The 115,343-nt window shown below is 39.8% G+C and carries 107 protein-coding genes (2 of these 107 only partly in view); 74 read left to right on the top strand and 33 right to left on the bottom strand.

Annotated features, from left to right (window positions below; genetic code table 11):
- Together LEP1GSC195_RS00820 and LEP1GSC195_RS00815 are read right to left on the bottom strand one after the other, a co-directional pair.
- Nucleotides 1-623, bottom strand: partial view of a heme o synthase gene (locus LEP1GSC195_RS00820; protein WP_015679490.1) — the 5' portion only. The gene continues 232 nt to the left of window position 1, outside the view; only the first 623 of its 855 coding nucleotides appear in the window; its start codon is at nt 621-623; its stop codon lies off the left edge, out of view.
- On the bottom strand, nt 623-1,504 hold the full coding sequence (locus tag LEP1GSC195_RS00815) for a COX15/CtaA family protein (protein ID WP_015679602.1): 882 nt from the start codon (nt 1,502-1,504) through the stop codon (nt 623-625). Before LEP1GSC195_RS00815 ends, LEP1GSC195_RS00820 begins: the two co-directional genes overlap by 1 nt.
- A gap of 124 nt (nt 1,505-1,628) precedes the next feature.
- Here LEP1GSC195_RS00815 and LEP1GSC195_RS19780 point away from each other — a divergent pair, with 124 nt between their 5' ends.
- From LEP1GSC195_RS19780 to LEP1GSC195_RS00785, 7 genes are all read left to right on the top strand, one after another.
- A complete protein-coding gene (locus LEP1GSC195_RS19780) occupies nt 1,629-1,781 on the top strand; it encodes a hypothetical protein (RefSeq protein WP_002978550.1) in 153 nt (50 codons plus the stop codon).
- Between the two features lie 19 nt (nt 1,782-1,800).
- The gene (locus LEP1GSC195_RS00810; protein WP_015679691.1) at nt 1,801-2,634 is read left to right on the top strand and encodes an SCO family protein; all 834 of its coding nucleotides are present in this window, start codon (nt 1,801-1,803) and stop codon (nt 2,632-2,634) included.
- The gene (coxB, locus tag LEP1GSC195_RS00805) at nt 2,635-3,597 is read left to right on the top strand and encodes a cytochrome c oxidase subunit II (RefSeq protein ID WP_015679500.1); all 963 of its coding nucleotides are present in this window, start codon (nt 2,635-2,637) and stop codon (nt 3,595-3,597) included.
- Nucleotides 3,598-3,606: 9 nt separating this feature from the next.
- Nucleotides 3,607-5,223, top strand: a complete 1,617-nt coding sequence (locus LEP1GSC195_RS00800) for a cytochrome c oxidase subunit I (RefSeq protein ID WP_015679607.1) — start codon at nt 3,607-3,609, stop codon at nt 5,221-5,223.
- Nucleotides 5,210-5,983: a cytochrome c oxidase subunit 3 family protein gene (locus LEP1GSC195_RS00795; protein ID WP_015679688.1), complete on the top strand. Its 774-nt coding sequence runs from the start codon at nt 5,210-5,212 to the stop codon at nt 5,981-5,983. The genes LEP1GSC195_RS00800 and LEP1GSC195_RS00795 overlap by 14 nt, the downstream gene beginning before the upstream one ends.
- 13 nt (nt 5,984-5,996) lie before the next feature.
- Nucleotides 5,997-6,593 (top strand): cytochrome C oxidase subunit IV family protein, encoded by a 597-nt coding sequence (locus LEP1GSC195_RS00790; RefSeq protein ID WP_002978359.1) that lies wholly within the window; start codon nt 5,997-5,999, stop codon nt 6,591-6,593.
- 68 nt (nt 6,594-6,661) lie between these two features.
- Nucleotides 6,662-8,614, top strand: coding sequence for a SpoIIE family protein phosphatase (locus LEP1GSC195_RS00785; RefSeq protein ID WP_015679645.1), 1,953 nt, complete (start codon nt 6,662-6,664; stop codon nt 8,612-8,614).
- A gap of 5 nt (nt 8,615-8,619) precedes the next feature.
- On the opposite strand, the gene LEP1GSC195_RS00780 is transcribed toward LEP1GSC195_RS00785, so the two are convergent.
- Nucleotides 8,620-10,218 (bottom strand): 7TM-DISM domain-containing protein, encoded by a 1,599-nt coding sequence (locus tag LEP1GSC195_RS00780; protein WP_015679509.1) that lies wholly within the window; start codon nt 10,216-10,218, stop codon nt 8,620-8,622.
- Between the two features lie 107 nt (nt 10,219-10,325).
- Between LEP1GSC195_RS00780 and LEP1GSC195_RS00775 the strand changes: the two genes are divergently transcribed.
- Entirely contained in the window at nt 10,326-11,201 is an 876-nt protein-coding gene (locus LEP1GSC195_RS00775; RefSeq protein ID WP_015679729.1) for a LamG domain-containing protein, read from the top strand.
- 104 nt (nt 11,202-11,305) lie between these two features.
- On the opposite strand, the gene LEP1GSC195_RS00770 is transcribed toward LEP1GSC195_RS00775, so the two are convergent.
- Nucleotides 11,306-11,839 (bottom strand): class I SAM-dependent methyltransferase, encoded by a 534-nt coding sequence (locus LEP1GSC195_RS00770; RefSeq protein ID WP_015679552.1) that lies wholly within the window; start codon nt 11,837-11,839, stop codon nt 11,306-11,308.
- 239 nt (nt 11,840-12,078) lie between these two features.
- Here LEP1GSC195_RS00770 and LEP1GSC195_RS00765 point away from each other — a divergent pair, with 239 nt between their 5' ends.
- The 5 genes from LEP1GSC195_RS00765 to LEP1GSC195_RS00745 all read left to right on the top strand — a co-directional run bounded on the left by LEP1GSC195_RS00765 (nt 12,079) and on the right by LEP1GSC195_RS00745 (nt 17,748).
- Nucleotides 12,079-12,690 (top strand): hypothetical protein, encoded by a 612-nt coding sequence (locus LEP1GSC195_RS00765; protein WP_015679576.1) that lies wholly within the window; start codon nt 12,079-12,081, stop codon nt 12,688-12,690.
- Between the two features lie 83 nt (nt 12,691-12,773).
- On the top strand, nt 12,774-13,355 hold the full coding sequence (locus LEP1GSC195_RS00760) for a CarD family transcriptional regulator (protein WP_004785733.1): 582 nt from the start codon (nt 12,774-12,776) through the stop codon (nt 13,353-13,355).
- Between the two features lie 39 nt (nt 13,356-13,394).
- Nucleotides 13,395-14,432, top strand: a complete 1,038-nt coding sequence (locus LEP1GSC195_RS00755) for a PIN/TRAM domain-containing protein (RefSeq protein WP_015679656.1) — start codon at nt 13,395-13,397, stop codon at nt 14,430-14,432.
- Nucleotides 14,433-14,456: 24 nt separating this feature from the next.
- Entirely contained in the window at nt 14,457-16,220 is a 1,764-nt protein-coding gene (locus LEP1GSC195_RS00750) for an apolipoprotein N-acyltransferase (protein WP_015679596.1), read from the top strand.
- Nucleotides 16,201-17,748 carry a hypothetical protein gene (locus tag LEP1GSC195_RS00745; protein ID WP_015679508.1) on the top strand — a complete coding sequence of 516 codons (1,548 nt, stop codon included), beginning with the start codon at nt 16,201-16,203 and terminating at the stop codon, nt 17,746-17,748. The genes LEP1GSC195_RS00750 and LEP1GSC195_RS00745 overlap by 20 nt, the downstream gene beginning before the upstream one ends.
- A gap of 63 nt (nt 17,749-17,811) precedes the next feature.
- Here LEP1GSC195_RS00745 and LEP1GSC195_RS00740 read toward each other — a convergent pair whose 3' ends face one another.
- Together LEP1GSC195_RS00740 and LEP1GSC195_RS00735 are read right to left on the bottom strand one after the other, a co-directional pair.
- A complete protein-coding gene (locus LEP1GSC195_RS00740) occupies nt 17,812-18,261 on the bottom strand; it encodes a hypothetical protein (protein ID WP_232225895.1) in 450 nt (149 codons plus the stop codon).
- Nucleotides 18,262-18,344: 83 nt separating this feature from the next.
- On the bottom strand, nt 18,345-18,986 hold the full coding sequence (locus tag LEP1GSC195_RS00735; protein WP_015679664.1) for a flagellar filament outer layer protein FlaA: 642 nt from the start codon (nt 18,984-18,986) through the stop codon (nt 18,345-18,347).
- A gap of 64 nt (nt 18,987-19,050) precedes the next feature.
- On the opposite strand from LEP1GSC195_RS00735, the gene ompL47 reads away from it, so the two are divergent.
- The 5 genes from ompL47 (at nt 19,051) to LEP1GSC195_RS00710 (ending at nt 22,872) form a co-directional block, all read left to right on the top strand.
- Nucleotides 19,051-20,127: a multi-beta-barrel domain surface protein OmpL47 gene (ompL47, locus tag LEP1GSC195_RS00730; RefSeq protein WP_015679577.1), complete on the top strand. Its 1,077-nt coding sequence runs from the start codon at nt 19,051-19,053 to the stop codon at nt 20,125-20,127.
- Between the two features lie 52 nt (nt 20,128-20,179).
- Nucleotides 20,180-20,857: a ComF family protein gene (locus LEP1GSC195_RS00725; RefSeq protein ID WP_015679675.1), complete on the top strand. Its 678-nt coding sequence runs from the start codon at nt 20,180-20,182 to the stop codon at nt 20,855-20,857.
- A 5-nt stretch (nt 20,858-20,862) separates the two neighbouring features.
- Complete coding sequence (locus tag LEP1GSC195_RS00720; protein ID WP_015679720.1) at nt 20,863-21,213, top strand: STAS domain-containing protein; 351 nt, start codon at nt 20,863-20,865, stop codon at nt 21,211-21,213.
- Nucleotides 21,210-21,806, top strand: a complete 597-nt coding sequence (gene rdgB / locus LEP1GSC195_RS00715) for an RdgB/HAM1 family non-canonical purine NTP pyrophosphatase (protein ID WP_040506155.1) — start codon at nt 21,210-21,212, stop codon at nt 21,804-21,806. Before LEP1GSC195_RS00720 ends, rdgB begins: the two co-directional genes overlap by 4 nt.
- A gap of 76 nt (nt 21,807-21,882) precedes the next feature.
- Nucleotides 21,883-22,872 carry an Lsa36 family surface (lipo)protein gene (locus LEP1GSC195_RS00710; protein WP_232227595.1) on the top strand — a complete coding sequence of 330 codons (990 nt, stop codon included), beginning with the start codon at nt 21,883-21,885 and terminating at the stop codon, nt 22,870-22,872.
- Here LEP1GSC195_RS00710 and LEP1GSC195_RS00705 read toward each other — a convergent pair.
- Nucleotides 22,869-24,509, bottom strand: coding sequence for an ATP-binding cassette domain-containing protein (locus LEP1GSC195_RS00705; RefSeq protein WP_015679642.1), 1,641 nt, complete (start codon nt 24,507-24,509; stop codon nt 22,869-22,871). The genes LEP1GSC195_RS00710 and LEP1GSC195_RS00705 overlap by 4 nt on opposite strands.
- A gap of 50 nt (nt 24,510-24,559) precedes the next feature.
- Here LEP1GSC195_RS00705 and LEP1GSC195_RS00700 point away from each other — a divergent pair, with 50 nt between their 5' ends.
- From LEP1GSC195_RS00700 to LEP1GSC195_RS00690, 3 genes are read left to right on the top strand one after another with little or no spacing between them, the layout of a single operon-like run.
- Complete coding sequence (locus LEP1GSC195_RS00700) at nt 24,560-26,416, top strand: OmpA family protein (RefSeq protein WP_015679520.1); 1,857 nt, start codon at nt 24,560-24,562, stop codon at nt 26,414-26,416.
- 3 nt (nt 26,417-26,419) lie between these two features.
- A complete protein-coding gene (locus tag LEP1GSC195_RS00695) occupies nt 26,420-27,154 on the top strand; it encodes an LIC_11485 family protein (RefSeq protein WP_015679604.1) in 735 nt (244 codons plus the stop codon).
- Complete coding sequence (locus LEP1GSC195_RS00690; RefSeq protein WP_015679518.1) at nt 27,151-28,137, top strand: tetratricopeptide repeat protein; 987 nt, start codon at nt 27,151-27,153, stop codon at nt 28,135-28,137. Before LEP1GSC195_RS00695 ends, LEP1GSC195_RS00690 begins: the two co-directional genes overlap by 4 nt.
- Before the next feature lie 10 nt (nt 28,138-28,147).
- Here the strand turns inward: LEP1GSC195_RS00690 and LEP1GSC195_RS00685 are convergent, their stop codons facing one another.
- Together LEP1GSC195_RS00685 and LEP1GSC195_RS00680 are read right to left on the bottom strand one after the other, a co-directional pair.
- Nucleotides 28,148-28,612, bottom strand: coding sequence for a chemotaxis protein CheX (locus LEP1GSC195_RS00685; protein ID WP_015679610.1), 465 nt, complete (start codon nt 28,610-28,612; stop codon nt 28,148-28,150).
- Nucleotides 28,613-29,854, bottom strand: a complete 1,242-nt coding sequence (locus LEP1GSC195_RS00680; protein WP_015679592.1) for a hypothetical protein — start codon at nt 29,852-29,854, stop codon at nt 28,613-28,615.
- Between the two features lie 85 nt (nt 29,855-29,939).
- On the opposite strand from LEP1GSC195_RS00680, the gene LEP1GSC195_RS00675 reads away from it, so the two are divergent.
- The gene (locus tag LEP1GSC195_RS00675) at nt 29,940-30,587 is read left to right on the top strand and encodes an LIC_11490 family protein (RefSeq protein WP_040506153.1); all 648 of its coding nucleotides are present in this window, start codon (nt 29,940-29,942) and stop codon (nt 30,585-30,587) included.
- A gap of 80 nt (nt 30,588-30,667) precedes the next feature.
- Here LEP1GSC195_RS00675 and LEP1GSC195_RS00670 read toward each other — a convergent pair whose 3' ends face one another.
- Genes LEP1GSC195_RS00670 through LEP1GSC195_RS00660 form a run of 3 tightly spaced genes read right to left on the bottom strand, consistent with a single transcriptional unit; the run spans nt 30,668 to nt 34,863 of the window.
- Entirely contained in the window at nt 30,668-32,113 is a 1,446-nt protein-coding gene (locus LEP1GSC195_RS00670; RefSeq protein WP_015679707.1) for a gamma-aminobutyraldehyde dehydrogenase, read from the bottom strand.
- Nucleotides 32,114-32,119: 6 nt separating this feature from the next.
- On the bottom strand, nt 32,120-33,409 hold the full coding sequence (gene gabT / locus LEP1GSC195_RS00665; protein ID WP_015679655.1) for a 4-aminobutyrate--2-oxoglutarate transaminase: 1,290 nt from the start codon (nt 33,407-33,409) through the stop codon (nt 32,120-32,122).
- Nucleotides 33,406-34,863 carry an NAD-dependent succinate-semialdehyde dehydrogenase gene (locus LEP1GSC195_RS00660; RefSeq protein ID WP_015679588.1) on the bottom strand — a complete coding sequence of 486 codons (1,458 nt, stop codon included), beginning with the start codon at nt 34,861-34,863 and terminating at the stop codon, nt 33,406-33,408. The genes gabT and LEP1GSC195_RS00660 overlap by 4 nt, the downstream gene beginning before the upstream one ends.
- Before the next feature lie 139 nt (nt 34,864-35,002).
- Here LEP1GSC195_RS00660 and LEP1GSC195_RS00655 point away from each other — a divergent pair, with 139 nt between their 5' ends.
- The 17 genes from LEP1GSC195_RS00655 to LEP1GSC195_RS00575 all read left to right on the top strand — a co-directional run bounded on the left by LEP1GSC195_RS00655 (nt 35,003) and on the right by LEP1GSC195_RS00575 (nt 54,530).
- Nucleotides 35,003-36,172 carry an ABC transporter substrate-binding protein gene (locus LEP1GSC195_RS00655; RefSeq protein ID WP_015679497.1) on the top strand — a complete coding sequence of 390 codons (1,170 nt, stop codon included), beginning with the start codon at nt 35,003-35,005 and terminating at the stop codon, nt 36,170-36,172.
- 33 nt (nt 36,173-36,205) lie between these two features.
- Entirely contained in the window at nt 36,206-37,231 is a 1,026-nt protein-coding gene (locus LEP1GSC195_RS00650; protein WP_015679708.1) for an ABC transporter ATP-binding protein, read from the top strand.
- Nucleotides 37,232-37,241: 10 nt separating this feature from the next.
- Nucleotides 37,242-38,159 carry an ABC transporter permease gene (locus tag LEP1GSC195_RS00645; RefSeq protein WP_015679706.1) on the top strand — a complete coding sequence of 306 codons (918 nt, stop codon included), beginning with the start codon at nt 37,242-37,244 and terminating at the stop codon, nt 38,157-38,159.
- Nucleotides 38,149-38,952: an ABC transporter permease gene (locus tag LEP1GSC195_RS00640; RefSeq protein ID WP_015679536.1), complete on the top strand. Its 804-nt coding sequence runs from the start codon at nt 38,149-38,151 to the stop codon at nt 38,950-38,952. Before LEP1GSC195_RS00645 ends, LEP1GSC195_RS00640 begins: the two co-directional genes overlap by 11 nt.
- 130 nt (nt 38,953-39,082) lie before the next feature.
- Nucleotides 39,083-39,514 (top strand): universal stress protein, encoded by a 432-nt coding sequence (locus LEP1GSC195_RS00635; protein WP_015679722.1) that lies wholly within the window; start codon nt 39,083-39,085, stop codon nt 39,512-39,514.
- Between the two features lie 102 nt (nt 39,515-39,616).
- Nucleotides 39,617-40,876 (top strand): AfsA-related hotdog domain-containing protein, encoded by a 1,260-nt coding sequence (locus LEP1GSC195_RS00630; RefSeq protein ID WP_040506183.1) that lies wholly within the window; start codon nt 39,617-39,619, stop codon nt 40,874-40,876.
- On the top strand, nt 40,873-41,637 hold the full coding sequence (locus LEP1GSC195_RS00625) for an SDR family NAD(P)-dependent oxidoreductase (RefSeq protein ID WP_015679605.1): 765 nt from the start codon (nt 40,873-40,875) through the stop codon (nt 41,635-41,637). The genes LEP1GSC195_RS00630 and LEP1GSC195_RS00625 overlap by 4 nt, the downstream gene beginning before the upstream one ends.
- Before the next feature lie 9 nt (nt 41,638-41,646).
- Nucleotides 41,647-47,361 carry an AAA family ATPase gene (locus LEP1GSC195_RS00620; RefSeq protein WP_015679741.1) on the top strand — a complete coding sequence of 1,905 codons (5,715 nt, stop codon included), beginning with the start codon at nt 41,647-41,649 and terminating at the stop codon, nt 47,359-47,361.
- Between the two features lie 8 nt (nt 47,362-47,369).
- On the top strand, nt 47,370-47,753 hold the full coding sequence (gene acpS / locus LEP1GSC195_RS00615; RefSeq protein WP_002978360.1) for a holo-ACP synthase: 384 nt from the start codon (nt 47,370-47,372) through the stop codon (nt 47,751-47,753).
- Nucleotides 47,753-47,974, top strand: a complete 222-nt coding sequence (locus LEP1GSC195_RS00610) for a hypothetical protein (RefSeq protein WP_039926155.1) — start codon at nt 47,753-47,755, stop codon at nt 47,972-47,974. The genes acpS and LEP1GSC195_RS00610 overlap by 1 nt, the downstream gene beginning before the upstream one ends.
- Nucleotides 47,975-47,979: 5 nt before the next feature.
- Nucleotides 47,980-48,348 carry a bactofilin family protein gene (locus LEP1GSC195_RS00605; protein ID WP_002978190.1) on the top strand — a complete coding sequence of 123 codons (369 nt, stop codon included), beginning with the start codon at nt 47,980-47,982 and terminating at the stop codon, nt 48,346-48,348.
- 1 nt (nt 48,349) lies between these two features.
- Nucleotides 48,350-50,131, top strand: a complete 1,782-nt coding sequence (locus LEP1GSC195_RS00600; protein WP_084597382.1) for a sensor histidine kinase — start codon at nt 48,350-48,352, stop codon at nt 50,129-50,131.
- The gene (locus LEP1GSC195_RS00595; protein WP_015679653.1) at nt 50,128-50,985 is read left to right on the top strand and encodes an SDR family oxidoreductase; all 858 of its coding nucleotides are present in this window, start codon (nt 50,128-50,130) and stop codon (nt 50,983-50,985) included. Before LEP1GSC195_RS00600 ends, LEP1GSC195_RS00595 begins: the two co-directional genes overlap by 4 nt.
- A gap of 3 nt (nt 50,986-50,988) precedes the next feature.
- Nucleotides 50,989-51,360, top strand: coding sequence for a cupin domain-containing protein (locus LEP1GSC195_RS00590; RefSeq protein WP_015679713.1), 372 nt, complete (start codon nt 50,989-50,991; stop codon nt 51,358-51,360).
- A gap of 7 nt (nt 51,361-51,367) precedes the next feature.
- Nucleotides 51,368-52,600 carry a PP2C family protein-serine/threonine phosphatase gene (locus LEP1GSC195_RS00585; protein WP_015679474.1) on the top strand — a complete coding sequence of 411 codons (1,233 nt, stop codon included), beginning with the start codon at nt 51,368-51,370 and terminating at the stop codon, nt 52,598-52,600.
- A 14-nt stretch (nt 52,601-52,614) separates the two neighbouring features.
- Nucleotides 52,615-53,493, top strand: coding sequence for an acetyltransferase (locus tag LEP1GSC195_RS00580; protein ID WP_015679507.1), 879 nt, complete (start codon nt 52,615-52,617; stop codon nt 53,491-53,493).
- Nucleotides 53,490-54,530 carry an SMP-30/gluconolactonase/LRE family protein gene (locus tag LEP1GSC195_RS00575; RefSeq protein WP_015679698.1) on the top strand — a complete coding sequence of 347 codons (1,041 nt, stop codon included), beginning with the start codon at nt 53,490-53,492 and terminating at the stop codon, nt 54,528-54,530. Before LEP1GSC195_RS00580 ends, LEP1GSC195_RS00575 begins: the two co-directional genes overlap by 4 nt.
- Nucleotides 54,531-54,576: 46 nt before the next feature.
- Here the strand turns inward: LEP1GSC195_RS00575 and LEP1GSC195_RS00570 are convergent, their stop codons facing one another.
- On the bottom strand, nt 54,577-57,666 hold the full coding sequence (locus LEP1GSC195_RS00570) for a hypothetical protein (protein ID WP_015679647.1): 3,090 nt from the start codon (nt 57,664-57,666) through the stop codon (nt 54,577-54,579).
- An 86-nt stretch (nt 57,667-57,752) separates the two neighbouring features.
- On the opposite strand from LEP1GSC195_RS00570, the gene LEP1GSC195_RS00565 reads away from it, so the two are divergent.
- Together LEP1GSC195_RS00565 and LEP1GSC195_RS00560 are read left to right on the top strand one after the other, a co-directional pair.
- Nucleotides 57,753-58,379 (top strand): trimeric intracellular cation channel family protein, encoded by a 627-nt coding sequence (locus tag LEP1GSC195_RS00565; protein WP_015679568.1) that lies wholly within the window; start codon nt 57,753-57,755, stop codon nt 58,377-58,379.
- 197 nt (nt 58,380-58,576) lie between these two features.
- Nucleotides 58,577-60,097, top strand: a complete 1,521-nt coding sequence (locus tag LEP1GSC195_RS00560) for an HDOD domain-containing protein (protein WP_015679494.1) — start codon at nt 58,577-58,579, stop codon at nt 60,095-60,097.
- Nucleotides 60,098-60,125: 28 nt separating this feature from the next.
- On the opposite strand, the gene msrA is transcribed toward LEP1GSC195_RS00560, so the two are convergent.
- From msrA to LEP1GSC195_RS00530, 6 genes are all read right to left on the bottom strand, one after another.
- Entirely contained in the window at nt 60,126-60,821 is a 696-nt protein-coding gene (gene msrA / locus LEP1GSC195_RS00555; RefSeq protein WP_015679693.1) for a peptide-methionine (S)-S-oxide reductase MsrA, read from the bottom strand.
- Between the two features lie 43 nt (nt 60,822-60,864).
- A complete protein-coding gene (locus tag LEP1GSC195_RS00550) occupies nt 60,865-61,389 on the bottom strand; it encodes a hypothetical protein (protein WP_015679472.1) in 525 nt (174 codons plus the stop codon).
- Between the two features lie 53 nt (nt 61,390-61,442).
- Entirely contained in the window at nt 61,443-61,808 is a 366-nt protein-coding gene (locus LEP1GSC195_RS00545; RefSeq protein WP_015679545.1) for a TSUP family transporter, read from the bottom strand.
- Nucleotides 61,805-62,518, bottom strand: a complete 714-nt coding sequence (locus LEP1GSC195_RS00540) for an MBL fold metallo-hydrolase (RefSeq protein ID WP_040506181.1) — start codon at nt 62,516-62,518, stop codon at nt 61,805-61,807. Before LEP1GSC195_RS00540 ends, LEP1GSC195_RS00545 begins: the two co-directional genes overlap by 4 nt.
- 202 nt (nt 62,519-62,720) lie before the next feature.
- Nucleotides 62,721-63,914, bottom strand: a complete 1,194-nt coding sequence (locus tag LEP1GSC195_RS00535) for a diguanylate cyclase (RefSeq protein WP_015679681.1) — start codon at nt 63,912-63,914, stop codon at nt 62,721-62,723.
- A 120-nt stretch (nt 63,915-64,034) separates the two neighbouring features.
- Nucleotides 64,035-65,615, bottom strand: a complete 1,581-nt coding sequence (locus tag LEP1GSC195_RS00530) for a methyl-accepting chemotaxis protein (protein WP_015679468.1) — start codon at nt 65,613-65,615, stop codon at nt 64,035-64,037.
- Between the two features lie 588 nt (nt 65,616-66,203).
- Between LEP1GSC195_RS00530 and LEP1GSC195_RS00525 the strand changes: the two genes are divergently transcribed.
- The gene (locus LEP1GSC195_RS00525; RefSeq protein WP_232227592.1) at nt 66,204-67,523 is read left to right on the top strand and encodes an NHL repeat-containing protein; all 1,320 of its coding nucleotides are present in this window, start codon (nt 66,204-66,206) and stop codon (nt 67,521-67,523) included.
- Between the two features lie 87 nt (nt 67,524-67,610).
- Nucleotides 67,611-67,943, top strand: a complete 333-nt coding sequence (locus LEP1GSC195_RS00520; protein ID WP_015679717.1) for a hypothetical protein — start codon at nt 67,611-67,613, stop codon at nt 67,941-67,943.
- A gap of 30 nt (nt 67,944-67,973) precedes the next feature.
- Here the strand turns inward: LEP1GSC195_RS00520 and LEP1GSC195_RS00515 are convergent, their stop codons facing one another.
- Entirely contained in the window at nt 67,974-68,813 is an 840-nt protein-coding gene (locus LEP1GSC195_RS00515) for an SGNH/GDSL hydrolase family protein (protein WP_015679482.1), read from the bottom strand.
- 124 nt (nt 68,814-68,937) lie between these two features.
- The gene (locus LEP1GSC195_RS00510) at nt 68,938-69,540 is read right to left on the bottom strand and encodes a TetR/AcrR family transcriptional regulator (protein WP_015679483.1); all 603 of its coding nucleotides are present in this window, start codon (nt 69,538-69,540) and stop codon (nt 68,938-68,940) included.
- 100 nt (nt 69,541-69,640) lie between these two features.
- On the opposite strand from LEP1GSC195_RS00510, the gene LEP1GSC195_RS00505 reads away from it, so the two are divergent.
- A complete protein-coding gene (locus LEP1GSC195_RS00505; protein WP_015679663.1) occupies nt 69,641-70,111 on the top strand; it encodes a nuclear transport factor 2 family protein in 471 nt (156 codons plus the stop codon).
- Nucleotides 70,112-70,173: 62 nt separating this feature from the next.
- Here the strand turns inward: LEP1GSC195_RS00505 and LEP1GSC195_RS00500 are convergent, their stop codons facing one another.
- The gene (locus tag LEP1GSC195_RS00500; protein ID WP_051122328.1) at nt 70,174-70,995 is read right to left on the bottom strand and encodes an AraC family transcriptional regulator; all 822 of its coding nucleotides are present in this window, start codon (nt 70,993-70,995) and stop codon (nt 70,174-70,176) included.
- A gap of 100 nt (nt 70,996-71,095) precedes the next feature.
- The gene (locus LEP1GSC195_RS00495; protein WP_015679641.1) at nt 71,096-71,488 is read right to left on the bottom strand and encodes a VOC family protein; all 393 of its coding nucleotides are present in this window, start codon (nt 71,486-71,488) and stop codon (nt 71,096-71,098) included.
- Nucleotides 71,489-71,781: 293 nt separating this feature from the next.
- Between LEP1GSC195_RS00495 and LEP1GSC195_RS00485 the strand changes: the two genes are divergently transcribed.
- A complete protein-coding gene (locus LEP1GSC195_RS00485) occupies nt 71,782-72,657 on the top strand; it encodes a DUF6544 family protein (RefSeq protein WP_015679523.1) in 876 nt (291 codons plus the stop codon).
- Nucleotides 72,658-72,708: 51 nt separating this feature from the next.
- Here LEP1GSC195_RS00485 and LEP1GSC195_RS00480 read toward each other — a convergent pair whose 3' ends face one another.
- A complete protein-coding gene (locus LEP1GSC195_RS00480) occupies nt 72,709-74,223 on the bottom strand; it encodes an LA_3751/LA_3752 family putative glycosyltransferase (protein WP_015679731.1) in 1,515 nt (504 codons plus the stop codon).
- Nucleotides 74,224-74,704: 481 nt separating this feature from the next.
- Between LEP1GSC195_RS00480 and LEP1GSC195_RS00475 the strand changes: the two genes are divergently transcribed.
- The 15 genes from LEP1GSC195_RS00475 to LEP1GSC195_RS00405 all read left to right on the top strand — a co-directional run bounded on the left by LEP1GSC195_RS00475 (nt 74,705) and on the right by LEP1GSC195_RS00405 (nt 91,099).
- The gene (locus tag LEP1GSC195_RS00475; protein WP_015679594.1) at nt 74,705-74,938 is read left to right on the top strand and encodes a hypothetical protein; all 234 of its coding nucleotides are present in this window, start codon (nt 74,705-74,707) and stop codon (nt 74,936-74,938) included.
- A 2-nt stretch (nt 74,939-74,940) separates the two neighbouring features.
- Nucleotides 74,941-75,858, top strand: a complete 918-nt coding sequence (rpsB, locus tag LEP1GSC195_RS00470) for a 30S ribosomal protein S2 (protein ID WP_084597381.1) — start codon at nt 74,941-74,943, stop codon at nt 75,856-75,858.
- Entirely contained in the window at nt 75,858-76,454 is a 597-nt protein-coding gene (gene tsf, locus LEP1GSC195_RS00465) for a translation elongation factor Ts (RefSeq protein WP_015679739.1), read from the top strand. The genes rpsB and tsf overlap by 1 nt, the downstream gene beginning before the upstream one ends.
- Nucleotides 76,444-77,190 carry a UMP kinase gene (pyrH, locus tag LEP1GSC195_RS00460; RefSeq protein WP_015679540.1) on the top strand — a complete coding sequence of 249 codons (747 nt, stop codon included), beginning with the start codon at nt 76,444-76,446 and terminating at the stop codon, nt 77,188-77,190. Before tsf ends, pyrH begins: the two co-directional genes overlap by 11 nt.
- Nucleotides 77,180-77,731 carry a ribosome recycling factor gene (gene frr / locus LEP1GSC195_RS00455; RefSeq protein ID WP_015679553.1) on the top strand — a complete coding sequence of 184 codons (552 nt, stop codon included), beginning with the start codon at nt 77,180-77,182 and terminating at the stop codon, nt 77,729-77,731. Before pyrH ends, frr begins: the two co-directional genes overlap by 11 nt.
- 6 nt (nt 77,732-77,737) lie before the next feature.
- A complete protein-coding gene (locus LEP1GSC195_RS00450; RefSeq protein WP_015679665.1) occupies nt 77,738-78,451 on the top strand; it encodes an isoprenyl transferase in 714 nt (237 codons plus the stop codon).
- Nucleotides 78,448-79,359: a phosphatidate cytidylyltransferase gene (locus LEP1GSC195_RS00445; protein ID WP_015679622.1), complete on the top strand. Its 912-nt coding sequence runs from the start codon at nt 78,448-78,450 to the stop codon at nt 79,357-79,359. The genes LEP1GSC195_RS00450 and LEP1GSC195_RS00445 overlap by 4 nt, the downstream gene beginning before the upstream one ends.
- A 29-nt stretch (nt 79,360-79,388) precedes the next feature.
- Nucleotides 79,389-80,549, top strand: a complete 1,161-nt coding sequence (dxr, locus tag LEP1GSC195_RS00440) for a 1-deoxy-D-xylulose-5-phosphate reductoisomerase (protein WP_015679584.1) — start codon at nt 79,389-79,391, stop codon at nt 80,547-80,549.
- On the top strand, nt 80,546-82,252 hold the full coding sequence (locus tag LEP1GSC195_RS00435) for a site-2 protease family protein (RefSeq protein ID WP_040506151.1): 1,707 nt from the start codon (nt 80,546-80,548) through the stop codon (nt 82,250-82,252). The genes dxr and LEP1GSC195_RS00435 overlap by 4 nt, the downstream gene beginning before the upstream one ends.
- Nucleotides 82,253-82,295: 43 nt before the next feature.
- Entirely contained in the window at nt 82,296-84,056 is a 1,761-nt protein-coding gene (locus LEP1GSC195_RS00430) for a proline--tRNA ligase (protein WP_015679521.1), read from the top strand.
- A 194-nt stretch (nt 84,057-84,250) separates the two neighbouring features.
- Nucleotides 84,251-85,441, top strand: coding sequence for a tryptophan synthase subunit beta (trpB, locus tag LEP1GSC195_RS00425; RefSeq protein WP_015679581.1), 1,191 nt, complete (start codon nt 84,251-84,253; stop codon nt 85,439-85,441).
- Nucleotides 85,438-86,238 carry a tryptophan synthase subunit alpha gene (trpA, locus tag LEP1GSC195_RS00420; protein ID WP_015679659.1) on the top strand — a complete coding sequence of 267 codons (801 nt, stop codon included), beginning with the start codon at nt 85,438-85,440 and terminating at the stop codon, nt 86,236-86,238. Before trpB ends, trpA begins: the two co-directional genes overlap by 4 nt.
- A gap of 90 nt (nt 86,239-86,328) precedes the next feature.
- Nucleotides 86,329-88,656, top strand: a complete 2,328-nt coding sequence (locus tag LEP1GSC195_RS00415) for an adenylate/guanylate cyclase domain-containing protein (RefSeq protein WP_015679630.1) — start codon at nt 86,329-86,331, stop codon at nt 88,654-88,656.
- A gap of 7 nt (nt 88,657-88,663) precedes the next feature.
- Nucleotides 88,664-90,553, top strand: a complete 1,890-nt coding sequence (gene dxs / locus LEP1GSC195_RS00410; protein WP_015679704.1) for a 1-deoxy-D-xylulose-5-phosphate synthase — start codon at nt 88,664-88,666, stop codon at nt 90,551-90,553.
- 60 nt (nt 90,554-90,613) lie between these two features.
- On the top strand, nt 90,614-91,099 hold the full coding sequence (locus LEP1GSC195_RS00405; protein ID WP_015679649.1) for a tetratricopeptide repeat protein: 486 nt from the start codon (nt 90,614-90,616) through the stop codon (nt 91,097-91,099).
- Here the strand turns inward: LEP1GSC195_RS00405 and LEP1GSC195_RS00400 are convergent.
- Nucleotides 91,096-91,587 carry a hypothetical protein gene (locus LEP1GSC195_RS00400; RefSeq protein WP_198012749.1) on the bottom strand — a complete coding sequence of 164 codons (492 nt, stop codon included), beginning with the start codon at nt 91,585-91,587 and terminating at the stop codon, nt 91,096-91,098. The two genes, LEP1GSC195_RS00405 and LEP1GSC195_RS00400, sit on opposite strands and share 4 nt — an antisense overlap.
- Before the next feature lie 7 nt (nt 91,588-91,594).
- On the bottom strand, nt 91,595-91,999 hold the full coding sequence (locus tag LEP1GSC195_RS00395; RefSeq protein WP_002978534.1) for a hypothetical protein: 405 nt from the start codon (nt 91,997-91,999) through the stop codon (nt 91,595-91,597).
- Between the two features lie 83 nt (nt 92,000-92,082).
- Here LEP1GSC195_RS00395 and LEP1GSC195_RS00390 point away from each other — a divergent pair, with 83 nt between their 5' ends.
- Nucleotides 92,083-92,769 carry a hypothetical protein gene (locus LEP1GSC195_RS00390; RefSeq protein WP_015679626.1) on the top strand — a complete coding sequence of 229 codons (687 nt, stop codon included), beginning with the start codon at nt 92,083-92,085 and terminating at the stop codon, nt 92,767-92,769.
- Here the strand turns inward: LEP1GSC195_RS00390 and LEP1GSC195_RS00385 are convergent, their stop codons facing one another.
- Both LEP1GSC195_RS00385 and LEP1GSC195_RS00380 read right to left on the bottom strand, forming a co-directional pair.
- Nucleotides 92,770-93,672, bottom strand: a complete 903-nt coding sequence (locus LEP1GSC195_RS00385) for an NAD(P)/FAD-dependent oxidoreductase (RefSeq protein WP_015679612.1) — start codon at nt 93,670-93,672, stop codon at nt 92,770-92,772.
- Between the two features lie 38 nt (nt 93,673-93,710).
- Nucleotides 93,711-96,248, bottom strand: a complete 2,538-nt coding sequence (locus tag LEP1GSC195_RS00380; protein ID WP_040506150.1) for a cyclic nucleotide-binding domain-containing protein — start codon at nt 96,246-96,248, stop codon at nt 93,711-93,713.
- Between the two features lie 87 nt (nt 96,249-96,335).
- On the opposite strand from LEP1GSC195_RS00380, the gene aroA reads away from it, so the two are divergent.
- Nucleotides 96,336-97,622, top strand: coding sequence for a 3-phosphoshikimate 1-carboxyvinyltransferase (gene aroA, locus LEP1GSC195_RS00375; RefSeq protein WP_015679725.1), 1,287 nt, complete (start codon nt 96,336-96,338; stop codon nt 97,620-97,622).
- A 65-nt stretch (nt 97,623-97,687) separates the two neighbouring features.
- On the opposite strand, the gene LEP1GSC195_RS00370 is transcribed toward aroA, so the two are convergent.
- On the bottom strand, nt 97,688-98,326 hold the full coding sequence (locus LEP1GSC195_RS00370; RefSeq protein WP_015679636.1) for a slr1658 superfamily regulator: 639 nt from the start codon (nt 98,324-98,326) through the stop codon (nt 97,688-97,690).
- Between the two features lie 235 nt (nt 98,327-98,561).
- On the opposite strand from LEP1GSC195_RS00370, the gene LEP1GSC195_RS00360 reads away from it, so the two are divergent.
- The 3 genes from LEP1GSC195_RS00360 (at nt 98,562) to LEP1GSC195_RS00350 (ending at nt 101,977) form a co-directional block, all read left to right on the top strand.
- Nucleotides 98,562-99,704, top strand: a complete 1,143-nt coding sequence (locus LEP1GSC195_RS00360; protein ID WP_232227589.1) for a helix-turn-helix domain-containing protein — start codon at nt 98,562-98,564, stop codon at nt 99,702-99,704.
- Between the two features lie 135 nt (nt 99,705-99,839).
- Nucleotides 99,840-100,265, top strand: a complete 426-nt coding sequence (locus LEP1GSC195_RS00355; protein ID WP_040506179.1) for a hypothetical protein — start codon at nt 99,840-99,842, stop codon at nt 100,263-100,265.
- Nucleotides 100,266-100,378: 113 nt separating this feature from the next.
- On the top strand, nt 100,379-101,977 hold the full coding sequence (locus tag LEP1GSC195_RS00350) for a hypothetical protein (protein WP_015679705.1): 1,599 nt from the start codon (nt 100,379-100,381) through the stop codon (nt 101,975-101,977).
- On the opposite strand, the gene LEP1GSC195_RS00345 is transcribed toward LEP1GSC195_RS00350, so the two are convergent.
- On the bottom strand, nt 101,958-103,490 hold the full coding sequence (locus LEP1GSC195_RS00345) for a histidine kinase dimerization/phosphoacceptor domain -containing protein (RefSeq protein WP_015679496.1): 1,533 nt from the start codon (nt 103,488-103,490) through the stop codon (nt 101,958-101,960). The genes LEP1GSC195_RS00350 and LEP1GSC195_RS00345 overlap by 20 nt on opposite strands.
- 143 nt (nt 103,491-103,633) lie before the next feature.
- Between LEP1GSC195_RS00345 and cmk the strand changes: the two genes are divergently transcribed.
- The 7 genes from cmk to fabG all read left to right on the top strand — a co-directional run bounded on the left by cmk (nt 103,634) and on the right by fabG (nt 109,612).
- Nucleotides 103,634-104,386 carry a (d)CMP kinase gene (gene cmk, locus LEP1GSC195_RS00340; RefSeq protein ID WP_015679580.1) on the top strand — a complete coding sequence of 251 codons (753 nt, stop codon included), beginning with the start codon at nt 103,634-103,636 and terminating at the stop codon, nt 104,384-104,386.
- Between the two features lie 20 nt (nt 104,387-104,406).
- On the top strand, nt 104,407-106,110 hold the full coding sequence (locus tag LEP1GSC195_RS00335) for a 30S ribosomal protein S1 (RefSeq protein ID WP_002978138.1): 1,704 nt from the start codon (nt 104,407-104,409) through the stop codon (nt 106,108-106,110).
- Between the two features lie 4 nt (nt 106,111-106,114).
- Nucleotides 106,115-106,861, top strand: coding sequence for a tetratricopeptide repeat protein (locus LEP1GSC195_RS00330; RefSeq protein WP_015679469.1), 747 nt, complete (start codon nt 106,115-106,117; stop codon nt 106,859-106,861).
- A 3-nt stretch (nt 106,862-106,864) separates the two neighbouring features.
- A complete protein-coding gene (gene hisG, locus LEP1GSC195_RS00325; RefSeq protein WP_015679685.1) occupies nt 106,865-107,479 on the top strand; it encodes an ATP phosphoribosyltransferase in 615 nt (204 codons plus the stop codon).
- Nucleotides 107,480-107,546: 67 nt separating this feature from the next.
- On the top strand, nt 107,547-107,747 hold the full coding sequence (gene rpmF, locus LEP1GSC195_RS19400) for a 50S ribosomal protein L32 (protein WP_015679024.1): 201 nt from the start codon (nt 107,547-107,549) through the stop codon (nt 107,745-107,747).
- A 5-nt stretch (nt 107,748-107,752) separates the two neighbouring features.
- Nucleotides 107,753-108,775, top strand: coding sequence for a phosphate acyltransferase PlsX (gene plsX, locus LEP1GSC195_RS00320; RefSeq protein ID WP_040506149.1), 1,023 nt, complete (start codon nt 107,753-107,755; stop codon nt 108,773-108,775).
- 75 nt (nt 108,776-108,850) lie between these two features.
- Complete coding sequence (gene fabG, locus LEP1GSC195_RS00315; protein ID WP_002974939.1) at nt 108,851-109,612, top strand: 3-oxoacyl-ACP reductase FabG; 762 nt, start codon at nt 108,851-108,853, stop codon at nt 109,610-109,612.
- A gap of 128 nt (nt 109,613-109,740) precedes the next feature.
- On the opposite strand, the gene LEP1GSC195_RS00310 is transcribed toward fabG, so the two are convergent.
- From LEP1GSC195_RS00310 to LEP1GSC195_RS00300, 3 genes are all read right to left on the bottom strand, one after another.
- Entirely contained in the window at nt 109,741-110,865 is a 1,125-nt protein-coding gene (locus tag LEP1GSC195_RS00310; protein WP_015679546.1) for a P-II family nitrogen regulator, read from the bottom strand.
- 1 nt (nt 110,866) lies between these two features.
- Nucleotides 110,867-112,771 carry a DUF1538 domain-containing protein gene (locus LEP1GSC195_RS00305; RefSeq protein ID WP_015679473.1) on the bottom strand — a complete coding sequence of 635 codons (1,905 nt, stop codon included), beginning with the start codon at nt 112,769-112,771 and terminating at the stop codon, nt 110,867-110,869.
- Nucleotides 112,772-112,872: 101 nt separating this feature from the next.
- Nucleotides 112,873-114,366, bottom strand: coding sequence for a rhodanese-like protein (locus LEP1GSC195_RS00300; RefSeq protein ID WP_015679564.1), 1,494 nt, complete (start codon nt 114,364-114,366; stop codon nt 112,873-112,875).
- A gap of 377 nt (nt 114,367-114,743) precedes the next feature.
- Here LEP1GSC195_RS00300 and acpP point away from each other — a divergent pair, with 377 nt between their 5' ends.
- Together acpP and rnc are read left to right on the top strand one after the other, a co-directional pair.
- Nucleotides 114,744-114,977 (top strand): acyl carrier protein, encoded by a 234-nt coding sequence (gene acpP, locus LEP1GSC195_RS00290; protein ID WP_015679709.1) that lies wholly within the window; start codon nt 114,744-114,746, stop codon nt 114,975-114,977.
- Between the two features lie 53 nt (nt 114,978-115,030).
- Nucleotides 115,031-115,343, top strand: partial view of a ribonuclease III gene (rnc, locus tag LEP1GSC195_RS00285; RefSeq protein WP_015679727.1) — the 5' end (the start) only. It continues 416 nt past the right edge of the window; only the first 313 of its 729 coding nucleotides appear in the window; its start codon is at nt 115,031-115,033; its stop codon lies beyond the right edge, outside the window.

Below are 115,343 nucleotides of genomic sequence, written 5' to 3'. Positions count from 1 at the left end.
ATCTGGTTCACTGTTTTCTGAATTCCTGAAACCACAGGCATCATCGGAATTCCTGCAAACGCATAATCATCTTTTAAGAAAATCGCCAATGCCCAAAAATGTGCCGGTGTCCAAAGAAAAATCATTAAAAATAAAACCCAAGCTGGGATGGGAAGGGCATTCGCCATGGCAGCGTATCCAATCAGTGGTCCAATACATCCAGAAATCCCACCGATAACAATGTTTTGTTCTGTTCTTGGTTTTAACCAAATTGTATATAAAAACACATAAGAAAGTAAAGCCGAAAAAGCACAAACGGCCGTTAGCAGGTTGACAAAGTAAGTTAAAATTCCAAATGCAAGAACCGCAACGGTAACTCCCAAAGAAAGCGCAAAAATAGGTGAAATTTCACCAGAAGGAATCGGTCTTTGTTTTGTCCTGTACATCACAGCATCTCTTTCTCTTTCAATGTATTGATTGAGAATGAAAGAGGCGGAACTCATTAAGTAAGTGCCAAAAAGTGTGATGAATATTTCCCAAAGAGATGGATATCCCGTAGTTCCTAAATACATTCCCGGAAGAACGGTAGCAAGGACAAGTACAGTGACTCTAGGTTTTGTGAGTTGGTTCCACAATCGGAACATTATAAAACCTCTTTTTCCTCAGACCTAAAATGATAAAAAGCAGCAATAAAACAAAACATGAATACGAGAACACCATTTAGCGTGTGTAATCCGGTAATTAGTTTCGGAAGTTGATATAAAACGTTCATGGCGCCAAGAAGAATTTGGAAAGAAATCAAATATGCCGCAATTTTAAGGCACTTTTTAACTTTTTCATTATTTAAGTAGAGGATTCCGTAAGCGGACAACGAAAGAACGGAGAGAGTTGCGATGTAACCAAACAATCTATGTTCCATTTGAAAACGGATGGTACCTATCATCTTTGGAAACCATTCTCCGTAACAAGTAGGGAAGTCGGGGCAAGCAAGTCCTGCATAGTGAGAACTCACTTTTCCTCCAAGAAAAAGTTGGTATAAAACAACAATGAGTACAAAAACAAAAAAATATTTGCCGGGCCTTTTCCATTGGAATACGGACGACCTGGATTCCGAGATGAGTAAACGAACGGTAAGGCATGCAGATAATAATAAAACTGCGTTGAGTAAGTGTAGGTTAACGGTTGTTGGGTGGAGGAGCTTTGTGACAGTCAGTCCCCCAAGGATTACTTGTGAAATCAGGAAAAAAAGCGACAAGGTCGCAGCAATTCCCAGTCGTTCACGAGTCTCTTTATTTCTAAGTATCCATATAAAGCCGATCCCTACAAGAATACCTAAGATACCAGAATAGTATCTATGGCCCACTTCCATAAAAATTTGGAATGTAAATTCTGGCACAAACTTCCCATGGCATAACGGCCAATCGGGACATGCCAATCCAGAATCTGTTGCTCTTACGAGTGGTCCGTAGAGAAGATTGATAAGGATCATAGCGGAAAGGATGGTGTAAAAACGTTTGAGTGTCATACGTCTATCTGTTTCCTCCAGGTTTTGTGATCTGAGTTTGGGGAAAATAAAATTAATCTTGCATCTTTTAAAAATTGTTGGATAAAAAGAGCAGTTTTTCGTATAGACTATATCAGGTAAAATTATGCAAAACACAGACCTTTACAATAAGGGTGGCTATTGGACTTTCCTTGTCACACTCGTAATCAACATTCTATTCTTCGCTTATATTTCCTTTGTTCATCCGGGCACTCCGGATAACCCTGGAATGGAATCGAAAAACGTTCAGTCCAAATAGGGTAATTCGCCAAACCTTCGTGAACATTAGATTTTTCTTTTTACTTTGTTTGTTTTGGTCTGGGGTCTTATATGCGTATGACCCACATTCCAATCTCACGCGGGAAAACAAACTCCCGAAGGAATTAGAAAATATCGGATTTTCCGATGTCACTGGAAAGTCTCTAAACTTGGATATCCCGTTTCGCGATGAATCTGGGAAAACCGTTCGTTTCTCTGATTTTCTCTCCAAAGGGAAACCAATCCTTCTCTCTCCGGTGTACTTCAAATGCCCTACACTTTGCAATTTTCACCTCAATGGTGTGTTCCAAGGTTTAAAGGCGCTCGATTGGACTCTCGGCAAAGAATACCAATACATTGCGGTATCCATTGACCCGAAAGAAAACGAATCCATTTCGTTTCCCAAAAAAGGTGCTTATTTGAAGGAATATGGTAGAGAGGGAGCAGAATCGGGACTCCACCTCCTGACCGGTACACAAGAATCCATTGATGCACTCACAAAACAATTGGACTTTCGGTATGCTTGGGATTCGGAAGCAAAACAATACATTCACGCCAGTGGAGTTTATGTTTTGACTCCCGAAGGAAAGGTTTCACGAATCTTTCAAGGGATCCAAATCGAACCAAGAGATTTAAAATTTGCCTTTCTTGAGGCATCTTCTGGTAAGATTGGGAGTTTTGTGGACAAGTTTGCTTTATTTTGCTTTCAATTTGATCCGAGAAAAAATAAATATACGATATACGCATACAGGATGATGCAATTCGGGGGGGCGGTCACCTTACTCCTTCTCGGTGCGTTTTTATACATAAACTGGCGAAAAATAACAAATAACAACCGTCAAGGAGTCACATAGATGTCTTGGAGCAGTCTCATTCCAGCGACCTCGTTCATGCCTATCCAGGCAACTGAAATCGCAAAAGAAGTCGATCTTCTCTATGCGTTTCTGATCATAGCAAGCCTTGTTTCGTTTGTCATCTTGATTGGTGGAATGACATGGTTCCTCATCAAGTTCAAACGTACAAGTTTAGACCAGAAATCTGCATACATTACTCACAATAATTTTGCAGAATTTCTCTGGTCGTTCATTCCTCTCATCATTATGATGGGGATTTTCTACTGGGGTATGGTCATTTTCGAAAAACTTCGAACTCCACCAGAAGACATTGCGGCTGAAATTCACGTAACTGCTGAGCAGTGGGCGTGGACATATCGGTATGCAAACGGAAAAGAATTTTATAGCTCTGCAAACGATCCTATGATTGTTCCTGCAGGAAAAGCAACGAAACTCATCCTCACTTCGAAAGATGTCATTCATAGTTTCTATGTTCCCGCTTTCCGAACCAAACAAGATGCGGTTCCCGGAAAACTCACCCAACTTTGGTTCGAACCAAAACAACCAGGTGAATACATTGTTTTCTGTACTGAATATTGCGGAACCAAACACTCCGGTATGATGATTAAAATCAAAGCTGTTCCTTCAGAGGAATATGCTGCTTGGTATCATGCTGAGAAAAAAGGGGAAGATAGTCCTGCCGATCTTGGAAAGACTTTATTTGCTCAAAAAGCATGTGCTTCTTGCCATTCGGTCGATGGATCTAGAATTGTTGGACCTACGATGAAAGGACTTTTTGGTTCTGGTAGAAAGTTTGCTGACGGAAGCCAATCTAAAGCAGATGAAAACTACTTACGCGAGTCCATTCTTGTTTCTTCCGCAAAGATCGTAGAAGGATATCCGCCAGCAATGCCGGTATTCCAAGGTCAATTGTCTGACGAAGACGTTGCCAATCTAATTGAATATATCAAATCCATTAAATAAGGAGCAGGGATGAGTTCAGCACATACAAAAACCGAACATGGCCATTCCACTGACCATAATTATCTGAACCACGGATCCGGAATCTGGTCTTGGATGACCACTCTGGACCACAAACGCATTGGTCTTATGTACTTTGCAACAGTTTCCACCCTTTTCTTAATCGGTGGTTTCTTTGCTTTAGGAATTCGTTTGCACTTAGCTAAATTTGGTGCCACACCACTTTTAGAACCGGACACTTACAATAAGTTTATGACCTTCCATGGTGCCATTATGGTATTTATGGTAATCATTCCGGGAATTCCGGCATTTCTTGGAAACTTTATCCTCCCTATCCAGTTAGGTGCTAAGGATGTTGCTTTCCCAAGACTGAACCTTGGTTCTTACTACATTTTCATTGCTGGGGCTGCCATTGCTGCTTCTTCCATGATCTTTAACCAAGTAGATACAGGTTGGACATTCTATACTCCTTACTCTACAGCAAAGACTTCGAATGGAGTGATTTTGCTTGTTTTGGGTGCCTTTACTATGGGTTTTTCTTCCATTCTTACGGGATTAAACTTCATTGTAACCACTCATAAACTCAGAGCTCCTGGAATGACTATGGACCGAATCCCTCTTATGATTTGGGCTTTGTATTCCACTTCAATCATTCAGATCCTCGCTACACCAATTCTTGCCATCACACTTCTTCTCATTGGTGCCGAGAAAACTCTTGGTGTGGGAATTTTTGATCCAGACTTGGGAGGAGATCCAGTTCTTTTCCAACACTTCTTCTGGTTCTATTCTCACCCGGCTGTATACATCATGATCCTTCCTGCGATGGGTGTGATCTCTGAACTCATCACTGCGTTCTCCAAAAAAACAATTTTCGGATACCGTGCGATTGCTTACTCCTCAGTAGCGATTGCAGCAGTATCCTTTCTTGTTTGGGGACACCATATGTTTGTTTCTGGTCAGTCTACACTCGCTGGTATCATTTTCTCCATCATCACCATGTTTGTTGGGGTTCCAACCGCCATCAAACTTTTCAACTGGATCTCTACTATGTATCGCGGAACAGTTACCTTCGAAGCGCCAATGCTCTTCGCTCTTGGTTTTATGTTCTTATTTACAATCGGTGGTTTGACAGGGGTTTTCCTTGCATCAACGGGTATGGATGTTCACTTCCATGACACTTACTTTGTGGTAGCACACTTCCATTACGTAATGGTGGGAGGTACTCTTATGGCACTGATGGGCGGTATTTTTTACTGGTTCCCAAAAATGTTTGGAAGAATGACCTCCGACCTGGGTGGAAGAATCTCTTGGGTTCTTATCTTCACTGGATTCAACGTAACCTTCTTCCCTCAGTTCATACTCGGGGCTATGGGAATGCCAAGACGTTACTTTGACTACCTTCCTGAATACACTAACCTAAACCAAATCTCTACCGTGGGTTCTTGGCTCATTGGACTTGGATTTGTGGTTGCTCTTATCACCATGATTCATGGAATTTTGAAAGGGGAAAAAGCTCCTGACAACCCTTGGGGTGCAAAAACACTCGAATGGCAAACGTCTTCTCCACCACCACACGAAAACTTTATCAATACTCCAACAGTAACTGCAGGGCCATATGACTTCCGTTAGTTCTTCAAGTGAATTTCAACACCAACACCATTTTAAGAGTGCAGACCATCAGTATGCCTCTTCCAAACAAGGGATATGGATATTCCTTTGCACTGAGATCCTGATGTTCGGTGGCCTATTCGTAGGTTACCTAATCTATCATTCTCTTTACCCAACTGTTTTTAAAAATGGTTCAGAAACTTTAGATTGGAAAATGGGTGCGGTAAACACCGTTGTCCTTCTCATCAGTTCCTTCACAATGGCGGCAGCGATTAACTATGTGCAACGTGGTTTGCATAAAGTAGCGGCGATTATGCTTGCGCTTACGATCGCTTGTGCGGGTGCCTTCATGGTAATTAAATACTTTGAATACAGTCACAAGTTTCATGTAGGAACCGTTCCTGGAAAGTTTTCTCTAGTGGATCCAGCATGCTCTGCTGGTGGAAAACGAGCAGAGTGCGAATCTAAGATTTCTGCTCTTTTGAAAAACCCAGCAGAACTTGAAAAGAACCATGTAAATGCAGAAGAAGTATCTCGCCTAAAAGCGGTGATTTCTCAACCAAAATGGGAAATGTTTTATGGTTTTTACTTTGTAATGACTGGTCTTCACGGGGTGCACGTGGTAGCTGGTGCTTTCCTAATCTTCTGGGTTTTCATTAAAACTTTGAGAAGAAAGGTCGGACCTGAATACTACACTCCAGTGGAAGGTGTGGGTCTTTTCTGGCACGTAGTGGACTTGGTATGGATTTACCTCTTCCCACTTCTTTATTTGGTAGGATAAAAGGTATTATAGAATGGAATACGTAATCAATTACGGACTTTACTTCATTGCTCTTGTTGCAGTTTTCACTCCAATTCTTGGATTTGGAATTTTTGCTCCAGGGATTGCAACGGCTACCATTTTAGGATTTATCGTAAACTGGTTCGGTCAGTTCTTTCAAACTGATCGGTTTGCAAAATTTACAGACGAAAACAAAGACAGCAAATTGCTAAAATTTGTTTTAGGTGATGAAGATCACAAAGAAGACCATGCGTCTGCTTCCATGTGGGTAGAAGATGGGGAAGAGGAAGAAGAACATGACCACCATGTGATTTCCATTAAAACATACGTATATGTTCTATTGGCTCTTTTCTTTGGAACTTTTATCACTGTTTGGGTAGCACAATACGACTTAGGAAAGTGGAACATGATTGTAGCCATGGCAGTTGCAACTTGTAAAGCGTTCTTCGTTTTGGCTTACTTCATGCATTTAAAGTATGATAATATGCTGAACCGTGTTATTTTCCTATCAGCATTTGCTTTCTTGGCACTTCTTTTTGCTTTCTCTTTCGGCGATATCATTTCTCGAATTGCTCCGACGACAGAGTTCCCAGCAAAACCTTTCTTCTAGAAAAAAATTGCCAAAACGATTTTAAACAAGCCCGCCCTTGCGCGGGCTTTTTCGTCTAATGAAGCATCGTGTATTATTACTTCAAAACGATTCTCTCAAAATTTCTAGATCTGGTTCCTGAGAGGGAAATTTATAACCAAGATTATATTAAAGAATTAGACAGACACACGCGGATCATCCAAATCCCTGGAAGTATCATTGGCGTCTTTGGTATGTTAGGTTTCGCTTTTGATACGGATGCTAAACTCCACCCCGAATTTCCTGAACTTTTTTATTTCCGAATTTGCTTTAGCTTACTCTGTCTTTTTTATATAGCGTTTATCCTCTATAATCACTCAAAAAAGATAAATTCCCGTTGGGAAGGTTTGACCTGGGCGTATTTAGTTTACGGGTATCTGTTGTTTACTGCGGCCTATTATACAGGACGGATTGCAGATGACGCTCCGTATGTTTCCGGCTTTCAGATGTTGGTAATGATTCTTCCATTTTTGCCATTGCCAAGAAAAACTTTGTTCATCTATTATCCTATCTCTATCTTTATATTTGTCCTTTCTGTCCTTGTTTATAAACCAAATTTAGCCACTGCAGCTTCTACATATTCCATGCAGAACTTGGTCATCAGCTACATTCTCGGAATCTTTAGTGGGTTTATCATTGAAGGTTATAGGTTTCATTCTTTTTTAAACCACAAACGTATTATTAAAAAAAATGAAGAAATCACCAAAACTGTGGATGAAATTCAGGCACTAAAGTCTCAACAAGATGGTGATTATTTTTTAACATCGTTGTTACTTGAACCTTTGCTTGGTCATGAAGTGGATGGGAGTGCTGTTGGTATCGAAACAGTTGTTAATCAATACAAAAAATTCTATTTCAGAAACAAGGAATATCAGTTAGGTGGAGACTATGTTTCCGTATTTAATTTAATTCTGCAAGGAAAACGATATAAAGCATTTATTAACGGTGATGCAATGGGGAAATCCATCCAAGGAGCAGGGGGAGCAATTGTGCTTGGAGCTGTGTATAACTCCATCATCATCCGTTCGAAGATGGATCCTGTTTCCTCCAACCGATCTCCTGAACGTTGGCTAAATGACTGTTATTTGGATTTACAAAAGGTGTTTGAAACTTTTGAGGGAGCCATGTTAGTTTCGGCCGTTGTTGGATTGTTGGAAGAGTCAACGGGAACATTGTATTTTATCAACTTAGAACATCCTTGGGTGATATTGTATCGTGATGGGAAAGCATCTTTTATCGAGAATGAAATCCACTATTATAAGTTAGGTGTGATGGAGGGACTCTCTGATACCTTTATCTCTGTATTTCAAATGAAAAAAGGGGATAAAATATTTTGTGGTTCTGATGGAAAAGACGATCTAGTGCTTTCTGAGGAAGGTAGATATCGTGATATCAATGAGGATCAAAACTTAATATTAGAAAATATTGAAGAAGCGGGTGGGGAGATGCAGTCTCTCCTAGATTGTCTTCGTAAAAAAGGAAAGTATTCTGACGATTTGAGTTTGATATCCTTACAATATAATTTGGAAGCTTATCCGAAGCCAGGGAAATTCTTTGTCGAAGCCCGTGAGAACATTCGTGAAAAAAGTTACGATAAGGCACTTGATTTATTATTATCTTATGAATCCGCCCTGGAAACTTCTATCTCTGAATTAAAATACATCGCAAAACTGTATGAGAAAAAAGAAGATTTAGTGAAGGCCATGGAATATGCAAGTCTTGCTTTAGAAAACTATCCATCGGATACTGTATGGATGTTTCACACTTCTGTGTTGTATAAAAGAATGTATTCTTTGTATAAATCTCAATCGTTTTTATGGGAATCGCAAGAGCTCAGCGAACGCGTTCGTCTCCGCCAACCTTCCAATATTCGGAATTTGATTCATTTGGCAGACGTTTGTAGGTTGAATGGAGACAAAGATCGATTTTCGTTTTTAATCAAACAAATTCAGAATCGAGAGCCAAACAATTTAAAGCTGAAAGAACTGATAGGTAAAATTTAGGTCATTCAAATCGATTGTGATTCTTTTCTATATTCGATGGGAGTAATCCCCGTATTTTTTTTGAACTCTGAGTTGAAACTCGATTTTGATCCGAATCCGGTTGCGAATGCAACTGATATGATCGGAATTTCAGGATTGTTTTTTAATATTTGTTTTGCTTCTGATATTCTATAAGAGTTAATATAGGAACGAAAACTTAATGCGAGTTTAGCATTAATTAATTCGGAAGTTTGTTGGATGTTTAGACCAATCGCAATGGACGTTTTTTCTAAATCTAGTTTTTCATCAAGGTATGGTTTCCCCTCTTTCATCCACAATTCTAGTTTGTGTATATAATGATTGTAATCAATTTTTTCTAATTTTGATTTTGTATACTTATTGTTAAGTTGCGACTCTAGGGCATACATCCGCTCTGAAATCTTGTTTTTGTTGAGTATTAAATCTTGATGTTTCTGAAATAAATTGAACAGCAGGAAAAATAAATCTAATTGGAAAGCAAAAGCCGGGCCATAGACGGCCAATAAGGAATAATCAGTGATTCCTAGATGATAAAAAATAGTAATATACCCGAATAAAAAATACAATCCCCAACTAACTAAGAAAAAAATAATTCTTTTTTCGCCCATTAGGAAAACTTTAATTCCCGTTAGTAGTATCAGGGGAATTGAAACTATATAAGTTAAATTAATTACTTTGGAAAAAAAAGAATACTCTTCGGTTGTTAAGATTCCGATAGCCGAAACAATCCCGATAGATGCTAAAGTTTTTAATATTCTATCTGTAAATGGAGTTTTTGTCTTTGTTTCTAAAAATAACCTCGTGAATTGAAAAGAGGCAGCAATCCCAATTGATAAAAAGAATAAAATTGCCTTACCCTGCCACCATATTGCGTTCGGCCAAAAGCTGTGAAATGAATTCCCAAATTGAGTATTACACCAGAGTGTATTTGTAATCACATAGATAGAATAGTAAAAAAATTCATGTAATCGAAATGCTACAGTATAAAATATACTAATGATTAACATGACTCCAGCAAAACATAAAATGGACCAAGTTGTCGATGATTCGATAAGGATTTTATTTTGGAATTCGTTTTCGTTCAGTGACAGAATGGGAAACGAAATCAAAGAACTCGATTGTAATCGGATATAAAAGTATTTTTCATTGGAACGGGAGGGGATACGAAAACTTGGACTTAAGGCTTCTGGAACAGCCCAATCTGATTTGGGAAAACTATCACCCGATTTGAATTCAGTATAAGAATTTTCTGAATTTGGATAATACAACGTAATATGATCAAGAACACGCCACTCGAAAGAAAGTATACTTTCTGGTTTAAAACTTGGATCCGAAACTTTTGCCCTTAACCAGATAACGCTTTTTGTGTAATAAAAGTTAATCGTGTTTTCTCTGACCTGATTCCACCTAGGAACTGATTCTATCTTGGAAATATCGATAGTATGGGCCTTGTCCTCGAAAAATTCGAATTTGTTTGTGATGTTGTTTTCGTGAAAGTAGGAGCAGTTACAGATAAATAAACTAAGGCAAAGGAAAAGTGAGGACTTCGACCACATCATCACAAGTTTGCTAAACGAACGATTCATTAGGCAAGTGTAAAAAATGTCCGAAAATATAGCTTCGGACGACTGGCAAACCAATCCACAGTAAACTCTTAGTTTCGAAAGACGGATTCATTTTCGTGGAGCGGCCTTTGTTTAAACTTTTTAAAACATTTGTATTTTTTATGGTGATAGAATCGTTCCTCGTTTGTCAGCCATTACAATTCAATAATGTTGGTGATCTCCAAAGTGAAGATCGAATGGAGTCGATCCTCTTGGAATGTTTGTTGGGAGGAAAGTATTGTAATACTGGGTCTAAAACACGAGAATATATTGTTCCCTCATCATTGGCTTCTGGATTGTACGCTTGGTATCCACTTGATGGGAATATGAACGATCTGAGCGGGAATGCTCGCCACGGATTTTTTCCTGGAGGGGTTTGGCCTGCGACTTTAGGACCTACATATGCTCTCAGTCGTTCCCATCTACCAAGTGGTGCTGCTTCCTTCAACGGAACGGATCAGTTATTTGCAAATAACTTTACGGTACTTTGTCATGAGGATTTTGCTATTGCCTTATGGATTTTTCCAAACTATGTCGTCCACAATGAAATCCTGGGCTTCCAAGCTAGTCCGGGTCAAAATCCTGCGATCTTATTTTTTTTGGGAGCAACAGGGCAACTTGCACTTCAGTCATTTTTTTATGATGGGAGTAATGCGAATTCAACATATGGGACTTCTTCAATGGCTTTATCTGCAAATCTGTGGACTCATGTTGCTTATGTTCACAATGGAACCACTCGCCAGGGAAATATTTGGGTCAATGGAGTCAGCGTAGGTGCTACCTCTGATGTAGGGGGTCTTTCCTGTTCAACATCCCAATGGTGGTCTGGAACACCACTAACCATTGGTTATTCTTACTATGGCAATGTTTCTCGTTTTTTTGCGGGAAGAATGGATGACATTTGGTTTTTCAAAGGACGCCAACTGGATGCAAACGACATTTCCACATTGATGAACCTTCCTTAGTCTGTCATTGGTTTGTTTCGATCGCTTATCACCCATTCTAACTTCAAAACAATTTGAAGTTAGAAATTTTGTTTATAGCTTTCATGTCGATAAAACAAACTGTATTACTTTTTTAAGATAATGATTCTGTTGTGAATTTCTAAATTTTTGAATCCATATTGATTCAAAATCCATGCAAAGGCTTCCGCTGTATAAAAGAAAGTATGGGTTCGGTCGTTCTTATAATACCAACTTTCAAAATTAATGGAGTCGTCATAAGGGTGAGTGAGTATGTACAAACTTCCACCTGGTTTTAATAAATGACTTAGCTTATGAAACTCTTCTTTCGGTGAATGAAAATGTTCTACTACTTCTGTGAGAATGATATAGTCATAAGTTTGTTTTAGGTTTTCGGGGTGGTTGTGAAAGAAGGGATCAAATAAACTAATTTTGAAACCTACTTGGTCCAATAGATACTGGACCACTGGACCGGGGCCAGCACCATAATCTAAACCTTTGTCAGTCGATTTTTGATCTGCTACGACCTTATCTACAATTGGTTTTAGGAAACTTTGGTATCGAGGATCCTCTACATCATTATTGTGTTCTATATATCTTAATTTTTCTGCTTCCTTATTGGGCCAAAATTTAGGATCCATAAATATAGAAAGACAATTTGAACATCTAAAATAAGATCGAAGCCGGCCTTCATAGTAAGGTGTAGAGTCAGATTCGCAAAGAAGGCATTTCATAATTCTATAATATCATTTTGGAAACACAATTAGTGATATCAACTACGATCTAACAGACTGAGAATCATGTAGATTCCACTAAAAAACCATTCTATTTTTTTGAATCGCTGTCCGACAATTAGAGTAATAGAGATTCCGGAACGCCCATGCAAAATATAGATTATTCGAGAAAGCTTAGATCCGGCCGACCCCTAGAAGGTGAGGTTCCATCCTATTCTCCACAACCGCATTCATATCTCAATAGCCCACAAAAACCTAAATCGGCATTTATCCTTCTTATCGGTGGTATTTTGCTTTTTACTTCAGGGATGGTAGTCGGAATCCAGTTGGGGCAAAAAGAGACCAAATTTAAAGAAAACTCGGAAACTTCATTCTCCAACGTAGGTTCCCAAAAAATACCTGCCCCAAAACTCACCCAGACCAATGAAGAAGGAACAAACCAAGAGGAGAGTCGGACTGAAGGGACAGATTCCTCCTCTGGATCCCCGTTTCCTGCTACATTGAAATTTCCTCCCAAAAATGACCAAATCAACTATATGGTTCAAATCGGTGATTTCACCCCTGAGGAAGCAGTGGCCGTAGGAAAACAGTTAATTGATACCCACCCCTCCTTGCGAGGAAGGATCTTTCGTACCTCTACTGGTAAACTATTCGCTGGATACTTTTATCGTTTGGAGGACGCCAAAGAAACATTGGATATCGTGAAGTCGAAACTACCTTCTCTTGCGGATGCTCAAGTAAAAACCATACGATTCTGAACTATTTTTACCAACATCCTTGACATTCGTCAATTTTCAGGTATAGTGAGTGCAAGAGTATTTACGGAAGTTATTATACTTACTTGGCTACAAAAAAACTAAACGAAAAAACTAAAGAGCCTAAATTCAAGGTTGGGGATTATGTTGTATATCCCATCCATGGAGTAGGTGAAGTCACAGAAGTTGCTAAAAAGCTGATTCTGGGAAAGAAGAAAGACTGTTACAGTTTGGAAATTCAAGGTTCCAAAATGAAGGTCTCTATCCCGGTCGATCGCGCAATGGATGTGGGTATCCGGTCGATCATTGATAAAAAAGAGATCAAAAAAGTTCTCACTCTCCTAAAAAAGGATGAGGTCGACACGGAAGAGGACTGGAAGGTCCGTTACCAGAACAATATGAACAAGATTAAATCTGGTTCCATTTTCGAAGTGGCTGATGTTTGCCGTAATCTTTACAGACGTGCCTATGGCAAAGAACTTTCCATTATGGAAAGAAAGCTCTATGAGAGCGCCTATAATTTAGTAAAGATGGAAATTGCACTTAGTAAAGGTGTACCCCAGGAAGAAGCAGGGAACATCGTCTCAGACGTGTTAGCGGCTTCGGTTCAGGGAATGGCTCCACCACCACCTCCAAAAGAATTGGATGATGATCTAGATCTAGAATAAACTTCCGTTTTTGCTCAACTCTTTTACAAGGATTGAGTTATGAAACACTTACTTTCAGCCCTTGGGACGATTCTCGTCTCTTCGGTATCGTTTTTCTTCTTATATTCGGAATCGCAAAACCTCGTTTTGGCGGGGACACTTGCTGGAATTATTCTCCTTTACTCCCTATTCCTAGTGTTAGGCGAAAGAAAATTATTCCCTGAAATCAAAGCCGATGTTGTACTTTGTGCAAGCGTGGGAGCACTACTTGGTCTGTCTATTGCGGCATTCCCAGTGAGCCTCCTAAACGATTACGGATATAAATCTATTGCTATCTTTGTCGCTGTTCTTTTGTTTCTTACAGGAATCAAAACAGGAATTGCTTTTTCACGGAAACCAGGTCTTGCCATTTTTGGCGGTGGTGCTGGCGGAGCAGGTTCTAGTTTTCAGATTCCAGGTTTGGAAAATGCAAATAGCCATATCCGCGACAAAATTCTAGACACTTCCGTTGTTATTGACGGTCGTATTTTAGATATTGCTGATACACACTTTCTAGATGGTCCACTCATTCTTCCTAACTTTGTGTTACGGGAAATCCAACTCATTTCCGATTCTTCTGACCCAATCAAACGGGCTCGTGGAAGACGTGGTCTTGAGATGTTGAACAAACTCCAAAGAAAAGGGTCCATCGAAGTTAAAATCACTTATACTGATTATTCCGATACAAGGGAAGTAGATGCAAAACTTGTGAAACTCGCACGTGATACTGGCGGAGCCGTTGTTACAAACGACTTCAACCTAAACAAAGTGGCTGAGTTACAAGGGGTTCGAGTTCTCAATTTAAATAATCTTGCCAATGCTTTAAAACCTGTGGTTTTACCTGGTGAAGAATTCCAAATTTCCGTCATTAAAGAAGGAAAGGATGAAAACCAAGGTATCGGTTATTTAGAAGATGGAACCATGGTAGTCATTGAAAACGGTGGTCACTTAGTCGGAAAAGATGTACGTGTTGTTGTGACAAGTATCATCCAAACGGCTGCCGGTAAGATGATTTTCACGAAAGTGCAAAACGGTAACAATAACTACAACAAATCGTAATCTATTTTAAGTAGTCTAACGGGTATGAAACTGGTACGTTTTTTAAGTTCACGCGAAGGGTTCATATCCGTTTTTTGTTATACGATCACTGCTGTTTTTTCCTTCCTCTCCTTTGCTCCCTTAAGTTTGCCCCTTTTTGTTTGGGCGGCTCCCTTTGGACTTTTTATCATCGAAAAACGAAATAGGGGTGAGTGGAAAAAACTCATCTATCACGGCTTTGGTTTTTCCATTCTATTTTATTTAGTGTCTTTCCACTGGGTTTACTATATGACCACCGTGTTCGGCGGTTTTGATTGGTATTTGGCAGTTCCCATTTTTATTGGTTCAGCAATCCTTTTGAATTTCAAATTCCCAGTGTACCTTCTGGTTTTTTCCTTTTTGGCGAAACGAGTGGGGAGATTTTTTCCCCTCATTGCTTCGGTTTCCATCCTTTTTGCTGAATTTTTTACACCCCAAGTCTTCCCTTGGTATTTTGGCAATGTAGTTGCCGAAAATCAAATTTTGGCACAAAACGCTGAGTATACGAGCGCGTACGGACTGTCCGCATTTCTATTTTTTGTTTCTTATTATTTGTTTTATTTAAGAAAGCCAAAAAACTTCCTTCGGCTTTTTTCTAGTTTTCTCTCTAAACATAAAAACATTCAAAAGAAATTTGTCTTTGCTGGACTTGGAGTGGTTTTTGTTCTCGTTTTGTTTTTCGGGAACGGATACTATTTATTTCAAAAGTGGTCTGCTGTAAAACCTCTTGCAGAACGTGATGTTCTCGTTGTACAACCAAATGCTCCCTTGGAATTTCGTGACGGACGTAATCCCGCAGAAGAGATTCGTAATCTCATGACTCGCATTGATGCCATGACTGACCTTGAATTAAAAAAAGGTCCTGTCGATCTGATTGTACTACCTGAGTCTGGAATTCCTTTTTTTACAACGCATGATACGGAAGTGACGAGGTTTAGTCGTATCTATTGGCACCAGTTTGAATCGCTTATGGCCATCCTTAGCCTTCGTCATGGAGCCAATGTTTTTTATAATGAACTAGATGCTGATTTGGTTCCGACGGCACTTCCTGGTCGAATTTCCAGAAGGGATGTTCGAATGTACAACTCATCTGTTCTCATGAATCCGAATGGAGAAAGAAGGAACAGTTACCAAAAAGTTTTTTTACTAATCTTTGGAGAATACATGCCATTTGAATGGATGTACGCGTTGTCTGGACAAACTGGACAATTTGCACCGGGAATAAACCTCGATCTCATTCCATATTATGAACCACGAAAGAATCCATCCTCTCAAATAAAAAACTTACATTGGGAAGATACGATGACTATGGGGCCGGCTGGTGTTCGTGAATACTATTCCAAAGACAAAGTGGAAGAAAAACAAATGGGTAGTTTTTTACCTTTAATTTGTTATGAAGTCATCATTTCTGAATTTGTAAGGAAGTTCCAAGGGGATCCAGATTTTATTGTCAATGTTACTAATGACAAATGGTATGGGAATTCCGTTGAATCCTACCAACACCATACTTTGGGTCGTATGCGGGCCATCGAGTTTCGTAAATGGATTGTTAGGTCCACTAACTCGGGGACATCGGTCTTTACTGATCATTTGGGAAGAAATATTGATAACGATTTTACTCAAATAGAAACTACCGCAGTGATCCGAAAGAAAGTTCAGGTGATCCCTGGCGAAATGACTTTTTATAGGTTGTATGGAAATCTACTTTCCTATTTGTATATGGGAATTGTTGGACTAGTGTTCTTCTTTTATGCAAAAAGGAATTCTTAATTTTCTATTTGAAAATAGATTTTATTTTGCATTTTATTTTTCTGTTGTTCTTCACATAACATTCATTATATATTCTTTTAATCATTCCGATTCTCCATACCAAAAAACTCTTTGCGGCCCACCTTGGATTTATGCAACAGAGGATGAGAAGGAAGTCTCTTTTCAGATGAGTTTTGGAAAGTCAAGTGGTGAGTCTGGGAGTGCCGAAGCGGCCGATGATCCAGGGGATGGTGAAGAAGGGGAAGAGGGAGACGGCGGTGGGTTTTCCAAAGGCAAGTATAAGGGGAGCCAATGGGAAGAACTCGTAAAAGATTTGGAAGGCACTTCTTCCTTACGCAAACAATTCAAAAATGAATATGACCAAATCAATGAAAATTCAGGTGTTGCGGATTCTTATATCAAACGAAATCGCGACTATGAGGATATCATTGTAAAAGATGTACTCCCCACCGTAAAAGGAATTCGCGACCCTTTCCGTGTAGATATAGAAACTGCCGAAGACAATTTATTTGTACATAAAGAACGAAACCGTATCATAGAAGAGTTTCGGAAAGGCGATGAATCATCTCCTCCTATCACCATGCGGGTTTCGAAAGAAGGGGAGGCAGAACCAAAGTCACCTCTTTCCATGCCCAAAGAGGATCGAAGTAAATACTTAGATCGAACTCTCAAACAAAAAAAAGAAAAACAATTAGATGAATTTATTTCCCGGTATATGGGTTACGATCCAGATAAAGGGGATCTTAGTTTTTTTGTTCGTGATTTATATTATGAAAACTTACAAAGGTTAGCCTATCCTTTTAGTGGGGATCCTAGTTATTTTTCCATTGATTACTTTCAGGAAAATCTAAACAAAGAAGATTTTCTTAGACAAATGATGGCGGCTCTCTCTGAAAATTTGGGAACAAATACCGGTACAGAAATCCTTTTTACCATTGAAAACATTTATGAAATTCAATCAAGAGCTCTCGAACAGTATTTCCAGGCCAAAGAATATTTGAAACTGGCAACACCAGAACTAAGAGAAACTTTAAGATACGAAACTTTACGCAGAGTCGAAGAAAAGTATCGGAAACTATTGCGAGATAAAAAAATATTCACTCTCAAAGATGTTGAGGAAGCCTATTCCAAAAAACGAGTTGATATCATCGATACTTTGATTTCAAAAACACCGAAAGGGTATCGGATCAAGGATGGATATTTTGATAAGGGAAGGATTCTTTGGGAGGCAGGAATGGCAAGAAAGGATTCTAAACTTCTAACGGAGGCAATCACAAATTGGAACCGCATCCCAAATCTCCCGGCCAATGGAGATTTTTTAAACGAAAAGGCTTTTGAGGCCATCCAGTTATTACTGAGAGATCTTGGGAATGTATCGGAAGCTGAGCGGTTATCCTCTGGTTCCAAAGACCAAATTGAATTTATTTTACGTACAAGACTTAGTGAAGCGATGAACAAGAAAAAAGAAAGGGAAGATAAATTGCTTTGGCCTAAAGCGAAACAGAAACAAGGAAATTCTGGGAACTAAAAAAGTAACATCCCGTGTAGCAAGCGTTAATTGTTTGCGATCAAATTTTATAGAGTGAGTTTTTTAGATTTTTAAATTTTCGAGACCATTTTCATGGAACTCTTGAGCCCATTTGTCATGGAAGGGAGTTTCCTTTTCGATTCGTTCTTCGATAGCCATTTGGGAAATGGCAGTTTCGCCGTAGTGACGAAGGAAATCTCTGTGAGCTAGTCTTTCGATGAGGGCTTGCCAGAACACTTCGTCTTCGTAGTCTTCTAAAATATCAACAAGGCCACTTTCTTCCTCGAACTCCCTGGTTAAATAAGGTTCTCCATTATTCTGATCAATTTGGACAATATTTCCGAGGCCTGCGTGTTCGGCTTGAGAGAATACATGGCGAACCACATCGGCAAACCGAGAATCCGTATCAGGTTCATCTTCTGATCTGTCCTTGGCTTGTAAGGTGGAAATGACCCAATCTCCCATATACACCAACTTGAGCAGGGTTTCGTATTGTTCTAGGGACAGTTCCATTTCCATTTAGGATCAGGTTCGGTCATGAGGTTATGAAGAAAAGAGTTTTTTTACGGAAAGAATCGATACAAATAGGCGAAAATTCAGTCTTCCAAAAGGATTTCTTTGTTACGGAGTGGCCTGTATTTATCTCGCACAATCGCAGTTATGTCATCAATGGCAACAAGAACCTCTTGGTTCGGATCGTTATTTTCAAAAGGTAAATAAAAGAATCCAAGAATTCGAATGGAACTTTTTTGCAAAAATACCCTATCATTTTGATCAAAATTTTTTGAAATCGAAACCGTGATGGATTTCCAACCTCGATAATTCAGTGAGGTGAGATTTAATTGTCTTACTTCTGCATCTTGCGACTCTATGATCAGTGTTAGGTTCCCGTTGGATTGTGAGGAGTAGATGGGAATGGTAATTTCCTTGATAAAGGCATTCACTTCTATGGGTTTAGGAAAATATAAAGAAAAAGGAAAATTGGCATCTTTCGGGATTCGTAAGACTAGTGCTTGTTTGGACCCGGGAATGGGTGCGGTAAAATTGGCAGAAAGGGAGATTTCTGGAAGTTTTGTACCTTTTTCCAATTTAGTACGCAGGTTTTCTCGATTGTAGTTGGGCAATTCGAAATTTTCGAGCAAAATTTCCCGCCAAATGCCTGTCTCAGCCCCAATCGGAATCATTCCAAATAGGAAAAGAAAAAGTGTAAGTTTCCTTGAAATTCTCAATGCAATCATGTTGACAATAATTCCTTACAAGGGGGATATATATGTTTTATCTGTAAAGAGGAGACTTATACAAATGCAGGCGCACAAATACCTTTTGGCCATACTGACAATATCTTTCGCAGGCCAAATCACAGCACAAGTTGCTGCACCCAAAGCCACTACTTCCACCAAAGACCAGGCAATCAAAAAAACAGAATCCACCTCTACACAAGCCAAAGATGGTGTTGATAAAGTTGAGACAACCGTAAAAGACATTTTAGGTGACAAAAAAGAATCGGGAGCTACTTCCAATCCGGCGGCTCTCTTCATTACAAGCAAAACTTCTTTTTCATTAGATGCAAAAGACGAATCTTCCACAATCGATTTTATCGAATGGAAACCTAAAAACGGAGAATACAGAAAGTATACTCAGCCAATTCGTATTTCTGAGGAAGGACTTACTGAAGTTTACTATCGTTCTGTTGACAAAGTAGGAAACGCAGAAACACCTAAGATCCTTGTCCTTCATGTTGATAACACAGCTCCTCGTGTAAGTTTAGTTCCTCAAGAGCAGTTTTTTGTGTTAGACGGCGTTCCTTTCGCTTCTAAAAACAATACATATACTCTTGTAGCAGAAGACCAACAAACTGGTGTTGATAAAGTACAATTCAACATCAACCAAGAAGCAACAAAAGTTTATGCAGATCCAATCAAATTGGAAAATGGCGGAGCAAACGTAGTTAAGTATTCCGCTACTGATAAATCTGGAAATTCTTCTCCTGAATCTTCTATCATCATCACTGTAGATGACGTGAAACCTACAATTGAAATCGTTCCTTCTTTCCCGTTAGTTGATATCAATGGTAAAAACTTTCAAAGAAAAGGAAATGTATTCTATGTTAATGCAACTGACAAAGAATCTGGAATCAAAAAAATTCTAGTGAAAGTGGACGAAGAAGAATACAAACCTTATGTAGAAGCAATTGCAATTGAAACACAAGGTGACCATGTCATTAAAGCTATGGCAGTGGACAATGTTGGAAATCAATCCGATGTAGTGGAAGTAAAACTCTCTGTAGATTTAACTCCGCCAACTTCTACGATTCAAAAATCAGCAGAAGCACCAAAAGTAGAAACGCCAGCTCCAGCGGCGACTACACCTTCAAAATAGTTTCCTAAAAAAAACTAGAACCGCAAGGTTGCAAAAATGAACCCCTTTCTATATGAGAGGGGTTTCTTTTTTATCCTTTGTTTTTCCCAAATTCTGCGTCGCTTGTGGATCCTATGATCATTTTTCTGAAACGATGGCAGTTTGTAAACCTTGCACAAAGTTACACTACCTTCCACAAAAACAGATCCTAAAACCAAACCAGGTCAAACTTCCGTTCGATCGATTTGTTTTTTATGACCAAGTCTTCTATTTGCAAACAAGAGGAAATTTTGAAAAGAGCCTCTTTCAGTCTTTGAAGTTTGAAAATGAACGGCATTTGGCTAAATATTTTTGTTTAGGGCAAAGGTCCTTCTCGAAATGTTTAAAAGGAGATCCTCCCGACCGAGTGGTCCTTGTTCCTTCTTCCCCCAAAGCGGGGCCGAGACCATACCATGCTTCTTATGTTCTTCTGGCAAAATGGAAAAAACTCTGGAAAATCAGGGAAGATACTAGTTTGCGTAAGGTTTCAGCGGACAAACAGTCTTCGCAAGGGTATGAAAGCCGTTTTTTTCATGCAAAAAAGGCGTTCCAATTCACAAAAAGTGATAGAATCATGGAGGGACTTCATGTTCTAATTGTAGATGATATATTCACGACGGGTGCCACTGTAAATGAAATCGCTAGGTTGTACAAACAAGCTGGTGTTAGAAAGGTGACTTGCGTCGTTTTACTGTTAAGCGGGGGTGATTGAATCGAATGGATGTTCAAGTCAAGGATGACATAAGGATTATTAAATTTTCTGGGGCCATCCTCAAGGTTGATTCCGATGAGATTGAAAAAGAACTTTCAAAACTCACACAAAGTTCTGTTAAAAAAATTATTCTGGATTTAACAAAAGTTCATAATATTTGTTCAACCGCACTTGGGATTTTTGTAGCCACCAAACGTAAGTTAAAGCCTATGAATGGCGATATCAAAGTGATTGTGGTAGATGAAGATTTGATTCAATTGTTTGAAATTACAATGCTCGATAAAGTATTTGAAATTTTCCCTGATTTGTCAGCGGCAATGGAAGGATTCCAACTCGACGAGGAAGATTCCAACTGACAAAGAAAACTTTAGCATTTGCTTCCGGAAGTTCACACAAATGGAAGGAAATGCAAATGTTGCTTTCCCCTTACGGTTATGACGTCGTCCTTCCTAAAGATTTAGGAATTTCTTTCTCACCGGAAGAAACAGAAGTCTCATTTACTGGAAACTCCTTTATCAAATCAAAAGAACTCTATCGTCTGACAGGACTTCCGTCTTTTGCTGACGATTCTGGAATTTCCGTTCCAGCACTCGGTGGAGAACCTGGAGTGTATTCAGCTCGCTACGGAGGTCCGGGACTTACCGATAAGGAACGTGCTCTTTTCCTCTTGCAAAAACTAGGTGCGAGTGTCGACCGCAATGCCTACTATAGTTGTGTGGTCAGTTTTGTGGATGCGAAAGATGCCGTTTCTTTTGAAGGAAGGGTCGACGGGTCAATTGCCGAAGACTATGATGAAGAAGGTAAATTCGGATTTGGGTATGATCCCATTTTTATATACCCACCTTTGGGAAAACGATTCTCTCAAATACCGGAATCTGAAAAGAATAAAGTCTCCCATCGTAAAAAAGCAATGGAACTTTTTTTGAATTGGTTACAAAATAAAAAATAACAAAAGTTAGGTTTCGTGTCTAACAAATTCCGCCACTGTTATGAGATTCTTTTTTTGCTTTTTATTCCTGGTGATTTTGATACCAGCAGTTGGATCAAAATTGCAGGCGCAAGTTTTATGTTTGGGTGGTGAGTGTTCCAATATTCCTTTAGATTATCAAGTTTTGGGAAATTTTGCAGAACCTGTTTTTGATAAAATTTATACAAACGGTTTCCTTCGTTCCATGGGGGAGAATGCAGTTTTACAAAATTTGAATTCCAACCAATCGGGCGGAACTAAGGTGGATCGGTATCGCTTAGGACTTGGTTATACGATTTCCCAAGGCCAAGCCAAGGCACGGGACTTTTATTATGAAAATTCTGAACTAAGGACTTTACCAAAACGCGGGGTTGCGGCATCACCTTCATTCAGTTTTACGGCCAATTTGGGAGAATGGATCAGTAGTCCTTATGCCAGACAATGGAATCTTACGACTCATTTTTTCCCCTATGAGTTTGGGGAAGCCAATATTCCTTTTGTAAAGATTCGAAATACAGAAGTGAACGGCCGTGTCAATAATTTTGGTGCTGTCCTTCGTTACTTTCCTATTGATTCTGGATTTTCTTTTGGAGTGGGAATTTTCCAAACCAACCAAGATATCTATTTAAGTTCTTATGACAGAAGGCCTACTCAATTTAGAATTGATGGAGATAAACGTCGTTGGATCGGTCAGAATGATTTGTTTTACCAATCGAGAATTACCTCGGGTTCCTTTGATGTGAAATACAATTTTACCATTGGTTTTTTATCCATTATACCCGGTATAGGATTTGTGTATAATCATGGTTATACGGCAGTGCAAGTGAGCCGATTTGCCGCGATCTCTAGAATGGAAAATCCAGATGATTTCGGTTCTGTACCTAGTGCTATTGGGATCCGTCTCTCCACGAGGCACAGACATAGATCAGGTTTGGGATATGGGAGTCTAGGATTTCAATTGGGTATGGGAGACTTTAGTCTGACAACAGAGTTAATGGCAGGGAAGGACATCCAATCGATTAACCTTTCCCTGCATAAACAATTTTAAGTAGTGAGGATCGCACCACCAGTTAGGCGTTTGTAAAAATCGTTTCCTTCCCGATCCAAAAATTCTTCGTAGTTTCCTTTGAAGTCTTTGATTCCTTCTGGAGTCACTTCGATGATTCGTGTACAAAGTGAAGAGATAAACTCTCTATCGTGGGAGACAAGAATGACCGTTCCATCAAACAAAGATAATGCGTAGTTTAGGGCTTCAATGGTTTCTAAATCCAAGTGGTTAGTTGGTTCATCCAGTGCAATGACATTGTCACAAGCAAGGATCATCTTTCCAATGATCATTCGTGATTTTTCCCCACCAGAAAGAACTGTTGTGGATTTGTTCGCCATGTCTCCAGAAAAAAGCATTCGACCGAGGATGGCACGAATTTCTTGAACTTCTGTTCCTTGCGGAGAGTTACGTAACAACCATTCTACGAGAGTGTCAGCATCTGGTTCCATCGCCTCACGGTGGTCTTGTGGAAAGAAGGAAGTTTCTACTGAATCTCCCCATTTTACCTGACCAGAATCGGGTTCTATTTTTTTTAGTAACATTTTGAGTAGGGTGGTTTTACCAACGCCGTTGGTTCCCACAATTCCGACCTTTTCCCCTTTGGTAATGGATGTACTAAATTCTTTGATGACTGGTTTTCCGTCATAAGACTTAGAAATGTTAATAGCTTCAAACACATCTTTACCCAGAGTTCGTTTTGCTTTGAAACGAATGTAAGGTGCCACGCGAGAAGATGGTTTTACATCCACCATTTCTCCTTTGATTTTTTCGATCATCTTTTGACGAGAAGTGGCTTGTTTGGATTTACTGGCGTTCGCAGAGAATCTAGAAACAAACTCTTGTAAGTCGGCAATTTTTTCTTTTGCTCGTTTACTATCGCTCATTAACTGTTCGCGGGATTGTTCTGCGGCAATCATAAAGTCGTCATAATTTCCAGGGAACACTCGAATGGTATTGTAATCCAAATCGGCGATATGAGTGGCAACAGAGTTGATGAAGTGACGGTCGTGGGAAATCACGATGACCACACCTTCATAATTAATAAGGAGTTCTTCTAACCAGTGGATGGTTTTGATATCCAAGTGGTTTGTTGGTTCATCCAAAAGTAGTACATCGGGTTTTAAAAATAGAACTTGGGCGAGAAGTACTCGGAGTTTGAATCCACCGGTTAGAAAATTTAAAGGGCGGTTATGGGCTGTTGTAGGGATCCCCAAACCTTCTAGAAGCTCGCCTGCCACGGATTCGGCTTCGTACCCACCCATATCAGCAAAAATTTCTTCGATCTCGGAGATTCGCATTCCGTCTTCGTCAGTCATGTCTTCTTTGGCGTAGATAGCATCTCGTTCCGACATGACATTCCAAAGTTCAGGGTTTCCCCGTAGGACTGTGCCAAGAACCGTCTCATTTTCGTATTCGTAATGGTCCTGTTTCAAATATCCGACCTTAACGTCTTTGTCAAGAGCGACAGAACCGGCCGAAGGCTGCAAAATACCGGCTAGAACCTTCATAAAGGTCGATTTTCCGGAACCGTTGGCTCCGATCAGACCGTAACGGCATTCCGGTTTGAATTTAATGGAGACGTTTTCGAAAAGAGGTTTTTTCCCGAAGGAGACTGTAATGCCGCTAGCTTGGATCATAAGTCAATTTTCTAAGGGAATCGGAGGTTTCAACCGACATTTCGTATGGTATGGCACGGATTCTCATCATCATTCTCCTCCTTTTTGGGAACGGGCTAATAAGCTCGCAAAGTGTAAAAAATGGAATCCAGGTTTTGGAGGGAGACCTCCTGAATACGGGCCATCTCCTCCGCACAGACAAACAGGTTTTCCGCATCAGTGGTGGCGTTTTACAGGAAGAATTGGCTTATTTGGCAGGGAAAAAGATACGGTTGTTATGCGACGTGCAAGCAGAGACCTGTAGTCCGATTCGGTATGAGATGGAACCCTTCGAATCTGGTAAAACACCAGATTGGACTTTAAAAAAAATCCCCCGTTATGTAACCCAAGGACTATTTTCTTTTAACCCACAGTGTACACCTGATGGTAAAATTTTATTTTGGACAGCCCTCATTCGTGAAGGAGGAAGATCCACCCAAAAGATTTGGGCCGCCAAACGAGACCAATACGGATTTTGGATGCAAGGGGAACAACTTCCCACACCGCTGAACAACCGTTTTCCTTCAGCAGTGATTTCGGCTCTCCCTGGTGGGAACGAACTATTCGTTTTTGGTAATTTTGGGGAAGAGGAGATGTTGGATAATCTTAAAAAAGAAATGGTATACAAATCCCAAATTGCCTCCAGGGAAGCTCAGAACCCGAAAGAGTTTCATCTTGTCCTAACTAAGTTAGAAACAGAATATAAGGAACGATCTGAAAAAATTCAAAATCGCGCTCCCTTATACAAAACACATAAAACCGAATCGGGTTGGTCTTTGCCTTCACCCATCAATTTCCCTAGTTTTTATAATTGGTACAGAAAGGCAGACAATCCCAACCAGCAAGTGTTTGGTGGTTCCGCATTGGCATCTAGTGGTCGGACTTTGATTTATTCTGCCCAACAAAAGAAAAATTTTGGTAAGTTAGATTTGTATGTAAGTTTACAAAATGATGCTGGAGTATTTGAAGAAGGTATCAATTTAGGAAATACTTTGAATACGGGTGAAGAAGAGATGGCACCTTTTCTTGGTCCAGATGACAAAACACTATACTTCTCTTCATCCGGAAGAAAAGAAGGGATTTCCATTTTTCTCTCGCGGAGATTAAATGATTCTTGGACTTCTTGGTCAGAGCCGCAAGAACTATCCTCTAACCTAAGAGGTGTTAATTTTTTTAGTATTCCTGCAGTTGGGAATTGGGCTTATATGTCTCGGGAAGGGGAACTGTATATGGCTGCCATCCCTCACCACTTCCAACCAGAACCGGTGGTTGTGATTAAAGGAAAGGTGGTGGATGAAGAAGGAAAACCACTTTCCGCCTTTGTTCAGTATGAATCTTTAAACAGAAAAAAATCCATTGGTTCTACCGTAAGTGATCCAGTAACTGGTGAGTTCAGTATCATTTTGCCTTATGATGAGAATTATGGTTTTTATGGAGAAAAGGAAGGATACCTTCCAGTCTCACAAAACCTCAATTTGGTGGGAAAGGAAAAAGAAGACAAAGAAAAAACCGTCCTTCTCGTCCTGCCAAAGCTGAAGAAAGGAAACCAAATTGTGATGAACAATTTGTTCTTTGCCTTTCGATCCTCGGAGCTCACCAAAGAATCAGAGCCGGAATTAGACAGATTGGCAGGAATTTTGCGAAAATCTGCCAATTTGAAGATTCTCATTGAAGGCCATACGGACAACGTAGGAACAAAATCGGCTAATCAAAAGTTATCTCTCGAAAGAGCAAATTCGGTTGCTAATTATTTGAAGTCTAAACATAAAATAGAAGAATCACGAATTGCGATCATAGGTCATGGCCCGCAAGTACCCATCGCGGACAACCAGACCGAAGAAGGTCGTGGGACGAACCGAAGGGTAGTCTTTAAAATTTCGGAAGAGTAAAACGTGGATATCAAAAATATAAATATACCCAAAGTCAATGTAGACACCCAAAAGATGATGGGTGCAGTCGATGGCCTCGTAGATAAAATCCCATCCCAAGTCCAAGACCTACTTAAAAAAATTGCCATCGCACTCTTTGTATTTTTTCTCATTATGGCGATTTATGTTGGTTGGACCAATGGTTGGGAAAATGCAAAACCTCAAGGGATGCAACTGGCCCAGGACACTAGAAGTTTGTTTCTGACAGAAATTGAACGAGATTACAATCGGAAACGAAAAGATGTAAGAATGTCCGATCCCGAAGATTTAAAATATGAATCGAATCGTAAGATGCAATTTGATTTTATCAGCGAACGGGAATCAAACGGATATACACACGATACGATCCCAGAAGAACAAGAATTTTTAGGCAAAGAATATGATTTTAGAAATCGTAAAGCCGAAGATACAACTGTACCTCCCATATACACTCCGTCAGGTGATGGTTTGATTCCTGCGCCCATCGATGTCACACCTATGGCACCTAAAGAGGATTCTAAATCTACACCATCGACAGATTCTGAATCTGACCTCCGGATGCAAAGGATGCTTGATCGAGTTTCTGATTTAGAAAAAAAAGTGAAGGCAAAAAACGAAGAAAAGAATTTGGAAACCTTGAAGTTACCTAAGCCTCCGGAATCAGGCGAGAGTTTCGGGAAACCGAGAAGTTTGGAACGAATTCCTAAGAATTTACGATGAATGGTAACCCTTTGTTTTTTACTTCTAGGTTTTTAGTTTTGTTTTCTAAGCCCGGTTTCCTTGTTATCGTTTTATTTCATCTTTTGAGTATTAGCCGATTCTTTTCACTCCAGGCTCAAACTACTGAATTGTTTTTGCCATTTCCAGAAACGTGGAACAAAGATACAACAAATTCGAGTTCCAATCCAAACACGAATTCCAACTCCAGTGTCAGTTCTGATTCCAAATCTCTGACTTCTGCTTCTACAGAAACAAATGCGGAAACACCTGTATCTTCTCTTGCATTAAACAACCAAACTTCTCTTACAACCAAAGCAAAACCGGTAGAGAAGAAGAAAAAAAAGAAGGAAGTGATCGATCCCTCACAAGCTTCTTTTCAAAAAGGAAAAGCGTATTTAACTAGAGACCAAAAAAAATCCGCCGAATCCGAGTTTGCTGATTCTTATGGAAAAGAAGGAGAGGCTGCAAAGTTTTCTCGAGTGGAAAATACAAATCTTTTTGGTCTGGATGGAAAGGATAAAGAATCCAATGGACTTGTGGAAAAACAAGAAGATCCAGATATCAAGATCAAAACTCAGTTTGAACTAGCAAGATCCCTTGATCGTATTGGGAATCCCGATTCAGAAGAGAAAGCCTATAAGGAATATCTGAAACTTATCACTGAGTTTCCAAAACATCCGGAACTCACACCTAGGTCGCATTATGCGGTTGCCATCCTTCTCATTCGTAAAAAGGAATTTCGTTCGGCGGCCCACCAACTGGTGAGTATCCTAAAGAATTTTAAAGAATCAGCTGAATTCCTTCCTGCCCATTATTATTTGGGTAAAATTTACGAAAGTAGTTGGGATGAGAGAGATCTGGAACGTTCCCTAAAATACTACCAACTCTATATGAATGGAATGGAGGGAAAAACTTCCGTACCTGGTTATGATTTTAAAAAAGAAACCCGCGAGAGACTGCGGGTTTTAGGTTCTTCGATTTAAGAATTAAAATTTAAGCGATTGCGACATTCACTTCGATCCTTCCAAACTTAGAATATAAGTTGATGGAGAGGGTTGGTTTTTTGTTAAACCGAACGGAAGTGCTTTGCGTTTCTTGGATGTTTGGTGTAGTGATCTCGACAGACTGTCCTGCAGATGTAAAAATATTCATCGCATTACCAGTAGTCATGTTGGCAATCTCACCGAGGATGTCTTTGTACTCATTTTTTACATCTTCGTCGGAAAGACCAGGCACCAACTTACGAGACACCTTATACGCTGCATCGTAATTCATACTATAAACCACTTCACCACTGAAGGAACCCACCACACCAATGATAATGGCAATTTCGTGGCTCGGCGTAGGGGAGTCCTTGATTCCGATTTTTCCTCGGATGAGATCCTGTTGTAACACATCGCGAAATACGATGGTGGCTGCTTCCAGGAAGGGGTTTATGAAGTCGGCTTTAATTTGCATTTATTCTAAAGAGAGAAGGCCTTTTTTCTCTACGTTGTATTCTGCTGCGATGGACTGGTTTATTTCAAGAAAAAAGCTAAGAAGTTGCCTTTGTTTCAGAAAATCTGCAGCCTGATCCGCCGGTTTTTTGGCTGTGGTTTGTCCGTAGGTAAGAGCACCAAATTCCACATAAACCTGTTTGTCGTTGTCGGAGAAAGGGCCCACGACCGTTTTTTTACTGAAAGGATCGTTTGCTAGGGTTTCCCAAAATTTGGCAGAGTTTGCCAAACGGTAGCTATTGCCACGGTTAGAGGTTACAAGTTTTAAGTCAGACAAAGAAACATTGGATACTGATTCAATGGGTTGTAATGTTTCCTCGGCAATGGCTTCGAGAGCATTTGGTTCTGAAATTTTGGAAGCGATACGGCCTTTCCAAACTTCCACTTCCTTTCTCTTGCGATCAAATTTCATCTTAGAAAGTAGGAGTGGTTTTCTTGTCTCAAAACTAACAAAATTTCCAGAAGCATCTTTCGAAAGTGATCCGTCTTTCTTTTCTTTCTCATACTCTTTTGTAAGTTCTGCATCAGAAATATTGATTTTGGCTTCGACGGCGTTTAGAAGATTGACCTCAGAAATGGCTACGATACGAAAAGAAATTTTGGCTCGTTTGGCTTCATCTTCTAATTCGACTTCGTTTTCTGTAGGTAAAAGTGGTTGTTCCAAAAAGTTGGGAAAAAGAGCATACCCGGTCGCAGTTTCGATTCGGTAGTTCATCGGAGCCGAACGATAGATTTGTTGGTAAATTTCTGTTAGGGAACGAGAGTCTTCTTCTCCATATCCTGCTTGGGAAACGGATTCTTTATGAACTTCTCTTGCTTGTCTAGACATCTCACGTTTGATGCTAATTTCGGAAACTTGGAAGCCGACAGAGGTTGCAATATCGTTGGCAATGAAAATTTCCCGAACAGTAGAATAAGCACAAGAATTGAGAAGTTCCGGATTTTGAGCTGTTTCTCGTCCGTATTGTTGGTAGCGGTAGTAACAATCGCGTTTGGCTGCGTTGAAATAATCCACGGGAATGCTTCGGCCCGCAATGGTTCCCGCTTTGGTCGAATTTTGGCCTGTAATGGCACCCATAAAGCTTTGTTCCGCATCACCAGGTAAAAAGGTTATGATAAGGGTTCCGACCAAAATGAATAAAAAGAGGGCAATAATCGTACGATAGATTTTTTCTTTGAGGGTAGAGGGTTCTTCTTCGAACATAAAGGAAGCGTTTCCGTTTCCGAAACCCTTGTAAAGAAAAAATGTAATCAAGGGATTCGGCCTTTGGCAAGATAATATAGGTAGTATGTTGTTTGCAGCCTTTGCTATGATTCTTGTGGGTGTCCTATGTTTCTTGTACGTAGCCCTTTCTCCGCAGAAATCGAAACCTACGGCATACCAGCCCCGAAAAACACAAGGCACAGGCCAGTACCGAATGCCCCAAGGCCCCTCGGTTTCCCCTCAACTGGATGAACGTATTCGAAAAGAACGTGCGATTTCTGATGACCGCCATATATCCTATTCTTTGCCAGAAGAACTGACACCTTCTGTGGTCCAAAAATCTGAAGTTCTTCTCCCTACAGGGGACGGAAGTTTGGAACAAGAACCACCAGCACCCAAAGAAAGTAGGTTCCAAATTGAAGGGACTTTGTTTTTGGATTATTCCGGTAAACTTACGTTTGGTGATGAATCTTCTGATATCGATGCGATGGAAGATGGACTGAAAAACTTCAAACGAATTGGTTCGGGAAGTTTACGAGAGGAAAATGGAAAGTTTTTATTCCATTCTGGAAATGTGACTTATACCTATACGCCAGATGAATTGGAACAAGTGGTTCTTCATAACCAAGGGATCGTTTTTCTATTGAAAGACACCAAAGCCCCTAAACCTGTGTTTTTTACAAAAGACATCGATACATTCAAAGAATTTTTAAAACAAGCTGCCTTAGTTTAGATTCTCACAAATACAATCGGATTTTTTTAAGGAGAGGTCCTCTTAGAAAGATCCGACTGTTTCTTCTTGAGTTAAGAGATTTAAACCCCTCCCACCATTACATGTTTGGTGATTAAATAGTCACCCACGGATTCGATGGAGAGATCCTTTCCAAATCCCGATTGTTTGAATCCACCATGTGGTGTTTCTGAAGCCAATGGTAAGTGGTCATTGATCCAAACCGTTCCAAACTCAAATTGTTTAGCGACTCGCATAGCGCGCGCTATATCCTTTGTCCAAATCGAAGAAGCTAGGCCGTAATTCACATCGTTTGCGAGTTTGATTCCTTCTTCTTCTTTTTCATAGGATTGGATGGTGAGAACCGGTCCAAAAATTTCGTTTTGTACTACATCGAAGTTTTGTTTTACATCGGTGATGACAGTAGGTGCAAAGAAATATCCTTTGTCCAGGCCTTTCGGAATCACGGCACCGGTGAGGATTTTGGCCCCTTGTTTTTTGGCACGATCCATAAAACCGAGAACACGTTCGCGATGGATGGCAGAGATGAGTGGCCCCATTTCTGTTTTGTCATTGAAGGGATCTCCCACATTCACGGCTTTCATCGCATCTACAACGGCATCAGTGATTTTTTTCTGTAAAACCTTTGGGACTATGATTCTTGTAGCGGCCGTACAATCTTGTCCTGAATTGCAAGTGGCACCAAACGTAGCTTTTGCGGCAAAAAGATTGATGTCCACATCATCGAAGACAAGGAGGGGTGCCTTTCCGCCGAGTTCCAGATGCACTCGTTTCAGAGAGTCAGAGGCCGACTTCATAATGTTCTTTCCCGTTCCCGTAGAACCCGTAAGAGAAACCATACGAACGAGTGGGTGGTCTACAATGGCTTGGCCTGTGGCATTGCCACCAGTTATAATATTGATCACACCATCGGGAATCCCTGCTTTTTTTGTTAGTTCTGCTAACATAAGTGAGGTGATTGGCGTTCCCGGTGCCGGTTTTAAGATGATGGTGCAACCAGCAGCGAGTGCTGGTCCAAATTTCCAAACAGCCATTAGGAGGGGATAGTTCCAAGGAGCAATTTGACCGACAACGCCGACTGGTTCCCTTCGAAGGATAGAGGTGTATCCTGGTTGGTATTCGTTCGCACGGCTTCCGTGCACATCCCGAGCTGCCGTGGCAAAAAAACGAATGTTATCTACGGCAAAAGGTATGTCCCCTGCAAGACTCAAGTTTTTATAAGGTTTTCCGGCATTGAGAGATTCTGCTTTTGCAAATTCTTTGGTTTTTTCTTCCAATAGATCTGCCAGTTTCCAAAGGGCTTTGGAACGTTCTGCGGGGGTGATCCCAGACCACCTTCCATCATAAAAAGCTTTGTGTGCTGCCTTCGCTGCTTTGTCTACATCGGCTTTACTTGCGTCTATGACTTTGGCAATTTTTTTGCCTGTGGCGGGATCTTCAATGTCCATGAGGTTCCCGCCGTTAGTGTTGGTCCACTTCCCATCAATCCAAAGTTTGAATTCTTTCATACTTGCTTAGATTTCCTTTAATGATTTTGTTATGATAGATAGTCCTTCTTTGACGATAGACTCTTCGGCAGTGATAGGGACAAGAATTCTAATTACGTTTCCATACACTCCACAAGAGAGAAGGACAAGCCCATGTTCCAATGCTTTTGTTGTGAGTTTTTTTGCTAAATCGGCAGATGGTTTGTTTGCGTCCCCATTTTCTACAAGTTCGAAAGCAACCATTCCACCTAACCCGCGTATCTCGCCAATATGAGGGTAGAATTTTTTGATTTCGTTTAGTTCGGCGATTAACATTTTACCGAGTTTGGCTGACTTCTCTAAAATTCCTTCTTCATCGATAAGATCCATCACCGCAATCCCGGCAGCACAAGCGACTGGGTTTCCTGCATAAGTTCCCCCAAGTCCCCCTGGTTCTACAGAATCCATAATGGAAGTTTTTCCAATCACCGCCGAAAGTGGCATCCCGGCTGCGAGTGATTTGGCTGTGGTGATGAGGTCTGGTTTGATTCCAGAATGTTCAATGGCAAAAAGTTTTCCTGTTCTTGCAAAACCGGACTGCACTTCATCGGCAATCAGAAGGATTCCATGTTCATCACAAACGTTCCTTAGTTTTTTTAGGAAACTCGGAGAAGCAATGTAAAATCCACCTTCACCTTGCACGGGTTCGATGACAATTGCAGCTACTCGAGACGGATCGATGTCTGCTTTAAATAAATTGTTTAAGGCTTTAATGGAGTCGTCTTCAGTGACACCATGGTAGTCCATTGGAAATGGGATGTGGTAGACATCGCTTGCGAAGGGACCAAATCCTTTTTTGTAAGGAACTACTTTTCCTGTGAGGGCAAGGGCCATCATGGTTCGTCCGTGGAATCCACCTAAAAAGCTGATGATTCCTGGCCTTCCCGTGGCAGCTCTTGCAATTTTTACTGCGTTTTCTAAGGCCTCTGCCCCGGAAGAAAATAAGATGGTTTTCGCTCCACCATCGATTGGTGCCTTGGCGTTTAGTTTTTCGCAAAGGACGATATAGGATTCATAAGGCATAATTTGGAAGGCTGTGTGCAAAACTTGGTCCACTTGTTTGTGGATGGCAGCGACTACTTTCGGATGGCAATGGCCTGTATTTTGAACTCCAATCCCACCACCGAAGTCGATAAACCTCTTTCCTTCAATGTCCCAAATTTCTGCATTTTTTGCTTTTTCAGCAAACACAGGATAGGCGGTCGTAACACCTCTAGGCACATTTGCGAGTCTTCTTTCCCATAGAGTTTGGTTGGTTTGTTTTTGATTGCCCGTCATTTGATTCCTCCGAGGCAGAGATATTTGGTTACTGTATAATCATCAAGTCCGTATTTAGAACCTTCCCGTCCCATTCCAGAAAATTTAACGCCCCCGAAAGGGACTTGTTCTGAAGAGATTAGTCCTTCGTTAATTCCCACCATCCCGTATTCCAATTGTTCGGCGACTCTAAAAGTGCGAGCCATATCCTTTGTATACAAATAGGAGGCGAGTCCGAAGTCGGTATCATTCGCTAAATGGATGGCTTCCTCTTCTGTTTGGAAGGTTTGGATACAAGAGACTGGTCCAAAAGTTTCTTCCTTTGTCACAACCATAGAGGAGTTTACAGGATAAAGAACTGTCGGTTCAAAAAAATTCCCACCAAGGGTATGTTCTTTCCCACCAGTCAGGATTTTTGCTCCTTTGGAGACTGCATCTTGGATATGTGATTTTACTTTTTCCAAAGCGGCATCATTAATCAGTGGGCCTTGTTGGGCATTGGGTTCCATACCATTAGCTACCACGAGCTCCTTTGCTTTTTCTGCCAACTTTTTGGAGAACACTTCCGCAACGGAAGCCTGGACTAGAAACCGGTTCACACAAACACAAGTTTGTCCTGTGTTTCTGTATTTGGAAAGCATGGCACCTTTGATTGCTTCATCAATATCAGCATCTTCAAAAACAATAAAGGGAGCGTTTCCACCTAATTCGAGTGAGAGTTTTTTCAAAGTGGCTGCTGATTTTTCCATAAGATAAATCCCAGTTTTTGTAGATCCGGTGAAACTTAATTTTCGAACTTCTTTACTTTCCAAAATAGCTTTTCCGATTGCTATGGGGTCACCAACTAACACATTCCAGACGCCTTTTGGGAGACCTGCTCTTTCGGCAAGTACTGCCATAGCGAGAGCCGAATAGGGAGTCAGTTCTGCGGGTTTGGACACCACAGTACAACCTGCGGCAAGGGCGGGTGCCACCTTTCTTGCAAGCATGGCCGCAGGAAAGTTCCAAGGTGTGATAGTTCCCACCACTCCGATGGGTTCTTTTAAAACAAGAATTCTTGTATCTTTTCTATGAGATGGAATGATATCCCCGTAAGAACGTTTTGCTTCCTCTCCGAACCATTCGATGTAAGAGGCAGCATAGGCAATCTCTCCCCTAGCTTCTGTTAGTGGCTTTCCTTGTTCTTGGGTCATGATAAGGGCAAGATCTTCTTGGTTGTCTATCATGAGTTGGAACCATTTACGTAAAATCCCTGCTCTTTCTTTTGCCGGTCGCGTTTTCCAATCCTGAAGTGCTTCTTTTGCCGAACGAATGGCGTTCCATGTATCTTTTTCTGTGGAGTGAGGAATGTTTCCAATCACTTCACCATTTGCAGGGTTCTGGACTATAATTTCTTTTTTATTTTCTGCAGGGCACCAAACCCCGCCAATGAAGTTTTCTTGTCGGAAAAGGTCTTTGTCTTTGATGTATTTCATACCAAACCTGTGCTTTCATCGAAATACCAGCTCCTAAAAATTCCTACCTTTTTTTTGAAAACCTAGGAAGTGGTTGCTTAATTTTGGGATTTTGGTATCTAAATCACTGACATAAGTAAAACCAGGAGCACATAGGTTTATGAAATTCGATTCATACAAACGAGTGATTTTTTCTGTAGCAGTTCTTGCCATCGCACTTGCGGTTGCCTGCGGCAAAAAAGAAACAAAGGTTTCCGAAATCGGACAAGGCGAGGGAGAAGTTTCCATCGTAGCTTGGCCGGGATACATTGAACGTGGTGAAACAGACAAAGGATATGATTGGGTCACTGAATTTGAAAAAAGTTCTGGCTGTAAAGTAAATGTAAAAACTGCTGCAACATCAGATGAGATGGTAGCACTCATGAATGAAGGTGGGTTTGATCTTGTCACTGCCTCTGGTGATGCCTCCTTACGTTTGGTTGCTGGTGGAAAGGTCCAAGAAATCAATACAGACTTGGTCCCTAGTTGGAAAAATGTAGATTCTCGTTTGCAAAATGCTCCTTGGCATACAGTGGAAGGAAAACATTTCGGAGTACCTTACCAATGGGGTCCGAACGTACTTATGTACAACACTAAGGTTTTTAAAAAAGCTCCTACTAGTTGGAATGTTGTTTTTGAGGAACAAGTTCTACCTGATGGAAAATCAAACAAAGGTCGTGTACAAGCATTCGATGGTCCTATCTATATTGCCGATGCCGCTTTGTATTTAAAACAAGCAAAACCAGAACTGGGAATCCAAGATCCTTATGAATTGGATGAAAAACAATACACTGCTGTCATTGAACTACTAAAAAAACAAAGACAACTCGTTCCAAAGTATTGGCATGATGCGATGGTGCAAGTGGATGACTTCAAAAAAGAAGGACTAGTTGCTTCTTCAACATGGCCATTCCAAGTAAACCTACTTGTGAGCGAAAAACAACCTGTAGCATCTGTTGTTCCACAAGAAGGAGCAACTGGTTGGGCAGACAGTACAATGTTACACAAAGATTCCAAACATGTGAACTGTGCTTATAAATGGTTAGAACATTCACTTTCTCCGAAATTACAAGGTGACCTTGCTTCTTGGTTTGGGTCTGTACCTTCTGTTCCATCTGCTTGTAAAGGGAACGCTCTTCTTGGGGACACTGGTTGTGCCGTAAACGGATTTAATAACTTTGAAAAAATCTCTTTTTGGAGAACTCCGAAAGAAGATTGTTCCGGTGGAAGAAAATGTATACCTTACAAAAAATGGGCTGAAGACTATATTTCCATTATTGGAAGTAAATAGATCCTAACATCATAGAATACTGAAGGAGAAGGAATGGACCAAGTTTACGATGTTGAATTTCAAAATGTAACAAGGAAATTCGACCAATTTATAGCGGTGGATGATGTCTCCTTCGGGATCAAAAAAGGTGAATTCTTTTCGATGTTAGGCCCTTCCGGGTCAGGAAAAACAACTTGTCTCCGTATGGTGGCAGGATTTCAAGACACAACTTCAGGAAGGGTTCTTTTGGAAGGTGTTGATGTCACTGGCATCCCACCTTACAAAAGAAATGTGAATACCGTCTTTCAAGACTATGCTTTATTCCCTCACATGACAGTGGCTGAAAATGTCGGTTATGGGTTAAAAATTAAAAAACATTCGGGCAAGGAAATTAACCAAAGAGTGGCTGAAATGCTTTCTATGGTTCGCCTTCCTGATGTGGGAAACCGCAAACCTTCTGAACTTTCAGGAGGACAAAGGCAAAGGATTGCTCTCGCGAGGGCACTTATCAATCGTCCTGGTGTACTACTTCTCGACGAACCCCTCGGTGCCCTCGATTTAAAACTTAGAGAAGAGATGCAGTTAGAACTCAAAGCCATCCAAAAAGAAGTGGGGATTACTTTTATCTTTGTCACTCATGACCAAGAAGAAGCACTTTCCATGTCAGATCGAATTGCTGTTTTTAACAAAGGTAAGGTGGAGCAAATCGCCACACCAGAGGAATTGTATGACAGACCTAAAACTGAGTTTGTCGCAAATTTTGTAGGAACTTCCAATATCTTATCTTTAGAGGAAACCAAACGTCTAACGGGACAAGCCGGAAAAGGAATGATCCGTCCAGAACGAGTCCATGTCTTTGCCAATGCACAGGAGGACAATCATTCCACAGGGTACAGAACCTTTAAGGCAATTCTCAAAAGCCAAGTGTATTCCGGTGCTACTTCCAAAATGCATTTTGAAACTCCCACTGGGTCTCGCATCATTGCCTCAACTCAAAATCTAAAAATTTCTGCCGATCATATTGCGGTTGGATCGGAAGTGCTTGTTGGTTGGAAAGATTCTGACATGCATTTACTTTAAGGATTTGTAAATGACAAACACTCTTGATAAGTTCTTTACATTTCTATTTTACCGCAAGGGTCTTGCAATTTTTTTGTTACTCTCACCACTCCTCATTTGGCTTGGTGTTGTTTATTTAGGATCACTCTTTACACTTCTCATCCAAAGTTTTTTCTCCATTGATTCTTTTTCTGGAGTCATCAAACGAGAGTTTACATTAGAATCCTATTATGATCTATTTCGCCAGAGTACCAATTGGGATATCATCATTCGTACAACAACCATGGCATTTACTGTCACCGTTGTCAGTGCCATCATTGCCTTCCCGATCGCTTACTACATGGCGATGTATGCAGGCCCCAAATTAAAACCTGTTCTTTATCTTGGAGTGATGTTGCCACTTTGGTCGAGTTATCTTGTGAAAGTATATTCTTGGAAACTGATCATGGTAAAAGAAGGAATCCTCACTTGGTGTTTAGAAGAACTTGGGCTCATGCATCTTTTGGATGTGATCCTTTCTCTACCTGTGATTGGCGGAACTTCTTTGTCCTTCTCTTATATTGGGATGTTTTTGGTTTTTGTTTATATTTGGCTTCCTTATATGATCCTTCCCATCCAAGCCTCTTTGGAACGAATTCCTAAATCTTTACTCGAAGCCTCTTCCGACTTAGGTGGAGGACCGGCTCAAACCTTTCGCAAAGTTGTCTTGCCATTGGCATTCCCGGGAGTGGTGGCAGGATCTATTTTCACTTTCTCACTTACGTTAGGTGATTATATCATCCCGACCATTATTGGAAATTCTAGTTATTTTATTGGAATGGCGGTTTACACTCATCAAGGAACGGCAGGAAACATCCCTTTGGCGGCAGCTTTTTCCATGATCCCAATTATTATCATGATGGTTTATCTTATGATTGCCAAACGATTAGGAGCTTTTGATGCCCTCTAAGTGGAATTTTGGAACCATTGGATTAAAACTGGCAACCACTTTAGGTTTTCTTTTTATCCACATACCTATTTTTATCATCATCATGTATGCATTCTCTACTGATGAAAAAACATTTCAATTTCCATTGCCTGGATTCACTCTCAAATGGTTCGGAGTTGCATGGGAGAGAAATGACATTTGGGAAGCTATCATTCTTTCATCTCAGGTAGCATTTGTATCTACATTTCTTGCTATTGTTCTTGGAACCTTAGCTTGTCTTGCAGTATATCGTAGTAAATTTTTTGGAAGGGAAGTGATTTCTTTTCTTGTGATTTTACCCATTGCTTTGCCTGGGATTGTAACTGGTATTTCGCTTAGATCAGCCATGTCACTTTTTGGAATTCCTTTTAGTACGTGGACTATTGTCATTGCACATGCAACTTTTTGCATTGTAACAGTGTATAATAATGTGCTCGCACGGCTTCGTCGGAGCTCTCATTCCATGGTGGAAGCTTCTATGGACCTAGGTGCCAATCCATGGCAAACATTTAGATTTGTCATTTTACCAAATATCGCCACTGCATTGTTAGCTGGTGGAATGTTGTCATTTGCATTATCATTTGATGAAGTGATAGTGACAACATTTACTGCAGGCCAACAATCCACGGTTCCCATTTGGATGTTAACAGAATTCATTCGCCCTAGACAAAGGCCTGTCACTAATGTGGTGGCAGTCTTTGTTATTCTTGTGACAACACTGCCCATACTCATTGCCTATTACTTAACCAAAGAAGATGAGGGTGGGAAAAAATAAACCCCACCCATTTTTGGATCTTTTTATACTTCTCTTGATCCAATTTAGAGACTGTTACAGTTTTGTAATTTTTGACAATTATCAACGGAATTTCACTTTCCCAAATCCTAGAAGGTGGTAGACTTCTAGAATGGAAAAATTGATTCAAAAGCTGATCATCCCAATCGATGGTTCACCGAGTTCTGCCAAAGCGCTGGAATTTGGTTTGGCAATTGCAAAAGCAAGTAATGCAAAATGTTATGTCGTGGAAGTGGTCGAGGATTTCGGTCCTTTGCCTGGTTATTATGATGCGGCTCCGGCAGGAAAAGATCGAGTGAAGTGGATCTCTGAGCAACGTTTTGAAAAAATACATCCTATTTTGGATGAAACCTCTGTGAAATGGGAACGTGTTGTAATAGAAGGATATCCTGCGGAAGAAATATGCAAACTTGCCGAAAAAGAAAAAGCAGATTTGATTGTGATCGGAAGCAGAGGGCATGGGATTCTTGGAAGATTTATTATGGGTAGCGTGTCTGATCGTGTTGTACATTATGCACCTTGCTCAGTAACGGTAGTTAGGTGAATCTGGCATAAATTTGTCAAATCGTTGTTAAATTAGTTGCGCTGAATTGTATCCTATCGGAATCTACGGACTAATCCTAAAGTAGATTTCCGGTTGATACATATAATGGTTTTTGAAAAAGAAGAACTCCCCGCAGTATTGCCTCTAGACAAACGATACACAAGAACGTATTACCAAGACGACAGTTTTGTTTCAAACATACGAAGAGCACTTCCTCGGATGATAACAACTGTTGTCATGGAAGAACATGTCTTTCCTAAGCTGAACAAAGAAGAAACTGACTTTTTGCTACAATACTATGCAAAAAGGCAAGATACTAGTGGGAATTATTACCAGCTTAAAACAATTCCCTATCGTATTCGTAAAGAATCTGCGGAAAGAATTTTAGAGGAAGCAGGGATTGATGAGACACAGAAAGATTTCATTAGTACCTTCTATCATTTTGATACAGAATTACAGCAGTATGTTTTAAATGATAAAGTCACCGAATCAGATGAGATTCGAATCCTCCAGATCATCAAACGTCGGGACTATTATGTTGGCAATGTAGAGAAGTCAAAGATCTCTGCAATCTTCGAGCCAATTGAGGAGATTCCAAAAAAAGATACTTTTTTTGCGAACCTATATGTTCCCGCAGACCATAAGTTTTTTTCTCCACCCAATCTAAAACATATTTCTGGAATGCAAATTGTGGAGGCAGCTAGGCAATTTGGAATTGCTTGTAACCATTTATATGGAAAAGTCCCGTTTGAAGGTGTCACCTTTTTATTGTTATATTTAAACTCTGAATTTTTTCAATATGCCAAGATGAATATGCCGATTAAATTGCGAGCCAAAGCCATTGAAACCAAAAACAGTAAATCAGGTTATTGGAACTACTCAAAACTCGAAATTACAGCGTATCAGGAAAATCAAGAGATTACGAAAATTGAGATGGCTGCGAGTATCTTGCCTTTAAAAGTGTATAAACGCTTAAAAAGCACGCAGGAAGAAGTGTATGAAATTGATCCAAGGTTTCGCATTTTAGATCAGTTTAAGAACAATATTTCTGTTAGGGAAAATGGCCGGAATATTGCCTCCACCATTGAAAATATCTCGAGTTCAGGGTTTATGGTGCGCTGCTCAGGGATCCTTCCTGGTGATTTGGCCCACAGCCAACAACTCGAATTTTTTATGCATTTTGATATTGTCGGTTTTGTTCATGGAACTTGTATTTTATTATGGGTCAAAGAAGACGATAATAATGAGGACACCTTCTTTGCCGGATTTCGTTTTGAGTCGATTTCCGAACTAGACCGTGCAAATGTAAAGGAAGCAATCAATCGTTACGGACGTTTGATCGAAGAAAGGGAAATCCAATGAGTGGAAAAAAAGTAGCACTAGTAACCGGCGGAACTTCTGGACTCGGAAGATCTATTGTTTTGGAATTTGCAAACGCTGGTTATGTGGTTGGATTTTGCGGCAGACGAAAACAAGAAGGGGAAGAGACTTTGGCTCTTCTTGAAAAACAAGGTGGCACCGGAATGTTTGTTCGTTGTGATGTCACACAATCGGAAGCGGTTCGTAATTTTGTTGAATCAATTGTCAGTAAATATGGTTCTATCGACGTTGCAGTTAACAATGCAGGGATCTCTGGAGTTTTGAAAACAACGGCTGATTATCCATTAGATATTTTTGATTCTGTAATGGATGTAAATTTGAAAGGAACTTTTCTTTCTATGCAATTTGAGCTAAAACAATTTTTAACTCAAGGAAAAGGTGGAGTCATCATCAATGTATCTTCGGCACTCGGTGTTCGAGGAAAAGAAAAAGCAGGTCCTTATTCTATGACAAAACATGGAATCATTGGACTTACCAAGTCAGCCGCATTGGAATATGGATCATCTGGGATTCGTGTGGTGGCTCTCTGTCCGGGTGGGATCCAAACAGAAATGGATGATGTATTTTATGCTAATGTATCAAACCCCGAAGAAGTGAAAAAGGAAAGAATGAAATCCTATGCTTTGGGTAGAATGGCAACTCCAGAAGAAGTTGCGAAAACTTGTGTTTGGCTTTCCACAGATGGAGCTTCTTTTATCACTGGAGCAGTGATACCGGTTGACGGTGGCAAAACTGCAAGATAAGGAAACCCATTGTTCACTGTAGGAAAATATAAAGCGATCAAGGAACTTCATTTAGGTAAAAGAAGTTCTGTTTATGCAGGGGAATCTGCGTCTGGCAGCCCCGTGGTAATCAAATTATTAAATCGTGATTATCCAGATAACCATGAAATCACTCGTTTTAAAAATGAGTTTGAGATACTCCGCTCAATTGATTCTATCTACACGCTTCGGCCTTTGGAATTAGAATCCTACCAGAACACTGTTGCAATCATTTTCCCAAATGTTGCTTATACCGATCTCGCCAAACTACAGCTAAGTGGAAAGTATAGTAATATAGCCACTTTTTTGAATATTGCTATTGAGGTCTGTCGTGCCCTTGCTGATATTCATAAAGCAAAAATTGTTCATAATGATATCAAGGCTCAAAATATAATTTATAATCCAGATACTGGTGCATTAAAGGTTATCGATTTTGGTTCGGCAACTCTTTTGACCCATCGAAGTTTTTATCTTCCGATGAATCAGAACCTTACCGGAACCCTTGCACATATTTCCCCAGAGCAAACTGGTCGAATGAATCGCACGGTTGATTATAGAACCGATTTTTATTCGTTTGGCGTCACCTTATACCAGTTAATCACGGGAGACTTACCATTTTTATATACTGATAGTCTGGAAATGGTGCATGCTCATCTTGCAAAAACCCCTCTTTCACCTAAGGAAAGAAGTGGCGCTCCAAAGATAGTCTCTGATTTGATCATGAAACTTCTGGAAAAAAATCCAGAAGATCGTTATCAAACAGCAACTGGATTACTTTCCGATCTTTCTGCAATCCAATCTGTTCTTTTGGAAAATGGACGTGATTCTTTGGATCAGTTCCAAATGGAACTAGCAAAAAATGATAAATCATCCAGATTTCAAATTCCCAAAAAATTATATGGAAGAGAAACTCAACTTCAAGTTTTTGAAGAAAAATTTCTAGATGCCACGGAAGGTAGGATTGAAATCTTTCTTATCTCTGGACGTTCTGGGATTGGTAAATCGGCTCTTATCAATGAAATTCAAAAACCAGTTACAAGAGAAAAGGCTTACTTTACTTCCGGAAAATTTGATTTATATAAAAAATCGATCCCTTACCGAGCTATCAATTTAGCATTACAGGGACTTGTTCGGCAATTATTGTCTGAAAGTGAATCTTCAGTAAAAGAATGGAAAAAAATACTTTCTGAAGCACTTGGCGTAAATGCAAAACTAATTATTGATGTTGTTCCTGAGTTATCGCAACTGTTAGGTGAGGCGCAGGCACCACCAGAACTTGATAGTTTGGAAACGGAAAATCGGTTCCACTTGGTGTTTCGAAAGTTTCTTAGAACCATTTGTACAAAAGAACATCCTGTCGTTTTATTTTTGGATGATATGCAATGGGCGGATTCTTCCAGTATATTATTATTGAAGGAAGTTCTGACGGATCCAGAAATTTCTCATTTCTTTATTATTTTATCTTATCGTGACAATGAAGTATTTCCAACAGATCCGTTTTTTAGATTACTGGAAGAGTTACGTGAAATTCAGGTGCCAATTACTGAAATTCGATTAGAGCCACTTCGGGAACGAGACGTTGCTTTACTTGTTTCCGAAACTCTAGTGGTTCCAGAATCGGAGATTCGACCAATTGCAGAAGTGCTTTGGAAAAAAACAAAGGGAAATCCATTTCACGTCAATGAAATGTTTAAGAACCTTTACGAAAGGTCTTATATCTATTTTGCTGAAGATCATTGGTCTTGGGATAAAGATAAAATTGATTCAGTTAATATCTCTGATAATGTCATCGATTTAATCATTGATAAAATCAATCTTCAATCTGAGGAGTTAATCGATGCACTGAAATTGACTGCATGTATCGGGAACTGGTTTCGGCACGATATATATGCAACGATTGCCGAGAGGCCATTTCATAAAGCATCCATGGATTTGGTGGCCCTCGCCAATGAGGAATTTTTGATTCTCGGGATGGAGGATGCAAATTTCACCCACGATAAAATTCGAGAAGCAATTTATAAAATTATCTTACCAGAGGAAAAGGCAAAACTACATTATAAAATAGGGAAAACATATCTCTCTATTCTGTATAAATATAAACTCGAAGACCATTTGTTTACGATTGTAAACCAATTGAATTTGGGAGCTTCCCAAATGAAAGGAAGTGAAGAGTTAGCTGAGTTACGAATCTTAAATGAAAAAGCAGGTTTTAAAGCTTTAAATTCATCTGCTTACGATGCTGCATTTACATTTTTTGATCGGATGTCAGGACTCATGACAGACGATGAATGGAAGTCCGATTACGAAAATACATTAAAACTCCATTTGGCTTATGCAAGATCGGCCTATCTTTCAAAAAATTTTGAAGCAGCGGAGAAGAGTTTTAATTATATACTAAGTTTTGTTCGAAATGATTTGGATAAAATTTTGGTTTATGAGTTACAATCTTCCATGCTTGTAACGCAGAACAAAATGAAAGAGGTATTGGAAACCTTAAAACAAGCGTTAAAGCTTGTTGGTGTTCGGCTACCAAAAGAAGCGGGGCCTTTGTCGCCTTTCTTGGAAATTCTAAAGTTTAAATTTAAATTAGGTCACAGGGCTATTGAAAGTTTAGAACATCTACCGGTTTCGGAAGATCCCAAGTATCTTGCAATCATGCGTCTTTTGAATGCATGTATCGCTCCTTCATTTTTAGCGGAGCCAAATTTATTCCCAGTTATCGTATTGAAGTTAGTCAACCATACTTTGCGATATGGTCTGTGTGAGATCAGCGCTTTCGGATTTTGCGCGATGGGCGTGATTCAGGGATCGGGTTTGGGAAATTTTGATGATGGTCTAAAGTTTGGTCAGTTAGGTGTTCGGTTGTTGGATACTTTAGATGCAAAGGCATTTCGCTGTCGAACATTGTTTATGTATGCATGTATGATTTCCCCTTGGAAAAATCATGCAAGAGATGGCCGGTCTATATTTTGGGATAGTTTCCTTGCAGGAATGGAAACGGGAGACTTACAATACTCATCATATTCATTGAATAATATCCACTTCCAAGGTTTATTATTTCGTGAAAATCTAGAAGACTTATATAAAAGTCAACTACGTTATGATGCTTCTTTATTGAGTCTGCGCCAAAACCATGCTTATCAAGTACATCGACTGAACCTCCAGTTAGTTGAAAATATGAGAGGGGAGTCTCCTGACCCAATGAATTTGGAAGGTCGATACTTTTCGGAAACGGAAACTGTTTCAGAATGGCTATCTACTGGAAACGCCAATGCGCTTTTTGATTATTATTTATGTAAGTTGCGAATTGAATACTTTCTTGGCGATAAAGAAAGGGCCTATGAATATTCAACAAAACTAGATTCGTTAGAAGGTGCTATGTTTGGGATGATGTTTGTACCTGAACATGTCTTCCTTGGTGCTCTTGTATCCTTTGCATTAATTATAGATAACAAATTTCCTACGGGGACCACTAAATCTTCTCTTAAAAAAAGACTAAGTGGATTCGAAAAACGTATGAAGGTATGGGCAAAGAGTTCTCCTGAAAATTTTGGACATAAACACCATATCATTACTGCATTATTGTTATATTTGGCGAACCAAAAAACGCAAGCGGTCATTGCATGTAAAGCGGCGATTTCCTTAGCTCGTGAATCAAGTTATATACTGGAAGAGGCACTTGCAAATGAGTTTTTAGTTCGAATGTGGAAAGAAACAGGGTTCGAGCAGTATAGTAACTTACATTTGGTGGAAGCGCATTACCGGTATGGAAAGTATGGTTTTCTATCAAAAGTAAAACAACTAGAAATGGATCATGTTTCTTTGAAAAAATATATTGGAAGAAATTTTAGAACAGATTCGACCGATAGTCTTTCTTTATTTAGCACAACAAAAGATATTTTTGGTGATGTCGGCTCTACTTTAGATATCAATACAGTTATCAAGGCTTCGCAAACGATTTCAGGAGAGATCCAACTCAATCGTCTTTTGGAAAAAATGATGAAAATTTTGATTGAGAATGCTGGGGCCGAGAGAGGATATTTTATATTAAAAGCAGGATCTGGTTGGCAAGTTTTAGCGGAATCGGAAGTGGAAAAGGAATCCGTTTCCGTCTATGCAGAATCGCCATTTGATATCGATTTTCTTCAGCCAGTAGCTTATGTGAATCAAAATAAAATTCCTTCACAAATCATCGGTTATGTGGTTAGGACCGGGCTTGTTGTGATTTGTGGGGATGCAGCCAGAGAGGGCGATTTTAAAAACGACCCTTATGTTAAATCAACTCTTCCTAAATCTCTTCTTTGTTATCCGATTCTAAGTCACGGGACAGTTGTTGGTATTGTTTATTTAGAAAACAACCTAACAACAGATGCCTTCACCCCTGGGCGTGTGGAAATTCTGAAAATTCTATCTTCACAAATTGCGGTTTCCATTGAAAACTCTCTTTTGTATACCAATTTGGAACAAAAAGTGGATGAACGAACGAAGGAATTGAACTTTGCTTTAACGGAAGTTAAGGGCCTTAAGGAACAACAAGATGGAGATTATTTCCTAGCTTCACTTCTAATTGAGCCTTTAACACAAAACCTTGCTACATCGTCGAATATGAATATTCGGTTTCTTACGGAACAAAAGAAAAAGTTTTCATACAAACAATGGAATTCTGAAATTGGTGGCGATTTGTGTGTGTCTTCGCCTATTCTGCTACAAAATAAAAAGTATATTGTCGTTTTAAATGGTGATGCTATGGGTAAGTCAATGCAAGGAGCAAGTGGCGCTCTTGTCATTGGATCTGTATTTGAAGCTATCATCAAAAGAAATGGCCAGTCGGATGAAGTGCGAGATATAACTCCTGAAAAATGGGTCAGCAATGCTTACATTGAATTGCACAACACTCTTGTCACTTTTGATGGCTCTATGCTTATCTCTATGTTTCTTTGTTTGATCGATGATGAAACTGGATTCTTTTATTTTTTAAATGCAGAACATCCCAGGCCAGTGATTTACAGAAAGTATCATACCTTCTTTTTGCCGCATAACTATGTTTGTGCGAAGTTGGGCCTTTTGGCATCTAAAAAAGCTCTGCAGATTAATACCTTCCAACTTGAGAAGGGAGATGTATTATTAATTGGATCAGATGGACGTGATGATATTTTGATTGGCTCCGAGATTGAAATGGAGGTCAATGAAGACGATGAATTATTTCTTAAAACTACATTGGAAGGCCAAGGTGACTTAGAATCCATTCGGGATGCGATCAAAAGCCATGGCGAATTGATAGATGATTTGTCGTTAATTCGAGTGGAGTATACAGGAGAGGGCTCACCCGTTCATGTTCCAGCCAATCACCCAAAACATTTTGTTTACCTCCGAGCACTTACACTGTACAAACAGAAAAAATGGACAGAAGTAGAACGTATGATATCCGGCCATTTTGATTCAATCCATGATGCACCACTTTCAGTTCAAAAAATCTATCTGTATACAGAACACCGAATGTCGGTGTTCCCATTGGAATTTGCTGTAAACTATGTCCAGAAGAATCCATCAGACAGCCTAACACTCTTTTATATTGCAGAAGCGCTGTTTGAAAATGGAGATTTTTCTGCGGCTTTCGATTATTCCGAAAGAGTGCAACTCAGACGCCCTTACCATAAGGAAAACAATATTTTATTTGCTCGACTCTTAGAACTTCGGCGAAAATAAATCATCTTATGTTATCCGTCGGAAACGACATCGTTGAAAACCAAAGAATTCGTGAACTCCTAAAAAAACATGGGGATCGCTTCCTGAAACGGGTTTTTACAGACGAGGAAGTAGAATACTGCCACAAACACAAAGATCCCGTTCCTTTTCTTGCTGGCAGGTTTGCCTGCAAAGAAGCCGTAATTAAGGCCCTAAACCTAAATCCGGGGGAAGTGGCAGATATGCGTGAGATTGAACTGGCGGGCACAAATTTTGGTAAAAAAACGCTAGTCATCCATGGGAAAACTGAGAAGTTTTTCCGAGAGAAAGGATTTACCAAGAGTTCCGTATCCATCAGCCATGCTGACCATTACGCAACAGCTGTTGTCATTTTCTATAAGGAGCCCCTATGATCGTTAGTGATAAAATGAAGGCTGTATTGGTTCACTACAACCATGCACTTTCGTTATACAAGTCGCGAAAGTTCGCAGAAGCGAAAGAAGAGTTCAAAAAAGGATTAGCGATTCATCCACAAGATGGCCCCTCGAAACTATACATTGAACGATGTGATGATTATATCGCAGATCCCCCACCAGAAGATTGGGACGGGGTATATAATATGAAAACAAAATAGGAACTATGTCAAAAAAAGAAATGCAACCAACCATCACCGAACACGGAGTCATTGCCACTATTCTCGGAAAAGAAACAGCATTTAGCGGAACTTTAGCGTTCAAAAAACCCTTACAAATTTCCGGTGATTTTACCGGTGAAATCATCTCCGATGGTTATCTTGTGATTAGTGAAGGGGCAAGAGTGAAAGCCAACATTAAGGCTGGCACAGTTGTTGTTGGAGGAACGATCATTGGAAACGTAACAGCAACACAAAGATTAGAAATGTTGTCCACGGGAAAAGTACAAGGTAACATTCGTACGGCAAAACTTCAAATTGCAGATGGTGTTGTATTTGATGGAAATTGTGAAATGCTAAGCAGCGAAGAGACTTAGTTTGTGGCAATTCCATCCATATAGTTTACTTCTATTTCTAGCATTCGGCTTCAATCTTGTATTGGGGCTATTCGTTTTAAAATCTTTCCGCCTAGATCTTGTTAAATATTTATTAATTCTAGTAATCGGTTCCATGATGTGGACCGGCTTCTACGGACTTGATTTTGTTTATATTAATTCTGATTTACACAGAACCTTTGTCGCCTTATTGTATATCGGGGTTTCCCTTGCCAATTTGGGAATGGTTCTCGTATCTTTAGAGTTCACGCAAAACAAACATCTACTAACCAAAAAGTTTTGGGTTTTACTTACAATCCAGCCATTACTAACATTAGCCGTTTGCGTTCTCGATCCAATATTTAGAACCCTTACATTAGATACCTATCTTGTTAATATCAACGGTCGGATTCAATGGATCCAAGTGACCAATACAGGCGGATTTGTTGTTTCCTATTTCCTTTCTTTTTTCTGGTCAGTGTTTGTTGGTTATCTACTGATAAAAGGAATTTTCGTATCGAAGTCCACGGAAAGACGTAGGTATCTTCTCATACTAATGTCCTATTTGTTTATTTGGATTACGGCCACCTTACATAAGTTAGGTTTTAGGCCCTTGCCTGGGCTAAACGTCACTGCGGTTATGAGCACAATGCAAGTGATCCTTATTTTTTTTGCCATTGGTTACTATCGTATGTTTGATTTAGTTCCCTTGGTGCGAGGGGAAATTGTAGATGAACTAGATGAAGCAGTTGTGATTCTCGATTTTAACAATAGGATTGTGGATTGGAATATGGCAGCAGAACATTTATTCTGCGTTGCATCTAAGAATTCTACCTTACTATCTTATAAATATTTTTTTGCATCTGCTCCAGGGATTATTTCCAAACTAGATCACTTATCAGATAAACGTACACTCACAAAATGGATTTGGGAAAAAGACGAAAAATATTGGGAAGTGACCGCAAAACAAATTCGAGATGCGAATCGAAAAAAAATTGGAATGGTCCTCGTTTTCCGAGATAGTACGGAACAACGGAATTTGGAAAAACAAATGTTAAACGTCAATCGTGAGCTCCTGGTTGCAAACGGTACTAAGGACCGATTTTTATCTATCATTTCTCATGATTTACGTGGTCCACTCGCTGGAATTAAAATGTTACTCAAAGTATTGAATGAGGACATGAAAAAGAAAGAAGATGCACTTGCGGGAATGACACAGTCGCTAGTGGACGCTACGGAATCTGTTTTTTCATTATTGGAAAACCTTTTGGAATGGTCTAAGTTGCAACGAGGACAGGAAGAGTTCCGCCCCCATTATTACCGGTTGGATAATATTGTCAGAGAGTGTTTAGAGCTATTTGTTTTAAGTGCAGCTAACAAAGGTATTACTTTGGAGGTAGATATTCCTTCGCATGCGATGGTATTTTGTGATGATAGAATGATCATTACGGTCATTCGGAATTTGGTTTCGAATGCGCTAAAGTTTAGTCATAACAATGGCAAAATTCTTATCAATGCTTTGGATGTCGGTGGCGATTGGCAGGTTTCTGTTATTGACTCAGGAGTCGGTATGTCGAAGGCAATCCTAGACAAACTATTCAAAGTAGGGGAAGTGATAAAATCTACTGGAACTGGGGGAGAGACGGGGAACGGAATTGGACTTTTACTTTGTAATGAGTTTGTTTCTGTAAACGGTGGAATTCTGTTTGCAGATAGTGACGGGGTCTCTGGTTCCCGATTTGTTTTTACCATTCCCAAAAAGATGAAAGAGGAGATCATTTCATGAAAAAGACAATCGTTGTTACTGGTGCTACGGACGGAATCGGTAGAGTATGTGCTCATTCCTTTGCAAAAGGCCAAGAGGAATTGATTTTAGTTGGGCGTAATCCAGACAAACTTGCCGCTTTGGTGTATTCCTTACAAGTAACAGGCGCTACTGTTCACTCTTATGTAGCCGACCTGTCGTCTGCAAAAGAAACTTTTTTACTTTCAGAAACCATTAGAAAGAATCATCCCAAGATAGATGTTTTGCTCAATAACGCAGGCGCTTATTTTGATCAACATACCCTTACCAAAGAAGGGATTGAGTCCACATTTGCCTTGAATCATTTGAACTATTTTATTCTGACTCTCGGTTTACTTCCTTCTTTAAAAAAAGCCGGTGAAGCGAGGATTGTCAATGTAGCCTCTCGGGCGCACATGGGCGTATCTTTGGATTTCAATGACTTGTTAGGTGAAAAAGAATATTCTGGTTGGAAACAATACCAAAGGTCAAAACTTATGAATATTTATTTCACCTATGAACTTGCAGAGCGTTTAAACCAAACAAAAATCACGGTCAATTGTTTACATCCAGGATTTGTAAAAACAAGGTTTGGTCAAAATAACGATGGTTTGGCGAAATTCCTGTTGACCTTCGCTCAAAATGTCTTTGCGATATCAGAAGAGAAAGGTGCTGAGACTTCCATTTTTCTTTCAACGGATCCATCAGTTACGTCTGTTTCAGGTAAATATTTTGTAAAAAAGAAAATCGAAAAAAGTTCTGAACCTTCTTATGATGTAGCAGCCGGAAGAAATCTTTGGTCGTATACGGAAGACCTACTCAAACATAAATTCAGTTTTAAATTTCCTGGTTTTTAGTGTATGGGTTTTAAACACCAAACAAACCCAATTCAAGTTCCGGTTCCTGGCGGGAAAACAATTGCAGAACATTTCGGTATTCCCTCTACGGGAAGTTCCGAGGTTTCTATTGCATATATGGCGGCACCTGGGGGTTGGGGGGAACCTTTTCAAACACCTAACTTTGATGAGTGGACTCTTATGGTCCGTGGTAAAAAACAAATCGAAATCGATGGAAAAATTCTGATCCTCAGTGCCGGTGAATCACTTTTGGTTGAGAAAGGTACAAAGGTAAGATATTCCAATCCTTTTTCTGAAGATGCAGAATATTGGTCTATTTGTAAACCTGCGTTTTCTTTGGACTTAGTAAACCGGGAACGAGAACTAGAAACTTAGAGATTATATGGGAACGGAGGAGAAACCAACAGCGGATTTAAGTTTTTTAAAAAAAGAAATGAAACCCGCTTTTTTTCCCAAGGGTTCTCTTGTTATCGAACAATATTCGTTAGGTGATTCCTTTTACTATATAGAATCGGGGAAGGTTGAAGTTTGGAAATATTTAGACGAGAGTAAACAGGAAATATTGGTCATTGGAGATCTTGTCGCCGGAGATTATTTTGGTGAAATTGCTCTCATTGACTCGGCTCCTCGTACTGTAAATATTTCTGCTAAAGAAGATTCTACTCTTTTCAAACTGACAAGGGAAGATTTCCATCGTTTGATTCAAACAAGTCCTGATATGACCTTAACTCTTTTGAAATTGTTAACGGCAAGAATCCGAAACGCAGAACAAAGAGAAAATCAAGTTTTGATCGAAAAGAATAGGGAACTTCGCCTTCAAAATGAAACCTTGGAAGAAATGGTAAAAGAAAGAACAGCAAAGTTAACTCAGTCTTTAAAAATCATCCAAGAAGATCTCGAAACTGCAAAAACCATTCAAAGAAATATTTTACCACTAGGCCTTAAGTATGTAGCACATTTAGATTTTGGATCACGATTTGAACCTATGGCAGAAGTTGGTGGTGATATATTCGATGTCATCCGTTTAGAAAAATCCAAAATAAGATTATTTTTAGCGGATGCGATTGGATATGGTGTACAGGCAGCCCTTATCACAATGGCCATCAAAGCTGAATACGATCATATCAAACAGAATACACCGAACCCAGCCGATGTTTTGTATGTTCTCAACCAAATTTTCATTGATAGATATGGGAAAAAATCCAATCAATTTACTGCTGTCATAGTCGATTTGAATTTAGAAGAAAACAGTTTAACATATTCCTCGGCAGGTCATAATGAACCTTATGTAGTTGGTAAGGACAGGATCATTCCATTAACTGAATCGGGAGTGATGTTAGGTTTGGAGAAAGACGTTGAATATTCTAACCACTCGATGGCTTTTGGGCTTGGGGATCGTTTGTTTATGATTTCGGATGGATATTTGGAGCAAGAAAACAAGGACGGAATTCTCCTCGGAGAGTCCAAATTGCTTTCCAGTTTTGAATCTGCTAAGAGTTTGGATCTAAATCTAGCAGATACGATTAATTTGCTTATGGATGACTTCCATTCCTTTAGAGGAAATTCCTCTATGATGGATGATGTTACGATTCTTGGAATCGGTACGACGTATTAAATAGGAGATAAACTTTGGGTTTAATCATTGCATATATTTTGTTTCTTTTGAATTTATTATCGATTATACCAACCATGTATCCTTTATACATTTGGAAGTTGGTGACAACAGGTTCGGTTAGAAGGTTAGGTGACAGACTTCTATTAAAGGTAGGAGAAGCTTGGATCGAAAACAATTATCGGATTTCGCGAATGTTATACGGTGTCCAATTTGAAGTGGTTGGAGATGCTTATAAAGATTTGAAACAAGATGGACGTTATATGATTATCTGTAACCACCAATCCTGGTCCGATATCTATATCATTCAATCTGTGTTAAATCGCAAAATTCCACTTATTCGATTTTTCATCAAAGATTCGTTAAAATATGTTCCAATCCTTGGACACGCATGGCTTGCTTTGGATTTTCCTTTTGTAAAAAGAAGCAGTCGGGAACAACTGAAGAAAAATCCAGAACTTGCTACCAAAGATTTGGAAAATGTCAAAAAGGTTTGTGAAAAATTTGCTGGAATGCCTTTTTCGATTTTAAACTTTCTTGAGGGTCACCGAAGGACTCCTGAACGAGTGCAAAAGTTACTCAAGAAAAATCCTTACCAGCACTTACTTCGTCCTCATAGTGGCGGTATCTCTGTTGTGTCCACTGCACTCAAAAATTCAATTGATGCATTTATTGATTTAACTATTGTTTATCCTACTGAAAATCCGAGTTTTTTGCATTTGATGCAAGGTAAAATTCGAAAACTGAAAGTATTTGTGGATGTCATTCCAGTTTCGCAAGTTCCTATTGAAGAGAACGAACAATTTGCACCAATGTCAAAGAAAATGAAACGTTGGGTAGATGAACGATGGGCTTTAAAAGATACTTTGATTGAGAAGGAGAAACAAACAAAATGAAATATCTAGGAATTATTATATTTCTGATCACTGTACTATTTTCTTGTAGAACTTTCGAGCCGGTTGCTTATGAACCACCAATCAAACCGGAACCAGTCGGGGTTTACACACCTAACACCGAATTGCAAAAATCTATCTTACTTGCGATAGGTAAAGTTAAGGGTTTGGAATCTTTGGATGTCGATGCCGATGGAAATATTTATGGCGGAGACAAAGAAGGTCGTATTATACGAATCACTCTAAAAGGTGAAATCAAACCCATAGCCAAAACAGGTGGTCGGCCTTTGGGAATCCAGTTTGACAAAGCAGGAAATCTCATCATCGCCGATGCTTACCGTGGTCTTTTATCCTTGGACAGTTCAGGTAAATTAACAGTTCTTGTTTCGGAGTACAAAGGAAAACCTTTTCAGTTTACGGACGATTTAGATATCGCACAAGATGGCAAAATTTATTTTTCTGATGCTTCTATTTATGAACAAAAGGAATATTTATATGACCTTTTGGAAGCAAAACCTTATGGACGAGTTTTTGTTTATGATCCTAAAACCAAAGAGACAGAGCTTCTTGCGGACGGATTGTACTTCGCGAATGGAATCGCCTTGTCTAAAACAGAAGATTATCTTCTTGTGAATGAAACTTATCGTTATAGGATCACAAAACTGTGGTTAAAAGGCCCCAAAAGAGGTTTAAAGGAAACCGTGATCGAAAATCTGCCTGGTTTCCCTGATAATATCACTCGCAACGAAAATGGCGATTTCTGGGTGGCTTTATTTACTGTAAGAAATGATAGAATGGATCATATGCATCCTTCTCCTGTTGTCAAAAAGATGATATCCTTTCTCCCCAAATTCCTTTGGCCCAAAGCAGAACCTTATGGGTATGCACTCAAAATGGATGGGAACGGAAAAGTGCTTATGACTTTACAAGATCCTGGTGGAGAACACTTGAAAGAAGTAACAAGTGTTATAGAAAAGAAAAGGCAATTGTACATTGGTAGTCTCTACAATGATCGTGTAGGGATTTACGTATTACCTTAATAGTTTTTTTAAACTAAATCAGTGAAACGTGATGTGTAACCTTGATTTAAGGTGTGCACGCATATTCGTATTCTATGGCACCAAGGCTCACGGCTCCATCGCCGCCGGGCCTTGTTCCATTCCCATTAAAACTATCTGTTAAAATATTGTTCGTTGATTTTGTGATCAAACAAGAAGTGGCAGTCGTTGGTGTGTAATTTGCCACCGTTCCGAAGTTCGAAATAAAATTAGGATTTAAGTTTAGATTGTTCCCAAAGTTTGCTACAACGGCACTAAGGGGAGTAACACATCCTGCTGTGGTAGGAATTCCTCCTCCGCAAAGATCGGTATAGTTTGTACCACCTTGCGTAACTAAATTGGTGCAGTTGTAAAATACATTGTATTTGATAGCGGTTTGCGCACCTGCGCCATTAAAAACACAATAATTAGTAGCAACATTATTGTTTAATAAAAAGACATTGTTTTCTAAGTCAATCTGTGTTGCACCAGAAACAATATGTAAAATAGTTTCACTATTGGTTCCAGATCCAGAACTTATAGTGTTGTGAAAGATTCTTACTGGATTAAACGTTCCCGAGATTTCAACTGCTCTTGCCCTTACATCACTTCTTCCATTTTGGATCCAATTGTTTGCAATAAGAATAGTGTTGGGTGAAGGCAGATACAATCCATAGGATGTTGATGCTCCAGAACCAATAGCTTGGCCCAATCGTAAATAATTACCTGCGATTTTTGAATTAGCTCCCAGTGCATCTGCACTAATACCGTATAACATGGCTGAGGCAGAAACAGATGTAGAAGTACCTCCTTCGATAACGTTATTTTCTATCGAAGTGACAACACCACCGCCAGAAGTAATTCTGATGCCCGCAGCAGTTGAAAGAGCTGCATTTATATTATTATTCGAATCGCCAATTTGGATGTTATTGTTGCGAATGGTATGTCCAGATGTTAAATATAATCCATAAGTGGCACTAATGGAAGAACCAGATTTAATAACATTCCCTTGTGTTAAGGATCCAATCTGTATAGTTGTGGGAGCTAAAAATCGAATCCCTGCGGATATATAACCAATAGCTGATGTAACGATATTGCCAGCAAGGATTCCTGTGGAACCAGATCCTGAACTTATTTCAAATGCAATACTTTCACTGGTGGAACCAAGCGCAACATTCATATTCTTACTTACAATCACATTCCCAAGTATATTTGAAACAGTGATGGTGGAGGTTCCAGAAAATTGAACTCCTTTGGATTTTGCAGACATTAAGGTAGAATCCCCCCCTGATATTACATTGAGTAGAAGGATAGGGGCAATAGGAAAAGTGGAGGACATATACAAACCAATGGCACTACAGCCTCCGGCCGTACAATTCCCACCGTCGATTAAGTTTTTTACTAAGAAGGGATTACTACTAATGGAATGAACACCAGAGGAGGCAGCGATTCCTGTGCCAGCATCAATTGCATTATTGATGAGGTGTACATTGATAGTGGAATCCAAAAATACACCTGCCATATACGGTGCGGTATCCGGTCCTGATTTAATGAAAAAACCAGAAACTGTTGTGTCATTGACAATGGAAACATCTCCTGCAATGGAGGCACAAGGTGCTACTAAGGTTGATGTTGCACAACTAGCTGGTGTTGTGATCATTAAAATTTGAGAGCTATGGGAATCAGGATCCCAAGTTCCAAAATTAGATCCAGCCACATAACTTCCGTAAAGTGATATTCCGTTAGTCAGTTGAATTTTATCACCGACAGCGGCTGAATAATACCACCCACCTTCTACAAGAACAGCACAGTCGAAAGTAGGACAACCTCCAAAACTATTGATGGCTTCCTGAATGTTTCTTTTGGGAGTGACTGGAGTTTGACCGTTAAAGGTATCGTTACCATTGATTTGGGAAACATACCGAATGAAAGATGGTACTAAATAGAGTATATTTACTGTTGTTGATAGGGGATGACCGCTATTGCTGATACAGTTGAGTGTGAGCGTACTATTTCCATTCACCCAAGAGTCACCTCCGGCTGGGGCTACAATCAGAGTGTCATTTGTGAAAGTAGATGTGGTCAATGTGAATAGGGCAGGGAAACCAAGGTTTGTATTGAGGCCAGTAGAACCAACACAACTACCTGCATTGATTTCTGCAGAAAATTGCAAACGGATACTTTCTGTTGGTTGTAATATCCCGCCAATAGAAGGGATAACGCTCAACATACTAAAACAATTTGCGGTGACTGTGATAGATCCCGTAACTACTCCTGTAGATGAAGAGAGCGTACATTGGTGGTTTGTTGGATTCGAAACCACTTGTAAATTGTAAGAATTGTTCGTTACCACATCTGTTGGAAATATATGGGGTCCGTTTGTCGATATGGTCAAGAGTTCCGCGTTATTGTTTCGAATGGCCAAGGTTCCGGAAGATAAACCAACAACATTGACATTAATAGGAAATGCAACGGATGTACATGTGATTGTAATGTTGGTGACGTTTGCCGAAGCTATCACACCAACTCCATTTGTAGTGACACAGTTTTGTACAGGATGGTTTGGCTGTGTAGTTACTGATACGTTGTATGAAGTTCCATCTAAATATGTTTGTGTGAAGGCAAAAGTTCCTGAGGCAACCGCAACATTCAGTGTGGCTCCATCAAACGAGTTTGTGAGAACAAGGCCAGTGATTCCATCCAGTCCAGTAATGGTTCCCGATAAGGTATAACGCAAAGGATCACAATTGACAATGATAGAATCAATGTTTCCATGTCCCACTACTCCGGACCCTCCACTAACAGAACAGGTTTGCACGGGAAGTGTGGGTTGTGTTTGAACAGAGACGTTAAAATTACTCCCAGAACTTAGAACTGTTGTAAATTCATAATTACCATTTGCATTTACGATGAGGGTTTCGGTACCGGAATTTAGATTTATCACGAGGCCCGAACCAAGAAGTCCTGAGACTGTGAAGGAAATTTTAAATGGTCCAGAAGGACCAGCATTGGTCAAACTTCTGAATTGAAGGAAATCGGTGACTGATTGCAAAAAACCTTTGGAAAGGCTGGGAATACATGCCTGAAATAAAAAGGTGGGGATAAGGATTGCATTCCTAAAAAACTTTGCAGTCATCATATTAATCTCTATTCTATACAACAATTGAAGGGTAGAAACATTGTCATTTTATTTACGTCTAAATGAAGAAAAGTCGGGGAGAATTCGTGGATTTTAGTTTTTCTTATTACATTGGTCTGGCTGGGATCGTGGTTTTCACGATATCTGGTGCTCTTTCCGCATTGGAACATAAGGACCATCACCATGATTTATTCAGTGTTTTTTTTACGGGATTTATTACCGCTATTGGGGGAGGAACTTTAAGAGACATTACGCTTGGAAATTATCCCGTTTCTTGGGTTCGAGATGAAAATATTCTTTGGGCAATTTTTGTTGGGTTTCTACTAGTCATCCTTTTACCAAGAATACTAACCAAACGAAAGGATGAGTTATTTCTTTTTGATACATTAGGGATTGGAATTTATACAGTGCTTGGAACAAGGATTGCTTTGGATCATGGAGTCAATTTTTTTGCTTCTGCACTCCTTGGTATGATCTCTGCCATTTTTGGCGGAGTCATTCGAGATACACTCATGAATGAAGTCCCATTTATTTTTAGAAAAGAAATCTATGCTACTGCGTGTTTGGTGGGATCTGTTTTATATATCGTTTTAAATGTTTGGAATGTAAATGCAAATTGGAACTTAGTGATTTCTTCAACTGTTGTTGTTGGGATTCGAGTCGTGGCAGTTCGATACAACTTAGGTTTACCAAAGATCAAAATTTTTGATTAATTAGTACACAAACGTAGTAAAATCACGGATTAAATTTGTTTTTACTTTCGTACTTACCGCAAGAATTTTATCTTTCGTTACTTTATTGTTAAACGCTTGCACTAGTAAAAATATTTACATTCGATGGAGTAGAAGTGTCGTCATTATAAGTGGCTTAGGGAATTCCCTTTTGATACTGATTCAATACTTGAGGTTTTATGGCAAGTCCCAAGGCTGTCACATTAGAATACAAACAAGACTTAGGTCTTCATACAAACATCGATAATATCAATCATCCAATTTTAGAAAATGCTCCTTTCCATTTTAAATTTTTCCAAATAACAGATGAAGTCGAAAATACATTATTTCAAATCTTAGATCGATTTTTATTGCAACTTGACTTAATTATTGTTAGGGATTCTGTTCTTGCGGCTATGAAAGAGACTGTGACAAACGCAATTAAAGCAAATGCTAAACGAGTATTTTTTAAAAACCGTGCAAGTAATATTGAAAATGAAACGGAATATGAAGCCGGCATTGCAGAGTTTAAAAAAACGTATCTTGAAAATCGCGAAGCAATCGAAGATTCTCTTCAGATAAATAATTTTGGAGTTTTTGTATCGTTCATTCATAATAAGAGTTTGATGCGTATTCGGATTATGAACAATGTGCAACTCACTGCAGCAGAATCGGCGAGAATCAAAGAAAGAATTGATAAAGCAAAAACTTATAACGATCTAGCTGATGCATTTATGGATATGTCTAGTGAACAAGAAGGTGCAGGCCTTGGTTTAATCATGACTCTAATGATGTTGCGTAACGATGGTTTAGGTGATTCTGCATTTAAATTCGAAACTAGTGAAAACAAAACTGTATTTATGATCGATATTCCCTCTAAGGTTTCTAAAGAAAACCAGCAGTTGGAAAAAATTGATCATATTGTTTCTCAAATAGATAATTTACCTACTTTCCCTAAAGCCATCAAAGACATTCAAGATGCTATTGATAAACCAAACTCGAGTATCGGAACCATTGCGGAAATGATCAAACGAGATATTGCTTTATCTGCCAATATTCTAAAACTTTCCAACTCTGCTGCATTTAGACGAGGAGGAAGGGTTGAGAGTTTGGATCGCGCCATCCAACTGATCGGTTTAAAAGAATTACAAACCTTGTTGTATAGCCTTGGAACCAAGCAGATATTAGAGGATAAATTTCCTGCGTTTACTGCAATTTGGGAAAAATCGAACGAATCAGCTTTTTATTGTAAAGCAATTGGGCAAAAAATGGGGATGAATAAAGCCGATCTAAGTAACTTAATTGCGGCTTCCCTATTACATGATATTGGCGAAATTTTACTTTTATCTTTTGACAAACAAAATATGTCAAAAATTAAAACTTATTCCAACTCCAGAGAAATAGCATCTACCATCAGTATGGAAGAATCTGCGATTGGGATCACACATACAAAGTTAGGTGCTATGGTTGGTGAAAAATGGAATTTCCCAATTTTATACGTAAAGGCAATGGAGTTCCATCATCGGCCTCTTCTTGCAGAAGACGTATATGCGGACATTGTGTTCCCGATTTATTTAAGTGATATGATGATATCAATCAATGCTAAAGAAGCAAAATCATCGGAGATTCCTGCGGAAATACTCAAACTATGTAAGTTTCAAACAAAATCTGAATTTGATTCGTTCCGTACTAAAATTAGGGAACAATTTTTGACATTCTAAAGGTTTCAAAGAAGGGAAAGGATTTTGTCTACTTTTTGTTCTTCTTATAAAGTTCGTATCGAGATCTGAATTCTTGGTACCTCGGAATGGAAACAGCACGAACATAAGACTGGGTTGGATTGTTTTGTATAAAGTTTTGGTGGTATCCTTCTGCTTGATAAAAATCCTTTAACTCTTGGTACTCTGTAACAATTGGCCCTCGCCAGATTTGATTCTTCTCGATTTCTTTTTGGATTTTTTTTGCAATTTTCAGTTCTATGTCTGAAGAATAAAAGAGGATAGATCTGTAGGAAGAACCTTCATCGGGACCTTGTTTGTTAAGGGTGGTTGGGTCATGAGAAAGGAAAAAAATTCTACATAATTCCGTATAATCGATCTTAGTTGGATCATAATAAATTAGAACGGTTTCAGCGTGCCCTGTTGTCTCTGTGTTCACTAAATCATACGATGGATTTTTTGTATGTCCGCCTGCATATCCTGAGATTACATCAATGACTCCCGGTACCGATTCAAAGATATGTTCGGAACACCAAAAACATCCTTCCGCAAAGGCGACAATTTTCTGACCTGATTTTGGTTGTAAGGGGATTTTTTGAACATTGGAATCTTTGTCTGAAAAAAGGCTACATTGGAAAAGGACCAGAGTGGTTACGAGGGATAAAATCAGAAGGCCAAGTAACGTTGGCCTGGATACTCTGTGTTTTGTTGTGGATACCATACTCATTAGATTGTTTTCGGATAGATATGGAAATGAAAACAAGAATTGATTAAGGGGGAGTTACGTCCTTTTCCTTCGGAAATTGGTCTGGGTTTTGGTTGTAAGCCCTCTCGGCTCCACTTCGATAAACAAAAACACTCCGTGAACCAGAAAAACTAGCCATTGGTTTGTAAAAATTTTGTTTAATGAAATAACCTAAAATTGTAGCAGAGAGGGAAGCTGTATAAATCCAAGATTCGGTATGGCCACCGTAGCCAAAAATAAAGGAACCGGAAAGGATAAGACTTTGGCTCACCAACCAAACAGTAGTTCTGTTGAGTAGAAACTTATACCAACCAATTTCGGTGACTTGGTTTCGAATGCCCTGCAACAAGATTCCGAGAACAGGAATCCTGAGTAAAAAACCCAAAAGCCCAAAGACTACAATAAAAATAAGTAGTAACCAAATAGAAGAGAAAACTAGGTTCCACCAAAAAAGGAATTGGAGTGGGGAAATGAGGCCAGATGGCCAAGAAAATTCAGAGGAAAAAAAACGAATTAAAACCCAAAAGAATGTAAGATAAAAACCGAACACGAGTAAATGGAAAATTAAATCTATAGTTCCTGCAAGGAAAATTTATTTCATTTTTACTTCGGAAAAAAAATCATTTTTAATCCCACAATTACGGTAAAAATTCCAAAGAATCGAGATAAGGTAGTTGTATCTATTTTGGATGCTGCACTGGCTCCAAAAATACTTCCTAAGATAAAACCAGCGCTAATAAAGGCCGCTGCAAATATATTGGTTTCTCCTCTTGTGTAATAGATATAAGCTGCAACAATTCCAATCGGTGGAACCATTGCAGCGAGGGTTGTTCCTTGTGCTAATTTCTGGTTAAAGTCAAAAAAATATACAAGTGCTGGGACAAGTAAAATCCCTCCGCCAATTCCAACAAGACCTCCGAGAATCCCGGCTCCTACACCTAACAGCAAAAATAAGATTCCAATGCTCATGATACTTTCCCGCAGGCACGATTTGCTGGCACAGCTTCATGGATTTTTTTTGGTTCAGGGAGGTTTAGATTGTCCATAATTTCTTTAAATTCTTCAAGAGACTTTCCTGTTATGCGGGGATTCCATTTTTTCTCTTCACCGATGGTTGTAGATAAAAAACCTTTGTAGTCATGTCCAGGTAGGACGATGGTATCGTCAGGTAATGAAAAAAGTTTCTCCGTAATGGATTTGTATAAGGCCTCCGCACTACCTCCTTGGAAATCGGTTCGTCCACATCCTCTCACAAAGAGTGCATCGCCTGAAAATAGGTATTGATTATTTAAAAGTAGAGAAATGGAGCAGGGTGTATGGCCCGGAGTGTGGATGACATGGAATTTCAAATTCCCAATAGCAAACAAATCGCCATCTTTTAGAAATTTTGAAGCACAAGTAGCCCCAGAATGTTCCGAGGCATAGGATTCACATTGAGTTTTATCTCGGAGATCACCTGCTGATGTTATATGGTCTGCATGCATGTGGGTGTCGATGGTTAAGGAAAGAGTATACCCAAGTTCCTGTAGATAGTTTAAGTCTCTATCTAATCTTTCCAACACTGGATCAATGAGAACGGACTGTTTGGATATTTTGTCAAGGATGAGGTAAGTCCAAGTGCCCGATTCCAAATCATAGAGTGGACGGATTTCCATATTGTCTTTGGGATTGGTGATCATATAACTATGTTTCTCCTGTTTGCTAGAATCCATGGTCAAAATCCTTGGGAACCAGAGATACCATGGAGAGTTTAGAGATAAGTAAAATACTATACCCCCTATGGTATACTCTTTTTTGAAAGAAAATCTGGCAACTAGAAATTAGGAAAAAAAGGAGAAAGTTTGAAATCTTTCCTGATGTTGGGAGTTGTAATTGGACTTCTTAAACTACACTGGTAGACATTTTTGATTTGTATCGGTGCAGTGTATAAAGATCGGATAACTTGGTTTGGTCTTCAGCAGAGAGTTCTAAAAACTCCGCCCCCATAAGGTATTTATGGACACCTACTTCCTCTTTTCTAATCACCTTGATTTTGGCATTGATTTCTTGGTGAGAATCTGATTCACGAAGTTTGACATCAAAGGATTCGTTTAAAGTAATATCGTCTTCCGTATCAAAAGCAATTCCTGTTACCGAAATATTCTTTGAAATGGTTTTGAGAGTTTTATCTGGCATAATAAAAAGTAGTTCTAAGTTGGCATCAAAACGTAAACTACTTCGTTTTTCATTACTATAAGCAACAATTTGGTTTTTACCAGAATACTTCGCCGTATACAAAGCACGGTCAGCAAGATCATACATATCTTCACAAGTTTTTACTTTTTCAGGATAAGATACAATCCCGCCACTAAGAGTAACAGATTTTCCACTCAGTTGGATGGTTCGGCAAGCTTCTAAAAGTTTTTCTGATGCGATCATGGCTTGTTCTTCGTTGGTTTGCGGAAAAATGACAGCAAATTCTTCACCACCAATCCGGCAAGCGGTGTCTTCCATCCGTAAACAGGATGTGATTTGTTTGGCAACCTTTGTGAGAATTTCATCACCAGTGGTATGACCATAGGTATCATTGATTTTTTTGAAATCGTCAATGTCTATGATGAGAAGTGTAAGATTCTGGTTGTATCTTGTGGATTGTTTAAATTCGCGAACAAGTGCAGTTTCGAAATGCCTTCGGTTATACAATCTAGTGAGCTCATCAACTAATATCAGTTTTTCGGTATCAGCAAAGAGTTTCATATCGATGATTTTAGGATTTTTGATTTTTGGATTGATGTTTGTGAAATAATCAATTAGTGCAACACTGAATCCAACCTGACGCCCCATACAATGGGAAAGTTTGTTTTTGTTTTCTACGATTTCTTTCCAAATGGATTCGGATTCATTTTCGCAGATATCTAAAGATGTGAGTACTTTTAAAATTGCCGAATAGATTTGGGAATCTTCTAAATGATGGATTTGGCTTTCCTGAATTTTTTGGAGTAAGTTTTCCGCATGGTTCGGATTCTCCTCTAAAATTCCCATAATAGTATCTTCGATTCTTTGTCCGGGGTGCCCGGATGGATTCGGATTTAACATGGTAAGCGAAGGTTTATCAATTTATTTCCCACGATTTCCCAAAATTCTAGACAAGGCAGAAGTTGTAAAGACAGGTTTTATTCCTAAAACATAACTATGTTCAGAGTAGAGGGAAATCCCTTATGTTGCCGTTAGGTGTTTGGACTGCATATGGATGGCACTGATCTCTTCATACAGGAGTTGGACGGAGTCGGCAAGTTTCTGCGTCGTTTCATCAATGACAGTGACCGCATGGTTAATTTCTTTACTACCGGACATTTGTTCCTGCGCAATCACCCCAATTTGTTCAGACAATACATGGAGTTCCGAAAAAGTGACTCTGAGTTTGGCGTTCAAATCTTCTTGTTCGGTGACGTGGCCTTCCAAACTCAAAATTTCGCTCTCGATTCGGAGTAATTCCTGGTTTTGGCTTTCGACTTGGGTTTTCACTTCTTTGGAATATCGGGTTCCTTCGTTGATTTTGAGCCCGGCCTCTTTTACGATTTTGGCAATGGTTCCCGCATTGGATTGAGAACGTTCTGCAAGTTTTGCCACTTCTTGAGCGACAACAGCAAATCCACGTCCATGTTCTCCAGCCCTAGCTGCTTCAATTGAGGCATTTAACGCAAGTAAGTTGGTTTGATCCGCAATTTCTGACATCATCTGGTTAATTTCTTCCACTTTGGAAAAGGCTTGGTTGAGCTCTGAATAGATGCTATTGAGTTCTTCAGAAGATATTTTTACTTTTTTACTAAAATCGGCAGAAAGACTTACGTCTTTTGCAATTTGAGTCGTTTTTGTTTTTACACTTACACTGATATTTTGTAGAGATAAAAAGTTTTGGTCAACAATTTTGACTCTAGCTACTTGATCTTCGACCAAATTGGCCGAACTGATTGCGGAAGAAGAAAGTTCTTCCACAGAAGCTGAGATTTCTTCTACAGAGGCGGCTTGGTTTTGGGATTGGTTGTGGAGTTCATCCGACATCGATTGTAAAGTTTCCACAGAAGTTGCCAATGTATTTGCTGACTTTTCCATTTGATTGGATTTTTCAGTAATAAAGTTTTGTTTTTCCATTGTTTCTTTTAATTTTGTTTTTAAGTCAGATTGCATTTCTCGCATTAGAGCTACTACATAACGCAAACTAAAAATAACGCCGAAGTAAAAAATGACTTTTTGGACTTCTGTTGCGATTATGATGTGATTTGCTCGCAACATTTCTGGATAAGGTCTTGCTACGAGCGCAGAACCAAGTTTTGCTGAAAAATAAATCCCACCTAAATAGAGAAAGGTGGAAATAATTCCCACTATCATTACAAGTTTAGATTCGAAGAGAAAACTAGAATAAATTGCAATGAAAACAAAGATTATGTAAAAAATACCGGCGTTTACTGTATTACTCGCATCACCTTTTGTATAATTATTATAAACATCCAAGTAGAAAAAACTAACTAAAATTAACAAATCAATGAAGATAATAGTGAATGCCCATGCTCTAGTGATCTCTTTTCCTTTTCGTAAAAAATGTCCTGGAATGACGCCATTGAGTAAAAATATAAGTGAACCAATGAAATTAGGAATAAAACTTTTTGTGGCGAAGTTGGCAGCAACTCCTAAAAGAAACACCGCACTCAATCCGTACTTTGTGTACACAATCAATGAGATTCCTTTGCGAAAGAGAGTTCTTTCAAATTGACTGATTTCGTTTGTTTCTGCGGACATTTCCTAGTCTCCTCAAGGTAAGGCCTTCTTGTTGGTATTACTTTTTAACCAACTACCGGCCAGTTATACTGTAACTGAATGCACACAATCTATGACGATAAAATTTCTATATTTCTAATCGATCTAGAATTATCCTAATTGCCTCTTTGCTATTTTCAGTCGATGTTCGATTCTAATTTAGAAAGAGATTGAGTTTCAATTGGCGTATGAATTGTCCTTTCTGATGAATGTACATTTCTATGCTTAACGAATGAAGAAGCCAACCATAAGTATTAACAGAAAGTCTATTTTTCTCGTGTAGACCGAGCAGTATTCTAAAGTTATCCGGATACTCAGGAACTTTTTGAAAAATTGATTGGATAGGAAAAGAGGGAAAAAATTGGTAAATAGAGTTTATATTTGAACTTTGTATTTTAGGAAAACATAATAAAATACCACCTAATTGATGTATATCTAATTTATAGCTTGCGTTAGATTAGGAAAACCGAAGATTCTGATACCGTGGCATTCCGAATACTTAGTTTGGCAATTTCTTTCTTTTTTGTCCTTATATCATGCGGACAACCGGAAATAGCAAACCCCTGCGATTTGAATTCCAAAGCCTTTTTCAGAAATTTAATACTAAAAAACTTTGCCGGTGACTCTTCCGCATACTGCAAAGTGGATTTATCCTTTTCATTGAGTGGAACCATTTTTGGCCTTACTACCTCGGGAATGGTGTTGAAGACCATTACAGGAACAGAAGTTTCCATTCCGGCAGGTTCTACTCGATTCTCTATTCCCATCTCACTTGGAGTTGGTGCTAGGTATACTCTTTCCATTTCATCCCAACCTGAAACTATTGTTTGTTTGGTCCATACGGGCTGGGAAGGGGTGGTTCCCAACGGAATTTCGGACATCAAAATCGTTTGTCACTCAACAGTCGCTAAGCGAGTCTACGGCCAATCTGGTTCATTTATTTCGAATGGCTTTGGATTAAGTGCAGATTTTCTCTATACACCATACCAAGCGTTAGCTGACGGTAATGGACTTTTTGTCTCGGATTTTGGGAACAACCGAGTTTTGTATTATCCTGGTACTGGTACAACCGCCTCTTTTGTTTATGGCCAATTAGATTTTTCCTCTGCACTGGTAGGAACTTCTACTACGGAAATCAATCGACCTCGTGGATTAATAAAAGATAAGCAGGGATTGTATATCACTGATGCAAATAACAATCGAGCTTTATATTTTGAAGGAACTAATAGTTTTTCCACTCGTGTGTATGGACAACTCGATTTTGTTTCAGCAGCACCCAACCAAGGAGGGGCCACCGCTTCTAATACTTTGGCTACTCCCTATGGGATGACCAGAGACGCCAATGGCTTATACATTGTAGATCAGGGAAACAATCGTGTTTTGTATTATAATGACGGAAGTATCCTTCCCACCCGAGTGTATGGGCAGAATGATTTTCTGTCCAACAACACTGGATCAACAGCGACATCATTAGTTTCTCCAGAAGGAGTTTCCGTCAGTTCCGAAGGAGTTTATATTGCTGATACAGGAAACAATCGTGTTTTATTTTATTTGGGAACTAGCACCATTGCTACGAGAGTCTATGGGCAACCGGACTTTGTTTCTAACGTAGCTAACAATGGAACGATTGGATCCGGTACACTAAATTCGCCGAAGGCCGTTCTCGCTTTTGGGGGAGATCTCTGGATTGTAGATAGTTTTAACAATAGAGTGCTTTTGTTTTCTGGAACCAGTACTACCGCTTCAAAAGTTTTCGGTCAAAATGGAAGTTTTGTCAGTTCAACTTCCAATGCTACTGCCACTACTTTTTTCCAACCGCAAGGGATTTCGGTTGATCAAGATGGTATCTATATTGTAGACACTGATAACAATCGTGTGCTTGTGTTTTAAAAACTAAAAATTTATAAAAAGTATTACTCCTATTAGCCAAAGGATTCGAACTACATTAAAGAAATTATGGGGTTTTAAGGTTTAACAATGACAAATCAAATAGATAAAAAGGAATTCGCTTTTGAAACTGTAGTAGGTTTAAAAGTTTCTAATGATGAACTCTACACTAATTATAGAAAAGCAATGACTCCTCTCTTACTCAAGTATGAGGGTGGATTTCGATACGACTTTAAAATTCAAGAAACATTAATCAGCGAAGATCCCAGACCGATCAATCGGTTGTTTTTAATTTTTTTTAAAAATAAAGAACTTAAGGATCTTTTTTTTAGAGACCCAGAGTATTTAAAAATTAGAGAAACGTTTTTTATTCCATCGGTTGAATCAACAACGATCCTCTCTGAGTACGAAAGATATCAATAAATCAAATTACGATCGTATCCTGGGTGTATCCTATTTTTCCCCAGGTAGAATCTCCTCTAAGGCCATCAATTCTAAAATCTTTCCCCCACGTTCATTCAAATGAATGGCATCTGTTAAATAATAGTATCCGTTCGATTCTCCAAGATCATCCCAAGTGGCTGTGGTAGAATAGTATTTCAAAATGGTCCAATACATTCCCCAAGTGCTTTGGATATAGGGTTTACGAATTTTGATATTGGAGGTTTCAAGTCCCTTCGACAAGGTTTCGTGTAACGGTTTGTAGATGGCTTTCTCTTTTGTGACCACTTCCTTGGTCAGCTCTGCAAATCGTTTGGATCTTTGGAAAGGAATCGATTCTGGATCTTCTCCTAATACGGGAGGTGAAAAAACAATGAGTTTGGCTTTGGTATCTTTTTTTATGGTTTGGATGACTTTTGTTAAATTTGTCACAAAACTTTCTTCTGTGACAGGTTCTTTTAATTTCCAAAGGTTCGCATAACGATTGTACTCATCAGGGGAAAGGGTGGCTTTTAAATCGTTTGTTCCAATGAGAAGAAATACGATATCGGGTTTTAATTCTTTTAGAGGGTCCAATTGTTCTAATATCTGTACCGTTAGGCGGCTGTTGATCCCTTCGTTAATCACCTGATAGTTTACGAGGTTTGGGTGTTTTGCAATGGCAGCTACATAATCATAACTCACTCGGCCATGAGTGATACTATCACCCAAAAAGACAATTTTTGGACTCTTTGTTGATTTGGTTTCTAAAGCAGACTTTAGATTGTTCGAAGGAACCTTTGTTGCTTGAAAGATGACACAAGATTGAAAGAGGAAAAAACTAAGGATCCAAAGATGAGAAAGTGGTTTCATGTCATTGATCCTAACAAAATAGAGAAAAGGAAAAAGCAAAAATTGGAACCCGCATAAAAAAACCTTGTTTATTTTCGGTATCAGTTTTGTAGTTCTCTGACTTTTGCAAAGCGAATCCTCTATTTTATTTCTTTAAAGTTCTCAAATACCTTTCTAACCCAGGCCTTAAGTCATGGAACTGAGGTTTTTCATGTTTGAGTAACAACCGAAAGTAAAGTGTTCCGTAAAGGATATCCATACAAACATCGATCTCCCCATCGGAGAGTGGTTGGATTTGTTTTGTATTGATCGCATGATAGAAAAATTGTTTTGCAGCCTGCCTTCTCGGAAGTAAATAGTTCTCTAAAATTGATTCTGATAACTCCCCATCTTGTTGTCCTGCTCCTATAAGTGTTGAAATCACACGTCCAAATTTACCAGAGAATACACCAGAGAGTGCTTCCATCTGATCAAGTAGAGCTTTTTCAAAAGCAACTTCTTTTGGAAATTCTAAATAGGGCGAAATCATGTGGGTGACAGTGCTCATAGCAAGATGGGCTTTGTTTGGCCAACGCCTGTAAATGGTAGTTTTTGCGACGCCGGTTTCCGAGACGATATCATCAATGGAAAATCCATGGTAACCCTTCTTTGCCAACATCTCATACGTAGTTTTTAAGACCAAAGGTTCCAAATCTTCGGATCTGGGACGGCCAGCAGTTTTTTGTGCCACTTTCTTTTTTACAGCCATAAGTCAAAATATTTTAAAAAAATCTTGACTGTCAACACTATTTCGATACGGATGGTATCGAATAACGATACTGACGGTATCGGAATTCTAGGAGAAATTTATGAAACCAATTTTGGTATTAGCTACATTGTTGTTCGGAAGTGTTGGATTGTTCGCAAAATCAGCATCTCCTTCGGGTGAAAAGGTATTGGAAACTTTTTTCAGCGAATTTGGAAAAGGAAATGCGGCGGGTGTATTGAATTGTTTCCATCCACAAACAACAATTACGGCTGTTCGAAATGAAAATCGTTCCGAAAACCAATTGTATGGAACCTATACAGGTATTTCCGGAGCTGAAGAGTTTTTGACAAACATGGGAACCCAACTGGATACCAAAAAATTCCAAGTCGATCAAATTGTAGGAAAAAAAGATTGGGTGTTTGCTAGTGGAAGTTTTTTACATATTTTGAAACAAACCGGCAAACCCTTTGAAAGTGAATGGGCCCTAAAAGTGCAAATCAAAGATGGTAAAATTCTTTCTTATCATTTTTATGAAGACAGTGCCTCTTTTGTGGCGGCCTCTAAAAAATAAATATTTCTGCGTTTGATCCACTGTTTTTAGTTCTAACCAACTTCGGGAAAAGTTAGAATCCATTAGTAAATGGGAATGTAGATATCCGTTACACGTTTATCCGCCTGTTTTTCTAGTGGATTCAAATAACTTTCCCAAGGTGGTTGGTTTTTTATTTTCCAAGGTGTGGTTTTGAAATAATCATTCAAAATCCAATTATAGATATTTGGTAAGTTATGGTAATTCCCTTGGTAGCGAATCTGTAAATACTTTCCAGCAGGAATGGTCTGGATTCCAAATCCTTCTGGCAGTGGTTTCTGTAAGTGCCCAAAAGTAATTCCTAAATCAAATCGTATTTTTCCTTTAGGTGAAATTTCTGGATCATCTTGACTAATTCCAATCCACTTGTGGTTCGAGTATAAAGAATTCCAATTCCGAATTAAAGATTGAATCGAAATGACTTCTTTACTCTCAGGAAGAGGACCAGGAAGTTCTTCGTAACTTCCTATATGACGGACATAGGCAATCGTAAAGGAAGATATAGTTTTTGTTTGGAAACCAAATTTGGAAAGACCACCTGGGAAAGTTTGGTTTTCTTTTGTGGAAAAGATTTTTTTCTTTTGATATTTTTTGCGAAACTCTGAAGGAGTGGAACCAATTACGCGTTTGAAGGCTTTCGAAAAAGCTTCATGAGATAAAAAACCTGCCTCTAGAGCAATTTCCAGAATGGGAAAGTTTGTGATTTTTAATTCGTAAGCTGCCTTTTCTAAGCGTAACCTGCGAATGTATTCCTTAACATTTTCCCCTTGTATGGATTTAAACAAACGATGGAAATGCCAGTCACTATATCCGGTAAAAAAAGCAATTTGGTTTAAGCCAATAGTATCCTCTAGTTTTTTTTCCATTTTGTTCCAAACGGGATAGAGGTTGGGTGTCTGTGACAATTGAGAAACCTTTCTTTTTAGAAGAAAGATAAGAAAGGATCCTCAATTTGTCTTCTCTATTTTAATTAGAATTTCGTTCTTGAACGATATCAATTCCAATTCCGTTGGGATCCACTAACGTAAAATGGACATCACCCCATTCCTCGGTAGTGAGAGGTAGATCGATGGGCGCCTTGTTTTGTTTCATAGTTTCAAATTCTTTTTTTACGTCACTGGATTCGAAGATAAACCAAATTCCTTTTCCCTGGTAAGAATTTTGGAAGTAAGGTTTCCTCACCTGTTGTTGGTTAGGTTTCATAATTGCCAATTCCATTTCTGGCCGATTTGGTAAACATAACAAAACAAACCAATCTGATTCAAATTTTGTTTGTAAGCCTAACCATTTTTCATAAAAGACTTTTGTTTCGCTTAATTTCTCAGTGATGATTCCCGTTTGGATTTGTTGGAACGCCATAGTTTCTCCTTGTGATCCTTCTATTATACAAGGGACCAAAATCTGTCCTGGATCATTTTTGCTATTTTGTTTGGGGCGCATCGCTTAAGCGACCGGGCTCTTCGCTCCAATCTTTGCATCGCAAAGGATTTCCACTTCGATCCCTTGCGCATTCTGGATTCCGAAATGAATCTGTTTTAAGATGATTTCTTTTGTAGAAAAGGAGAAGAGAAAAGTAGGGAAGAAGTTTGACTGGTTTGTAAAAACCGTTACAATGGAATCTGGTTTTTTTTGCCAACAAGGGAGAGTAAACTTTGAAAACTAATAAAATACTAAGGCTCATAAAGTTCGGTTTTCTTTGGTTCTTTGGAATTTCTTTTTCCATTTTGTTTTGGGGATGCAGTGGGGTACAGACTTCCTATCGATCGAAAGTGGATAGAGAGTTTTCATACCAACCTTTGGTTTCTGGGGGAATCATCACTGCAGCGGACATTCGTCAGATGCCACCTCCTGTTCGGAAGTATCTCCAATTTACAGGTGTTATTGGCAAACCACAGTTACAAAATATGCGAATTGTTTTTGAAGAGTTAATGTACAAAGGTCCAGAAGCAAAACCGATGGACTCTTCCTCCGAACAGTATAATTTTTTCAAACGGCCAGCGCGTCATTTTTTTATGAAAGCGAGTATGATGGGGATTCCTTTCCGTGTCCTGCATTCGTATGCTGAGGAAAAAGCCACTATGTTGGTTCGTGTAGCCTCTCTTTTTGATGCGGTAAATTTGGATGGGGAAGAACTGGCTATGGCAGAAACTGTGACCGTTTTAAATGATATTTGTTTGTTTGCACCCGCCGCCCTCCTTGATAAAAAAATCACTTGGAAACTTATTGATTCTTTGTCGGCCAAGGTGTTCTTTCAAAACGGAAAATACAAAGTGTCCGCCATTCTCTACTTTAATGAGAAGGGCGAACTTGTGCAGTTTGTATCGAACGATCGTTCTGCCTTGCAGGATGATGGAAGTTTACGAAAAGCCCGTTGGTCCACGCCCATCAGGGACTATAAAGAGTTTAACGGGATTAAGGTGCCAACTTACGGAGAAGCCATTTGGAATTACCCAGAAGGAGATTATATCTATGGAAAATTTTTCTTAAAAACCATAGATTATAACCTACCAAGTTATCAGAATGACTAAGATGATTTACAAAACCAACGGTCAAGGATCACAGGGAAAGTTTTGATTAAATCATTTTTGTTCTATTTTAATACACTTTCTTCCTAAAATTCGTGCCGTACGTTCTTCCTTGGAACAACTGTATCCAGATTGTTCCGAACGAACTAACAAAGAGGCGAATAGATTTTTTTCATCTTTGTTGCTATTCGTTTCTTTCCCAATAGTTAAAATTGTAAATTCATTTGGAGTAGTTTTTTTGAGGTTCTCTGAAAAATAATCTAATAAATTATCCCTTCGAACACAAATTACTCTTTTATCTACTAACTCTAAACCAAAACCCCCAGAGATTAATTCGTTTGTAGTGACAATCAGGGAAGAATCGAATTGGGCTAATTCTTTACGTAGTTTCTTAAGTTCAATACTAGAAAAATAAAAAATAGCGATGATTAAGAAAGAAAATAAAAACATCCATGTATAAATGGAATACAATACCCATTTGTTTTTTTTCAACTCGTTCATTTGTTCATTTAGAATGAATGTGAGGGGAAAAACGGTTACTACAAAATATCTGCCAGTCAAAGTGATTCCATCGTTCGGTGAGGTGATACCGGCAATCAGCAGATAGAGTATAACTATTGAAAGGTGGAATAGAAGTTTTGGGTTCTGGAGAACTTGGTTTTTCCGTAATTTTATAATTGCATATATAAAAATGGGACTTTGGAGAAAAAAACCTAAAGACCAACCGTTTGGTCTCGGATAAGTAAATGCCATAGAGAGAAAAATTTTGATTTGATCATAAAATGTTTTATTTGTATGTCCAAAATTTGTCAGGTGTCTTGTTCCTAAAGGGTGAGAGTAACTGTATGTATTCCAAAGAAAGAATAGAGATAAAATTATAACAAATGGGAGATACCGAATTGGGTGAAGGGTTTTAAGGATCGGCTCCTTTTTTATAAAAACATGGATCAATGCGATCGTACATTGGATGGCAAAAAAGAATAGAACACCTTCTAACCTAAACCAGATGGACAATCCAAGAAAAAGATTCCCGAGGAGCCAATCTTCTTTTTTGTTCGTTAAAAATGCTTTAAAGAGAAAACTGTATCCATAACCTGTTAGGATGATAAATGGACCATTTTCGGAAAAATCAACTAACAAAGGAAAGACCACTGTCCCTAAAGAAACAATGATAAGAGTAGGTATTTGAATCGAGTTTTTGGTAAGTAGTTTTAAATAAGCGATAAGGAATAAAATATTAAAATAGGGGAGAAGGGGAAAAGGTAAAAAACCAAACAAAGAGTAAAGGGATGTAAGTGCGATTGGATATTGTCCAATCAATCGATTGTTATTTAAGAAAACAAATCCTTCGTTGAGGGGACTTAAAAGAAACTGTGGATCCATGTCCTTTGCGGGATAAAGAATTCCTTCGGTAGACCAACCTTGTTTCCAGAGTGATATGGTTTGGATCATTTTTACTAAAGGATCCGAAAGAAAGTAACTATCGACTCGTATCAACAACTGTATCAGCAGTAAAAAAAGAGAAATGGATATGGTGATGATTGCAGTTTTCCCAGGTCTTTTGAACATTTTTCTTTTATTTTGGAATTTTCTTCAGTTGGCAAATAGAAAACTGTATGGGGAGATAAACATCTAAAACTAAAATCACTGCTTTTAATTTGTGGAGATAATCTTTAAAATCAAAGATAGTTTTAGGATTTATGATTTCTTAAATTTCCGAGAGGATCTGAGAGTTTATATTGAGAAAAAAATGAGTGAGTTTCTTTGTCGTTTCAAATTGCACCAGTTTGGTGGTAGCGGTATCTGCTGGCTCGAACCGTTCCCTTGGAACGATAGTTTCCCGCGCCAGGGATCCGGAGGGCGTTAGGTCCGAAGGACGGGAGCGAAAAGCGCACCCCGGAGGAGCCCGGTCCTTTTTGGATTCGATTTATGCCTGAAAAGAATGGGAGGCGCCCAAACCTACCTTTTCAGAACTTAAGAATTCCTTTCCCCTTGACAATCTGCCCAAATTCCAAATTCTGACAGGGAAGCTTGACAAAGGTGCTTTTGGATGAACAAAACCCAAATCGGGAACCTACTTTTGGTGCTTTTTTTGGGACTGATGGCGGGAGCTGTGGCGGGAGTGGTCCTTGACCGACTTCTTGGCACAACGTATCTCTCTCGGTATTTGTTCGAATCACCAGTATCTCTCGAGCTTTACATAATTAAAGTCGAGTTCCAGCTAACCCCTGCAAGTATCGTTGGTCTTGTAGCGTCTGGATATCTCGCACTAAAAAAGGGGTAACTATGTCAGTAATTTCCATGAAAAGTCTGCTAGAAGCAGGCGTACATTTCGGTCACCAAACACGTCGTTGGAATCCAAAAATGAGCCCGTATGTTTATACGGCTCGTAACGGAATCCACATCATTGACCTCCAAAAAACAGTTCAAAAAACTAAAGAAGCTTACGATGCTTTGAAAAAACTTACCGGTCAAGGTAAGAAGGTTCTTTTCGTAGGAACTAAAAAACAAGCTCGTGGCGCGATTGAAAGAGCAGCACAAGCGTGCAGTATGTACTACGTATCTAACCGTTGGTTAGGTGGTCTTCTTACTAACTGGAATACAGTGAAGAAGTCAATTGCTCGTTTGAAAAGACTTGAGCAAATGGAAGAGAACAACTCTTTCGAACAAGAAGCTAGAACTAAAAAAGAAGCACTATCTCTCAAACGTGAGTTAGAAAAACTTCGCCAAACACTTGGTGGAATTAAAGATATGGCTGTTGTTCCAGAAATTCTTTTTGTAATCGATCCTAAAAAAGAAGAAATCGCAGTCAGTGAAGCAAAAAAACTTGGTTTGAAAGTGTTCGCAGTGATTGATACTAACTGTGATCCAGAACCAATCGATTACCCAATTCCAGGTAACGATGATGCGATTCGTGCGATTTCTTTATTCCTTGATACTATGGCAAATGCTGTACTTGAAGGAACAGGTGGAGAAGTCATTCAAACTAATTTTGCTGAAGATATGGACGCAGAACAACTTGCTCTTGAATACCAAGGTGAGTATGATGAGTCCGGAAAATTCATTATGGACGATGAACTTCCTCCAGTAGCAAAAGATATTCCTTTAGATCCAGAAGCGGCGAAAAAAGCTGCAGAAGCGGCGGCGGCAACAGCAACTACTGAAGCGCCAGAAGTAAAACCGACTACAGAGGTGAAAGAGTAATGGCAGTTAGCTCCGAACAAATTAAAGATCTCCGCGAACGTACAGGCGCGGGGATGATGGATTGCAAAAAAGCCCTCGAAGAAAACGGTGGCGACATTGATAAATCAGTCACTTATTTGAGAGAGAAAGGTTTGGCAAAAGCGGCGAAACGCGCTGGTCGTGAGACAGGTGAAGGTAAAGTCATCGCTTACATCCACGGAACAGGAAAAACAGGAGTTCTTGTAGAGCTTAACTGTGAAACTGACTTCGTTGCCAACAATGAAGCGTTTGAAGCTCTTGGAAAAGAAATTGCTCTTCAAATCACTGCGATGAATCCACTTTATGTAAGTGAAGAATCCATTCCTAAGTCAGAAATTGACAGTGAGATGAGTGTTCAAAAAGCCCTTCTCGAACAAGAAGGCAAAAAACCGGAACAAATCGAAAAGATCCTTCCTGGTAAAATGAAAAAATACTTTGAAGAGATTTGTCTCATCCACCAAAAATCGATTCGTGACAACTCCAAAACCATCAATGACCTTCTTCAAGAAGCCATTGCGAAATTTGGAGAGAACATTACTGTTGGTAGGTTCTCGAGGTTCCAAGTAGGTGGGAACTAGTCCGCGTTTCAAAAGAATTCTAATCAAACTCTCCGGCGAGGCTCTTGCCGGTGAGGGTGAACTTGGTATTGATACCAATAAAACATTTTCACTTGCCGGCCAAATTAAGGAAGTTCATGACTTAGGTCTTGAAGTTGCTGTAGTTGTTGGTGGTGGAAATATGATCCGTGGCGAAACTTTAGCAAAGTCTGGAATGGACCGAGCGACAGCAGACTACATGGGAATGCTTGGCACCATTATGAATGGTCTCGCCTTGCAAGATGCATGTGAAAAACAAGGGATGTTTACCCGGGTTCTTTCTGCCATCGAAATGAAATCTGTTGCAGAGCCTTATATTCGTAGACGTGCGGTTCGCCATTTAGAAAAAAATCGTGTTATCATATTTGCTGGTGGGACAGGAAATCCGTATTTTACAACGGATACTACTGCTTCGCTTCGGGCTGTGGAAGTTGGGTGTGAAGTCATCCTCAAGGCCACAAAAGTGGACGGTGTGTACACTGCGGATCCAAAAAAAGACCCAGATGCAAAACGTTACTTACAGGTTTCTTTTATGGAGTCCATCAAACACCGGTTAAAGGTGATGGATTCAACTGCTCTTAGTCTCTGTATGGACAATAATATGCCCATTATTGTGTTTGATATCTTTAAGGCGGGAAATTTAAGGAAACTGATCGATGGGGAGACTATCGGTACATTAATCTCCAATTCAGAGGAAGTGATTCTAGATGGTAGATGAAATTATAAAATCAATGCAGTCCAAAATGGACAAAACTGTTGATGCTTTGAAAAAAGACTTCGGTACAATTCGTACGGGAAAAGCAAATCCAATGATGGTGGAAGATGTGAGAGTGGACTACTACGGATCACTTACTCCCTTAAACCAACTTGGTAAAATTGCCTGCCCAGAACCACGTGTGATTCTCATCACTCCTTTTGAAAAAGGAATGTTGAAAGACATCGAAAAAGCAATTTTTGCAGCAAGTCTTGGCCTTACTCCCAACAACGATGGTTCTAGTATTCGTATTAATATCCCTGAACTAACAGGGGAAAGACGAAAGGAACTCGCGAAAGTTGTAAAACAAAAAGGCGAAGAAAAAAAAGTAGCCATTCGTAACATCCGTCGTGATGCTAACGATGAATTAAAAAAACACCAGGCAGAAATGTCCCAAGATGAAGTGAAAGGCCACCAAGATAAGATTCAAAAAATTACAGATTCTTATATTGCTAAATTGGGAGAATTGGAAAAGGAAAAAGAAAAAGAGATCACTACTCTTTAATTTCCTATGAAGTTCAAAACGATCCCTGCGCACATTGCTGTCATCATGGACGGAAATGGAAGGTGGGCCGAAAGCCAGGGGAAAAAAAGAACCGAAGGCCATAGAGAAGGGGCGAACGCAATCGATCGCCTTTTGGATGTGGCTTTGGAATACAAAATCCCCAACATCTCTCTTTATGCATTCTCCACAGAAAACTGGAAACGCCCCATCACTGAAATCCAAGCCATCTTTGGTTTGTTAGTTGAATTCATTGAGACTCGACTCGACACCATCCATACAAAGGGGATTCGCATTCATCACAGTGGCGCGAGAAACAAACTTTCTAAAACTGTTTTAAGTAAAATTGACCATGCTATGGCGGTCACAAAGAAGAACAAAAAACTCACTGCCAACTTTTGTCTGAACTATGGTGGGCACGAAGAGATTTTGAGTAACTTTTCTCGGATTATGGCAGTGCGGAAATCCAAAAAAGAAACCTTGGACAAACCCATAAGCCCTAAAGAATTTGAAAAATATTTGTATACATCCCCTTTACCACCCGTAGATTTATTGATCAGAACTGCGGGAGAACAAAGGATTTCCAATTTCCTTTTATGGCAGAGTGCGTATGCTGAAATGTATTTTACAAATACACTTTGGCCGGACTTTGGAAGAACCTCTTTGGAGGAAGCCCTTCTATTTTTTGATTCCCGAAAACGTAAATTTGGTGGTTTGTTATGAGTGAGACAACACTCCGTATTCTTTCTGCAATTGTATTAACATTTGTATATGTGTTTATGATCTTCCATAGTTCTTGGTATTACCTTGAGTTCTTTTTGTTCGGTTGCACCTTAATTTATTTGGGTTTAAAAGAACTTTATGGATTTTGCAAAAGAGAAGATTCCAAACCTTTTTTTGGCACAGGCCTTCTTTTTTCGATTTTAATTTTTGCTGTATATTACATCCAATTTTTAGGTATGCAGTTCGAGGTGACTCCTCCTGCGTATATACTTGAAATATCAAAAATTCTGAGAGAAAGTTTCCATCCCGTTCCTTTTTTACTCATATCCCTTTCACTTATACTTTGGATTTTACAAATCCTTAAACGACCGTTAGATGGTGCGCTCTTTTCTGTGGGAGCAACTATGTTGGGTCCCGTTTATTTAGCCATTCCTATGGGTCATTTTTTACTCCTCCTCGCATTTCCTTTTGGAGCCTATTATATCTTTTTAGTATCTGTGATTACTTTTATGAGCGATGCGGGTGCTTATTTCGGTGGTCGTTGGTTTGGCAAACACCCTGCTGGGCTTAAGATCTCTCCTAAAAAAACTTGGGAAGGGTATGTCACTGGAAATATTACAGCTGTTGTAGGTGTACAAATTCTCAATGTAACTTGGGAACACTTTAGTGGTGTGAAATTACCCATTGGAGTTTTTGAATCGATCCTTCTTGCTTTTGTAGTATCTGTGATTTCCGTTATGGGGGATTTAGCTGAGTCTGCAATGAAAAGAGATGCCAAAATCAAAGACTCTGGGAATCTAATTCCAGGTCATGGCGGGGTTCTCGATTTAGCAGATGCTCTTCTTTTTACCGTTCCAGTGATTTACTATTACTTTCTATTTAAGGGAATCCTCGGATACCCGGTCTGATTCTATCCCGAGAACGGTCTAACAGTTACATGGTTGGAGTATCTGTATTAGGAATTTCTGGTTCTGTTGGTTCTTCTACTGTGAAGGTCCTCCGGCAATTTAGAGATTCCTTTTCTTTACGTAGTTTTTCGGTTCATTCGAACTTGGAACTTGCCAAATCACTGATCGAGGAATTTTCACCGGAAGTGGTGTCTATCACCGATTCTAAGTTAGAGGGAAAGTTTGGATCAAAATACAAAACCACTACCATTCTCTATGGGGAAGATTCTCTTTCTGATTTAGTGCAATTGGCCACTGTGGATGTTGTTGTCACAGCAGTCGTTGGAGCACGCGGGGTGAAACCTACTATTGCGGCCATCGAAGCTGGTAAAAAAATTGCCATTGCTAATAAAGAAACTCTCGTTACCTTTGGACCACTGATCAATCGTTTGGTGGCAAAACATGGAACGCTGATGGTTCCTGTAGATTCCGAACACAATGCACTCTTTCAGTTGATTGAAAGAGAAAAAAGATCCAATATACGTGCAATCACACTCACGGCTTCGGGAGGAAGTTTTCGCACTCTTCCGATTGAAGAACTAGAGCACGTGTCCGTAAAACAGGCATTAAACCATCCTACTTGGTCTATGGGCCCCAAAATCACTGTAGACTCGGCAGGTCTTATCAATAAGGGCCTGGAAGTGATAGAGGCACACTTTTTATTTGGATTTTCTTATGATGAAATTGAAGTGGTGATCCACCCGCAATCTTTGACTCACGGAATCATTGAAACTCTTGACGGGGCTTGTTTGCAATACACAAGCCATCCCGATATGATTTATCCTATTGCTCATTCTTTATTCTATCCAACACCCACACCGAAAATGCTTATTGAAAGAAAACCTTCCACTTGGAAAACATTAGAATTTTTTCCGCCGGATCTAGGTCGGTATCCAGGTCTTACGCTTGCCTACCAAGCAGGGAGGGCAGGGGGTGTCTCACCTTCTGTATTCAATGCAGCCAATGAAGAGGCTGTGGCTTTATTTTTAGAAGAAAGGATTTCCTTTACCGCCATTCCTAAGTTAATCGAATCGGCATTAAACAAAATCTCCAATTCCTTCCCTGATGATTTGGAAGGATACTTAGAAAAAGATAGAGAAACTCGTAGTTATATTCAGAAAGAATTTGTTAGAGGGGGAGTGACTATATGATAGTAATGATACTCGGCGCCGTATTCATGTTAGCGGTTTCTATTTTTATCCATGAACTGGGGCACCTCTTATGTGGAAAATTAGTCGGAGTGGAAGCTCGGATTTTTTCGTTAGGTTATGGAAAAGGGATTTGGAAAAAAAGAATTGGAAAAACCATTTACCAAATCACAGCCATCCCGATTGGTGGGTATGTTCTTTTCCGTGGGGATGACTACAGCAGAAACAAAAAACCAAGGCAAGGCGATTTACTTTCTACACCACCGCTTCGGCGAATGATTCCAGTGCTCGGAGGTCCTTTCGCTAATTTAGTGTTAGGTTTTATTTTATTATTTATTCTGGAATTATCGGGAGACAGTCCTTCTTCCAATCGTATCTTTATTGAAGATGCTAATAAAGTTTCAAGTCCTGCTTACTCAGCAGGGCTTCGGACAGGCGACCAAATTATTTCTATCAACGGAAAAAAAACGGAAAGCTTCGAAGATATTTTTACCAATGTGAGTTTGACTTCTGGGGATCCCGTGGAAGTCAGCTATAAACGAGAGGATGAAACTAAAACCGTACAGATTGTCCCAAATTTATATTCTGCTGGCGGACATCCCACAATTGGAGTGATGCCTTATGGCGAAAGACGCGTTGTGGCTACTTTTACCTACGGGGAACAAATCAGTCATTTTATAGCGAACTTACTCGATCGTGATGATAAATCTTCTGTTTACTTCCAAGAAAAAATAGAGGAACGAAAGGATGAGATTCCAGAAGAACTCCTGAAACAAAGAGAGGTTGCGGAAAGAGAAAAATCATTACGCAGGCGAGCTCTCTCTTTTTTAAAAGACGGGGATATGATTTTACAAGTGGCTGGTGTGGATGTTCATACCGTTCCTGAATTGCAAACGGAACTAGGAAAACACCAGGGAAAAACAATTCCGGTCGTTGTGGAAAGAAAAACTTATCCACTCCTCACTCCTTGGGCTACAGAAACTGTTACCATCCAAATACCCGTATTAGGTGCGAATGTATTTGAGTTTTGGGATATCAAACATCCTAAATTTTCAGAATTAGGAATTTCTTACTTTAGATTGGATAGTTATGATTCGGAAATTGAGAATCGACTTTCTAATCTTAAAATCCAAGACAAAACCTTTGATAAAGCAGATACTCTTTCTGAATATTTGAATAACAACTCGGGACGAAAAGATATCTGGATTGGGAATATGAAGTATTCCGCAGATATCAATCTAAAACCAATTGGTTTATTAGGATTTCGAGCTTCTATGAAATTTGAAGCGGAAAAGTTACAAAAAGAATCTACCATATACTCTTCGTTTGTTGGTGCTTCGAATAAAGTCTATGAAAACGTATCCACTACCTTAAAAGGAATTGGCATGTTGTTTTCAGGACTTCTTTCTCCCAAAGAGAACTTGTCTGGCCCCATTGGTATTGTACAAATTGCTGGAATTAGTTTGGAATATGGTTGGGTGACTTACCTTGACTTTGTTGCAAAAATTTCCCTAGCACTTATGGTGATGAATTTACTTCCGATCCCTATGGCTGATGGCGGACATATTGTACTCTATGCGTATGAGGCAATTACTGGAAGACCACTTCCTAGAAAGGCCATTGAAGCCATCTTTCGAGTGGGATTTTTCTTTCTCATTGGGCTTGGACTTTATGTTTCCTTTAATGATGTGATGCGTATTTTTTAATTTTTGTTTTTACAATTGATCTATAAATTTAAGAGAAATATCGATGAAAGCTAGTTCCTATTTAATTCCTACCGCAAAAGAAGATCCGCAAGATGCTGTGGTAGCATCGCATAAGTTGATGATGAGAGCAGGTCTTGTTCGTAAATCTGCGGCGGGTCTTTATTCTTATTTGCCTTTAGGGCTTCGTATCTTAAAAAAAATCGAAGGTATTGTTCGTTCTGAAATGGATCGGGCTGGGGCTTTAGAATTCCAACTTCCGATTTTGACCCCAAGTGAAATTTGGAAAGAGTCGGGTCGTTGGGATAAAATGGGAAAAGAAATGTTTCGTTTGAAGGATCGTCATGACAACGAAAGTTGCCTTGGTCCCACACATGAAGAGTCTTTCTGTGTCCTCGTAAAACCCATGGTTCGTTCTTATAAAGACCTTCCCATCAATGTCTATCAAATCCATACAAAGTTTAGAGATGAAATTCGTCCGCGTTTTGGTGTGATTCGCTCTCGTGAATTTACCATGAAGGATGCCTATTCTTTTCATTTGGATGATGAGTCTTTGGATAAAACCTACCAAACCATGCGTAAAACTTATCGCAGGATCTTTGCTGGGATGGGACTTGCCACAATCCCCGTACAAGCGGACTCCGGGAATATGGGTGGATCTGCTTCCGAAGAATTTATGGTAGTATCTCCGATTGGAGAAGAGACACTCACTATTTGTCCATCTTGCCAGTATTCCGGAAATATTGAAAAAACTCCAGTGATCCAAAATCCAAAGACAGGTAAACAGCCGTTCGCTGGTTCGGAGAAACTCCACACTCCTTCGAAAAAAACCATCACGGAAGTTGCTGAGTTTTTAAAAACAAAAGAAGAAAATTTGCTAAAGGCTGTGGCTTTATGGGCAGACGGAACCTATGTTCTTGTCTTTTTAGAAGGGGACCGGGAACTTAATGAAAACAAACTAAAGAATCATTTGGGTTGTAATGAATTGAGACCTATGGGTCCTGCGGAGATGGAAAAACTCGGTCTTGTTCCGGGATTCATTGGTCCAGGATTTTCAAAATCAGAACAACTGAAAGTGATCATTGATTCTCTGATCGATTGGAACTTTGCTTATATCTCTGGTGCTAATGAAGTCGATCACCATACCTCAGGAATCAAACTTACCAACTTCTTTAAAGAAGAGGAAGTTACAAAAATCGACGTATCGCAAGCAAAGGTGGGCGATCCTTGTCCGAGTTGCGGAACTGGACTCACTGCGGAAAAAGGAATTGAAGTCGGGCATATCTTTAAGTTAGGCCAAAAGTATTCCAAAGCTTTTGACATTACCGTTCTGAATGATAAGGGTAAAGCCACTACAACAACTATGGGTTGTTATGGGATTGGTGTGAATCGTTGTATGGCCACTGTCATTGAACAATGTAATGATGATAAAGGGATTTATTGGCCAGTCTCTATTGCTCCATTTACTGTCTGTTTGGTGAGCATTGCAAAAAATCCAGAAGACATTGCCAAAATTGAATCTATCTACCAAGCTTTAGTGGCGGCTGGTATCGAAGTTCTTTGGGATGACCGTGACCTGGGCCCTGGTTTTAAGTTCAAAGATTCCGAACTCATTGGTTTTCCGATTCGCCTCACTTTAGGAAAAGGATTTTTGGAAAAGGGTGAGATTACCGTCCTTGATCGCAAATCCATGGTAGAGGAAACAGTTCCCTTCACAACGAATGAAGATTTGGTCGGCAAACTCCAAAAACAAATCCAGACCCTTCGTGAAACCCTGCAAAATGCTGTGGAGCAAGTGGGAACATGAACTTCTTTAGATTTTTTCTATAGAATTTAGAGAAGGGATGGTCGAAATGTCGGCTTTGTGATAGAAGGAAGCCATTGGGTGGCGGGTGGTTTACCCCACCCAGTTCAATCAGGGCGGGGATCTGTACCCAAAAACCCCCACCCCCAACCCAAGAAGCAGTTTTCATATTCCCCCATTCCCGTATCTTGGGATATATGGGCAAAAACCTACCTGGTTATTTTGGTGAATTCGGTGGCCGTTACTCTCCTGAGATTTTAACGGAAGCATTAGAAGAACTTGAATCCACCTATCAAAAGTTAAAGAAAAGTAAGAAGTTCAAAAAAGAACTCGAATACTATTTACGGAACTATGTCGGAAGACCTAGTCCGCTGACCTATGCCGAACGTCTCACCAAACAATGGGGAGGTGCTCGTATTTGGCTCAAACGTGAAGATCTAAACCATACAGGTGCTCATAAAATCAATAATGCCATCGGACAGGCGCTCATCGCAAGGTTCATGGGAAAAAAACGAATCATTGCTGAAACTGGTGCGGGCCAACATGGCCTTGCGACTGCCACTGTGGGGGCTATGTTTGGAATGGAAACGGTTGTCTATATGGGTGCTGTTGACGTTCAAAGGCAAAACCTCAATGCCAAAAAAATTGAAATGTTAGGTGCTAAGATCCTTCCTGTCACAGCAGGAGAAGCTACTCTCAAAGAAGCGACGAGTGAAGCTATGAGAGACTGGGCACTCAATGTTTCAACTACACATTATATTGTTGGTTCGGCAATTGGTCCTCATCCTTTCCCGACCATTGTGCGTGATTTCCAATCGGTGATTGGCGTAGAAGCAAAGTCACAATTTAAAAAACAAAATAAAAAACTTCCGAGTGCAATTGTTGCCTGTGTCGGAGGAGGGTCCAATTCCATTGGAATGTTCCATACCTTCCTTAAAGACAAACAGGTTGCCATTTACGGAGCCGAAGCTGGTGGACTTGGGCCAAAACCCGGAGAACATTCTGCAACTTTAACCTATGGTAAAACGGGTTTTTTACACGGTACAAAAACTTTAATCATCCAAGATGAATCTGGTCAAATTGTACCAGCACATTCCGTTTCTGCAGGGTTAGATTATCCGGGAGTGGGACCAGAACATGCTTACTTATCACAAACAGGAAGAGTCGACTATCGTATGGTAACAGACGAACAAGCATTAGACTGCTTTTTGGAAGTAACACGCATAGAAGGAATTATCCCAGCCTTAGAAACAGCTCATGCCTTTCACGTGGCTCGGGATGTTGCCCGCGATCTTGGAAAGAAAAAGGATTTGATTATTTGTCTTTCTGGTCGGGGCGACAAGGATGTAACGGAAGTTTTGCGTCTATTGGGTGAAAGAAGTAAATGAGTAAAATAAAATCACTATTCGATAGCGGAGTTTTTAAGTCTGCTTTTATCCCCTACTTTACATTAGGTGATCCAAATTATAATGACTCTATCGAATTTGGAAAAACTATTTTAGACAACGGGGCCGACATTTTGGAACTTGGGATTCCTTTTTCGGATCCTGTTGCCGATGGACCCGTCATCCAAAGGGCCGCAGCCCGTTCCCTAAAGAATACGTTTTCCTTTGATGAAATTTTTCGTGTCACAAAAGCCATTCATGATCACAAACCAGAAACACCTCTAGTTTATTTAACTTACTTCAATCCTATCTACCACTGCGGGATTACCAAGTTTTTAGATCGTGCCAAAGACTCTGGGATCATTGGACTTGTGATTCCTGATTTACCATTTGATACTGCAGAAAGCGAAACCTTGTTTCGAGAATTAAAGGTCAGAGACATGGATCTCATCCATTTGGTGACACCTGCCTCAGAGAAAAAGAGAATCCAAGCTCTAACCAAAACATCTTCAGGATTTATTTACTATGTAACTTCTTTTGGTGTTACGGGAGAAAGACGTGAGTTCTCGGTGGATTTGAAGGAACGGATCCGGTTTTTGAAAGAAACCATCCAATTACCCATTTGCGCTGGGTTTGGAATCTCTACCCCAGACCAAGCCAACCAAATTTCGCAGTATGCGGATGGGATCATTATTGGATCTGCCATCCAAAGGATCATTGAAGAAAACGGATCGGATCGTTCGAGGGCCATTTCTGCTCTAGCAGATTACATTTCGAAGATCAGAACATCGATTTCCTAAATTTTTTTCACCTATCTATCAAAAACATTTGAGTCTCTTTAAAAAATCCGGGAAAATGGTCGGAAATTCCCAAACGAATAAAGAGGCTCTATGTCCGACAAAGAATCAAAATCGCTTTCGATTTTGGACTATCTCAGTGTTACCGTTGCCGCACTAGGAACACTTGGTGTGATCATTTCTGTCGTAATGACAGGGTGGGAATACGAATTTTCCTTCCTTATCGGCGGATTACTTACCCTACTTACTTCTTCTTACTTTGTATATAAGACCATTGAAAAGGTTTCTAAAGACAAACAGAAGTCAGGTGCCATTTGGTTGTCTTATGTGATCGCCATTTTCATGTATACCTTGGTAAATACTTTCCAACCACTCAAGGATTTGGAAGAAAATTCTGTATCCACACGATTCCAGTTTTTACGCGGATCCAATACAAAAACAGAAAGCGAAGGAGATACTGGTAGAATTGAATACATTCAATTCCAACCTCCAGCCAAAGCCCGTAAGGATATTAACATCATTGGTATCACAACGGAATCTCTAGAAAAACTACAAGGAACTTGGCCCTTACCTTGGAGTTACTATGCTGATATCATTGATACTTTCAAAGAATCGAACAACATTCTGATGTTCGATATTTTCTTCGTAGATTACAAACCCGGTCAAACAGAAGAGATGGCAGCTGCTCTTCAGAAGAACCGGAATGTCCTCTTTGACTACCCTATGGAAGTCAGTGCGGAGTCCAAAGAAGCGGTTCTCAATTTAGAAAAACGAATCGATATCCTTCGACAATACCAAATCAAAAAGGTAATCGATGAAAACGACGGTGGTATTTCCTGGGTTAAATTTCCTCAGCCACCAATCGAGCCAATCTCTGAACTTTCAGCAGGTCTTGGCTTTGCGAACGTAAAAAAAGATGAATCTGGTTTGAATCGTAAGATGCCTCTTGTCGTTAAGGTTTATAACTCAGGTAGAGACAGAGAAACAGAATATTTCCCTTCCATCGACTTACTCATTGTTTGTAAATACTACGGTATTGACGTACAAAGAGATGTGGAAGTCAATATGGGACATTATATCAAATTGTCCAACATTCCCAAAAAAATCATTCGAGAGTTCAACATCAAAGAACGTAAGTTTGAAGAAAGAGATGTGATGCAAGTTCCGAATGAGAAGAGAGAAGTTGTCATTCCTATTGATTGGGAAGGGCAAATGGAAATCAACTTTGTGGGTGGAAGATACTCTTTCAAACAAAATGAAATTTTCGAAGTCACAAACGATTGGGATGCTGAGTTACTCGAAGCAAACCAAATTAGTAATAAGATCTTTCTTGTTGCTATGTATTATGCAACGGGTCGGGGGGCATCCAAAGACTCCCACTTATCTCCGTTTGGTGATATGTCGGGAATCGAACACCACGCCCATGCAATCAATACAATCTTAAACCAAGACTTTTTGGGAACAGTGCCAAACTGGGGAATCTTTCTCATTTATGTAGGCCTTGGTGTGATGATTGGATTTTTGCAACCACGTATGAAAACTCATATCGGTTTTGCGATCATGTTAACCCAATTGTTACTTTATGTCGTGGCAACACTTTATATTTTCCAGACTTTCAATCTCATCACGGTTCTCCCATCGGTTATGATCGAGCAGATTGTGGTTTTTGTTGCCATCATCGGCTTTAGAATCTTAACAGAAGAAGAAAACGTAAAATACATTCGCCAAACCTTTTCCAAGTTCGTTTCAAAAGACGTCGTGGATGAACTTCTCAAACACCCTGATAATTTGGCTCTGGGTGGATCCAAACGAGAGATTACCATTTTCTTCTCGGACGTTCGTGGTTTTACCACCATCTCTGAACAGCTGGGTCCAGAAGATTTGGTGAAGTTACTGAACGAATACCTATCGGCAATGACGGATATCATCATTGAATACAAGGGAACCATTGATAAGTATATGGGAGATGCGATCATGGCATTTTGGGGTGCGCCCGTTCCTTTGGAAGACCATGCGTACTATGCTTGTGTGGCGGCTCTCGCTCAGCTTGATTATTTGAAAATCCTTCAACAGAAATGGGCAGAACGAAATGTTCCCGTGATCGATATTGGTTGCGGACTGAACTCTGGTCCAGCCGTTGTCGGGAACATGGGTTCTTCTCACAGGATGGAATATACCTGTATGGGAGACACAATCAACTTAGGATCGCGGTTGGAAGGGTCCAATAAAATGGACACCACAAATGTAATTATCTCTGAGTATACTTACGAAAAAGTGAAAGACCGCGTGGTCACTCGGGAGCTTGATTTAGTGCGAGTAAAAGGAAAAACCCAACCTGTCCGGATTTACGAATTGCTTGGAATCACAAACCCAGAAGATATGGAGAAAATGAAGCGGCCTCTCCAAAAGGCGGCAACATGAAGTTTACATGCCATCTTATCCCTATCTCGACAAAATCCAATTCCCGGAAGACCTTAGAAAGATAACAGAAGCAGAACTCCCCAAGGTCTGCTATGACCTTCGGGAATACATCATTGACACCCTCTCCGATGTGGGAGGGCACTTCGCCAGTAACTTAGGTGTTGTGGAACTCACCGTTGCTCTCCACTATGTGTTCCAAACCCCAACAGACAAAATCATTTGGGATGTGGGCCACCAAACCTATCCTCATAAAATTCTCACGGGTCGCAAAAAAGAGCTCCCTACGGTTCGCAAGTGGCTGGGCCTTTCCGGTTTTCCCAAACGAGAAGAATCTGAATACGATTTGTACAACACAGGCCATGCGGGAACTTCTATTTCCCAGGCACTTGGCGAAGCTTGCGCCCGCGACTTACTAGGAAAAGACTATAAAGTGGCTGCCGTCATTGGAGACGCTTCCATCGCCACAGGAATGGCACTCGAAGCTATGAACCACGGCGGCCATGTCAAACCGAATATGCTTGTCATTTTGAATGATAATTATATGTCGATTTCCAAAAATGTGGGTTCCATTTCCAATTATCTCAACCGAATTATTTCTTCACAGATCTATAACAAAGGTAAGACGGCATTTTATGGTTTTTTAAAATGGATTCCACTCATTGGGCCCGCTTTACAAGCGCTCGCCCATAATATGGAAACATCTTTTAAACATTTTATGATGCGGCCCGGCGGACTTTTTGAGGACTTAGGGTTTACTTATTTTGGACCGATTGATGGCCACGATGTAAACCGTGTGGTTCAGATGTTGCAAAATCTATCTAAAATCCAAGGCCCTGTCCTTTTGCATGTATTGACCCAAAAAGGGAAAGGATACAAACCAGCAGAAGCCGATCCTATCAAATATCATGGTGTGACACCGTTTAACAAAGAATCAGGAAAAATGGCTTCTTCTGATTCGAATAAAATTGGCCTTTCCAAAATTGTTGGAAAAACACTGACCGATTTAACAGACAAAGACAAACGAATTGCAGTCATCACTCCTGCTATGATTGAAGGTTCGGGACTCCGCGAATACCAAGAGACCTATCCGGAACATACTTTTGATGTAGGAATTGCCGAACAACATTCCGTAGCCTTTGCAGGCGCCATGACGAGTGGTGGTGCCATTCCTTTTATGTGCATCTATTCCACATTCCTTACAAGGGCTATGGACCAACTTGTGGAAGATGTATCGCTTATGAACTTACCAGTTCGGTTTGTGATCGATAGAGCAGGGATCGTCGGTCCTGACGGCGAAACCCACCAAGGTCTCTCTGATCTTGGGTATTTGGCTGGTCTTCCAAATATGGACATCATGGTTCCGAGTACCGCACAAGACATCATTGATAGCCTTCATTTTATGAAAGATTATACGGATCATCCAATTGCGATCCGTTTTCCAAAAGATAGTGGCAACTTACACGAGTTAAAGTTTGAATCCCCGTTTTCGGTAACCAAGGGAAAAGGACGGCTTGTGACTGAAGGAGAGGATTTACTGGTTCTTTCTGTTGGATTTATGTTGCCGATCGCAAACTCGGTAGCGGGGATTCTTAAACAACAAGGGATCAGCGTTTCTGTTGTGGATCTTTTTTGGTTACGTCCTTATGATACAGAACTTGTCCATGGACAGATCCAAAAGAACAAACGGTTTGTGATTTTGGATGAAAGTTACATCCATGCGGGTGCTTCCGGATTTCTTTTGAATGAAATTCCAGCAAGTCTTTTGGGTAAGTTCTTAAAAACCTTCGCTTTGCCACCAGAACCCATCCACCACGGGGAAAGGAATCAGATTTTGGACCATTACCGACTGACCGCTTCGCAAATTGCGGAAGAACTGATTTTGTCTTTGAAAAAATAAAAAGTTTTACGGAGATTTTTTAAGACATCCGAAAATGAAAGAAAAAAGGCGAGGATCTCATTGTCTTCCAGTTCTTTCCAACTTTCCTTAGATTTAGCAAAAGACCATTTTAAGTTCGGTGATTTAGACCGAGCCGAGTTCCAACTTCGTTCCAGTTTAGAATTGGAAGAATCCGAAGAAGCCTACTTTTATCTGGGCCTCGTGCAAAATGCCCTGGGCCAATGGAGTGATGCACTCACTTCTTATTACAAAGCGGTGAGCCTAAATCATGAATACGGCAATCCTTGTAATGAAATAGGAGTCCTTTTGTTGCGTATGGGAAACGATAAAGAAGCTGTGTATTGGCTTAAAAAATCCATTCGTTGTGAACGGAATGATGCCCCACATATTTCTTATTTTAACCTCGCAACTTTGTATAAGTTGTGGAATCGCCCAGAAAGATCCTTACAATACCTCCACAAAGCTCTAACTCTAAAGAAAGATTTTTCAGAAGCCAATGACCTTTGGCGGGAACTAAAATCTGACGAAGAAGCTCCTTCGAATTAAGAATAGTCTGTCGGGAGAGAAACTAAAATCTCTCCCGTATACATAGGAACTTCCATTTTTACATCATTCCATTTCAAATAGGTGATACCACCTTCTTCCTCTAAATGATCCGAAAGTTCTCTAGCAGCATTCCAAGTGAATCGGTATTTGATTCTTTCTTCTAAAGCCCGTAGACCGAGTAGTCCACCGTCACTTGTTTCATAAATTTCAAATTCACCAAAAGGATAACTCCTTCCGTCATCGGTATGGAATAGGATTCCTTTCTCAGTGAGTTCTACATGGAGGACATGGCAAGGAAATCCATCGATACGAATGTATCCATGTTCGCTTAAGTCTCCAAATTTATTTTCTATATAAACCCCTTTTTCGTTACCATGAAGGTTGTTACGGAAGTATTGTAAAATTTCTTCTTTATCAATTTTGTTTTCTCGAAAGATCCACTCATCTGTTGGCGATATATAAATTTCAGAGTCAAAGATTCTAGCCATACAATTTTTATTTGTACCTATACGCATAACCCTTCCAAAAAGGAAGGTTTGATTTTTGTAAGTAAGAGTTTGTTGAACGACCTTTTTGGTCCATCGTTTCCACAGTAACCGAATCGACTGTATTTTGATTTTTTTCCGTCATCCAAACACCGTCTATCTTTCTGCGAAACATATCCTTTTTGACTCGCGGTTCATAATCATCCCAAATAAGATCTTCTGTATTTCGAACGACAACTTCACCAACGATTTTGAATAGGCGTTTGGGTCGTTCGCGGAGGATTTCTACTTCTTCCCAGGATTTCACCTTATAACGGGAATCATTTGGCCTGTAGTCAGGTTCTGGGATAAAATCTACCGTAGAACAACCAATTACGAGTAGGACTAGGGGAAATAGGGAAAAATTAAACCTCATTCTATTCCTTAGACAAAAATATGCTATACATTGGTAGAATTACCATAGGATAAGCAATACAAAGATTTAGGCACCAAGCTTTCATGGAAGAAACAGACATCGGGAAACGCAAACGGGAAAATGTACTTAAGATTGGTTACTCAACCTTGGATGAAATCGAGGAAAAAGTAAAGGCCTTTCGAGTCATGAACCAAAATGCCGTGAAAAAACGGTATCTCATCACACGTGATCCCATTCTCGACCCTCAAGGCAAGGTTCTCCTTGCCAAAGCCCAAGAAATCGACGTGTCTGCTGCAAAACTTCTTCGTCGCCACTTTAAGGGTGTCGATATGTTTAAAGTTTTCCAACCAGACGAGGGGCTTGTCATCATTTCCGATATGTCCACCATGGAAGGGGTTTCCTTTTCCATGGACATTGTCACCCAGATCATGAACTTGGGGGGTGGAGCTTACGAAGGATTTATCGACCGAGTGGATAGTTTCGAAGACTTCATCGTTCTCCTCAAAAAAAACCTTTTTCCCCGAATGATCATCGTAGGTTATTTGCCAAAAGAAAAAATCCAAAACGAAATCATCAATTTTGTAAAAGTAAAACGATTGGACAATTACCTCCGAGCTTTGGAACTAACTCATACTGTTTTCAAACCTACTGCTTATTTCCCAAAAATCAAACAGGTCAACATCTCCCAAGAAGACCCAAAATCCTGGGGACGTTTTGTAGTCGAGATTGTCAGGGAATACACAAGACCTTACTTTGTAGAAGAAGTTTAGTTAAGCTAGGATCATAGATCGGTTGAGCATAGCTCCGGCAATATTTCCTGAGTGGACGGCATGTGCCACGGACCGAAACATAGAAGCCATATCCCCAACAGCGCAGACTCCTGGAACACTCGTTTCATAAAAGTTCGTTACTTCGATATGCCCGCTAGGAAGAAGTTTACAACCCAGTTGTTCTGGTAGATTGGAATTTTGGACCATGGGGAGTCTTGTATAGAGTGCTTGGATGGGAATTTCTTTTCCAGAACCCAGCTGGATGGCAGAAATTTGTCCCTCTTTGTGGATGAGCGATTTTACAACTTCAGTAACCACTTGAATTCCTTCGTTGTCTAATTTGGATTTTTCTTCTTTGGAAAATTGGATGGGTCCATTTGTATACACGGTCAATTCCTTTGACCAGAGTTTTAGAAATTTAGAATGTTCGAATACTCCATCTTCATTCATCCAAAGTCCAGTTGTATTCCCTATGTTTTCATATCCATGGCAATAGGGGCAGTGGATGACAGATTTACCCCAAGAGGGAAGAAATCCTGGAATCTCAGGAAGGATATCTCTGAGGCCCGTGGCAAAAATAATTTTATCGGATTGGACCTCCGTAAATCCATTTCCTCGGAGTAAAAACCTACCCTCTATTTTTTCGATCGATGAAACTTCGCCAATCTTAAGTTGGAAGTTGGGATAGTGTTTGAGATCATTGAGTGCCAAAGCACGAATCTCGAAAGGAGGTTTTCCATCATGTGTGATGAAGTTATGCGAGGCGGGAGTGTTTGCGTTGCAAGGTTTTTCCGAATCAACGACTAGGACGTTTCGCAAGGAACGAACTAAAGACAAAGCGGCAGAGAGTCCTGCGAAACTTCCCCCAATGACGGCAACATCGACTTTTTGAATGGATTCCATAGATGCAATTATGTTGCATCTATGGAAGTTGGCAAGAATTAAACTTCGTAAAAAGTTAAATTCTCATAAAGTTCTTTGGGTAGGTTTCCACTAGCGTCCATATACTTTTTGTATTTGTTTTCGAATTCTTTGTGTTGGCGTGTACGAACGTTTTTGAATCGGTTGTGAAGCTCTGAATAAGCCGGTTGTGAACTTACCTTTTCTCTAATGTTTTTATGGAATGGGATGTGACGATAGAAGATAGAACGAACCACGCGGTTGACCCTTTGTACACCTTCCGCTTCATAGCGAATCCACATAGAGTAGTCATAAGCAAATTTGTCGCGATCTGTGCGGAACCGTTTGAACTCGGAGGAAATCTTCTCTTTGAGTTCAGGCGAAAGGTCTTTACTCTTTTTAAAGAACTGCACATAATCCGTGTAATCTGCTGTAATGGATGGGATTCCGACGTTGTTCCAATCCGGACCAAGTGTATTTTTACAAAGTTCCCAACGGAAAGCGGCTATGGCTTCCAACATAAAGGTTTTTAAGTCGCCCGTCACAAAGTGTGGGATACAAATCCTACCTCTAGATTCTTTTGACCCAGCACCACGGAAGATGGAAAGGTCTTGCCACATCATGATTTTAGGTCCGATAGATGGCACAAGAATGAAGTCTGGGATGATAGATCTTTGGACAAATTCGCTTTTGATTCCAATCTCTTCATTGCGGTAAATGACTTCTCGGTTGAAGGCAGTGTAATCCACACTTAAGATATACTGGAGAGCTTTTTCTACGTCTTCTTTGGAAACAAAACATTTTTCCAATGGGATTGTAATATGGTATTTTGTTAAAATAGGGAAGTGGCTTGCAATGTTACCAGACGTCAAGCGGACGTTAGGTTCATACATAGAGGAGATTTCTGATCCGAGCCTAGCCTCTCCCGTATCGTAATCAGGTGGAATGTCTTTTTCCGACTTAATTCCAGAATCTTTAAGATCCATTTTGAGTTTTTCAAAGAATGTTTGTCCCAATTCGTCCACGGAAGTGGGGACTTCACGTGAGTAGATTTTTTCGAGCCAATCTGTTCCGTAATGGATGGGAGCGCTGGGATTCCCTCCACCTTGGTACAATCGGCCCACTAGTTCTACAATATGACCTTCGTCGAGAAGGCTTTCGTCGAAGTATCCATAACGTAACATGAGTTCTACGGCCTTTGGTGCTTGTTTTCCCGACTGTAACCATTTTGAGAAAGATTTTTTATACACTTCCCAATAGGTTTTTGCGATGGTCCTTCTAATTTTGCGGTTATCTGGTTCTGGATCCAAAGGGTTTTTAAAGGATTTAAGTTTTACCATAAGGGTGGAAAACTCTTTTACCGATTCAGGATCTACTTGTGAGTAGTTTAGAATTTGGCTTGCTGAGTTCAAAAGTTCCATTTTGAGAGCTTTGGTATCGATTCCAGCGCGAATGGTTTCGCTTCCTTGTGAGGCAGCCTCTTCCTTATTTTTTTGTGCAGAAAGTTCGTGGCCATATTTGGTGGTGAGTTCTGTTTGTTTAGTTTCTAGTTTGTCTATACTATTCCCAATTGCTGCAAAAGGAGAACCAAATATCTGTTTGTATTCATCTAACAAGGATTTTGATTTTTTTAGTGCCCATTCCGTTGTTGGTAACAATACAGTCGAAGGGATTGTAGAATAACCTGTATTGAATAAATCCAGAGTTAGATTAAATTTTTCAATAAGAGCATTCTCCCCCACAAACATGGTATTCATCATCTCGGATAATTCATAAGTTTCTTTGCTTAATAATTCGAATAACTCTCGATAGGTTTTTACGTAACTTTCTGCGGCACTTTGTAAAAGCGTGGGATCTGCTTCGAATAGGGCCTGCGAAATTTTTGGGTTCACCGAAAGGATTTTGCGAATGAAATGAAATTCGGCATCATTCCATTCCACGGCTTCGCTATAGTTACGTTCAAAAAACTCACCGTGGTCTTCTTCTAAAAAGTTGATTGTGGGTTTGTCAGGAAGCATTCCTCCGTGCTCTTGAAACCCCGCCAAATTGTTTCGGATGAGTTTCATCACTGGATCAATGATATTTTCATCTCGAGTGATGAGGGCCCCTGGACTTACATCAGAAAAGATGGATGGGTTTAGGATATAATACACTGCACCCAGGTTGTCCATGGTCTGTTGGAATTTGGAAGCAAGGCCTTTGATGGATAGGACTCGTTTGTATAGTTCCCCAATTTCTTTGAGTAGGGTCCGCACGGCCATCACACCCACAGAAACTTTGGATGTGAGTGTTTTTTTTGCGTTGGCTTGGTTCATTACATAAGTGGACACAACACAAGATGTTTTAGCACGAATGGTATATGGGTAAGGTGTTCCTTCCAGGAGAGCAAAGATACCTGGTGTTAGGTTTGCTCCTTCTAAACTGTAGAGAACAATGCTTGTGTCTCCGAGAGTGGTTTCTACTCGAACCGATCCTTCATGTAGGATGTTCATGGAAGTCGAGGCTTTGCCTCCGATGAAAAGGACTTCACCTGGATTGACTGGGATCTTTTGGTTATTTTTACTGGTATCTAGAGGCATTTGGTTGTTCGTTTGCGAAACCTTGGTTTCCGTCAAAACCTACTAAAGAAGCACCAAATTGCAAAATACTTTTTAGAAAAATACAACATGTTGCAGCCCCAAATCAAATTAAGTGCCAAAAAAGAAATTTATGTCCCTGGAGATAAGTCTATCTCGCATAGGTCGGTTCTCTTTAGTGCACTCTCCCAAGGGAAATCGGAAATTCATGGTTTTTTGGAAGGAGAAGATCCTCTTCACACCTTAGATTGTTTTGCAAACCTTGGGCTTTCGGTAGAGCCCATTGGCAAAGGAAGTTATTCCGTACAAAGCCCAGGGAAAAATAACTTAAAATCTCCCGCAGGCGTTTTGGATTTTGGAAACGCAGGGACTGGGATCCGCCTTTCTGCCGGTCTACTGGCTGGCCTTCCTCAAATTTCTGCCACACTTACGGGAGATGCCTCCCTTTGCAAACGACCAATGGCAAGGATCATGAACCCTCTTCGGGAAATGGGCGCCGATATAGTTTCTGTCGAAGGAAACGATCGGGCTCCCCTTCGTGTGACAGGAAAACAACTAAAAAACTATTCTTATACTAGTCCTATTGCTTCGGCCCAAATCAAAAGTGCACTCGTACTTGCAGCCCTGGCTTCTGAGATTTCTATCGAATATAAAGAGTCGGAAGTTTCCCGTGACCATACCGAAAATATGATTCGGTTTTTGGGTGGGAATATCGAGCATTATTCCCCAGTACATTTTTCTGTAAAACCTCCCTATCATTTTACAGGTGCTAAGTTTGTCATTCCTGGTGATATTTCAAGTGCTGCTTTTTATATTGTCTTTGGTCTTTGTGCGGGGGGGAATGAACCTCTCGTCATTCGCAATATTGGCCTCAATCCCTCTCGTGTAGGAATTTTAACCGTTTTAAAAAATATGGGTGGGCGAATTGAAGTGACCGCCAAACGTCAGGAATGTGGGGAAGAGATAGGAGACTTACTGGTTTATCCTTCGAAGCTAAAGAGGTCACTCATTACAGAAGATCTGATTCCCTCTATCATTGATGAAATTCCTATTTTAACCATTGCCGGTCTCTTTTCAGAAGGTGGATTTCAAATCTCTCACGCAGAGGAACTACGTGCTAAAGAATCCGACAGAATCCAGTCTATGGTTTCCAATTTGGAAAGACTGGGTGTGATCGTAAACGAATCGAAAGATGGATACGAGTTTGGAGAAGTAGGGGAAATCAAATCCTGTGCTATAGAAACTTTTATGGACCACCGAATCGCCATGAGTTTTGCGATCCTTTCTAAACTTTCGAACGTAGAACTTTCGTTTGACGACACAAGTTGGGTGGACACAAGTTTCCCTGGATTTTTTGAAATTCTGAAATCGTTTTAAAAAAACAAAACGATTTACATTCTGAACCAAAAGTCATTAAAGACCTAGGATTTTTAAATGGAATCCTAGGTTCCAGTTTCTACCGGGATATGAACCCGAATGGTCAGGTCAAAATCTAGTTCTTCTGTTTTCGTAAATTCATAGGCTAGTTTTAATTGGTAATCCTTTAGTAATATAAGTAAACCCATCCCTTCCGATCCACTTCCGTTGTTTCGTGATTCTAAAGCATCAAAATACAATTGGTTTATATTTCCTTGTTGGATTGTTTGAATTTTATTTTCAAAAATTGCTTTCATCCAAGGAGTCACTCGGTTTTTGACTTCTAAGCGTAAATCCGATCCTAAGTCTTTGATTTCAATATAGATTTTACTATTTTCTTTATCAGAATACTTAGCTGCGTTTTCCACTAGTTCATTGATGATTGTAGAGATTGCATTTTTATCTAACCTTTTTGATTCATAAGAATGAAAATAAAACTGAGATATAAAGTTGGATAATACATCACACCTCTTCCAATAGAATGTCATGTCCGAAGAAGAAACAGAAATGGAAAGATGGCTATGAAAAAAAACCTTTTGTTCTAATAGAAAATTGGTCCTTTCGATTAATATTGGTTTTTCGTTTGTATGATCGTTTGCGTGAGGGAAGTTATTGGTTTGGTCGGGGATAGTAGACTTTACGGATGTTAAACTGACAAAGGACATGGAGCACCTCTTAATGGATATAGGATACCTTGAAATGGAAACTTAGTCGTCTGGATAGATCCATCCTTACTTATAAAAAAATCCGATTCGATCGAATCGGACTAATTGTGTTCGAAATTTTCTTTAATTGTGTTAAATCGTTTGGAAAGAAATTTTCAATTCTTATGAAAATGAATGGTAGTCATCCTAGAAACAAAATCACTTCTAGTCTAAAGGGAACAAAAAACCATCTTCTATGATGGAAACTGGTGTAACAATGTCTTCTTCCTTTCAAAATTACAATGAGTCCTTAAACTTCTTTCTTTTGTTTTCGTCACTTCTCGGATTTTTATATGCAATCGGAGAATTCTTTAGTTACCATAAAAATAGAAAACAAATTCTACTTGGAATTATTTTTCTCGGAACTAGTTATTTGTTGTTTAACTTTTACTTAATTTCTTCTGAGAATATCAAACCGTTGTATTATTTGTATCTCACTGATTTGCCGGTTGTGGCTTGTCTAGGTGTGCTCTTGGATGAATACTTTCTTACTGTTTTGGAAGGAAAATTTCGTTCCTTTCGTAGACTTTCCTACCGAATTGTTCCTTTAGCTTTTTTACTGATTCTTATTCTACTTTGGAATTTCGGGAACAAAAGTTATTATTTAGAAAATCAAAATCCTGGATTGAATCCTTTTCACAATCGACCTTTGTTTTTAGTTTTGCCCACCATTCTGATTTATATTTGGTGTATGCTTCGTATTTTCAGAAGAATTTCCAAACAGATTCGATGGAGTACGTTCCGAAAGAATTATACATTAAAAATCGGGCTTTTCATTGTTGTATTTTGTTTGGCTTTATCACTAAACGGGTTAAAAACATTGGCCTTTGGTGGTCAAGTCGCTCATCAATTATCAGGAATTGCTATTGGACTTTTTTTATGTTTTTTGTATGTGCTTAGGCAGACCTATCCGGATTTCTTTTTGGAAGTCCGCAAAATTGTAGAAGAAGAAAAAAAAGAGAAGATTTCTCAAATTTCCAAACTCGACCGTAATTTGGTTCGGAAAAAATTACAAGATCTGTTTGAAATAGAAAAGATATACCGAGAAGAAAAACTAAGTCTGCGTGAACTCTCTGAAAGAATGGACTTAAGTTCTCATCAACTTTCTGAATTCCTAAATACAGAAATCAAACTGAGTTTTTACCAATATACAAATTTTTATCGAGTCAATGAGGCGAAGGAAAAAATCGAAAAAGAACCAGAACGGTCTCTACTTGCCATTGCTTATGATGTGGGTTTTGGTTCTAAATCTACTTTTAATGAGGCCTTCAAAAAGGAAACCGGAGCCACACCCAGAGAGTATAGAGAAAAAATACTGAAAAAACATCCAGTTCGATAGATCCGGTCGTAGTTTTATTTCCAATTCGATCGAACCAGACGACTCGGATCCTTTTTCGGAGTAGGATGGATTCAAGTTTGAGTGTTGTGTTTTGAAACATTACAAACAAACAAATTTGATTCCAAGGACTATCCCATGAAAAAGAAAATTAGTTTCATATTAGCATTAGCATTTGTGACACAAGCAGCATTTGCAGCTCCAAGTAACCAAATGAGCGTAAGAGAAGCCGCGAAAGTGTTGGCAAAAAATGGAATGACTACCAAAGAAGCAAACGAGTATCTCAAAGCTCATATCACTCCCGCAGAGTTTGTTCGTATCAGTAGAGAGATTAAAAATGCTGAATTTGCAGGAACACTTGACCAAGACTTGGATAGGATTGCCTCCTCCATCCAATTGAAACAATCCACAGGAAATTATTTACACGGAACAAACTTCAAAGTTCTAGAGAACGTTTTGGCTTCCGTTACTGTGGTTGCAGTTGTTGGTTTAGTAATCCATGCAGGTGGACTCAGCAATGTCGTGATCGGTGGGATGTATGATTCTGTAGGAGTAGGATTATAGTCCTCACCGTTTAAGTTTATACAAAAACCTAAGAGCCTTGTTTCTATCCAATGATCTGAAGATGAGAAACAAGGTCTCTTTGTAAAAATAGAAGCAATAGAGTATATAAAAAAATGAAGAATCAAAAACTTCGCAAAGAAAATTGGATAAAAAAAACCTACAGCTTATTTTCTGTTTTTGCTTTAATTTCTGGATTCAGCCTATACTCAGAAGCAAAAAAAGAAAATCAAATATTGGATTGGGATGCAGAACGTAAACAGTTTCTCCATAAGAACATAACTTTGGAAGAGCTTGGTCTTAAATCCCAAACCCAATACATTTTAGAAAATTTTTCCATCCATTCTGGGTTAGAACAAACTCCAATCTCTCTAGAACAAGTAGAAGGAAATTTGAAGTATTTAACTTTGGGATTCCAATTACGTAAAATCGAATCCAGATGGAAAACGATAACTCTTTCTTCTGGATCGAAAGACAAAATTACAGAATTCCATCCAAGGGTTGTAGTAAGAGTTGATGCACCTTATGCTTATTCACCGACCGAATATTTTGATTCCAAAGTTTTTCTTAAAAATACGGCCTTAACCATTCCTCCCTCAGAATCCAATGGAAATTGGAATAGTGAATTGTGGTTCGCACCCAAATGGGATTTCCCTATTTTTAGTACATTTGCATTTGAACGAATCATTGATACAGCAACTTGTCCCGATGCCATTTATCATGAATATACTCATTTGATCACCGGGAAGTATTTGGGGAATAATGCCATTGGTCGTGCCCTTGCTGAAGGAATTTCTGATTATTATGCGGCATCATTACTCAACCATCCAGAATTATACACTCATAAAACCTGTGAGGCTGTTAAACGCCAGCTCTTAGTATCATCTTTTCGTTTGGATCGCGAGGTAGGTTCTTATGATTCGTCCATTGAATCTGATTTTAAAAAAGATTTTACCTTTATCCCTTCTTTGTTGTGGCAGTATAGACAGTTAGTAGGTAATGAGTTAGCGGACGTTACAATATTTCAGGCCATAGCGAATACCAATGCCGGGGATCGTTTTTTCCCAGAGTTTATTAATACCCTTTCTACATCTCTTTATAAAGAACTTAAAAAAAGGAATGGAGAACAGGAAGCTACAGAAACGGTTCTTAAATTGGAGGATAAGGTTTGGATTCCGCACGGCGTGTATTCCCAATACAGTCGGAAAAGAATTGTTTTTTCTCAGTTTCCAAAAACATCTGTTAAAGTTTCTAATTCTGATGAAAAGTCTAACGAGTTTTGCGGAGTTAAGAATGAACTAGAATTTTTTTGGAAGGAGGTAAGTTTGGAGGAACCTACTCTTAGATTCTATTGGAATTGTAACCAAGTAAAAATTCCTATGGTGATCCAAATAGACCAATCGAACCCGACAAATTTTTTGTTACAATCCAATCTGCATTTTCTGAGTGGGAAACTAAGGTTCGCAAGTCAAAGTGCTGACAAACCAAATCCAAAACTTTCGGAAGAGAATCAAATTCTATATCTCAAAATGTACAATCACATCAAGGAATACTTTTTTTACAGGAAAACGATGGAGAAAGAAGTAAGGTTGTATTTAGATAGTGGCGTTGATGTTAGCCGCATTCAGAGAATTCGAATGGAATTTGCTTATCTTGGTAATTCAAAAAAAAGATTTCAATATAATTTTCCTCTAGTTAATGACGGGACTTATTAGTCGGAAAAACTATGTGGTATTCTGCTCCGGCATTCCCGCTAAAGGTGAGTTTGCCGGAAAGTTGCGCGGTTAACATGTTAACCAAGGTCAACCCAAATCCCAGTTTTTCTGGATTAGACATTTGAGACTCAAATCCTTTTCCATTATCTTTTACGAATAAGTGAAATTCTTGTTCTTCTTTCCAAATCTTGATATGAATTTCTAATTCTTTGGAAGGATCCCTTGCATACTTTAAACTGTTTGTGAGAAGTTCGTTGGTGATGATTCCTATCGCCTGGAGTTGCTCGGCTGTTAGCTGGGTACTTATAATTTCTGTATTTAATTTTACCTGATACGGAAATAATGAAATAATCTCCTGTGCCAGAGGAATTAAATATTCATCTAATCGAAGTTCGTGGAAAGCCTTTCCTAAATACAATTTGTCATAGAGGAGCGACATGGTTTTGATGCGACTAGTGGCATCCTTTAGAGAATTTGCGAGTCCTTCATCTGCTTGTGATTTTGCTTGCAGATCTAAGAGGTTAAACAGAATCGTCATGTTGTTTTTGATTCTGTGATGGACTTCTCTCAAAATCATTTCCTTTTCAGAAAGCAGAGAATTTACTTTTTCTTCTGCAATTTTTCTTTCCGTAACATCGTGGACGATGGAAAATAATAGATGGCGATTTCCAGTTTCGATGGGAGTAGAATATACTTCTACTTGTTTGATGATTCCACTTGCTAATTTATGTGGAAAAGAAAAATAACTTCTTTCTTCTGAGAGTGCGCGCATCCTCTCTTGTTTTACTTCTTCTTCCGGAAGCATGTTGATCTCATCAATCTTCATTTTAGTTAGAATTTCTTGTGGGTATCCGTAGAATTGAACGGCCGTTTGGTTGGCATTGATAATTTCTCCAGAGTTTGGTTCGATGATTAACATTACCGAAGAATTCTTTTCGAAAAAATCCCGGAACCTTCTTTCACTTTCCGTGAGTTTTCCTGAGATGATGGATTTTTCAATGGCGATACTGACAAGATCTGCTGTTTCGGAAATAATAAAGATATCAAATTCATTGGGGCTTGCAATTTCGTGGTGATAAATGGCGAAGGTTCCGATGGTTTCGTTTGTATGAGACTTAATTGGTTCCGACCAACAGGAAGCAAGTCCCACACTGAGTGCGATTTCTTTGTAGTTTTTCCAGAGGGGGCTTGTTTTTATATCTTCAACAATAACTCGTTTGCCAGTGTAAGCTGCGGTACCACAAGAGCCCGCTTCGGGTCCGATAGGCACTCCCTCGATGGCTTCGTTATAAATTTTGGGAAGAGAAGGGGCAGCACCTATTTTGATTCTAGAATTTTCAATAAGAACCACAGTGCAGATCATGGTTGGGTTGAGAGTTTCAATCCCTTGGACAATTTCCATTAAGATGTCGCTTAAGGGTGAATTTTTGACGATGAGTTCTAGAATTCCACTTCGGAAACATTCAAAGTCTGCAATTCGTTCCGGATCCAGATTGCGATTTCTAAGTTTCACCGATACCCCGCCGAACTCCACTGATGATATGCGGGAAAAAAATCATGTCAAGGTAAAATCGCTTACCGCAAGTTAGCCTTTGTTTGTTATAAGAATTCCTCTGGACGAAATTAATTCCTGTTCTACCTTTAGAATATAAACTCATGAGCACTCTGAATATCGAAAACGTCATAGCCATTGATGGCCCAGCAGGGTCAGGAAAAAGTACACTCGCACGTATGATCGCCCATAAGATAGGGTATCTCTACCTTGATTCAGGAGCGTTTTATCGATCGCTAACGCTTGCTATATGGGAGAAGTTTTTGGAAACCAAAGAAGATGAGTCCAAATTTCCTTTTTACACCGAAAAATTGGCCGACGCCACTCTTCTGGAAAAGGATGAATCCGAATTTGGATTTTCCGTCAGAAAAATTCCCGTACATTGTGAACTATCTTCGACAGGTGAAAATTTGATGTTCCTAGGTGAAAGAGACATAAGTCACGAAATCCGAGATCCAGAGATCACAAAAAAAATTCGTTACATAGCTCCGAGACGAGCTTTTCGAGAGATTCTAAATCACCATATCCGTGAATTTGCAAAAAACCATAAATTGGTGATGGATGGCCGCGATATTGGAACGGAAGTCTTCCCCAGATCAAAATTTAAATTTTTTCTGACCGCCTCTGTGGAAGTGCGGGCCAAACGCCGATATGATGAATTAGTCGCAAAAGGCTTTAAAGCCGACCTAAAACACATCCAGGACGAGATTGTCGCTCGGGACGAAAGTGACACCACCCGTACTGTGGCTCCCCTCAAACAAGCTTCGGACGCAATCCTGATTGACACGAGCACCCTCGACACGGAAACTGTCCTAAATACTATCCTGTCCAAGGTTTCATCCTCTGGGCAAATCTAAGTTTTGTATCCCGGTAACCATTGAATTCAACCAACCCATCCTCCCCCAAAAATGAGACCACTTCTTCCTTCGGCGAATTATTAGAGAAGTGGGAATCGCAGTCACAAGCACAAGAACAAGAGAACTCCGCAGGAAAAGGTACCCTCATTGAAGGGACTGTAGTCGATGTCATTGGTGACACTGTTTTCCTCGATATCGGAGAGAAATTGGAAGCTCGTGTTTCTCGTGAAGACTTCTCAGAAACGCCAAAACGCGGTGAGAAAGTCAGTGCGATCATTAAAAAGCGGGTCGACGGATACTGTGTCCTCTCCAAAAAAGAAGCGGACCAACGAGTTGGTTGGGAAACCATCAAAGACGCAAGTCAAAACGGATACCCACTTTCTGGTAAAATTGTTGGAGAAGTAAAAAATAAAGGATACCTCGTAGAAAGCGAAGGGATCCAACTTTTCCTTCCTGCCTCTCACGTAGGGGTAAGGTTCAAAGAATCCACAGAAGGTGGAAAAGAATTTTCATTCAAAATCATTGAATTAAATGAAAAGACGAGAACCGGTGTGGTCTCTCGCAAAACACTCCTCGACGAAATCAACGGCGAGAAGTGGGAAGAACTCCTCGGCAAAGTAAAAGTCGGAGACAAAGTGAACGGGAAAGTAGTGAAGATTGCCAACTTTGGTGTTTTCCTTTCTGTTTACGATGTAGTAGGGCTTCTTCGTCAAAACGATATTTCTTATAAAAAATTTGCTCCTTTCAAACAATACTTTAACATCGGTGCCGAAGTCGAAGTGATCGTTTTGGAAGTGGATAAAGAGAATAACAAACTCTCTTTGGGTATCAAACAACTTTATGAAGATCCATGGATTTGGGCTAAAAAAGAATTAGAAAAAGGTATGGTAGTTCGAGGAATCGTAACTTCTCTTACCAACTTCGGTGCTTTCGTAGAACTCAAAGAAGGATTGGAAGGACTCATCCATACGACAGAACTTTCTTGGGCAAAAAAACCGCCACATCCAAAAGATGTTTTGAAAAAAAGCCAAGAAGTTGATTCTGAAATTTTGGATATTGATTTTGAAGCAAGACGTTTGTCTCTTGGCCTCAAACAATTACTCCCTAACCCATGGGAAGCTCTCTCTGCTAACGTTCGTGCCGGAAACGTGCTCGAAGGTAAAATCACTGGAATCACTAAATACGGTGCTTTCGTGGAAGTAGAAAGTGGAATCGAAGGACTTATCCATATCTCAGACATTACTTGGGACGAAAGAGAAAAGAATCCATTAAACCTTCTGAAAAAAGGCCAATCGGTTCAGTATAAAATCCTTGATGTCAACTTAGATGCACAACGTATCAGCTGTGGTTTGAAACAACTTTCTGAACACCCTTATGAAGCTCTTCGCAAAAAATACCCACCGGGTACTCTTGTCGAAGGCCGTGTGAAATCCATTGTTAGTTTTGGTGTGTTTGTGGAAGTAGAACCAGGTTACGAAGGTCTTGTCCACATTTCTGAAATCCCAGATGGCCGTAACATCAAGTTAGAAGATCTTTACAAAGTGGGCGAATCCGTTCGCACAGTGGTTGTAAAAATCGAACCTAACAATAAGAAGATTTCTCTCTCTATCAAAGACTTTGATAAAGCGGTAGAACGTGAAGAGATGGCGAAATACATGAAGGAAGACAACCAACCTTCTCGTGAATCCATCGGTTCTTTTATGAATTTAAACCAAAACCGATAGGTCCATGGATAAGTTTCATAAAAAAAACCCTATCGAACAAAAGAAACAGGCAGAACTCATCCAAAAGGATGAGTTCGCTGATTTTGAAGGTTCCAAAGCAGAATTAGTTTTTTTAAAGTTCACACATTTTTTAGCACGGAATCGTAAGTCTGTATTTCTCAGTCTTGCTTCCGCCATCGTTGTGTTAGCTGTCATTATCGGATTTTTCGAATACCGTGCTTACCTTTTTGAAAAAGAAACGGTGACACTGGAAGATTTGAAACTCACCCACCAAAAAACAAAAGTGGGTCTTGATGTTCAAATCCAAAGTTTGGAAGCATTTTTACAAAACCAAAGTACCGGTAAAATGGAACTTCGCGTTTGGAAAGACCTATCCAAACTTTATGCGGAGAAAGGGGAATTCGGAAAAGCAGCCGGATACCTAGAAGATGCTGCCAAAAAAATTGATACACCCAAAGAGATCAAAGCACTTTATTTTTACATTGCTGGCAATTACCGAGAACGGGAAAAAAACAACGCAAAGTCTTTAGAAAACTATAAGATTGCTGCGACCGTGATCGAACCTGCACGAGAACTGAATGGATTTAAGGCTTGGTCTTACTACCAAGCGGGCCGCTTGTCTTACCTTAACGGAGATAAGGCGGGTGCCAAACAGTATCTAGAAAAAGCAGTCAAACTAGACGTGGCCGAATCTGGAGAAGATGTGAAACTCCTCTCTAGTTATTTACTCCTCAAACTCGGGAAAAATTAACCTATGTTGACTTTGGCTCTTCCGAAAGGTAGGCTTGCCGAAGAAACTGCAGTTCTTTTGTTATCCAAAGGATGGCTAAGCTCCTTGCCATCCGAGGGTTCGAAGGAACTCACCTTTGTTTCGGAAGACAAACGTCTCCGCCTTTTATTTGTCAGATCCCAAGATGTTTGCACTTATGTAGAAGAAGCCGCAGCCGATGCCGGAATTGTGGGTTGGGACATTCTAAGGGAAGGGGGATTTGATCTCATCGCTCCCGTGGATTTGAAACTGGGTGCGTGTCGACTCTCTCTCGCCTCTTTTCCCGACTTCGATCTCTTTGCCAAACGTTCCAAAGTGCGCGTAGCCACCAAATATCCCAACCTAACCCGCGAGTATTTTTTCTCGAAAGGGATCTCTTGTGAAATCATCAAACTTTATGGTTCGATTGAACTGGCTCCTATTGTGGGTCTTTCAGACTGTATTGTGGACTTAGTTTCCACTGGTGGGACCTTAAAAGCCAATGGCCTGAAGGAATTTGAGTCCATTTTATACAGTACAGCCCGTTTGGTATGCAATCGCTCCGCTTTTTATCACAAACACACCGAATTACGGTCTCTTATCGAGAGCCTAGAAAATTAAAATATTGTTTTCACATTCGTTTTCCAAAACATAGTAAAAACCAGTTATAATTCCATAGAGGATAGCCATGGCAGTCCCAAAGAGACGTAAATCAAAATCGAAAGTTAGAACGAAAAGAGCCCATCACGCGATAGGCAAACCTAACTTAAACCCGTGTTCCAATTGTGGTTCATTTGTTCTGTCCCACCGTGTTTGCCCTTATTGCGGTTTTTATAAGGGAAAACTCGTAGTCGCTCAAAAAGTTAAAAAAACGACCGAAGATAACTAACCGTTATGTGGGTCGCCGTGGACGCGATGAGCGGAGATTACGGCCCCGAAGGTATCGTCGAGGGCGCGGTTCTGGCAGTACGAGAATTCGGACTGTCGGTTTCTCTCGTCGGCGACGAACAAGAGTTACTTGATATCCTGTTAAAATTTGATTATGACACAGAAAAAATCCGTGTCATTCATTCTACTGAGATTATCGGTATGAATGATTCTCCTTCAATAGCAGTCCGCGCTATGGAGGATTCTTCCGTAGTCAAAGCAGTTCGTTTAGTAGCAGATAAAGAATGTATCGGTGTGTTTTCTCCGGGAAACACAGGTGCTACTATGGCCGCCGCATTGTTACATCTCGGTCGCCTACCTGGCGTTCTGCGCCCCCCCATTGCTGCCCACATTCCACGAGAGGAAGGACCACCTGTCCTTTTGTTAGATGCCGGTGCCAATGTTGATTGTAAACCTGAATACTTAGCTCAGTTTGCAGTCATGGGTGAAATTTATGCCCGTGAACTTTTTGGAATCCAAAATCCGAAAGTCGGAATCCTCTCCAATGGGGAAGAAGACAAAAAGGGAAATACAGTTTCTATTAAAACCTTTGATCTCTTAAAAAAAATCCCGTTTAACTTTGTAGGAAACGTAGAAGGCCGCGATCTTTATGGTGGCGGGCGAGAAGTGGACGTTGTTGTTTGCGATGGTTTTATTGGGAACATTGTTCTTAAAGCAACAGAAGGACTTGCCAAATCTATATTCAATGTTTTAAAGAATTCTATTAGACATTCAAGCCTTGCGAAAACCGGTGCTTTACTTTTAAAATCAACCTTTACGGCTGTAAAAAAACGGTTAGACTATGCGGAATATGGCGGCGCCCTTCTTCTTGGTGTAGAAGGGATTTGTATGATTGGGCATGGTTCTTCAAATGCTTTGGCAGTGAAAAATGCTGTTCGCGTGATTGCCGAGTGCGCCAAACACGGGATCAACGATCGGATTCGAACAAGGCTTAGCGAATATAAAACTCTTTTGAGTGATTCGGTTTAAAAATAAAAAGGATTCATTTAGATTCATTTCATTTAGAAAATATTTTAGGAATTAGGAAAGAAGAGGAAAAACCAAATGATTAGTTTATCAGGAAAAACAGCCATCGTAACAGGTGGAGCGAGAGGAATTGGAAAAGCAACTTGTTTGAAACTTGCTTCTCTTGGAGCCAACATCGTTGTAGCGGATATGAACCCAGAGGCAACCAATGCTACTGCGGAAGAATTAAAATCCAAAGGTTATAAAGCAATTGCCGTAGTGGCGAATGTTTCTGTTGAAGAAGATGCACAAAAACTAATTGATTCTGCGAAAAAAGAATTCGGAACTGTCGACATCCTAGTGAACAACGCAGGAATCACTCGTGATACTCTCCTTATGAGAATGAAAAAAGAGCAGTGGGATGCTGTGATTGCAGTAAACCTTACTGGAACTTACCTTTGTACACAAGCAGCCATCAAAGTGATGATGAAACAAGAAAACGGTGGATCGATCATCAATCTTTCCTCTATCTCTGGTGAAAACGGAAACATTGGACAAACAAATTACTCTGCATCCAAAGCTGGTGTGATTGGTTTTACAAAGGCTGTGGCTCTTGAGATGGCTTCTAGAAAAGTTCGTTGTAATGCGATCGCTCCGGGTTTTATCGCTACTGAAATGACAGAAGCAATCCCTGAAAATATCAGACATGGTATGGTCCAAGCAATTCCACTCAAACGAGCAGGTCTTCCTGAAGACATCGCAAACGGAATTGCATTCTTAGCATCTGACGCATCTTCCTTCATCACTGGACATATCTTAGATATTAATGGTGGTGGATTTTTACCAGGTGGCGGTCACTAAGATTTAAAAATAGAATTCATTACTAGGCAATTAGTAATGACAAACTTATAAATAAACGATAACAATGCGATTCATCGTTATCGACTTATCCCCTCCGATCGGATGTAAGGCCGCTTTTGAGGGGATTTTTATTTTTTCTTAGTCAGTTTCGATTGGTAAGAAAACGCTCTTGGAATTTCCATTGTGTAAGCAATCCCTTCCGTTTCTTCCCCAAAAAAACCAATTCCTTCTAATACAGAGATAACTTCTGGAAGATTTTTTTTAGGAATAAGAAGGTTCGCCACCTCTCTTGCTGGTGTAAATGCATTCAGTTCACTTTGTGAATGCATTAGTTTGTTTAAAGATATTGTAGAACTAGAAACCCCAACTTTTCGTAAACTAACAAGTGCAGATTCGATCGATTCTTCTTTGCAATTCAGAACAACATTAACGCCTTCGAAATAGTTCCTCTGGCGAGTGGATTGCCTAAATTGGTTGGATTTTTTTCTCCAATCCATGTTCCCATATAACTGGTCCAATGCGGAGATGATTTGATCCATACTGGCAGCTTGTTTTGGTCCTTCTAAGCTAACCTTGGTATTCAGCAATCCACGGCCTATGGGAAATTCAAAAATAAATCCTCTACCTGGTAGATCTAGTCTGCCTACCTCAATGATAAAGTCCATCGCATGTTCTGCGTCAGACGAATGGACAACAATTTTTAAGATTTCTTTTTCTTTGGGAATGGTGATTCGTAAGAGCCCTAATTGGTCGCGTAAACCTGTCCCGGTTCCATAACTAATGGTAGGAACGGCAACTCCGTTTTGTAAAATCAAACGAGCGATGGGTTCTGCTGATCCGCGCGGAAGGATACAAAAAACTCCAGTGAGCCCTGAAAATCCAATGGCTTTGTTTTTTTCTTCTATTGTAAAAATATAGTCGGTAGGAACAGAACTGTGTAAATCAATTGTCTCTGAATACACACTTCCATGTCCCGGAACATTTAATTCCGCTGCATCACGAAACAGTGTGAGTAAAAAGTTTTCTGCTATTGGTTCGCAAGCGACTTCAAAAATGGTAACAGGTGTATCAATAATGGAATGGTTTTGGTAAAAGTCGAATAACAACCAACCTCGTTTGGCAAGGACTGGATATCTTCCTGGTTCCATATAAAAATAATGAATTTTATTTCTTTTTAAAGCAGAGATAACGAGATCTGTTAGGTCTCTGTGAACGATCGCAGTGATTCTTATGGCTTTTCGTTTTGAATTCATTTTATTTCTCTTTTAGTTCCGAATCACGTAACGAGAGTTTGCGGGATTTTTCTACAATCATCCCCATCAGAAGAACGGATAAAATAGGGAAGGCGGAGGCTGCCGCAAGAACGCCAAACCCATCCACAGTTCCCATCTGGTTGCCGATCCCAAGCCCCATCGCGATGATGAGGGGAACGGTTATGGGGCCTGTTGTCACTCCTGCACTATCCCAAGCAATATCAATAAACTCGGATTTGCTGAATGTATTTAAGATAAGTAGGAAGAGATAGACTGGGACAATAATCCAAACCAGTGGGATCTCAAGTAAAATCTTTAACATTCCTAGAAGTGTACCTAAACCCACTCCAATAGCAACAGATTGGATCAAGAGGGATTTGCGAAAGGTTCCAACTGTTGTTTCTTCAACCGCATTCCCAAGAGCAGATAATGCTGGTTCTGCGAGAGTAGCGCTATATCCTAGAAAGAAAGCAAAAACTAAAACAACTAAGTAACCAAGTAAATTGTCTTCCTTCCCAAAGATGGGTCCATGGATAGGAACATATTCATATATTTTACTTTTTTGGTTCCAGTTTTCTTCGTGGTAGGGAATTCCTGTATAGGATTTACGTTCTTTAAGATAAAAGAATTTTTCTTCTTTTCCTTCTTCATTCACTGCTTTTAACACAGACTTGGGATTGAAGTTAGGAATGAATTTTGTGGAGTCTACAAGTTCAATGGAACGAAAGGTAGAGGGAAGTTTTCCACCGACTTGGTCTCCTAGTTTGTTCAATCCAAAAATAATTCCAAAGTTAAAGATAGTAAGACCAATAACAGAAAAACCTATTCCTAAAAAAACCTCTTCCGGATAAGGAATTTTTTCTCTGATAATAAAAGTCAAAAACAGAAGCAGGAAAATGGAAATGGGAAGGATGGCGCGCATCGCCATCTGTAAAGCATCGACAATATTGTCTTTTGCCTTTTGATAAAATTCTTTTGGATTGGAAGTGAGTGTTAAGGATGTTTTTTTCCTGAGAGGAACTCCGTGAGAATCACCAAGCAAGAGTTTTGCTTGCTCCGATGTAATTCCTTGTTTGAAAAAAATCTCTTCCGGCATGGGTTTTGGCAGTTTTTCCGAAAAGTACATTCCCACAAGAAATACAGAAAGGATTGGAAATAGGGAAGCTAGTGTCACAACTCCATAAGCACTACTTTGTTCATTTTTTTCAGCTACTTTGGAGATCCCAATCCCTAAAGCCACAACAAGTGGTACGGTTACGGGTCCTGTTGTCACAGCTCCTGAATCCCAAGCAAGACCAGAAATGAATTTTAAGTTCTCATCGAAGTATGCATATATACTCACACCTAACAATATAAATATGGTAGGAACAAGAATTCTCATCAGAGAAAATCCAAACAAAAATCGTAACATCCCAAAAACCACAGAGACTCCGACTCCGATGGCTATCGATAGATAAAGAAAGTGGGAACCTTCATTGAGTAAAAAGTAAAGTAGAGGCGCGTCCCAAGGTGCCACTTTGCTACCGCAGGCTTTCAGTATGGAAATGGCAGGTTCGGCCAATGTGGCACCTACCCCCATGAGAACGGAAAACACAATGATACTAAAGAGGCCCAACTTTTGAGGCAATCGAAGCCCTAGTGCTTCACCCAAAGGCATAAGTCCCAAAAGTAATCCTTCCAAAAAAAAGGTAAGCCCAAGGACAACGGCAGAAATTCCAAAGGTAATGAGTCCTGCTTCTTTGATAGGAATTCGCAGGACAAATAATTGAAAGAGTGCAAGGTATAAGACAATCCAGATGACGGCTTTGATTTGGCCCCAAAGTTTTTTCTGAAAGTAAGGTAGTATTAGGGTAATTGTCTCTCGAAGTCCAATATGAATGGATTCTTCTTTTTCATTCCTTGCCATATAGACAAACTCAATGGGAAAAACAATTTTGCAAAGGGAATTTCAGAAAGAATGTCTCCCGGCGGATGCCGGGAGACCAAGTGGGCAAACTGGGAAAGAGATTAGTACTTATAAGCCTTATCTTCTTGAATGAATTTTTTTGTAGTGGTTGCAGTGAGATTTACAGTGGGACGAACCACATGCGTAGGTTCATTGTACCAAAGGAAGTTCGATAAACTTGCTGTATCAGTTCTCCATTTAAAATCAGCTGGTACTTGGTTGATGGCACTTGTTCCATGTCCTGCTACAAGAGCTGTCCATTCCACAAGAGACCCATCATAGTATACGGTTGGGTATCCGAGAATATTCAAAGAGGCAAATCCGTTTACTTGTGCTTCAAAGTTGGTTCGGCATTGGCTGACGATCGTTGTTCCCGGAGTGTAAACTGCTCTTGTTGTATCAAAAAGAGTTTTAAGAGCTGCTTTGTCTAAGTATTCGTATCCATCCGCATTGTCCTTAAGAAGGTCTGACCAAGGAAATGTTTTGGAGGATTTGATACTTCCTTCGAACGGAACAAACGTTTGGTTCCCTGCTGATGCTGACGGTGCGCCAGAAGACTGATAGGAAGTTGTGATATAGGCAGCGCTTCCTGGATTCACAACAAGGGCATTTCTTGGCACATTTAGACCCTGTGCTGTCCCATCATACTGAGCCGCCGGTCTTGCATCGATAATTTGTTGTTTGGCGGTAAGTCCCCAGAGATTTGCATTTCCTCCTGTTTTTGCGATTTCATAAATATCTTCTAGTCCCAAAGTCAGGACAGTGTTGTCGACTCGCAGATGTTTTACGGAAAATCCACCGTTTCTTTCTAAGTTGATTCCGGATCGACTTGCCGAAAGAGGGATTCCTGCACCTGTTGCCTTTTTGTTCAGGTTTCCATTTACAATGGCTAGGTTTTTGATATCAGCTCCCCAGTATCGTAGCCAATAAACACCACGTGTTACATCTTGTACGGCACCTGCCCCCACGGCTTTTGCAGGATAAGCACCAGAAGCGATTCCATTTCCTGTTCCAACAGTAAAAACAACCAAGTCCTTAGAGAGATTGATTCCAAAGGTTTTTAGCCAATCATCTACAAACTGACCATTTGCTTGGTAACGAACTGAGTTTGAGAATAGACCTGTGTCTCTGGTCTGGTTGAATCGAAATCCACCACTTGGCAAATCTGCTGGTTTGTAATCGTCTAGTAGATAAACATAAACACCCTGGTTTGGGTTCTCCGCTACATAAGGAGAAGCCGCTCCACCAGCGACACGATCTGCCGCATCTGTTTGTAAGATGATCAGGTTTCCCGTGATATGACTTGGTTTGTTGGCAGGCCAGTTACTTACAAAACGTGCCAAAGTCTGCGGAGTGATGAGCCCCCAGTTGTTTTGGTTGTAATCAGCGGCCGATTCATTTACTAAATCGCTCGCCGTATTGACTTTGATTTGGTTGGCAGCCAAGTAAAGTAAAGCTGCCAGTAAAGTATTGTTGTCTTCTTTCTTATCGACACAAGAAACCGAGAAGGAAAGTAGGAGGAAGGCAGTGAGTGTTCGGGTCCATTTTTGAATCATGGAGTTCTCCTTAAAAAATGTTCTTGGAATAGATTTCGTAAAGACGGGCTGATTGGGGAAGTCTATTCTGCTATAGCAGAAGTTAAATCTGCTAAAATGGAGCAAACGATTGGAAATCCGCCCAGGATTTTGGAATTGCCATTGGGATCGTTCGCTTCTCGTCTTTTTTTTAACAAAACGTCTCCAATTGAGGCTATGTAATTTGCGTTAGGTGATGTTAGAATGATGTCAAAGGTTTCAAGAGGAAAATAATCTATTTAGACTTGCCAAAAATTCCGACAATTTCATTTTAAAAAAACGCTAGGCGTACATATATACCTAGCGGAAAACGATTTAACACTTGCCCCACTGATTAACAGTGGCCTGGAGGATATAAAATGGCAGATTTCGAAAAAATTAAGTCAATCATCGTAGAACAACTTGGTGTTGATGAATCAGAAGTTACACCTGAAGCTCACTTCATCAATGATCTTGGTGCTGACTCTCTTGATACAGTTGAACTAGTTATGACTCTTGAAGAAGAGTTTGGTGTGGAGATTTCTGATGAAGACGCAGAAAAAATCCAAACCGTAGGCGATGTAATTAAATTCATCGATAAACTTAAGGGGTAATTCCCAATCCAAAAACCGGGTTCCTTGAATAGAGGAACCCGGATCTTTGTACCTTGCCGAACTCGATTCGTATCAAACTTCCCCCCGAAAGAATTTCCTCTCTCAAAGAACTTCAATCCCTTACAAAAACACAGTTTAAGGATATTTCTCTTCTCCACCTAGCATTTGTTCACAGGTCATTCGCAAACGAAGACTCAGATCGTTATCTTTCTGATAATGAACGTTTAGAGTTTTTAGGAGACTCCGTTCTTGGTATCCTTGCGGCCGAATTTTTATACCAATCCCTTCCGAAAGGAAAAGAAGGAAAACTGGCCAAACTAAAAAGCAAAATGGTGTCGGCCCCGGCGATTGCGAAACTCGCTAGAT

Origin of the sequence: Leptospira wolbachii serovar Codice str. CDC (genome assembly GCF_000332515.2) — a bacterium.
Taxonomy (GTDB): Bacteria; Spirochaetota; Leptospiria; order Leptospirales; family Leptospiraceae; genus Leptospira_A; species Leptospira_A wolbachii.
This window is presented reverse-complemented; position numbering and strand designations above follow the sequence as displayed.

Coding starts and splice junctions, on each gene's coding strand:
- LEP1GSC195_RS00450 (WP_015679665.1), top strand. CDS start 77,738: ATGAAGTTCAAAACGATCCCTGCGCACATTGCTGTCATCATGGACGGA.
- LEP1GSC195_RS00635 (WP_015679722.1), top strand. CDS start 39,083: ATGGAAAAATTGATTCAAAAGCTGATCATCCCAATCGATGGTTCACCG.
- rpsB (WP_084597381.1), top strand. CDS start 74,941: ATGTCAGTAATTTCCATGAAAAGTCTGCTAGAAGCAGGCGTACATTTC.
- LEP1GSC195_RS00360 (WP_232227589.1), top strand. CDS start 98,562: ATGATGGAAACTGGTGTAACAATGTCTTCTTCCTTTCAAAATTACAAT.
- LEP1GSC195_RS00510 (WP_015679483.1), bottom strand. CDS start 69,540: ATGGCTGTAAAAAAGAAAGTGGCACAAAAAACTGCTGGCCGTCCCAGA.
- LEP1GSC195_RS00305 (WP_015679473.1), bottom strand. CDS start 112,771: ATGGCAAGGAATGAAAAAGAAGAATCCATTCATATTGGACTTCGAGAG.
- LEP1GSC195_RS00585 (WP_015679474.1), top strand. CDS start 51,368: ATGGGAACGGAGGAGAAACCAACAGCGGATTTAAGTTTTTTAAAAAAA.
- dxs (WP_015679704.1), top strand. CDS start 88,664: ATGCCATCTTATCCCTATCTCGACAAAATCCAATTCCCGGAAGACCTT.
- cmk (WP_015679580.1), top strand. CDS start 103,634: ATGAGCACTCTGAATATCGAAAACGTCATAGCCATTGATGGCCCAGCA.
- aroA (WP_015679725.1), top strand. CDS start 96,336: ATGTTGCAGCCCCAAATCAAATTAAGTGCCAAAAAAGAAATTTATGTC.
- gabT (WP_015679655.1), bottom strand. CDS start 33,409: ATGACGGGCAATCAAAAACAAACCAACCAAACTCTATGGGAAAGAAGA.
- LEP1GSC195_RS19780 (WP_002978550.1), top strand. CDS start 1,629: ATGCAAAACACAGACCTTTACAATAAGGGTGGCTATTGGACTTTCCTT.
- LEP1GSC195_RS00430 (WP_015679521.1), top strand. CDS start 82,296: ATGAAAGCTAGTTCCTATTTAATTCCTACCGCAAAAGAAGATCCGCAA.
- LEP1GSC195_RS00765 (WP_015679576.1), top strand. CDS start 12,079: ATGCAAAATATAGATTATTCGAGAAAGCTTAGATCCGGCCGACCCCTA.
- LEP1GSC195_RS00385 (WP_015679612.1), bottom strand. CDS start 93,672: ATGGAATCCATTCAAAAAGTCGATGTTGCCGTCATTGGGGGAAGTTTC.
- trpA (WP_015679659.1), top strand. CDS start 85,438: ATGAGTAAAATAAAATCACTATTCGATAGCGGAGTTTTTAAGTCTGCT.
- plsX (WP_040506149.1), top strand. CDS start 107,753: ATGTGGGTCGCCGTGGACGCGATGAGCGGAGATTACGGCCCCGAAGGT.
- fabG (WP_002974939.1), top strand. CDS start 108,851: ATGATTAGTTTATCAGGAAAAACAGCCATCGTAACAGGTGGAGCGAGA.
- LEP1GSC195_RS00740 (WP_232225895.1), bottom strand. CDS start 18,261: ATGGAACTGTCCCTAGAACAATACGAAACCCTGCTCAAGTTGGTGTAT.
- acpS (WP_002978360.1), top strand. CDS start 47,370: ATGTTATCCGTCGGAAACGACATCGTTGAAAACCAAAGAATTCGTGAA.
- LEP1GSC195_RS00705 (WP_015679642.1), bottom strand. CDS start 24,509: ATGATCCAAGCTAGCGGCATTACAGTCTCCTTCGGGAAAAAACCTCTT.
- LEP1GSC195_RS00780 (WP_015679509.1), bottom strand. CDS start 10,218: ATGAATCGTTCGTTTAGCAAACTTGTGATGATGTGGTCGAAGTCCTCA.
- LEP1GSC195_RS00670 (WP_015679707.1), bottom strand. CDS start 32,113: ATGAAAGAATTCAAACTTTGGATTGATGGGAAGTGGACCAACACTAAC.
- LEP1GSC195_RS00560 (WP_015679494.1), top strand. CDS start 58,577: ATGGCAAGTCCCAAGGCTGTCACATTAGAATACAAACAAGACTTAGGT.
- LEP1GSC195_RS00815 (WP_015679602.1), bottom strand. CDS start 1,504: ATGACACTCAAACGTTTTTACACCATCCTTTCCGCTATGATCCTTATC.
- LEP1GSC195_RS00500 (WP_051122328.1), bottom strand. CDS start 70,995: ATGGAAAAAAAACTAGAGGATACTATTGGCTTAAACCAAATTGCTTTT.
- hisG (WP_015679685.1), top strand. CDS start 106,865: ATGTTGACTTTGGCTCTTCCGAAAGGTAGGCTTGCCGAAGAAACTGCA.
- LEP1GSC195_RS00750 (WP_015679596.1), top strand. CDS start 14,457: ATGAAACTGGTACGTTTTTTAAGTTCACGCGAAGGGTTCATATCCGTT.
- LEP1GSC195_RS00515 (WP_015679482.1), bottom strand. CDS start 68,813: ATGAAACCACTTTCTCATCTTTGGATCCTTAGTTTTTTCCTCTTTCAA.
- LEP1GSC195_RS00735 (WP_015679664.1), bottom strand. CDS start 18,986: ATGATTGCATTGAGAATTTCAAGGAAACTTACACTTTTTCTTTTCCTA.
- LEP1GSC195_RS00310 (WP_015679546.1), bottom strand. CDS start 110,865: ATGAATTCAAAACGAAAAGCCATAAGAATCACTGCGATCGTTCACAGA.
- LEP1GSC195_RS00390 (WP_015679626.1), top strand. CDS start 92,083: ATGGAAGAAACAGACATCGGGAAACGCAAACGGGAAAATGTACTTAAG.
- LEP1GSC195_RS00595 (WP_015679653.1), top strand. CDS start 50,128: ATGAAAAAGACAATCGTTGTTACTGGTGCTACGGACGGAATCGGTAGA.
- LEP1GSC195_RS00435 (WP_040506151.1), top strand. CDS start 80,546: ATGATAGTAATGATACTCGGCGCCGTATTCATGTTAGCGGTTTCTATT.
- LEP1GSC195_RS00415 (WP_015679630.1), top strand. CDS start 86,329: ATGTCCGACAAAGAATCAAAATCGCTTTCGATTTTGGACTATCTCAGT.
- LEP1GSC195_RS00645 (WP_015679706.1), top strand. CDS start 37,242: ATGACAAACACTCTTGATAAGTTCTTTACATTTCTATTTTACCGCAAG.
- LEP1GSC195_RS00475 (WP_015679594.1), top strand. CDS start 74,705: ATGAACAAAACCCAAATCGGGAACCTACTTTTGGTGCTTTTTTTGGGA.
- LEP1GSC195_RS00790 (WP_002978359.1), top strand. CDS start 5,997: ATGGAATACGTAATCAATTACGGACTTTACTTCATTGCTCTTGTTGCA.
- LEP1GSC195_RS00380 (WP_040506150.1), bottom strand. CDS start 96,248: ATGCCTCTAGATACCAGTAAAAATAACCAAAAGATCCCAGTCAATCCA.
- LEP1GSC195_RS00350 (WP_015679705.1), top strand. CDS start 100,379: ATGAAGAATCAAAAACTTCGCAAAGAAAATTGGATAAAAAAAACCTAC.
- LEP1GSC195_RS00520 (WP_015679717.1), top strand. CDS start 67,611: ATGACAAATCAAATAGATAAAAAGGAATTCGCTTTTGAAACTGTAGTA.
- LEP1GSC195_RS00755 (WP_015679656.1), top strand. CDS start 13,395: ATGAAACACTTACTTTCAGCCCTTGGGACGATTCTCGTCTCTTCGGTA.
- LEP1GSC195_RS00445 (WP_015679622.1), top strand. CDS start 78,448: ATGAGTGAGACAACACTCCGTATTCTTTCTGCAATTGTATTAACATTT.
- LEP1GSC195_RS00770 (WP_015679552.1), bottom strand. CDS start 11,839: ATGGATCCTAAATTTTGGCCCAATAAGGAAGCAGAAAAATTAAGATAT.
- LEP1GSC195_RS00700 (WP_015679520.1), top strand. CDS start 24,560: ATGGCACGGATTCTCATCATCATTCTCCTCCTTTTTGGGAACGGGCTA.
- LEP1GSC195_RS00330 (WP_015679469.1), top strand. CDS start 106,115: ATGGATAAGTTTCATAAAAAAAACCCTATCGAACAAAAGAAACAGGCA.
- LEP1GSC195_RS00640 (WP_015679536.1), top strand. CDS start 38,149: ATGCCCTCTAAGTGGAATTTTGGAACCATTGGATTAAAACTGGCAACC.
- LEP1GSC195_RS00680 (WP_015679592.1), bottom strand. CDS start 29,854: ATGTTCGAAGAAGAACCCTCTACCCTCAAAGAAAAAATCTATCGTACG.
- LEP1GSC195_RS00535 (WP_015679681.1), bottom strand. CDS start 63,914: ATGTTAAATCCGAATCCATCCGGGCACCCCGGACAAAGAATCGAAGAT.
- LEP1GSC195_RS00690 (WP_015679518.1), top strand. CDS start 27,151: ATGAATGGTAACCCTTTGTTTTTTACTTCTAGGTTTTTAGTTTTGTTT.
- trpB (WP_015679581.1), top strand. CDS start 84,251: ATGGGCAAAAACCTACCTGGTTATTTTGGTGAATTCGGTGGCCGTTAC.
- LEP1GSC195_RS00660 (WP_015679588.1), bottom strand. CDS start 34,863: ATGAAATACATCAAAGACAAAGACCTTTTCCGACAAGAAAACTTCATT.
- tsf (WP_015679739.1), top strand. CDS start 75,858: ATGGCAGTTAGCTCCGAACAAATTAAAGATCTCCGCGAACGTACAGGC.
- ompL47 (WP_015679577.1), top strand. CDS start 19,051: ATGCAGGCGCACAAATACCTTTTGGCCATACTGACAATATCTTTCGCA.
- LEP1GSC195_RS00570 (WP_015679647.1), bottom strand. CDS start 57,666: ATGATGACTGCAAAGTTTTTTAGGAATGCAATCCTTATCCCCACCTTT.
- LEP1GSC195_RS00575 (WP_015679698.1), top strand. CDS start 53,490: ATGAAATATCTAGGAATTATTATATTTCTGATCACTGTACTATTTTCT.
- LEP1GSC195_RS00530 (WP_015679468.1), bottom strand. CDS start 65,615: ATGTCCGCAGAAACAAACGAAATCAGTCAATTTGAAAGAACTCTCTTT.
- LEP1GSC195_RS00395 (WP_002978534.1), bottom strand. CDS start 91,999: ATGAGGTTTAATTTTTCCCTATTTCCCCTAGTCCTACTCGTAATTGGT.
- LEP1GSC195_RS00650 (WP_015679708.1), top strand. CDS start 36,206: ATGGACCAAGTTTACGATGTTGAATTTCAAAATGTAACAAGGAAATTC.
- LEP1GSC195_RS00685 (WP_015679610.1), bottom strand. CDS start 28,612: ATGCAAATTAAAGCCGACTTCATAAACCCCTTCCTGGAAGCAGCCACC.
- dxr (WP_015679584.1), top strand. CDS start 79,389: ATGGTTGGAGTATCTGTATTAGGAATTTCTGGTTCTGTTGGTTCTTCT.
- LEP1GSC195_RS00400 (WP_198012749.1), bottom strand. CDS start 91,587: ATGGCTAGAATCTTTGACTCTGAAATTTATATATCGCCAACAGATGAG.
- LEP1GSC195_RS00795 (WP_015679688.1), top strand. CDS start 5,210: ATGACTTCCGTTAGTTCTTCAAGTGAATTTCAACACCAACACCATTTT.
- LEP1GSC195_RS00300 (WP_015679564.1), bottom strand. CDS start 114,366: ATGATTCAAAAATGGACCCGAACACTCACTGCCTTCCTCCTACTTTCC.
- frr (WP_015679553.1), top strand. CDS start 77,180: ATGGTAGATGAAATTATAAAATCAATGCAGTCCAAAATGGACAAAACT.
- msrA (WP_015679693.1), bottom strand. CDS start 60,821: ATGAGTATGGTATCCACAACAAAACACAGAGTATCCAGGCCAACGTTA.
- LEP1GSC195_RS00655 (WP_015679497.1), top strand. CDS start 35,003: ATGAAATTCGATTCATACAAACGAGTGATTTTTTCTGTAGCAGTTCTT.
- LEP1GSC195_RS00725 (WP_015679675.1), top strand. CDS start 20,180: ATGAGAGGGGTTTCTTTTTTATCCTTTGTTTTTCCCAAATTCTGCGTC.
- LEP1GSC195_RS00625 (WP_015679605.1), top strand. CDS start 40,873: ATGAGTGGAAAAAAAGTAGCACTAGTAACCGGCGGAACTTCTGGACTC.
- LEP1GSC195_RS00495 (WP_015679641.1), bottom strand. CDS start 71,488: ATGGCGTTCCAACAAATCCAAACGGGAATCATCACTGAGAAATTAAGC.
- LEP1GSC195_RS00355 (WP_040506179.1), top strand. CDS start 99,840: ATGAAAAAGAAAATTAGTTTCATATTAGCATTAGCATTTGTGACACAA.
- coxB (WP_015679500.1), top strand. CDS start 2,635: ATGTCTTGGAGCAGTCTCATTCCAGCGACCTCGTTCATGCCTATCCAG.
- LEP1GSC195_RS00545 (WP_015679545.1), bottom strand. CDS start 61,808: ATGAGCATTGGAATCTTATTTTTGCTGTTAGGTGTAGGAGCCGGGATT.
- rpmF (WP_015679024.1), top strand. CDS start 107,547: ATGGCAGTCCCAAAGAGACGTAAATCAAAATCGAAAGTTAGAACGAAA.
- LEP1GSC195_RS00605 (WP_002978190.1), top strand. CDS start 47,980: ATGTCAAAAAAAGAAATGCAACCAACCATCACCGAACACGGAGTCATT.
- LEP1GSC195_RS00540 (WP_040506181.1), bottom strand. CDS start 62,518: ATGATCACCAATCCCAAAGACAATATGGAAATCCGTCCACTCTATGAT.
- LEP1GSC195_RS00800 (WP_015679607.1), top strand. CDS start 3,607: ATGAGTTCAGCACATACAAAAACCGAACATGGCCATTCCACTGACCAT.
- LEP1GSC195_RS00370 (WP_015679636.1), bottom strand. CDS start 98,326: ATGTCCTTTGTCAGTTTAACATCCGTAAAGTCTACTATCCCCGACCAA.
- acpP (WP_015679709.1), top strand. CDS start 114,744: ATGGCAGATTTCGAAAAAATTAAGTCAATCATCGTAGAACAACTTGGT.
- LEP1GSC195_RS00675 (WP_040506153.1), top strand. CDS start 29,940: ATGTTGTTTGCAGCCTTTGCTATGATTCTTGTGGGTGTCCTATGTTTC.
- LEP1GSC195_RS00745 (WP_015679508.1), top strand. CDS start 16,201: ATGCAAAAAGGAATTCTTAATTTTCTATTTGAAAATAGATTTTATTTT.
- LEP1GSC195_RS00505 (WP_015679663.1), top strand. CDS start 69,641: ATGAAACCAATTTTGGTATTAGCTACATTGTTGTTCGGAAGTGTTGGA.
- LEP1GSC195_RS00590 (WP_015679713.1), top strand. CDS start 50,989: ATGGGTTTTAAACACCAAACAAACCCAATTCAAGTTCCGGTTCCTGGC.
- LEP1GSC195_RS00480 (WP_015679731.1), bottom strand. CDS start 74,223: ATGTTCAAAAGACCTGGGAAAACTGCAATCATCACCATATCCATTTCT.
- LEP1GSC195_RS00720 (WP_015679720.1), top strand. CDS start 20,863: ATGGATGTTCAAGTCAAGGATGACATAAGGATTATTAAATTTTCTGGG.